The sequence below is a fragment of the Methanocella paludicola SANAE genome (genome assembly GCF_000011005.1).
GTDB lineage: Archaea > Halobacteriota > Methanocellia > Methanocellales > Methanocellaceae > Methanocella > Methanocella paludicola.
Map to the genome: position 1 here is coordinate 54,317 of NC_013665.1, position 112,366 is coordinate 166,682.

A 112,366-nucleotide genomic window follows, 5' to 3' on the forward strand; every position below is an offset into this window, starting at 1 on the left:
CGTCCCCGCGATGGAGGAGGCGGTCTGGAAGGAGTTTCTCGCAAAGGCCGGCGGCGACGAGGATAAGGCCGTTCAGCTGTACCTGGATGAGCTGAAGAAGCTGAACCTATAATCTCTTCTATTTTACGCGATTTGTACAAGGCCCTCGGAAAAAGGTTAAGCTGCACGAGGACTTTTCCAGCCTCAAAGCGACACAAAGTTGGCTCAAAGTTCTCTAAGATATTAAAAATGATTTAATTATATCTTCGTGTCGCTTCAGGCACGCTTTGAGTAGCTTAGTGGCTGAGAAGTCTATTGCATCCATAAATATTTTTGTGAAGCTTATAAAAGATCCTCGGGCGTCATGATGCCCACCAGAGCGCGGGCGCTGTTGGTGAAGTCGATGTCACGGGTGAGCACGAGCGAGTTATTCCTCTGGGCGAACACCACGTGAAGGGCGCGCATGAAGGGCATCTCGTACTGCCGCATGGTACGCTCGGCCGAGCGCATGATGTCAGAGTTGGCCACCAGGACGTCGCTGCCGTTCAACAACAGTAAGGGGCGCAGCACCTGGTTGACGTACTCCATCGGCACCCCGAGCCTCAGCAGCTCGTAGGCAGTGTGCTCGGAAACCAGCACCTGGTACTTGCCGTCGGCCGCCTGGTAGAGGAGCTTCGCAACGTTCTCCCCCTTCCCCGACTCGTTCGTAAGCAGGCTAAGGATGACGTCAGTATTCAGGTAAAGCCTGAGCCGGCTCTTCACTATCGACATGATAAAAGAGTCTTATGGCCTTCCCGGTATTTCTACTCTGCGTCCTCGATCTGCTGGGCCAGGGCTTTCGCGTCCCGGGCTGCTTCGTGCTTGTTGAGGATCCGGGCGATCTCCCCGATGGCGTCCAGGTTCCGGGTCAGCCGGTCCAGATAGCCTAAAATGTCCCCGTCGAAGGCGCTCAGGTCGTAGTCGGCCGCAATGGCCCTGGAGATGCCCCGGGGGTCCTTGCCCTGGAGCCGGTATTCCACGATCTTTTTGCTGAACTTGCGCTCCGGGCACCCGCAGAACGGGGCGTCCTCGCAGACGCAGTCCAGAAACTCACGGGCGAAGTCCGTGAACTGGGCCTGGAGGCTCCGGTCCATCTTGGCTATTGATTCGCCGGAGAACACGATGTCCAGGCTCGCCGGGCTGAAGGCCCTGGAGGGCACGTTCACCCCGAGTATCCTGGACAGCCTCTCGGCGTTCCTGAAGTACGCGGCGTCGAAGGGCTCTAGCTCCACGGCGATGTCAAGGGGCCGGGCCTTCTTGTACACGCGGTCACGGATTAAAAAGGCGTCCTCCACCTTGAGGAAGTGGGTGGCGATGGCCCTGCCCAGGGGCGTGTTCCGCACACGGCCGTTCTCTCTTATCATCAGGCCCTTATCCACGCACCTGTCGATGAGGTACTTCGTGTCGCTGGAGATGCCCAGCGTGGCCTCGTTCGTGCGGCGTATGTCGGCCTCCGTGGAGGCGATGCAGGCGTTGGCCAGGCACTCCTCCATCTGCTCAGGCTCGTCATAAAGGACGTTCACGTGCTCGGCGCCGCCGCCCAGGATGCGGAAGGCCACCTCCTCCTCGGTCTCGCCCGAGAGGTCGAACTCCGGGTCCGCAAGGATGACCACCCTGCCAAGGTCGTGGTAGTCCGGCCTGCCGGCACGGCCCTGCATCTGCTGGAACTCGCTCACGGACAGCCACTCCCGGCCCATGGTCAGGGACTCGAATATCACCTGGGAGGCGGGGAAATCCACGCCCGCGGCCAGCGCCGCCGTGGTCACGACCACCTTCAGCTCGCCCTTACCGAACCTGTCCTCCACGCTCTTCCTCTGTACGTACGTAAGCCCGGCGTGGTACGGGGCGGACTGGATGCGAAGGGACTGGCTGATCTGGTGGCACTTTTTTCGTGAGTTCGTGAAGACGATGGTCTGCCCGTGGAAACCCTTCGAAGACGTTTTCGAGTACTCGCGGGTGGCGTACTCCTCGATGAGCCTGTTCTTCTCGTGGGCCCCCGCGAAGATGAGGTGTCTCTCCAGGGGCACCGGGCGGTGCTCGTACTCCACGAGCCGGGCGTGGAGGTGTTTAGCGATCTCCTTCGGGTTGCCGATGGTGGCCGACAGGAAGATGAACTGGGCGCCCGGGGCGCAGGCCCGCAGCCTGGCGATCATGCCGTCAAGCCGGTGGCCCCTCTCCTCGTCCTCCAGCATGTGCACCTCGTCGATGACCACGGTGCCGATATTCTTCAAAGGCTCGACTCCCGGGCCTCGCTCGCCCTTCCTCAGGACGAAGTCCAGCGCCTCGTACGTGCCCACGATGATGTCCGAGCCCAGGTTCACGTTCATCTTCAGGCTGTTCAGGGCTATCCGTGACGTGCCCACGCGAATGCTCACTTTCGCCAGCTGGCCGTAGCGTTTCTTGAACTGCTCGTACTTCTGGTTGGCGAGAGCCACAAGGGGCACAAGGAAGAGCATTTTGCCCTTTCCCCTCAGGAGGTTGTTCACGCCCGCCATCTCGCCGATGAGGGTCTTGCCCGTGGCCGTGGCCGAGACGACGAGCTGGCTCTCGCCCTTCAGCAGCCCCGCCTGCACCGACTTCGCCTGCACGGGCAGGAGCTCGTCCATGCTGAGGGCCTGCTTGAGCCGGGGTTCCAGGTCGAGGTCGCCGACCCTGACGGCCTTCACCCGGTCCGGCGACGCGGGTATGATGTCAAAGCGAGTGAGCTCCGGGGGCAGGTTGGACGGGGTCAGCAGCGCGATGATCCGGCCAAGGTCCTTCGTTTTTACCAGCAGCGACTCCAGCCGGTCCAGGCCCGCCTTCGTGATACGGCCCTTATACGAGACCTCCCGTTTCAATTCCTTCTTAGCGCAGTCCATGCAGATCAGCTCGTCCTTGTAGCGGACCATGTCGGGCCTCTTGAACGTGATCCGGTCCTCCAGGAGGCAGAACCGGCACACGTTCACCTTATTGGAGCCGAGCTGGTAGGCCTCGAGCATGCTGTCGAGCGCCGCCTCCCGGGCGGGGTCCATGGACGCGGCCATGATGGCCGAAGCCGCCTTGAGCAGGTCCACAAAGGAGGGGACCGGCAGGTACTCGTCCTCCTTTTCCCGGACGACCCTGATCCTCAGCGGGCGCATGCCCTTGTCGGTCCTTTGAAGCGATAGCACGCCGACGAAGAGGGGGCTCCCCTCGTCCCGGATGGGGTAGACCTTGAAATCGTCCCTCTTGTACGGCGTGACGACGATGATCAATGACATTGACGGGACGTGACTTTACACATGCATATATAAATCCTTATTCTTCGCCATGGGCTTGAGGAATAAATATTTAAGAGAGAAGATATTACGATTTTTTTAATCAAGGGCGCCGGAGGTGAAACGCCATGTGTAAATCCTGTGGATGCTCGACCAAGCCGAAGGCCGGTGCGAAGAAGGCCGCTGCGAAGAAGGCTGCTCCGAAGAAGAAGTAACTTCCTTTCATTATCTTTTTTAGCTTATGCTTTAATATCAGTCCATTCTTATGGTATTATCATGCTACGAGCGGTCACGAACCGGGATTTTCCTATGCTCCGGGAGTCTCTTAAGTCGCTTTTCGGCATGGAGCTCGACGTCGACCCCTCCCTGAAGCCCAAGGGCAAAAACCCCATAAAGCGTTTCTTCTATGGCCAGCTTTCCAGCGACCCCCGGGGCCGCGTGCGGATCATCTTCGTCGATACGGCCGACGTATCGTACGGCTGGCGAAAGGACGTGGACGTGACCGGCGTTAATATACCGTACAAAAAGCTGACATTCATCGGCGTCCCCGAGAGCGTCGAGCCCGTAGACGAGGAGTGCTACGGAAAGAGCAGCCTGGACGCCTACCTGCTCGCCGTCACCCTGCACGAGCTCTACGAGCTTTTCACGGGCGACTTCGGCCACTGCGATAACCCGGGCCGCTGCATCAACTCGGAGTGCGGCGTCTACGTGGTGGGCACCTGCAGCGCCTGCATGGGCGCCCTGGTCGACGAGAAGTTCCCCGGCCTGAAGCTCGAGGACCTGTACTGCCCCGAGCACCTTCGAAAACTAAAGCTGGCCCTGAAGAAGCTGGACTAAGCCACACTAAGCTGGATAAGCATGCTCTAAAACGATTTCAGCCACTCGTGCCTTCTTATGGAGCTTAGAGCCCCTTTATCGAAGGCCGGCATCGGCGACGGTGTACGCGACCCCGGCCGCCTCGAGCTTTTGTATCGCCTGCGGCGCCATGTCTGCCGTAATTACCAGCGTGCCCCTCACGCCCTTCACGGCGGCCTCCGCGAGAGCCTCGACGGCGGCGAACTGCACGTCAGGCTTCACGCCCGCCTTGTGGAGCGCCGCCAGGGCCTCGATGCCCGCGGCGCCGACCAGGCCCTCCAGCTCGCGCTTCAGCCGCGGGATATCGCACGACCTCGAGCCGCCGCCCTCGACAGAGGGCACCTTGAGGATGCGGACGCTCTCCCTGTTAAGCGAGATCAGCCCCTTGAGGTCCTTCACTCCGACGTCCTCGCCCTCCCGGGCATCGCCGACCGCCACACCGACGGCGCCGTCGGCGCCGGTGCCGGCGTACAGGACGCCGCCATCCATGAAAAGCCTCACATCGGACCCTTTCTTTAAGTCGGAGGCGGCGATGGCCGGCCACACGCTCACCTGGCCCACGACGTTGCTCAGCACGTACTTCGAGTAGTCCTGGAGCTCTTTTGCGCCCGAGATGATGGCCTCCACGCCCAGGGGCGTGACCTTGTAACGGCCCCGGCCGCTCGAAGTAATTAAGCCGTCCTCGATCAGGCTCTTGATGTACTCGGACACCGCCTGGGGCGTGATGCCCAGCGATGCGGCGATCTCGCTCTGCTTGATCTGGGGCTGGCTGGCCGCGGTCTCCACTAAGATCTGGAACCTCGTGATCTCGCTCTTCTTCTCCAGCACCATACCTATCGTTCCCGGGTGATCTCCAGCCGCTGGCCCTTGACCACGATGTTATGGGAACGCTTGGCCACGCCCTTCAAAAAGGTGGGGCTGCGCTCGAAGATCCTGGAAAGGTTCACCAGGGAGGCGTTGCCGCCCTCGATCTCCTTCTCCATCTTCTCAGCCATCTGGCGTAAGCTCTCGTCCATGGAGAACGCGATCATGATGAGCTCGCTCAGCTCCTTCATCGTGCACTGGAAGTTGGCGCGGACCTCGTTGTACGACGTCCGGTACTCGAGCACCGGGGACTCGCCGGGCTCGGGCATCCTCCACCGGCTCTCGATGAGGCCGCCCTGCTTCAGCGCGTCCAGGCTCTTGCTGACGTCCTTGCCGGTGATCTCCTGGAGTTCCTCCTCCGTCTTCCAGCCCGCTGATATCTCGTTGAACACCTGGGAGTGCAGCTTCGAGTTGAATACCTGCAGCAGCGGCACCAGGTCGGCTGGATCGTTAATGATCTTGGTCCTCTTTACGGTCGGCTCCATCGAAAATTATACTCCCGGCATATACTCTATTATGATTAGCACCATTAATAGTTAGGCCTCTAAGTAAATAACTTTGATAGAAAAATATATCACAAATCGGCAATAAACTTTTTGAAAGATTTATGAAAAAAGTGAGAATTTTGGCCCGTGGCATTGTCCAGGGCGTGGGGTTCCGCCCCTTTGTTCACAATCTTGCCGTCGCTCATTCTTTGTCCGGCCATGTCAAGAACCTGGGCACGAGCGTCGAGGTCGTGGCCGAGGGGAAGGACGCCGATGTGGACGCCTTCGTGGAGGGCATGAGGCGCGGGCCAAAGCTGTCGAGGATCGACTCGCTTGACGTATCGGAGGAGCCGTATAGCGGAGACTACCGTGACTTTCGCATAGAGAAAAGCTCGGCGTCGGGCTTCGGGGGTTTCATCCCGCCCGACACCGGCATCTGTAATAATTGCCTGGAGGACATGCGGGGCGAGTCCCGGTTCAAGGACTACTGGGCGGCCTCGTGCGTGGACTGCGGCCCCCGGTACGCCATCATGGACACCCTGCCCTACGACAGGGACAACACCACGATGACGGACTTCCCCTTCTGCGAGGACTGCCTCCGGGACTATAAGGATCCGAAGAATAGGCGCTATCATGCACAGGGATTCTCCTGCCCGAAGTGCGGGCCCCGGCTATACTTATACGGAGAGGACCGCAAGCCCCTGGCGCCGCCGGTCGAGGAGACCATCCGGCTCCTGAACGAGGGCAGGATACTTGCCATCAAGGGCGTTGGCGGTTTCCATTTATGCTGCAAGATGGACGTGACCCCTCTGCTGAGGCAGCGCCGGAACCGGCCCGAGCAGCCCTTCGCCCTCATGGCGCCCCTTCCAGTCATAGAGAAGTACGCTCACGTCAACGAGGGCGAGCGGGGACTGCTGGATTCTATGCAGCGGCCCATCGTACTATTAAGACGGAAGCACGGCGTGCCCGAGTCGGTCGCCCCGGGCCTGCACACGGTGGGCTTCATGACCCCGTACACGGGCTTCCACCACTTACTCTTCAAGGATATCGGCGAGCCTCTGATCATGACTAGCGCCAACCTCCCGTCCGAGCCCATGGTCAAGGACAACGAGGAGGCCTTCCGGCGCCTCAAAGGTATCGCCGACTATTACCTGTTGCACGACCGCCGTATCCTGAACAGGTGCGACGACTCTGTGCTCCGCTATAACGACGGCATGTTCTTCACGCGCATGGCCCGGGGCTATGCACCCGCCATGTTCCCCATGAAAAAGAGCTCGCCGAAGGCGATCCTGGCCATGGGCCCCGAGCTGAACTCCTCCGTATCCATATACAAGGATAATCTCTGTTACACGTCCCACCACCTGGGCCACATCAATAACCCTCTGGCCCTGGACTTTTTACGCGAAACGGTGGACAGGCTGCTCAAGATGACCAAGGTGACCCCCGAGATCGTGGTCACCGACATGCACCCGTCCTTCCTCTCGTCCCGGCTGGGCAGGGAGCTGGCGCAGCAGTTCAAGGCCGACGTCGTCACGGTCCAGCATCACCGGGCCCACATCGGCTCCCTGGTCGTGGAGGGCGTGGAGCTCGAGGACGTCGTGGGCGTGGCCATGGACGGCGTGGGATACGGCGAGGACGGCACCGTGTGGGGCGGGGAGATATTCCACGGCGGAGCGCACCCCGCGGGATTATTGCCAGTGCCCATGCCCGGCGGGGACCTGGCCACGAAGTTCCCGATGCGCATGGTTGCGGGGATCCTATACGGCAGCGTCGACGAAGGCCGGCTTCTCAGGATCATGGAGGCGAACATGGGGCCGACCGAGGCGCAGGTCATCCTGAAGCAGGTCGAGCGCAAGGTCAACGTGGCCTACTCGTCCAGCGCGGGCCGGGTCCTGGACTCTGTGGCCGCCCTGCTGGGCGTGTGCTACAGGCGCACCTACGAGGGAGAGCCGGCCATGAAACTCGAAAGCTTCGCCTTCCCCGGTGATGCTAACAAGGTCGATCTGCCCTGCGACATCATAAGGATGGACGGCAGGAACGTGGTGGACTCCCGGAGCCTGCTGAGGGCCGTCGTGGACGCCATGGACGAGGGGAAGAACAGGCACGATATCGCGGCCTCGGCCCAGGTCTCGCTTGCCAGGGCCTTCGCCGAGCAGGCCTGCCGGGCGGCTAAAAAGAGCGGCGCCCCCGTCGTGGGGCTCAGCGGCGGAGTGGCGGTCAACGCGGCCATCGGCCGGACTATCGAAGATTACGTAAAAAGCGAGGGCCTAAAATTCGTCACGAACCATAAGTTGCCGTGCGGCGATGGCGGCGTGTCGTTCGGGCAGGCCGTGCTCGCCCGGGATATGATCTCGCCGACTATTTGAAAAGCCCGAAAAAGCCCTTCTTCTTCGGCTTTTCCTCTTCGGGAGCCTTTTTCTTTCCCTTCTTCTGCGCCTGAGTCTGCTTTCCCTTTGCCGCCGGCTTAACCTTATCAGCGGCCTTCTCCGGCTCTGCCTTCCCGGGCGACTTCGGAGGCTGGACCACGTGCCCCTTCCCGGGCTCTGCCTTTTTTATCGCCTCGGCGCCCATCTTCTTCAGCTCGGGGTAGTCCATGTCGTCATTCACGACCATCTTGCCCTGGATGTGCTTCGAGGGGGGCCTGCCCTGGATCTCGATGAGGCCGCCGACGTCGAGGGAGCCGAACCTCACGCCCGGGCGGACGAACGCGCCGCCCTGGACCGCCACGTGGCCGATAACGCTGGCGTTGTCCAGCGCCTTGAGGTCCCCGTATGCGGTGACATCCCCATAGACCACGGAGCCCGGCCCCAGGATGACGTTCCTCGCCCTCACGCTGCCCGTCACCTGGGCGTTCTTTCCAAGCTCCAGGTCGCCGTCGATGGCCACCTGCTCCATGCACCGGGCGTTCATGCCCAGGATGAGGTTTATGCGGTGGGTGATAGGCCTGGCGTAGCTTGAATTCTTCATGATGATGAGCGTGTTCGAATCCTTGTGGGCACGAATCGAAGCCATTTTAAGCAGATCCCTTAAGCTATTAGTTCTCCCATCGGATATAAAAATTTTTCAGCCCGGCCTGGGGCTTATCTACCTGTCGCTGGCTTAACGAAAAACTGTTTCGGCCGCGTCGGTAATAATTCGTTTTTATTTGTCGCCGTCCCCTGCCAAATTCAACGTATCGTGCTACGTCAGGCCGGTATTATATGGAAGCGCTTACTCGGCGGTTATCTTCTCTCGAGAAATATTATGCTCATTTGGATAAAAAACCAGTAAACTAGTGGCTGCACTACATGGTAAATGCCTTATGGCCCGCAGGACGGGCGCATGTAAAAATGAGTCCGAAGCTCTGCCTTTTACATGGGACGGGCAGGGCCAGGCAGGCCAGTATTCCGCTTAAAACATGACGGGGCCGACAAAATATCAAAATAATAATATATATTTATCGGTGGCAGAGTCCATTATGCTCAGGATCAACGAGAAAGCCCCCGACTTCGAGGCCGAGGCATACCAGAACGACCGCATAAAAAAGATCAAGTTCTCCGATTACCACGGGAAGTGGATGGTCCTGGTGTTCTACCCCGGGGATTTCACCTTCGTATGCCCTACGGAGCTGCAGGAGCTGGGGGAGCTATACGACGACTTCAAAAAAGAGGGCGCCCAGGTGCTAAGCGTGAGCAAGGACACGGTGTTCGTGCACAAGGCCTGGCACGATAACTCGCCGGCCATCAGCAAGATACAGTACCCGATGGTGGCCGACCCGTCAGGAAAGATATGCCGCGAGTTCGGCACGCTCATCGAGGACGAGGGGCTCTCGCTCAGGGGCAGCTTCGTCATCGACCCGGACGGCTTCCTGAAGTGCATGGAGATCCAGGATAACAACATCGGCCGGAGCATGCGGGAGCTCCTGCGTAAGCTGCAGGCGGCCAAATTCGTCAGGGAACACAAGGGACGGGCCTGCCCGGCGAGCTGGGAGCCCGGGGAGGAGACCCTGAAGCCGGGGCTGGACCTGGTCGGCAAGATCTAATTTTTGCAGGGGGCGCAGGAAAGACGCACGTGTAACCGAAATGTTAATATGATAAGTGTTACATCTGTGTGTTGTCTTTTACACGCCTCGGTGGCTTAGCCGGCATAGCGCGTCCTTGGTAAGGACGAGGTCGCGAGTTCAAATCTCGCCCGAGGCTCCAGATTTTCTCAGGTTCTTTTCGCGGGCTCATCCGCCCTAACGATAATAATTATGGCCCCGATGGATGAAGATAATATACTAGGAGCGATAAATATCCGCGGGCAGGGTGATGGTATGACCTCGAAGAACAAGCGTGTCTGTAAGGAGTGCGGGCGCAGCTTCACGGCGAGCGCCAAGTGGGACTACGAGCTGTGCGAGGACTGCTCGATCGTCCTATACGAGAGGATGGAAAAGTTCTGGATCACCGAGGTGCTCGGGCTCAGCGAGGTGCTGGACAGGTTCCTGCCGTCGCTCCCCCGGAAGCTCTTCGATATCGCCCTGAAAAAGTACGCCCCCATCGGCCAGTACGACATATTCGACGCCAACTCTGAAAAGGAATTACAAAAAGAGCTCAGGGGGGCCGCGGCCGTTGAAAAGGAGAGGCTCGCGAAGAAGGTCCCGTTCCGCACCGCGAAGTGCAAGAAGTGCGGCACGCCGTACACCGTGGACGGCCTGTGGCAGTACAACATCTGCCAGAAGTGCGCCGTGCAGGAGGTCCTGGACTGGAGGGCCTACTGGGCGAAGCAGGTGCCCGGCATCGGCACCGCCAGGGCGGGCTTCGACATTCCGCCGATCGAAGTGGCCAGGTATATCCTGGACTAGTACTGCCCCATTACTTCCTTCTCTATTTCGTCGATGATGCGGGCCATGCGGTCGTGCCTCTCCAGGGCGATCCTGCGGCCCGTCTCCGTGTACATTTTATCCTTGAGATGTTTTAGCTTGATGTGCCACTCTCTCTGGGTGGAGTCGACCTCGGCGCTGTTGTTTTTCGGGTCGATGCCGGCGTATTGCTCCGGGGGGTAATAGACGCTCCTCCCGTGCTCGCCCAGCCATAAATAGGAACGGGCGACGCCCACGGCGCCCAGCGAGTCCAGCTTGTCCGCGTCGAACAGGCACTTCGCCTCCAGGGTGCACGGCTCGCCCCCGCGCCGGTGACGGTGGGATGCGATGGCGTGCAAAATGGCATCTTTCTTTCCCGGCTGGATGCCAAGGCCATCGAGTATGGGCCCGGCCATCCGGACGCTCAGCTCCTCGTGGATATCCTCGCAGTCCTTGTTCTTCGACTCCTCGGCCCGCCCGATGTCGTGAAGCAGGGCCGCCATCCTCACAATAAAAAGGTCAGCGCCCTCAGCCATGGCGATCCGCTCGGCCAGACGATAGACGCGCTCGGCGTGCGAGAAGTCGTGGCTCGGCGCGAGCCCGGCGTGAGTCGACCGGGATATATCCCTTGCCCTGGCCAGCATCGTGTTCTCGTCCGTCCCCTCACCTCCCGAAACAGAGCAGGTACAGCGCCCGCCCGCCCTTCGTTGAATAGACTCCGAAGTAGCGCCTGTCATCCACGTACTCGCCGTAGCCCTCGGGCCCGGCCATGCCGAGCCTGGCCAGGTAGCAGGCGTCCTCCTCCAGCGCGAGCTTTGTCTCGCGCACTTCCCTGCCGCCGAGATATACGGTAGACCTCTCGAGCTTTCCCAGCACGTTCTCGACGGCCCCGCCCTTCTGTACGTATGCCGCCTCCTCGTGCTCGTGGCCGCAGACGATGAGGAACCCCGTGCCGAGCTGAGGCCTCACCGCGTCGAACGCGTCCTCGGGCAAATAATGGTACCCGCTGGCGTCCACGTACCGCTCCCCGGAGAACGAGATCCGCTGCCAGGGCTGAGTGTACAGCCAGGCCTCGATGCCCTCCGCGCCCTCTGGCGTGATGGCGCACGGGTCGATGGGGCCGCCGTGGACGACGTACAGCCTCTCCTTCGTGTTCACGTAGTACTTGCCCATGCCCCGGAAAAAGCTCTCATACCGGCCCGTAGCGCGGTACTCCTCGTGGGCACGCTCGCTCTCTGCATCGCTCCCGGACACGGGTATCCGGCCGAGGAAGGCCTCGTCGTGGTTCCCCAGGATGGACTCCAGGCCGCTTATGCTCTCCAGGCGTTCGACGACCTGTCCCGGGCCATGGCCCCTCTCCAGCACGTCGCCCATGTTGATGGTCAGGGACACGGGGCCATACCGGTCGACGAAATCGCCGCTTTGCGAAAGCCGGAGGATGGCGTCGAGGGCGCCTATGTCGGCGTGAATGTCCGAGAAGAGCAGGATGGACTCCATGGATCATCCATATGTCAGGGTAACAGATAAAATATGTCCTAGACGAGCTGGCGGGCCTTCTCGTCCCACCTGAACTTCCGGCGGGGGTCCCGCCGGTACCGCTTCAGGGAATCGGCGTCCAGCATGGTGGCGCCGGCGCGCCAGGAGGGCACGCAGTACATGTAGTCCGGCCTCTCCGGGGTGCCTCCCAGGCCAATAATGATAAAGAGCTGGCGCCCGGTGACCTCACGGTACCGGCCATACTTTTTTAGCTGGTACTCCTTGGCCCATGGCAGCCTCCCGAGAAAGTGCGACGCGCGGTACTTGCACTCCACGCCGAAGGCGTCCCCGGAAGGTGTGTGCCGGATCTCCAGGTCCGGCAAGAAGTCGACCTCCTCCTTCGTGGCCCCGTCGCGGATCCACTTTACCTCGAACTCCCTGCCAAAAAGGCCTATGACGTGCTCCTCGAAGGCGAGCCCCGAGGCGTGCGTGGGGTCTGTCATCGGAGAGTAATGGCGCGGCTAACGAATAAACATATTCGTCCGGATAAGCCTATTCGTTCAGGGCGACCGGCGTGTATCGCTTCTCGGGCACATCGGGCTCGAGCTCCCGCTGGGTCAGGTACATGCCCGCCATGATGAGCCCGGCCCCGACGGCCGTCACGGCCGTCAGCGTCTCTCCTAATAAAAGTACGGCAAGCAGTATCCCGGCCAGGGGCGTCACGTAGATGGACATGGCCACGTCCGAGGCCTTGAGCCGGCTGAGGCCGTGCGTGTACACGAAGAAGCAGAACACCGAGCACAGCACCGCTAAAAATAGCAGCGACGACCATGAGAGCGGGCTCAGGCTGGCCAGGGGCGTCATCGGGGTAACGAACGCGTAGAATGGCAGGAGCTCCAGGACGCCGAAGAAGAACGTGTAGAGCAGTATCGTGGTGAGGCTGTACTTCGAGGAGACCTTCTTGGAGGCGATGGTGAAGATCCCGAAGGCGATGGCGCTGCCCACGCCCATGAGGTCCCCCAGCAGGTGCGCTGACGAGAGGTCGAGGCGGCCTCCGCTGATTATGAGGAATGCCCCGGCGAACGCGATGCCCGCCCCCGCGAGCTTCGTCCGGGTGAGGCGCTCGCCCAGTAACAGCGCGCCCATGAGCATGATGAAGAACGTGGCCAGGTTGAACTCGAGCGAGAAGTTGGTCACGGTCGTGTAGTTAAGCGACTCCACCTGGAGGATGAAGCCGATGGAGACGTTGGACAGGGAGAGAAGGATGAACGTGGGAATGTCCTTCGGGTGGATCCTGAGGGCATCCCACTTTTTCATGGCGATAGCCATGCCGAAGACGATAAAGAGGGCGATGGTGAACCGTATGGTCACGATCTCGATGGAGCTTAACTGTAATAATGCCTCCCTGGCTGCGATGGACGAGGCGCCCCAGAACACGTTGACCAGGATGAGGCCGGCCATCACGAAAAAGGCATTGTCCCTGAGATCGGCGTTTTTGAGCATGTGACCGGGGAAAGGCATGCACCGAGGCTATAAATCTTTTATGGTTTTTTAGCCCGTCTCCGCGAAAAGAAGGGCAATACTGATCTGCCGTTCAATTATTTCTATTTCTTATTGCTCATCCGCTACTTTTTACGGCATAACGTTTTACTCCTGCATAGCGACCGTATCACAGGGGATGTTGGATGAAATTGAGAAATATCGTCGTTCCTGTACTCATAGGGCTCTTTCTCGCAAGCGCGGCATTGCTTACCGCGAGCGCCCAGTATGCCCGGCCTGCAAGCGACCAGATACTGGTCAATCAGCCTTACGGCTCGATGCAGGATAACATATTGCCTCCTGCCAGCTTTGAGCAGCAGCAGTACCCGTTCGCGGCCTCGCCTCTGGCTGCGCCTTACGGCGCCCTGGAGGCCCCGCCTGTAGCGCCTTGTGCAGCGCCCCTGGCAGCGCCGTGCGCCGCTCCGGTCGCCACATACGGGCCATTTACCAGCGGCTTCACGTATAGCGCCACCCGGTCCTCGGCCTTCGGCCCGTTCGCGCCGCCCGTGGCCGAGGCCACCGAGCAGTTCTACCAGTACCCGGGCATTTCGCCTTACGGCGCCTACCCTGGTGCAGGATATGCAGCTGCCAGCGGCGTTGGCTTTGACCCGGCGACGGGATATTACGGGCCATACGGCGCGTACACGCCACTAATATAGAACAAAAAAGCTATTTTTTTGGCTCTTCAATGATAGCGGGACTGTCTATCATACAGCTTATGAGACCACTTCGTCTTCCACTTACTGCCGTTCGTCTTACAGTACTTCACGCGGCGCTCCGGGTCCTGCTTCACCCAGTTAAAGAGGTACATGAACTGGTCCCGGCCCACCTCGATGGTCCGGATGCGCTCGGGCACGCCCAGACTAATAAGGAAATCGCTGAACGCGTTCTCAATTAAGCTTTGAAGCGGGTCGATGATCTTGACGGACTTCCACTCGTACCCGGCCTCGTCCATCCAGGGCCTGACGTGGTCGAATATGTGGCCGGAGCATATCTCGATGCGGTAGACGTCGCGGGTGATGCCCATCTCGGCGAACAGCTCCCGGATGATCTCGACGACCCTGTCCTGGTACTCGTTCTTGTAGCCGTCCTGGAAGTACTCGACGCCCACGAGCTTATACTTGAACACGCCCGTGCCCGTATCGAGGACGCCTATTGCGGCGCCGCCGACGGGAGAGCCGATGCCGCTGTCGTCGACCTGCGCCAGGCATGGCTTGAGGCTCGTGACGCCGCCCGATTCGAGGCTCCGTGCGTTATCGTTAATGTCCGCTTCCACGAAAACCTACATTATCAAAAGGTACGAAATACTTTTTCATTATCGCATTAAAATTATTTGATATAATATATTATACGTGCATCAGGAAGCCCAGGTACTTATCCACGGTGGCCTTTGGTATGACGCCCCTCTTCACCAGGACGTAAAGAGCTACTGCGGCGACGGCGATGACGGCCACGACGGCCACGACCGCGTACGACAGGAGGTGGGAGGCGCCCATGATGGACTCCCAGTTCTCTCCAAGCACGAAGCCGATGAACGCCAGCACCAGGCACCAGGGGAAGGCGCCTATCATGCTGTAGGCCATGAATTTTTTAAAGTCCATGTTGAGAAGGCCGGCCGGAACGTTCACGATGGTGCGCACCACCGGCAGGAGCCTCGTGTAGATGCAGGCGGACTCCCCGTACTTGCAGAACCACTGCTCCGCCCAGAGCATCTTCTGCGAGTTGACGCCGAAGAACTTCCCGTACTTATCAACGAAGGGCTTTCCGCCCCACGCCCCGACCAGGTAGCCGATGGCAGAGCCCAGGCCGGTGCCCAGCGAGCCTATGACGGCGACGGCGACTACGTGGGTAACGCCGCCGGGCGCGGCCATGAACCCGCCGTAGGTCATGATGACCTCGCTCGGGACGGGGATGCCGGCGCTCTCGATGGTCATGAGTATGAATACGCCCAGGTAGCCCATGTTACTGATGATGTCCGTGACCGTGGATGTTACGTCGCCGACTAAGGAGAGCATGCTTGACCTTAACCTTCAACGTATCTACGATGATAAAAACTTCGTGCTACCGGCTAAAACTAATTATATAATCGCCGCAGATAAAATATGGTTAGATATCATGGCCGGACGATGGGCAAAAGAAGTGCTGGAACGCGGGATGAGCAGGCGCAGCTTCCTGAAGGCCGCCGTCGCCGCGGCCGCCGTCGCCGTCACCGGCTGCGTGAGCGCGAGCGAGCCTTCGATCACGCCAGTCCCATCGATCATTCCATCGCCGACTTCGACCGCAACACAGAGCCGGCTGGTCGTGACCACCGACCCCGACCCCGCCAGGCTGGTCGACAGGGCGCTGGACGCCTTCGGCGCGCTCCCTATAAAAAAGGACGACCGCGTATTCGTCAAGGCCAACTTCTCCTTCTCAAGGACGGTCGACCAGGCGGCATCGAACCACCCTCAGGTGCTGGTACGCCTGATGGAGCGCTGCAGGGAGGCGGGAGCCTCCGAGGTCATAGCCTTCGACCACACCATCGACAGCTCGAAGCTCTGCCTGGAGCGGAGCGGCATTAAGGCCGCCGTCGAAAAGGCCGGCTTCACGGCCATCGCTGTAAACAGCAGCAGCGAGTATGAGGAAAGGCAGATCGACGGGCCCACGCTGAAGAAGACCCGGATAGCGAGAATCCTCAAGGATGCGGACGTGCTCATCAACGCGCCCGTGGTCAAGAGCCATGGCAATACCCGCCTCACGGCGGGCATGAAGAACCTCATGGGCGTCATCGATAACCGCGGGGCGTTCCACAGCAGCGACCTGGATGGCTGCATCGCCGACCTCTCATACGTCATCCGGCCCACGCTCACAGTGGCCGACGCCTACCGGGTGCTCAAGTCCGGGGGTCCCAACGGGGGGAGCCCGGAGGACATAACGCATCCCCAGCAGCTTATCGTGGGATACGATCCCGTGGCGGTGGACTCCTACGCGGCCACACTACTGGGGCTGACCGGTAACGACATCGAGCATGTGGTCAGGGCGTATCAGCGGGGCCTGGGCGAGATCGACCTGGGCAAGGTCAACGTGCAAAAGGTGGTCTGAGATAAAGCTGAGCTCCCTATCGCCGTTCCGCCCCCTGGTACAGGCGGCATTTCTGGCCTCATTCGTAGCGCTGTTCCTTGCCCTGGAATATCCCGCCGCCGCGCCCGGGCTCTTTCTGGCGGCGGACCCGCTCCTTGCCCTGGCATCGTCCCTCTACCACACGGGCGCATGGATGCCAGTGCTCTTTCTCGCCGCGGCCGGGATGCTGGCCGTCGCCGCCATATTCGGCAGGATATTCTGCGGCTGGGCATGTCCGGTAGGGTTCATGGCCGACATCTCTGACCGGGTGGTTCGCGTGTTCTGGCGGATCAAGCCCACAGGCCGGCTGGGCTTTATACAGTACGGCCTACTGGCCGCGCTGCTCATATTCTCGCTTTTTTCTATCGACGCCTTATCAGCGCTCGACCCCATGGTCATCTTCCAGCGTTCGGTTTACCTGATATGGAGCCTCTCGGGAGTGCCCGTCGTACTATTGCTCATCATGGCCGGCTCCCTGCTGGCGCCCCGCCTCTGGTGCCGAATCTGCCCAATGGGCGCCGTCCTGGGGCTCGCAGCCCTGGCCTCGCCGTTCGGCCGGGGCGTCAACGATAGCTGCATTAAATGTATGAAGTGCCGGAGAGCCTGTCCCGCCGGGGCAATATCGAAGGAGAACGGGTTCGACACGACGGCGTGCATCAAATGCCTGAAGTGCGAGAGGGCATGCCCCGAGAACGCCATCAGCTTCGCGGCCTCCCGGCCAGCATTGCCCACGTTCGAGGGCCGCAGGACAGTGCTCGCCGCCGTCGCCGGGCTGGGGCTGCTCGCCCTTGCGAAGGTCGCCGTCCCAGGGGCCGGCGCCTCATATATTCGGCCCCCGGGCTCCCTCGTGGAGTCGAAGTTCAACGCGGCCTGCGTCCGGTGCGAGAGCTGCGTGAAGGCGTGCCTGGGCCAGGTCATAAGGCCCGCCGGCCTTGACGGGGGCCTGGAGCGCGCGTTCACGCCCGTGCTCGACTTTAATAAGGGCAAGTGCGAGCGGTGCGGCACCTGCGGGTCCGTGTGTCCCACGGGCGCGGTTATAAGCATACCGGAGGCGAACATGAAGATGGGGACCGCGAGGCTTGACAAAAATAAGTGCATCGCCTGGGCGCAGAATAAAAAGTGCCTGATCTGCGAGGAGGTATGCCCGGTCAAGGCGATCAAGAGCACTGGGAGGAACAGGCCGGTAGTATCGGAGGACGTGTGCGCTGGCTGCGGGAGCTGCCAGCTTAACTGCCCGGTGGAAGGCAAGGCCATCGTGGTCTCCAGCGAAGGGGAGCGAAGGAGAGATGAATAACCATGAGGCCGCGGAAGTGCTCGCCGGCATCGCCCGCATCCTGGAGCTTGAGGGCGAGGACGCCTACCGGATCCGGGCGTACAGGAAGGCCTCCCGGAGCATCGAGGCGCTCCAGGACGACATCAACGAGTACTACCGCGAGGGCCGGCTCCAGGAGATACCTGGCGTGGGCCGGAGCATCGGCGAGCTGCTCGCCGAGCTTCTGGAGACGGGAAGGAGCAGCCTGTACGAGTCGCTAAAAAAAGAAATCCCCCCGGAGCTCTTCGAGATCATGGGAGTGCCGGGCATCGGCCGCAAGACGGCCATTAAAGTCCATAAAGCTCTGGGGGTCACGACGGTAGAAGAGTTCGAGCGGGCCGCCCGGATGCACCGGATACGAAAGCTGAAGGGCATGGGCGAGAAGGCCGAGCGCCGGGTGCTCGACTCTATCGGGCGATACAGGCGCAGGGAGACCGGCATACCTCTTTACCGGGCTAAAGGCGTGGCCGACGAGGCGGCACATTATTTAGAGGACTGCGGCTTCGAGCGCATCGAGGCCGCCGGGAGCGTGAGGCGCTGGGCCCCGATGGTGTCCGACGTGAACCTGGTCGCCGGCCCCGGCCCCATGGACTGCTTTTTGAACTCTCCGCTGGTCTCCGCAGTCCAAAGTAACGATAGGGGCGGGGCACGCGTGATGACCCGCTACCGGGTAGAGGCCACCCTGGAGGAGGCCGGCCCCGATAATCGGGGCCTGGAGCTATTATTCGCCACCGGCTCGGAAAGGCACCTTGAGGCGCTGACAGAGTATGCCGCGGGCAGGGGCATCAGCCTGAGCCGGGAGGGGTACGTCGACGCTGTCACGCTGGAGCAGCGCAAGTTCGCCGCCGAGGAGGATCTCTATAGGGCGCTGGGCCTGGAGTTCATCCCTCCCGAGCTCAGGGAGGGCCGGGGCGAGGTGGAGGCCGCCGCGGAGGGAGGCCTGCCCCGCCTCGTCGAGATGGCGGACATCAGGGGCGACCTCCACGTGCACTCGGACTGGAGCGACGGGGCCAACACCATCCAGGACATCGCCATAGCCGCCCGGGCCATGGGGTACGAGTACGTGGCGATATGCGACCACTCCCGGTCCCTGGCCATCGCGAACGGCCTGAGCGTGGAGCGCCTGCGTGACCAGATGGCCGAGATCGACCGCCTCAACGACACCCTGGAGGACTTCACCATCCTGAAGGGGTGCGAGGTGGACATCAAGGCGGACGGCTCCCTGGACATGCCCGACGACATCTTGGAGGAGCTCGACGTCGTGGTGGCCTCGATACACTCGGGCATGAGGCAGGAGGCGGAGGAGATGACGGGGCGGGTCATATCGGCGCTGCAGAGCCCGTACGTCACCATACTGGGCCATCCCACCGCCCGCATCCTGGGCAGGCGGGAGCCCACGCGGCTGGATATTGACAGGGCCATCGAGGCGGCCGTGGACAACGGCAAGGTGCTCGAGGTGAACGCCTACCCGGACCGGCTCGACCTGAGCGACGTGAACGTAAGGAAGGCCGTCGAAGCAGGGGCGCACATATCCATCGACACGGACGCCCACTCGCTATTCGAGCTCGGCTTCATGGAGTACGGGGTCCACAATGCCCGGCGGGGCTGGGCGCCGAAGGAGAGCGTCCTCAACGCGCTCACGTACGAGGGCCTGCTGGACTTTCTGAGCGGCCGCCAGTGAACGATAAGCTTTTTTGCCCCGGGGAGCGACTTATACCAGCGATGATACGCGCGTTCATATCCGTCAACCTCACGCCCGGGATAAGGCAAAAGATCGGCGAGGCCGAGCGGGACTTCGACATGAAGGGCATCAAGCTCGTCGAGCCCTCCCTCATTCACGTCACGCTAAAATTTTTGGGGAACATCGAGGAGGCCAAGGTGGGCGAGATCGAGGCCGCGCTGAAGAAGGTATCCGTCAGGCCGTTCAAGGCGAGAATGCGCTCCCTGGGAGGCTTCCCGAACCCCCGGAACCCCCGGGTCATCTGGGTGGGGGCGGAGGGCGACTTCGCGGAGCTAAATAAGCAGGTCGAGGCCCTCATGGAGGAGATTGGCTTCCCGAGAGAGGGCCGCTTCCAGCCCCACGTGACCATAGGCCGGGTGAAGTTCCCCACGCCCGAGCAAAAGCAGGACCTTCCCGGCCTGTTCGAGAAGTACAAGGACTTCGACGCCGGGGAGATGACTGTCGATTCCATTCATCTTATGAAGAGCACGCTGAGCCCTAAAGGCCCCCGGTACGACGTGCTGAAGGAGATACCCCTTGCCCGATGAGCTATACAGGGAGGTGCTGGAGCGCATCAAGCCCTCTGCCGTCGAGGATGCCCACATGCGAAGCGTCGCGCACGAGGTCATCGATAAGCTGGACTCGGAGGCCCGGGAGCATGGCCTGGACGTCTACACGATCCACGTGGGCTCGACGGCCCGGGACACCTGGCTGAAGGGCAAGAAGGACATCGACATCTTCCTGATGTTCCCGCCCGACACGCCCCTGGAAAAGCTCAAGGAGGACGGGCTCCGGCTTGCCAGGGAAGTCTCGCCCAGGTTCGAGGAGCGCTACGCCGAGCACCCGTACATCACGGCCCTGTATAAGGGCCTGGACGTGGACCTGGTGCCGTGCTACCACGTGGAGGACGCCGCCCACATCCAGTCGGCCGTGGACAGGAGCCCGTTCCACAACACGTACGTCCTGAAGCACATCGACGGCCTCCACGACGAGGTAAGGCTTTTAAAACAGTTCACCAGGGGAGTGGGCGTGTACGGCTCCGAGCTGAGGACCCAGGGCTTCTCGGGATACCTGTGCGAGCTGCTGGTACTGAAGTACGGCTCCTTCGACGGCGCCGTGGAGCACGGCGCCGGCTTCAAGCGGGGCAGGGTCATCGACATCGAGGGCCACATGGATAAGTCCGTCGAGCACCCGGACCCCCTCATCGTGATCGACCCCGTGGACCCGAAGAGGAACGTGGCCGCGGCGCTCTCCGGGCAAAAGTTCTGCGAGTTCGTGGACGCCTGCCGCAGGTTCCTGAAGGCCCCGTCCATCGACTTCTTCTTCCCGCCGGCCGCCGAGCCCATGAAAAAGGGCGCGCTCGAAGGGCTGCTGGCCTCAAGGGGCACGAAGCTCCTCGCCATTACCTTCAAAACGCCCGACATCGTCGAGGACACGCTCTACCCCCAGCTCAGGAAGGCCGAGGACTCGCTGGCAAAGCTGCTGGAGCGCCACGAGTTCAAGGCATACCGCACCGACGTCTGGTCCAACGACAGGAGCGCCATCGTGCTCGAAATGCTGGTATGGGAGCTGCCTGCCATCGAGCGCCACCTCGGGCCGCCCCTCGACGAGCGGGAGCACTGCGAGAAGTTCATCGAAAAGTACCCCGGCGCCTACATCATGGGCTGCCGCTACGTCGTGGACATACCCCGCAAGTACGATACCGCCGTAGAGCTCATCAACGCCCAATTAAAGTCCTGCGGGCTGGGCAAGCACGTCTGTGCCTCCATCGGCCAGGGGTTCGAGATCCTGACGAACGAGAAGACGCTCGAGCTGGGCCCCGAGTTCGCCCGGTTCCTCACGAAGTTCCTCCGCGCCCCGGAGACCTAGAGCCTCCAGTACCTTTTTTGTATCGCCGCCGCCTCGACGATGCGCTCGGTCGCCGCCGCCGTCCGCTCTCCGGATATTCGGCCATGATCCTCTCCCGCGAAGCCCCGCAGCGACGCCTCCACGCATAGTGGCAGGTACTTTAGGGAATATCCTCCCTCAAGGAGCATTACAACATTAGCGCTCCCGGCGGTTTTTATGAGCGATGCCAGCGCCCCGAAGCCCGGGGCCGTCATCCGCATGTCCCCGAGCGGGTCGGCCTCATGAGGGTCGTAGCCCGCAGATACGATGACCAGCTCCGGGCGGTAGGCGTCCATTACAGGCACGAGGATGCTCTCGAAGGCGTGCACGTAGTCGGCGTCGCCCGACCCTGCCGGCAGGGGCACGTTCACGTTATAGCCCTCGCCGTCACCCGTGCCCGTATCATCGGCCGCGCCGGTGCCCGGGAAATGGGGGTACTGGTGGACTGAGAAGTAAAGCACGTCGGGCCGGCCGTAAAACATTAGCTCGGTGCCGTTGCCGTGGTGGACGTCCCAGTCGACGATCAGCACCTTTTTAACCTTTTTAAGGGCGTGCGCCGCCCCGACGGCCGCGTTGTTGAACAGGCAGAAGCCCATGGCCTGCGCGGGTAGCGCGTGGTGGCCCGGGGGCCGGACCATCCCCGCCGCCAGGCTCTGCCCGGAAAGCGCCAGGTCGACGGCCTCCACGGCCGCGCCCGCGGCCTTCAGCGCCGCCATCGCCGATCCTTCGCTCATGTACGTGTCCAGGTCGAGCCTGCCCCGGCCGTGGCCCAGTATGTTCCTCACGTACCAGGGGGCATGCACCGCTTCCAGCTCGGGGACGCTCGCAGGCCGGGGCTCCCTGAACTCGAGGCCCATGGGCCGCAGCCTCTCCATTATAGCCTCCAGGCGCTCCTTACACTCCACGTGCCCCGGAAGGTCGTGCCCCAGGAAGTCGTCCGAATACAGTATGCACGCCATCGAACATGCTCCATTATTATATTATTCTGCCCCGCATTAATATTATGATGGCCCGTTATACATCGCATACAATCTATAATGGCTTTTATATGGACGGGTTATTAAGCAAAACATTTATATTTTAAGAAGGGCTATAACTGCAAAAAATGTATTATTAAAAATGGTTATATTTTACTAAGCAAAATTAAAGATTTATTTACAACTGCGCTTAATAAATAACCATTTATAAGGATAAAGTATATAAATCAACAGGGTTATTATCAACCAATATTAATAAATTATCGTAAATTAGAAATAATTTATTAAACGAGGTGGATAGGATGAAAAAACTTACCGTACCCGTACTTGATGAGAAGGACAAAGAGTTCGTGGAAACCTTAGTTAACGTGGGCTTAAAGAGGAACGTGGCAAAGACCTTAGTGTATTTAGCGAACGTCGACGAGACCATCAGCCGCGACATCGAGCTCGGCGCCGACCTGAGGCAGCCGGAAGTAAGCATCGTCATGCGCGAGCTGAGGGACCAGGGCTGGGTCGAGGAGAGGGAGATCAAGAAGGAAGGCAAGGGCAGGCCGCTGAAGTGCTACAAGCTGGCGACCAGCATCACCGACATCATCTCCATGCTCGAGGAGCGCAAGAAGGAAGAGGCAGCGGTCCACCTCGAGAACATCCAGAAGCTCAGGAATCTTTCGGACAAGCTGAAGTAAGTCAGCTAATAAAAACAACTATTTTTACTTATCATCTCTATTTCCTTTATTTTGACATCCGCCTGCGGAGCGCCGGGTCGCTGTACGCTATTTCCGCGAGGACTTGCTCGAAGCTCTCCTCAGGGGCGAGCGTCCGGTGGAGGTATATGCCGGTACGGCCGACGTCGGCCCTCCTCTCCAGCACCCGCATCCTCTCTTCAACGATGGCCTGCCCGACCCCGATCTTTTTCGCCACCCAGCCGGGAGGCAGGTCCGACAACGGGGTCTCAATATGCCCTTCCGGAGTGGGCTCGATGAACATGAGGCGCTTATCGACCCCGCAGACGCGCCCGCCTTCCTCGATCCCCTGCAGGCCTACCTCGCCCCCGAACCGGTAGAACTCGAGCTCTGTTTCACGGGGCGGTATGAGCGGGAAAATGACGTTCGTATCGTCCTGCAGCACCAGGTGGGCCTTGGCCATCGCCCTGGGCGTGGCCTGTACGATGCTCCTCTCCCTCACCCGGTCGTCCAGCGCCAGCCCCACCAGCATGGAGCTGACCATCGAGGGGATAAAAATGTCAACATCGCTCGCCGGCTTCACGTCCCCGCGGGCCACGCTCCCGAAGACGTAGCCGTCGACCTCGCTCTTCTTTAACAGCGTTAAAACTTCCCGGGCCCTCTCCCGGAGCCGGCGCAGATGCTCCCACGTCTCCGGCCCGTAGGCGACCTCTTTCCGGGGCCCCATCTCAGCGGTCTTTCGCCTCATCGCCCCTTCTCGGTCTCCGCCTTCACCCATTCGAGGTAGGGCCCGTAGCCGTCCTCGAGCTTCCACGACGTAATGCAGGGGAGCTCATAACTATGAATCTCCTTCACCCTTTTTATCACGTCCAGAACCCTCTCAGTCGTCGTCTTACAGAGCATGGACACCTCGGTGTCGCGCTGGATGCGCCCCTCCCACCGGTAGACCGACGAGATGATGCCGAAGTTCACGCAGGCCACCAGGCGCTCGGCGACCAGAACATCCGCTATTCGGCCTGCCTCTTCCATATCCCTAGAAATTATATATACTACGGAGAACATCTAGTACCAAACTTTAACTCGAACTTGTGTTTATATAAGATTTATGGGGAGAAAGTAATTTGGTAGAATTGATCTGGATCGCCGCGTTCGTGGCGTTCGCCCTCTGGTGGTACATCATCGCGGACCTGGAGAAGGCGGGCATACTCAAGAAATACAACATGACGGCCATAGGCCCCATCCTCATGCTCCGCACGTTCCGCGGCCAGGGCTTCCTCGACTGGCTGGCGAAGCCGAAGGGCCTCTGGAGAGTGGTCACCCTCCTGGGCATGCCCATCGTGCTGGGCTCGATGGTCCTCATGCTCGTCCTTTTCATCGGCATGGACTTCCTGATGCTCGCGAACATCGAGTCGGTGCCCACGCCGGGCCCGGCCAACGCTCCCCAGAACATCATCGCCATCCCAGGCCTGAACCAGTTCATCCCCTTCTGGTGGGGCTGGATAGCACTGATCGTCGCCATGGCCGTGCACGAGTTCGGGCACGCCATCCTGGCCAAGGTGGAGAACATCAAGGTCAACTCCCTCGGCATCATACTCATGCCCGTGCCCATCGGCGCCTTCGCCGAGCTCGACGAGGAGCAGATGTTCGGGACGAAGAGCGAGGGCAAGACCGCGGACATCCTGGGGCCCATGGAGACGAAGGCCCCCGGCGAGGGCAAGAGGAAGGCCACTTCCAGGCAGCTCACGTCCATCCTGAGCGCCGGGGTCATCGCCAACTTTTTCGTCGCCTTCCTGGCGTTCGCGCTCCTCTTCGGCCCCGTGCTGGGCTCCGTCGCCGCCACCACGAGCGACGTGATCGTGTACGACGTAGCGCCCAACAGCAGCGCGTACGACGCCGGAGTGAGGGCGAACTTCATCGTCAATTCGGTCGGCGGCATGAACGTCACCAGCCCGGAACAGTTCAACGCCGCTTTGCGCTCGGCCACCGGGCAGAGCGTGGCCATATCGGGGCTCCTCGACAATAAGCCCGTGAGCTACGTCGTGCCCGTGAACGGCACCTCGGGCGTATACGTCAGCGACATCGTCAACGACGACAAGTACCCCGCGAAGGCCGCGGGCATCGCCCAGAACATGCGGATCGTGGCCATCGACGGCACGCCCATCGCGGACAGGGCCGCCTTTACCGACTACATGAACCACACGGCGCCCAACCAGTCGATCGTGCTCGGCATGGCCTACCAGAACAACACGATGGTGAACACGACGGTCGTGCTCGCGCAGGGCCCCGAAGGCCAGTCATATATCGGCATATACACCGTCGACAACCCGCTGGGCATCAGCGCCAGGAGCTTCGCGAGCGGATACCTGGGCGGCCTGAAGAACATGCCCTTCTCGCTGACAGGCTGGCTGAGGATCTTCGTCCTGCCGGTGCTCCAGTTCAGCGGCGACGACCCGGGCTTCAGCATATTCCAGGGCCAGTTCTCGAGCCTGTTCCACCCGGTGGGCATCGCGGCCTCGTTCGGCTCTGCAGTCTATAGCCTGTCGGAATGCCTGTTCTGGATCGGCTGGCTGAACCTGAACGTGGGCCTGTTCAATTGCCTGCCCATGATCCCGCTGGACGGCGGCCACGTGTTCAGGGAGATCGTGCGGCGGTTCCTGGACCCGGTCATCAGGGACCCGGCCAGGAAGGAGAAGATCACCGGCACGATCGTGAACGGGTTCGCCGTGACCCTGTTCGCGGCCATACTGTTCATGATGCTGGCCCCGTACATCGTGCACGGGATATAATTAGCCCCAGCCCACGAGCTCGAGGGTCGCCCCGTCGCATGCCGTATATATTTTTACGGGGACGGGCACACCGGGCGCCCCCCAGTACGTGGCATCCGAGCCCTTGAAGCTCGTTAAATATTTTTTACAGTCGTACGTCCCCTTCGGCACGGTGACGCTGTCCGGGCCGGCCGCCCTCGCCGCGAGCCCCTCTGAGTAAAGGACCGGGTCATCGGCCTTTATTTTATCGGCGGATGCCGTGTTCGAGGTCATGCTGCTCTGCGAGCTCGAGTAACGCATGCTATAGCTCATCCCTCCGTCGCTCGAGCTCATCGACGAGACGTCGCCCGACGTCTGCGTCCGCCTGATGCTCACCATCCTCCCGCTGTCGAGCGAGCTGTAATCGAGCCTTACGTCCCCGGTTCCGCCGTCGGCCGTCGTCAGCCTGTACTCCATCCAGCGTGTCCCGCCCAGGTCGAACGGCGCCATATCTGCGGCCGGGCCCGAGGGCACCGACTGTGACGAAGGCACGTCATCAGGCAGCGATATCAGGGGCGCAATGCCATTCTCCACCTGCTTTATCGCCGGGGCGGCGCCCTGTAACAGGACGCAGCCGGCCAGCGCTACAGCGAGCGCCATCAGCACATAAACGAGATATTTTCGAGTCATTCAACATACCCCCCTACTGCAAACTACCGTTTACAGGGCTTATTATATCGACATTTATATTAATATTTGATTGATAAAAGGCACGTCCGCAGCAAGCAGCGCCCACGCGGCGGCCTCTCCCCGATAAGGTTTTTAATGATGGGCCCGGCAAATATGGATTGATGGCCCGCGTCCACTTCCGCTGGAACCCGAAAAACCGCTACAGCATCGCCGCCCTCGGCGGGGTCCTGGACTTCGACCTCGTCCGGAAGCCGGAGGCCGGCATCATGCTCTATAGCTTCGCCTCTCCCCAGGCTCGCTCCGTGTTCAGGGAGGTGGGGTCTGCCAGCACTGATTCGGTCTTTATCGCCGGGGGCCCCCACCCCTCCGGATGCCCCGGGGAGACTCTGGAGCACTTCGACTACGTGGTGGTGGGCGAGGGCGAGGAGACGCTCCCGGATCTGGTCAGCACTCTGAACCATGGCGGAGATGTATCGGGAGTGAAAGGCATCGCCTACAAGAAGGACGGGAAGGTCATCTTCACGCCTAAACGAGGAGAGGCAGACCTTGATGGGCACCCGCCCTTCAAGCCACCGCTATTCGGCCCGATCGAGATCACCCGCGGCTGCCCCTGGAGCTGCGCCTACTGCCAGACCCCGCGGCTATTCGGCCACCACATGAGGCACCGGAGCGTGGAGGCCATCTGCAAGTACGACAAGTTTTACGAGGATAAGCGTTTAGTTTCGCCGAACGCCTTCGCCTACGGCTCCGACGGTATCACCCCCGACGAGGCCGCCGTCGAAAATTTATTAAAATCCCTTTCCGGGAACATCTACTTCGGCACGTTCCCCTCCGAGGTGAGGCCCGAGTTCGTCACCCCGAGGATGCTGGAGCTGGTTAATGCTTACTGCGCTAACAGGGAGATCCACCTGGGCGGCCAGTCCGGCAGCGACCGGATGCTTAAAGCCATTCACCGCGGCCACACGGCCGCACAGGTGCTGGATGCTGTCGAGCTGACGCACGATAACGGCCTCACGCCCGTCGTTGATTTTATATTCGGGCTGCCCGGAGAGCGGGAGGAGGACCAGCAGCTCACCGTGGACTGCATCAACGCCATCATAAAGGAGGGCGGCAAGGTCCGTGCCCACTACTTCATGCCCCTGCCCGGTACCGAATTGGCCGATACGAAGCCCGAGAAAATAAGCCCCACCATCGATAAACTGCTCGGCAAGCTCGCGCTCGGGGGCAGGCTCACCGGCTCGTGGTCCGACGTCAAGGCCCTCAAAAAACAATAAGGATGCACGAAGACTGTTTCAGCCACGAAGCTACACAAAGCGGGCCTGAAGCTACACGAAGAATTATAAAAATAACTTTTATCGTCGTTTTCTAATTTATAAAAAACTTAGAGCTGCTTCGAGCCGCTTTGTGTAGCTTCGCGGCTGAACAGTCTTTGAGTTAGCTTATTATTTTTAGAACGGCTTCTTAAGCGATGATGATCTTCCCGCCGCAATCGTCCTTATTCTTTTTAGGCGTGGGCGTCGCCGTGGCATGGGCCATGTTCATCGCATGCTCCGATGTGCCCGCGTTGAATACAAGGTCATACAGGGTCTTCCCCATCTTGCTGTTCCGGTCATAGCGGTAATAGCTGGTCTTCCCCACCTTCCGGGTCTCGTGGATGACCTTGTACTTCAGGAGCCCGTCTTTCATCTTGTTCACCTTGGGCTTCGAGATCTTCAGGCGCTCCGCGACGTCGGCGATGTTGAACTCGTTGCCGTGGTTGAAGACGAGATATACGATGAGTTGCGCTGACGAGTTTTGGCCGAATATTTCAACGAGTGGGGATGTGGGGACTGTCATGTTTTCACGCCTTTGTTTTTTTGGTTAAAGGTTATACGGCGGTGTTGTTCTTAAAGGCATCGATAAAAAAAAATTAATGAGCATCATTTTGATTTGGATATAAACTTATATCCCAAGTAGCAGCACCATTTTTTGTGCCAAGAATGTGGATATCTGAATTTGGCCCATATATTTTCCTAACTTCGTATGCAACACCGGATAATTGAGAACGGATTAATTCTCTATCATTTGTATCTTTTACTTCAGTTAGTATTTGCACTTCCATAAATTTATAAGGAACAGTATCAGTTGGCCCGGCAATATATACTTTATAAATATAACCTTGTTGAAGATTTGGATATTGTGTCCAATTTATGTTATTTATTACATAGTCATTTGGTAGAATCGTCAGGGTATCATTTTCAACAGGATTCTCTGTAGGTATAGGTGTAATAGTATTGATTGTTGAGTTATTATTAGTTACAAAATTATTATCAAATTTATAATAGCATAAACCGATAATTAAACCAATAATTACTACTACGCCTATAATTAATACTAATTTATTATTCATATGGACACCATTCACTTCAGTAATTAATTTTTATAAAATATTACTTTTCCTTTGTTACCCCCATTATCCATCTCAAATTGTAGTCCTCCTGAATAATGGTCTACATCATTATAGATGCTATAATGCCCGTTTGGTCCTCCAATATCCCAATCCCATGTTGGACTACTATCATCACTTGCACCGCGGCTCGATCTTTCAAAGTGATTGCCTAATGGTCCATCGTAGTAATATCTTAACGGACCCCTATACTCTTCTCCTGTATAATATTTGAGAGTCATTTTCCCATGAGCATTATACTGCGCAACCGGCGTCGGAGTAGGACTGACCGGCCCGGGCGGGTTACTCGTTGGCCCCGGGGTTGGCGTAGGTGTCGGCGTGGGCGTTGGGACGGCCTTCACAGTGATAGTGTGGCCGGCGATCTGGCCGAACAGGTAATGATTGGACCACATCATCCTGTACTGGGTATAGTAGCTGCCGGCGGCAGGGGCCTTGATGGTGAAGGTGAACGTGTAGTCGTTACCGTTACGGACGACAGTGCCGGGCGTCATTAGTATTCGGTCGCTGGTGCCGTTGAAATGGTAGGCGTCGCCTGAGGTGCCGTCGACCATGGCCAGGTAGACGGGGTCCGAGCCGGATGCGAACCAGGCGGCAGTGCCGGTATTCCTCATGGTGATGGTGACTGTCCTGGTTTCGCCGGACGTCATCTCGTCGGGCATGTTCAAGGAGACCACGCTGGCGTCATGGTAGGAGCTGACGACGCGGACGGGCTTTGAGAACTCGTCGCCGAACCGGCCGAATTCGGGGCAATACATGCGGTAGCCTATAGTGTAATCGCCGGCGGCGGGAGCCGTAAGTGTAAGCTCGAACGAATGGCCCTGGTGCGGCTGGACGCTCGCGCCGCCCATGCCGATGGAGGGTAGCGCTATGGTCGAGCCGTTCGGGGATAGCGTGTAGCCGGCAGTATCGTTCCAGGGCAGGTAGCCCGTGTTCGAATAGGTGATATGGACTGCGTAAGGGTCCCCCGCGGTCATTGTGTCGGGCACGTCATCGCCGACGAGTACTGCGTCGGGGTAGGGGCGGAAGATCGTCTCGAACGTGCCGGAGGCCTCGGGCGATCTGTCGCCGTGGTCATCGTAAGCGACGGCCTCGACGTGATAGCTTCCTTCGAGGTAGCGTCGAGAGGAGCTGGTCCACGAATTACCGGCCAGCTCTGCTTTTTTCCAGGGGCCCCCGTTGAGGCGGAAATAAACCAGGCTGGCGTTCCTCCCCGGAGCCGTCCGGACCGTGCCTGATATGCTCGTATACCTGTCAGCGTAGAATCTGCTTCCGTCCGCGGGCTCTGTGATGGCCACGATGGGGGCGTTTTCCTCGAACGATACGTCGTTCCGGGCGCCCCAGGCCTTGAACCCGCCGAAGTCGAGGGCAGCGGCGGCGATGTTATCGCCGATGGCGCTCTTAAGCACCAGCGCAGCGACCAGGATGACCGCCAGTAATACCAGAGAGCCCTGAAGCTCGGATATTCCCCGGTCGGAGCGACGGAAGCGCGTCAACACGATCACCTGCTAAAAGACGTTACCGGCACGAGAGCGCCGCCCTGCTCCCACTTTAACGAGCACGATGCCGCCCGTATGTCCGGGTAGAAGTACTTCAGCTTCAGGGGGTGGTTGCCTTTTGTAAGGCTCAGCGTGAACGTTTTAGACTGGGAGACGACGGGTACTCGGTTATCCGCCACTATCGTGCCGTCTATCCAGAGCCACGCCTGGCCGGCGCTATCCAGCTCTAATTTGTATGAGCCGCTCTCAGGCACGTAAAGATAGCCCGAATAAAGAACCATCCCCATGGTGGCAGGGGCATCATCCGGGGCATAAGTGGAGTCGAGAGCGATCGTGCTATCAATCCGCTCCAGAGACAGCATCTGGAGGACGATATCGTCGGGGTCGCCGGAGGCGATGTTACTGTGCGCGCTGTCGACCTCATAATAAAAGCAATACAGGCCCTTACTCAGGCTCTGCTCGCCGTAGCCGGCGATCTGCGCCGCCGCTTCCCCTCCCTGCTTCGTCGTCGTGGAGAGCACTACCGCCGAGACGGCGATGGCCGCCACGAGCACGATGCCGATGGAGAGGACGGTGTAGAACGCGTCCGCGACCCCCGAATCGTCCATCAGCGCGCCACCAGCACCATCATGCCTATCTGCTGTTTGGACTGCGTATCGGATATTTTGATGGTGTAACGGTTACCCGATGTAATGGCCATGCCCGTGAGCTGTATGGCGGACGTCTGCATGCCCGAGCTTATCGCCGCGGGCGTGACCGTATCGGGCACGGTAATGCTCCCGATCTGCACCCCGCCGTCGTCGAACACGCTCAGCGAGAGCTGCGCCACGTTCAGGGGGTCTCCCGACTCGTGGTTGAGCAGCAGCGAAGGGCTGGCGCCGCCGTTTAAAACTCCGGACAGGCTGGCCTTCGGAGTCCCTGCGAGCACCTGTAGCTGCCCTCCCCTGGAGAGCACCAGGGACCCGATCATCAGCGCCACGATCACCACGATGGCGATCATCAGTATGCTGTACACGGCGTTCTCCACGCCGCGCTCATCGTCCATGAACTTCCATTTGCCTTTCATTGTACGACCTCTTAATATACATATTTATGCAAAAAAGTTTGTTGCAATATTTTGATATAAAGCTTTCGCTTGCGCTCCAATCCCCAAAAGATAAAATAAATTAAAATTTGGAGGTACAAAACCGTACAATTCGGCCATATAATAGATAATTCAGCGCGGATAATGTTTCTTAGTATGGCCAACAAGCTTGCCCTCGTCATCTACGATACCAAGTACGGCTCGACCGAGCAGGTCGCCCACTGGGTGGCCGAGGGGATCGGCGATGCCGACATCAGGCACGTGGAGGACGTGACCTCGCTGTTCTACGACCTCATCGTCATCGGCTCGCCCGTCTACAACGATGCCCCTTCCTCCCACATCATGGCCTTTTTGGACAGGTACAAGGAGAACTTAGCTAACAAGCGGCTGGCCGTCTTCACGGTGAGCCTGCCCTACAACATGACGCCCGAGCGGGCGAAAAGCTACACCGGCGTCCACGGGCTCACGGAGCTCACCGGCAAGATAAAGGGCACGGTCATCGACACGAAGGCGTTCCTGGGCAAGGTGGAGGAGAAGGAGTTGACCGCCCTGGACAGGCTCTCGCTCCGCATCCAGTACTTCTTAAAGGGCTATGAGCTGAAGGACGCCAACTTCATGGACCGGGGCGCGGCCATCACCTGGGGCAGAAAGCTGTTCGAGCTGGCCACGAAGGCGCCTGAGCCCGTAACGAAAGAAAGAAAAGACCGTAAGATCGGCGGCTCTACGGAAGTGCCGGGGCACAAGGGCAACGGGCAAAAAGAAGAAAAGAAATGATCAGACGCTTAGGGGCCTTTCCTCAGGGGGCTCCTCTTTCGAGGGCATCCGCAGGACATCGATGCCGGCCTGCTTTAAAAATTTAAGCGACATCTCGTCCGGGTAACCGTTCTGGAACACGACCCTATTAATTTTGCAGTTGATGATCATCTTGGTGCAGAGGATGCATGGCTGGTGGGTGCAGTAAACGGTGGCGCCCTCGATGGACACGCCGTGGATGGCGGCCTGGATGATGGCGTTCTGCTCCGCGTGGACGGCCCTGCACAGCTCGTGGCGGGTGCCGTGGGCGACGTTCTCCTTCTCCCGGATGCACCCGATGTCCAGGCAGTGCTCGAACCCGTGGGGGGCGCCGTTGTAGCCCGTGGAGAGGATCTGGCCGCCTTTCACAATGACTGCGCCCACGTGGATGCGCAGGCAGGTAGACCGCTTGGCCACTACGTTGGCGATCTCCATGAAGTACTCGTCGTGGGTGGGCCTCTCGTGGTTCATACGATCACTTCTTCTCTTTGGACGGCTTAGCCTTTTGCTTCGGCGTTACCGCGGCGTACTTTAATTTTAACTTCTTGCCGCTCCAGTCGTACCTGGGGGCAGAGCGCTTCTTAATATACGAACTGGTCTTCTGTGCGAGCGCATGGCTCACGACGGGCAAAGCGATGGTGGCGTCGGCGAATACCTGCACCTTGGGCGCCACGGCGGCTATTTTACCCCAGGACACGGCCTCCTCGAACGTGCAGCCGCTCAGGCCTCCCCAGTGCGGAGCATCGGTAGTGTACTGGATAGCGTAACTGTGCCCCTCGATGGGCAGGCCCAGTATGGACGCGATCACTTCGGTCTGCTGGATGAAGTTCTTGGGAACGCCGCCGCCCACGTAGATGACGCCGGTCTTCTTCGAGTTCTCGATGATCTGGGTGATGTCGTCCACGTCCTTCATCTGGTCGACGTTGATGGCCCGGCCGCCGCGCCTTGCTACCATCAGGCCGATGCCGATGGAGCTGTCGCACAATGCGGGGACGAAGATGGGCACGTTGTGCATATAGGCGCTCACGACGACGGAGTCGTGGTCCGCGCCCTGCTCGTGGAGCCACTTGCCCAGTAAGAACATGAACTCTCTGGACGAGTACGGCCTGTCCGGCTCCAGCGTCTCGCTGAAGTCGGCGATGATGTGGTCGGTCTTCCGGAACTGCTTCTCCACGGCGAACACGTCGTAGATACGGTCCACGCCCTCCTTGAAGAGCGCCTCGTCGTTGGCCGCGTGGGAGCCGACGTAGTGCTTGCCGCCCAGCGACTCGTGGATGTCGTGGAACATGTTGGCGCCGGTACTCACCAGACAGTCGATCATGCGGTTCTGGATGAAGTAGGCGACGATCTTGCGCATGCCCGCGGGGCACATGGCGCCCGTCAGGCCCATGAAAATTGTGAGATTGCTGTCCTTGAGCATGTGAGCCCAGGTCTCGACGGACTCGCCCAGCTTGCGGCCCTGAAAGCCCGTGCTGGCCATGGCGTCCATGAGCTCCGACACGGACTTGTCGGTCACGGCGATGGGCACCGTGGGCCTCTGAAGAAATTTACTGGTTTTGGCCATAGTCGTCCTCTCTTTTGTCAATAAGAGCGGACTCCTCGGATATAAATTTTTAGCTCTTACGCGAGCTTCTTCATCTCCCGGAAATCGAGCGTGCCCTTGATGGCCTTGGTGACGATGGGGATGCCCGACTCTTGCACGGCCGCCATGGGGTTGGTGCCGCCGGTGATGATGACGCCCATGTGGTCCCTGTCCACGTCCACGCCGAGCACGGGGGTGTTGGGCTCGCCGACCTCGAGGATGCCGTAAAAGCCCGCGGTCAATAACCTGTTTATCGTGTGGTCCACGTCGTCCTTCGCGGTCATGGGGACCTCCCTGAAGTTCGCCAGGACCTTGCCCGAGCCCGTCCTGGTCATCTCTTTTACGGACGTGAGCTCCTGGGACATGAGCACCTCCAGCGGGTCGATGGTGGTGCTGTCGTACCGGATCATGTCGGTGAACCTGATGGGCTGCCTGTCCTTGACCTGGACGATGCCCCCGAACTTGGGGCGGACCGGTATGCCTTGCTTTAAGAAAACGCCGTCGATGGTGATGCTGCAGGCCGTCGCGATGCCCGCCTTGCCGGGGGCGACCCGGTAGCCGCTGAATGTCTCTCCCTCGTCGAATAGCTTCACGTACGAGCACACGGACAGGCCGCTGTACATGACCTGGCGGAATAGCTCCAGCACCTCGTCCAGGTTATTCTTGTCTACCACGGAAAGGTTAACTACGATGTCGCCGTCACGGGTCTTGGGATTGAACGTGACGTTATACATGATCTCCTCTATCCGGGCGTTGGTGAACATCATCTCTTCATTCGATTCGTACATGGGCAACCCACAATTTATTTATTCCTAAAGGTTATCTATTTTTGGACTTAGATAAAGTCCAAAAGGAGTTACGATGTCAAATAATTTACTGAATGTCATAAAAGAGGTTTTTAGCACCTACAATTATACTGTCAGCGCATCGCAGCAGGGCTTTGACCTCTTAGCGGAAAAGCCGGGATATCGAGTCGGCATCAAGCTCGTGGACGACGCTTCCGCGGACGACCTGAAAACGTTCCTTGACGGCCTGAACGGCAGCGGCATCAAGGTTTTATTCATCACCATGGCCGGCTTCTCCGAGGACGTGAAGAAGCTCGGCGGCCAGAGGGAGCTCATGATGTGGGACCGTGCCGAGCTTGCGAGGCAGATCGGCAACGCCGTGCTCTCCGGGTGCGAGGCGCCTGCCCAGGCGAAGCCTGCCGCCGACATCTCCTCCCTGACGAGTGAGCTGTATGCATCCAGGCCAGCCGTGCAGCCGAAGCCCGAGCCCGCGCAGCCCAGGGCTGTGAAAGCCCCCGAGCCGGTGATCGAGGCGGTCGAGGAAGAAAAGCCGGCGAAGAAGAAGGCGAAGCCCGAGCCGGCCGTAGAGGCAGCCACAGAGCCCGCCGAGGGCGTGTCCATACCGCTCCATGCCATCCCGATCAAGGTCAAGGACAGCGACGCCATCAAGATCTCGGGCGCCATCGGCAGGGCCGAGGACGTCGAGCTCTCGATCAAGTTCATACCCTTCTGGAAATACGACTACAAGCTGGACGTGCAGTCCCGGTACAGGGACCTGACGGTACCGCTGAACAGCAAGGGCTCCCGCGTCATAAACGCCATCAACAAGCAGGTGGACCCTGCCCCGCAGGCGGCGCCCGTCGAGTCGGTCGACCTTCCCGATGCACCGTATGACGTGCAGGAGACGGTTGTGTCCGAGGAAGAGGCCCGGGCAATGGCCATCAAGGCGATCGTGGAGGAGAACACCAAGACCGTCAGGTTCAAGGGCACCCAGGGCGAGGCGGCCATCGTGGAGCACAAGAAGTTCCAGCCCCGGCCGCAGGACGTCGAGATGGATATCGAGCTCGTGTATATCCCGTTCTGGGCCGTGCGCAGCCATAAGGGCTACATGGAGATCAACGCCTACGACGGCAAGCCGACGAGGATGCCCATCGACGACGGCGCCGAAATTCTTTAAGCTAGAATAAACTGGCATAAAGTATTTGTAGACAGTAAAAAATTGTGGATTACATAACTTAGGTGATTAGAAGTGAAAGTAACTGACAAGGCGGCAGAGCAGCTCAAGACGCTCCTGGACAAGGAGCAGAAGAAGGACTCTCTCATTCGCATTTATTTCGCGGGCTACAGCTGTAGCGGGCCCCAGTACGCCCCGGCCCTCGATATGGAGAAGAAGGAGGAGGACGTGGTCACCAACATGAACGGCATCAACGTGGTCTACGACAGGAACCTGGAGAAGGACCTGGAGCTGTTCGAGCTTGACTACATCCAGACCCCTTACGGAGAGGGCTTCATCGTCCGCAACCCGAGCGCCTCCTGCGGCTCGGATTGCAGCGGATGCCACTAGGCGGGCATCCGTAACTCCTTTTTAAAAACTTTTTTAGTTCTTCAAAAAACTATTAAGAATCCCCTAAAATTTTTCAGCCTTATATGCGGTACTTTTCGACGACTTCCGCGTCTTCCCACGCCGGCTCGAAGATGTACTCGAGCATGTTCCTGCACACGCCCCGGTCCCTTATCATCAGGCCGAAGTATGCGGGCTGCGTGACCTTCGGCGGCTCCCTGATGGCGAAAGAGATGAACTCGCCGTCCACGATCATGAACCGCACGTCCTTCGAGTACTCGTGGCTCCTCACCTCGACGCCCGCGTCGGTGAGCGCCCTCGCGTCCGGCAAAAGCTCGGGGTGCTTGTATGTGATCACGCGGACATGGACGCCCCTCTGTACGGCGGCCCGGGCGGCGTTCAGCGACTGGTCGTCCAGCCAGGTAAGCGAGCGCGATACCATGTCGACGCTCTTCAGCGCCGCGTCGATGTGCTTCGCGGTGAATGCCGGCACCACGGTCGCCTCATCCCTGATCGCCTCGACCATGGGGCATTCCTCCTTCTTCGTTACAGGACGGTACGAGTATATCTCGGCCTTGAGCTCCTCGAGCCTCGCGGGGAGAAGCGCCTGCAGCGCCTTCCGGGCGTCCTCGATGGCGTAGTCGGGGCCGTCCCTCTTCACTGCGCCCGCGGACTCCAGCTCGCCCAGCGCCAGCGAAATGGCCCGCCTGGACAGCGTGGTCTCCTCGTATATCTCCTCAAGGCTCGACTTACCCTTCCCCGCCAGGTAAACGAAAACCTCTACAAGGGCGCCATCCAGCCCCAGGTCCCTCAGGATCTTCTCAAGCCTCTCCATGGTAATCACGTATTCAGCTAAAAGTATAAAAGGCCGTTGAAGGCCTAAAAAATGGCTAGGAGCCGTTGACGTCCGTGGCGAAGTGCTCGTTCATGGCGTCCTTCGAGACGCTCGTGTTCGCGGCCACCACGACCTCTGGCCAGATGCGCACGTCCGAGTGCACGGTCACGTCGTTGCCGATCATGGCCCTGGGGCCGATGACGACGCCGTTCTCCAGCGTGCAGTTCTTGCCCAGGGTGATGTCGTTGTCCATGATGGCGCCCGATACGGAGCACCCCGCGCCGATCTTGACCCCGTTGTACATGTACGACGAAAGAATTCTACAGTCGCTGCCGATGTGGCATGCGTCGCCTATTGACGTGTACGGGCCGACGAGCACGTTGTCCCCGATGGACGTGTTATCGCCGATGTATACCGGGCCCACGATGACCGAGTGCTTCCCGAAGGAGACGTTGCTGCCGATGTTCAGCGGCCCGTTGAGCTTCGCGCCCTCGTTCACCAGCCTGCCATGGATGTATGTGCCGGGCATGTTCTCCAGCATCCAGCGCTGAGCCTCGCGGTACGCCCGCGGGTTCCCGACGTCCGTCCACTGTCCCCGGGCCAGCCAGCCGCTGATCTTCTTATTCTCTCTGAGCAGCTTCGGGAACAGGTCCTTGGCGAAGTCGTACTTCGCCTTCGGTATGTAGTCCAGTATCTCGGGGCTGAGCGCGTAAATGCCCGTCGATGCCAGGTTCGAGAAGATCTCCCCGGGCCCGGGCTTTTCCCTGAACCTGTGGATGATGTGGTTGTTGTCCAGGTCGACGATGCCGAACTCCCGGGGGTCGTCGATGCTTAGCACCGATATGGTGACGAGGCCTCCCGAATGATTGTGAAAATCGTACAGCTCCCGGAGGTTGAGGTTGAGCACGTGGTCCCCGCCTACTACAAGGAATGGGCCGTCGTCGAGGTACTTCTCGGCGTTCTTCACGCTCCCGGCGGTGCCCAGCTTCTCCTTCTCGTAGACGTACTTGATGTCCACGCCGAAAAGGGAGCCGTCACCCAGGTACTTCTCGATGACCTCTCCCATGTAGCCGAGAGTGATGACTATCTCGTTGAAGCCGTTTTTCGATAAATGCTCTACAAGATGCCCTACGGAAGGCTTGTTAAGGATGGGTATGCTGGGCTTGGGCCTTTCGAACGTGAGCGGCCTCAGCCTGGTCCCGGCGCCTCCGCAGAGAATGCACGCCTTCATTGTATGTTGTCCTCCATGTTTTTAGGCTTCTGCCGAAGCGAGCGCCGAAGCGAGCTTCGGGCAAAGCAAGCGATAGGATGATACAAACCAGTATTACTTTCCGATATATATACGTGCTTCATTAAAATATGGGTTTCCGTTGCCAGGTAAAAACTGCCCGCCGGCTTTTCATGGTTAAATAGGCCTTAAAGCGACCGCAGCATGCCGGAGGCGGCCGGCTACCTGCCCCGGATCTCTTTGATCTTATCCACGGCCCGCACGGCCTCCGCGTAGATGGGGCCGGGGTTGCCGTCGTGCTCGGCGAGCAGGACGAGCATGTTCCGCTCGTCCGCCCCCATGACCATGAGCTCTCGCCCGTCAAGGTCCACCAAAAGCCGCCCCAGGGTTCCCTGCCCCAGGTCTTCCGCCGCCGCCTCGGCCGTCGTGAGGATGGTGGATGCGGCGAAAGCGACCCTTTCGCCCTGTATGCCCCCGGGGATCTCGGCCGCCTTCAGGATGCCTCCCGTGGAGACGACGGCCGCGGCCCGGACGCCCCGGACCCGCCGGAGGCCGTCGATGATCGCGCCGAACTTCTCTTCCCGGCCGGAGCCGGGGCTCTCGACGACCATGCCGATCAGCATCTCGAGGGCCCGCTGTACGTCGTGGCAGTTATTGGAGCAGGCGCCGATCACCGGCTCCTCCTCCGCCAGGCCCAGCTGCCGGCGGATACGCTCTACGTCCATGGCGTCCCGGGCATCCTGCTTGTTCGCGACCACGATATAGGGCACGCCCTCGTGCCGGATGGTCCGCAGTATCTCCAGGGCGGCCTCCGTGTCCGGCTCAGAGGAATCGATGACGACTGCGATGCCCATGGCGTCGACCGCGAACGCGTTCAGGGTCTTGACGAACAGCCTGTGGCCCGGCGTGCCGAACAGGTCCACTGAGAACCCCTTTATAGTTAATTGCGCGTGGTCGCCCGCTATCGTGGTGCCCATACGGTCCACGGACACGCACTTGCCGGACGACAGGGTCGCGGCCGTCCTGACGAACGTCGACTTGCCTGAGCCCTGGGGCCCGGTCACGAGGAGCTTCGGGATGTGCACGGTTATGCCGCCGGGCCGGTTGACCTTGAACAGCGTGGGCCGGTCCGCGCGCCTCGCCCAGTCGCAGGCGTGCGTCTTAAAAAAATGGCCATAGATCATGTCGGCGCCCAGCCCGCCCACCTGGACGGCGGCATTACATAGCCCGCTCTTCACGTGCTCCATGAGCCCGGGATCGTAGTCCCTCTCCACGAAGTTGTATATGACGATGGCCCCCTTAATGACGGCCATCTTGTTCCACTTGCGGGCATACCTGAGGACTTCCTCCCCCCCGCAGGTGCAGTGGTCCAGAAGCGCCGAAAGTGAGGAGAAGACGAGCATGTCGCCCGGCGAGAGCATGTCGATGATGCCTGAGATGGTCTCGTCATACGACTCGATGCTCTCCGGGTCTTTCACTGAAAAACGCTCTCCGGATGAGGCGCCCACAAGGGGGGAGTATGCGTCGATGATCTCGAAACGCCGGGCGTACTTCGAGGTGTCCCAGCCGTAGTCCTTGAAGCCGGCCCTGACCACGTCCGGGCTGTAGGTGCTCGCCACGTAATAGCAGACCTCGTCGTCCGCAAGGTTGGTGTACACGGCCTGCATGATGAAGACGTCGCTCTCCGAGAGGGGCTTACCGTAGAACAGTAAGGTCTTCCCGATGGGTATGCCGCCCTTCAGGCAGTCGTCCAGCGTAGGTATGCCGGTCCTCTTGACGTTCTTGTTGATCACTCGATCACCTCCTCGAACCTGGCCCAGGGAGTCGGCCTGGGCGTGAGCCCCACGGCCCTCACGCAGCAATAGCTGTCGGCCTCTTTCAGCTCCAGCGCGGCCCTGTATAGCTGCCGGAGCGATGCCATTGTCTTTTCATCGTGCATGCCCTCGTCCACGACGCCTATCGAGATGCCGCCGGCGGCCTGGATCCGGCCGTTCAGCAGGTGGATGAAGCGGAATATGACCTGAAGGTGCGAGTACATGAGCAGCGTCGAGATCGAGTCGACGCACAGCCTCACCGGCCTGCCCTTGAGCTCGTCCATGAGCCTCCCGGACCATACGCCCATGCCCGTCAGGTCGGCCGGGCCGTTAACGTACTTTATATTGTCCGATACTGCCTCGGCCATGCCCATGGGACGTGACATGCAGTCGATGACCCGCAAGTTATCAGCGTCACCGTAAGCGGCGAGGGCGTTCCTGCCCGTCTCCATCGTGGGCACCAGGATGACCCCTTCGCCGTCCTCGAGGCCCCGCTTGATGAGGGAGTAGACGATGGCCTGCTTGCAGCCCATCGGCGGCCCCTCGACCAGTATTCCCGAGCCGCCGCTCACGCCCCCGACAGCCGCGTCGAGTTCCTCCAGTCCCAGACGATATTTATGCATGCCGCTCAATAACATTACGCTACCGCGCCGTATATATTTATTTCAGCAATATATAAAACGTAATTAAACGTACGCTCGATGTAATAAATAGTTTTCACCGCGGTAAAAATTTTGTCGAAAAGTGGAATAGCTCGTGAGTCGGGATAGTAAGCCCCCTTATGTTCCTGGCCCGAAGGCCGACGGCATTCATCTATGCGCTTCTACCGGGGCCGGGTCTGGACTCCCCTTTATGGCCCGCTTCAGCTTGCACCCGCAAGGATTCACCGTTTCATCGGCGCGCGGGCGACCTCACCGTTCCCGGATCACCGCTTTAACCCGCGGCCGTGCCGTTTCTGTGCCATTGCCACGACTCTCGCCGTATGCCCTCACGGGCATTTGCGTATCCAAATGGTGGGGGGACTTTCCTCACCTCGAAGGCGGCGGCCGTCCCTCCCCTCTCACGAGCTATGTGCGGTGAAACATGTCCCGGGCTCGTATTTATATATTTGCTAACTTCTTCCTGCGCCACATTTTTTGCCGGGGCCGTCGTATAATTAATCATGTTAAGCCTGGAAGAGGGGACTTTGGCGGTGAAGACGGCCCGGAGGGTCATCGAGGAGTACGTGAGGACGAATAAAATGCCGAATGTCGAGCTGCCCGAAGCTTTCAAAGACCTGTCGGGCGTGTTCGTCACGCTCAAGCAGGACGGGGACCTGCGGGGGTGCATCGGCTACCCGTACCCGGACCTGCCGCTGAGCAAGGCGCTGGCGGACGCGGCCGTGCAGGCGGCCACGCAGGACCCGCGCTTCCCGAGGGTGAGGAGCGCCGAGCTGGACCGCATATCCGTGGAGGTGACAGTGCTCAGCGAGCCCGAGCCTTTGAAAGTAAAGCCCGTCGACCGGCCCGGCCATCTGGTCATCGGCAGGGACGGCATCATCGTCGAGAGGGGGCTCTACCGGGGCCTGTTGCTGCCCCAGGTGCCCGTAGAGCAGGGCTGGGGGCCGGAGGAATATTTAGAGTACGGCTGCCTGAAGGCCGGCCTCTCGCCCGACGCGTGGGTCGATGACGTGACCAAGGTGTACACGTTTCAGGGCCAGATCTTCCAGGAGACGTCCCCCAAAGGCGAGGTCGTGGAGGAAAAGATCGACACGGCGCTCGACAGGTGCGAAGTGAGAAAATAGTTTTAGCGCTTGGCTACGATGAGGCGAAGCCGGTCGGACGCGCTCTCCGCGTGGCCGGCGACCCAGCCCATCTCCTGGACGAGCTCGATGAGGTGGAAGACGCCGACGGGGCCAAGTTCCTTCTCGTGCTCGTAGATGGCCTTCATGGCCTCGAGCTTCAGGACGTCCACGTTGTGCTTCTGGCCGTCCACGCGGTCGATGATCGCCTGGACCTCCTTCACGTGCCTTCCCGCGAAGGCGGAGTCCAGGAGGGTCGTGATCTTGCCGGCGGCGTCCACGTGCTCCTCCACGGTGACCAGCACTTCCTTCTCCAGTTTCAGTAATATGTCCTTCACGGCGGGGGGCATCGCCACCATCTTCATGTCGAGGAGCTGGGCGACCATCTCGGCGCTGTTGGCCACGTCGTCCTGCTGCTTTAAGAAAGTAAGGATGTCCGTCCTGTCCACGGGCATCATGAGCGACGATGGCAGGTGCTCCCGGATGGCGTGCTTCACCTCGTCGGCCTCGTGCTCGAGCTCGCTGATCTGCTTATACGATCCCTCCACCTTTGCCTTATCTCCCTCCACGTAGGCGTGCACCGCCCCGTCCATCTTCAGGACGGTCTGTTTTACCTTCTCGGCGTGCTCGTTGAGCGGCTTGAAGGGCGACTTCGCGAAAAGGTCTAGCATCGAGTGTAAAGGATCGCTCATATTCCCACCAGCGTCAGGATGAAATAGGATATCGCCGCCCCTATGGCGGCTACGGGTATGGTCAATAACCACGCGGTCAATATATTTAATACTACGTTCTTATTTAAAACGCCCGTGCCGCCGGCCATGACCGTGCCGACGATGCTCGAGGAGATGACGTGCGTCGTGCTGATAGGGGCGCCCACGTGGGAGCCGATGGCGATGGTGAGCGCCGTGGCGGTCTCGGCGGCGAATCCCTGCGACGGAGAAAGCTCTTCCTTTCCTATCCGCTCGCCCAGCGTCCTGATGATCCGCCATCCCCCGAACGCGGTCCCCAGGCCGATAGCCGCCGCGCAGGCGATGATGATCCATGGCTCGATGACGGGCGTGCCAGTGCCGTATGTGACGGCCACGAACATGGCGATGATGCCCATGGTCTTCTGGGCGTCGTTGGAGCCGTGAGTGAGCGATACGGCCGCAGAGGAAAGGATCTGGACCTTCTTGAAAACAGCATTGGCCTGCTCCCGTCCCATGCGCGAGATGATGAACCGGCCGATGAGGTACATAAAGACAAGGCCCAGGACGATCCCGATGACGGGCGATATAAAAAGGGCCAGGACGATGTTGGTCAGGCCGCCCCATTTCACGCCCGAGAGGCCGATGGCCGCCAGGCCCGAGCCCACGAGGCCTCCGATGAGGGCATGAGAAGAGCTTACGGGGAGGCCGTAATACCACGTTACGAGGTCCCAGATGATCGCCCCCATGAGCCCCGCAACGACGATGGCGATGGTCAGTTTTTCAGAAGGGATGATGCTTGTGGCGATGACCTTGGCGACGGCCGTCCCGAGCAGGAACGGCCCCACCATGTTCATGATGGCGCACATGCCTATGGCGACCTGCGGGGGCAGGGCCTTCGTATAAATGACAGTGGCCACGGCGTTCGCAGTATCGTGGAAGCCGTTCATCACGTCGAAGAGAAGGGCCACGATGATCGCTATCGCCATGAGCAGGAACGGGTCCATTTGTCAGCCACCGTAGTTTAGAACAAGTTTCTGGCAAAGGTTATAGGCTTTGCTATATATTTATATATAGTCTATATAGTAAATCTATAACGAAAAATCATTATAACAGTAGGCGTTTTTATGCTCGCCGAATTTTAATATTATCATTGGGCTAAATGCCATATAAAAATATATAGTACGCCGGATACACGTCGGATATCCGTTGCTGCATATCCTGAAAAACGCAAACTTATTATCCCATCGTGGGAGTGTTACACTGATGCACGAGCTCGTAGTGGAGAACGCCAGGGTGCCCTTCGGGGAAGACATCGTCACATGCTCGATAGGCATCGACGAGGGCCGCATCGCACGGATCGCCAAGATACTGAAGGGCGAGCAGGCATACGATGCCCGTAACATGCTCGTTTTGCCCGGCGTCATCGACTCCCACGTCCACTTCCGGGACATGGGCCAGGAGGAGAAGGAGGACTGGCTCTCGGGCAGCAGGGCGGCCATATACGGCGGCGTAACCGCCGTGGTGGACATGCCCAACACGGACCCTCCCACGTTCGACGAGGAGTCCTTTAAAATCAAGCTCACCGTGGCGCAGAACCGCTCGATGATCGACTTCGCCATCAACGGGGGCGTTTCTGGCAATTTAAAGGCGCTGCCCGTGCTGTGGAGGCGGGGCGCCCTCGCCTTCGGCGAGATATTCATGGCGAAGAGCACGGGCGGGTTCAGCGTGGACGAGCAGGCGCTGAAGGCGGCGCTGCTGGAGATAAAACGATTAGGCGCGACGGCGAGCATCCATGCCGAGGACGAGGCCCTCAACGCTGAAAAGGCCAGGGAGCTTGCTAGGGATGACAGCCCGGACGTATATTCGCAGATGAGGCCGCCCGGGTCGGAGCTCAACGCGGTGAAGGCGGCGGTGCGCCTCGAGCACGAGACGGGCGCCGCCATGCATATCACCCACATCAGCACGGCGAAGGCCGTGGAGGCCCTCCGGGGAGAGCCCATAACCTGCGACGTGACCCCTCACCATTTGCTGCTAAACATGCGCCACTGGGAAAAGCTGAAGTCGTACGGCAAAATGAACCCGCCCCTGAGGCCCCTGCGGGACGTTGAGGCGCTCTGGAAGGCGGCCAGGGACGGCTCCATCGACGTGCTCGCCTCCGACCACGCCCCCCACACCCGGGAGGAGAAGGCGGCCGACATCAGATCGGCTCCCTCGGGCGTGCCGGGGGTAGAGACCATGGCGCCGCTAATTTTAAAAGAGGTCGCTGACGGCCGGCTGCCCCTGCAGCGCTTCATCGATATGACCACGGCGAACCCCGCCCGGATATTCGGGATAAATAACAAGGGCCGGATCGAGGAGGGCTACGATGCCGACCTGATCTTCGTCGACATGGGCGCCCGCAGGGTCATACGCCCCTACGAGCTCCACAGCAAGGCGGGATGGACCCCCTACGAGGGGATGGAAGCCATCTTCCCGCACGCGGTGATGCAGCGCGGCACGCTGCTGCTTGACGGAAAGGAGTTCCTGGGCCGCCGCGGCCGGGGAAAGTTCATCCGGGGCAGAGGATACGAAAGGAAACTTCCCGGGCGCACGTCATAAGCTTTATAAGCCTGCAAAATACAGTATCTGTGCTCTCCACGAGGACGGGCGTGAATACATCAGTCAATGATCTTGTGATCGCCCGTGCATAAGGAGTGCTATATAGTCAAATCGTGTTGTAAGGTCCTTGCCCGAGTTAATGGGACACCCTATCTGTGAGGGACAAGACAACCTCAACGCGGTACATTCAACCCCGGCCACGAGGGTAACTGGGAGGGACGTCGACAACAGTCAGAGTGTGATCTCCCGGAGTTAGTGGCGCGGGGATATCCACTTATTATGTTTTATTCTTTCGAGAAGCTTTATAGGTGATGAGCGTATACCAAGGTTTTACCACGGTCGGTAGATTGTGTTGAATTCTCAGGGAAAGGAAGCGACTATTGACAGGATCGAGCGGGCCAACCAGGTAAAAAGGTCCACCGCCAGGCTATCCATTTTATCGAACACGATGCTCGTCATCATGAAGCTGGCCGTAGGCCTCGCCATCGGCTCGGTGAGCATCATATCCGAGGCCATCCACTCGGCAATCGACCTCGTGGCGGCCATCATCGCGTTCATCTCGGTAAAGAAGTCAAGCGAGCCCCCCGACAGGGAGCATAAGTTCGGCCACGGCAAGTTCGAGGACTTCTCCGGGCTCATCGAGGCCGTGCTCATCTTCATCGCGGCCATACTCATCATCCGGGAGGCCGCGCTCAAGCTGATGGGCCAGGGAGAGGAGCTCAACACGGGCCTGCTCATCGCCGGCATAGCGGTCATGGCCATCTCGGCCGCCGCGAACTGGTACGTCTCGAACAGGCTCATGAAGGCGGCGAAGGCCACCGAGTCCATCGCCCTGGAGGCCGACGCCTGGCACCTCAGGACGGACGTCTATACGTCCCTGGGCATATTCGCCGGCTTAGTGCTCATCCGTCTGACCGGCTGGAAATTCCTTGACCCGCTGTTCGCGATCGCCGTAGCAGTGTTCATCATGAAGGCCGCGTACGACCTCACCAGGCGCGCTGCCTCGGACCTGATGGACACCAGCCTGCCCGCCTCGGAGGAGGAGAAGATCAAGGGCATCATCTCCGACCACTACCTCCAGTTCGCGAGCTTCCACGAGCTTCGCACCCGCAGGTCCGGCTCTGACCGGTTCATGGACCTCCACCTGGTCGTCTCGAAGAACCTGACGGTGAGCGAGGCGCACAGCCTGTCCGACCACCTCGAGGACGACCTCCGCCAGGCCTTCCCAAGGTCCAGCATCACCATCCACTTCGAGCCCTGCGACGAGCATTGCTCAAAGTGCGAGTGCAACTCCGCGTGCCGGGACAGCAAGTGCCCCGAGGGCACATCGGAGTAACGCACCAGAACGCTTTTACCCGGCCAGAATAACATTATTTTTAATGGCTTTCCAGGACGCGGTCAGGGCCTCTTCTGACGGGGTGCTCATAGACTTCGAGGTCTCCCCGGGGGCGAAGGAGACCCGGGTGCCCTCGGGCTATAACGAGTGGCGCAGGCGCATCGAGGCCCGGCTGAAGGCGCCGCCCGAGCGGGGCAGGGCCAACGAGGAACTCATCGGCGAGCTGTCGGCATTGCTCGGCATACCGGAGTCCCGCATCGAGATCACGTCCGGAGCCCGTGACAGCCGTAAGTCGGTCAAGGTGCTGGGGGCTTCCCGGGAAGAAGTCCTCAGAAGGCTCGGGGGTGCGCTCCAATAGACGAGTGCGAACGTCTGGCGAAGATCCAGGAGGTCCTGGATGCCGTGGCCGCCAGGGCCGAAATGGGCACGACCATCCTGGTCGAAGGCCCTCGTGACAGGGCCTCGATGGAGTCACTGGGCATCACCGGAAATATCGTCATGACGTCGCAGGAGACGTTGTTCAACCTGGCCGAGCGCGTCTCCAGGCAGAGCGCAGACATCATCGTGCTCACCGACTGGGACGAGCGGGGGGAGGAGGTCGCGAGGAACGCCGAAACGTACCTCAAGTCCAACGGCTCGCGCCCCGACATGGAGCCCAGGAAGAAGCTCCGCATCCTTACGAAAAAGGAGGTCAAGGATATCGAGGGCCTCCACGGCTATATCGAGCGCTTGAGGCTGGCATGCGCCGTTAAACCACAACATTATTAAACATTCACGACAAAGAATAACAAGGTAAATATATACCATCATATCCTATAGATGGTGTCGTATCCACATGGATACACGATCACATAGGATCTGTCACGTAAGGGCAATACGCCCCCGTGAGTGTAACACGCTCCATGGGAGCGATAAGATCCGTGAGAGGGACAATAGCTCCATGAGAGTAGCACACCCGTGCTCAACTCCTATCAATAGCAGGTAATAATCATCACTCATCATATTCGAAAAACGGCTTCACCATAACGCCGTTTATTTGGAATGGGCTTGTGTTACAGGCTAATGCACGCCATTAGTTACAGGGAGCAGCTACTGCAAAGCGCTGCTGCCTCTTATTACCGACTATTTTAGGAAAGGTTCACGGGCCCCATGTAGAACGTTTCAAAAATTATTAACAAAGGAAGTGTTAAAAAATGGAAGAATCCGACACTACAAAATACGTGATTCACGCTCATATCAGTGCTGAAGGCGTCGTAGAGCGCCCGGACGTGGTAGGAGCAGTGTTCGGCCAGACAGAAGGCCTTCTTGGCGCCGACCTCGACCTGAGGGAGCTCCAGAAGACCGGCAGGATAGGCCGGATCGAAGTGAACATCACCTCAAAGTACGGCAAGTCGAGCGGTAATATTTTAATACCGTCGAGCCTGGACAAGATCGAGACCTCGATCCTCGCGGCCGCGCTCGAGACCATCGACCGCGTAGGGCCGTGCATCTCCAAGATCTCCGTCACGAAAATCGAGGACGTCCGCTCCTCAAAGAGGCAGCAGATCATCGAGAGGGCCAAGCACATCCTCACCGCCATGTTCGACGAGACCGTGCCCGAGAGCCAGGAGCTCACCGACGCTGTCAAGTCCGCCGTAAGGGTCGAGGAGGTCACCTTCATCGACAACCTCCCGGCAGGGCCCGGCGTCATGGAGTCCGACGCGATCATCGTGGTCGAGGGCAGGGCCGACGTGCTCAACCTCCTCAAGTGCGGCATCAAGAACGCCATCGCCGTTGAGGGTACCAACGTCCCTCAGCTCGTCGCAGAGATGAGCAAGAAGAAGACGGTCACGGTGTTCACGGACGGCGACAGGGGCGGAGAGCTAATACTGAAAGAGTTGCTCCAGGTGGCCGACGTGGACTACGTGGCCAGGCCGCCCGAGGGCAAGAGCGTCGAGGACCTCACCCAGAAGGAGATCATCAAGGCACTACGGAGCAAAGTGCCCGTAGAGCAGGTCGTCGAAGTGCCCCCGCGCAGGCGCAACAAGCAGCAGCAACAGCAGCGCGAGGAGAACGGCAAGCCCGAGGGCAGGCCCGAAGGCAGGCCCGAAGGCAGGCCCGAAGGCAGGCCCGAGGGGAGACCGGAGGGCAGGCCTGAGGGGAGACCAGAGGGAAGGGAATACCCGAGGGAGCAGCGCGAAGGCTACCAGCGCCCGGAAAGGCAGGAGCGCGGTGAGAGAGGCGAAACGCCCAGGCGCAAAAGCTACCGCCGCATGGAAGAACGCCAGGAGCGGCAGGAAAGGCGTGAGCCCCGGGAGCAACAGCCGCAGGAACAGCAGCCTGAGGTCAAAAAAGCCGAGCCAAAAGAAGCCGGGGAATTCGCCGAAATAATGAAGGACCTGGCCGGCACGCTGAGCGCCAAGCTGCTGGACGCGAACAAGAACGTCCTGCAGAAGGTCGCGGTACGTGATCTCGCCAACGTCCTGAAAGAGACCAACGGCGACGTGAAGAGCGTCGTGTTCGACGGCGTCATCACGCAGCGCATGCTAGACATCGCCGCGGAGAAGAACCTCGAGTACCTCGTCGGCGTGAAGATGGGCAGCATCGTGAAGCAGCCCGCCGGCGTTAAGGTAATAACGACCGAATAACCCGTAACGGCGGGCTCTGCCCGCCTCAATTCTTTTTTTTAAAGGAATAGCGTGAAATTTTCCATCGGCCTTACCATGATGTAGGCGTTATCGCCATTCCGGTAGTAATTGCTCACCATGCCGATGAACCTGAACCCGAGCTTGAAGTAGAACGTCTGCGCCGCAAGGTTGCTCGAGCGCACTTCCAGGCGGATCATGCTGGCCCTGCCCTTGACGGATTCGATGTACTCGTTGACCAGTCTGGAGCCGATCCCCATGCGCCTGCGGCTGTCCTTCACCGCGATCAACAATATCCTGGCCTCGTCCATTAGCAGGGTGCCCAGTAAATAGCCGCAGACCTCGCCGTCCTCCTCTGCCACGATGAAGCCCTCTGCCGGCCGGCTCTCGATCATCGCGTACAATAGAGGGTTCGGCTCGTTGAAGATCGCCTCCTCCATGTCCAGGACGGCCCGTGAATCGTCGAACTCGAAAGGCCTGATCGTGATCAGGAAATACACCCCTTTATTTTATATATGGCCACTCCAGTAATATGGGTGCTCATGTCAATTATAGGTTATGAGGACATCGCGGGCTACATCAGGGCGCGGTATCCCGCAGGATGCAAGATCGTGGAGGTGGGCATAGGCGGCCACCCCGAGGTGGCGGAGCTCCTCCAGGGAGACTTCGACGTGGTCTGCACCGACGTCGGGGAGAGCGGCCCCGAAGGAGTGCGATACGTGAGGGACGACATCTTCAGGCCCAGCATGGCGCTATACGAGGGAGCGTCGCTGATATACTCGATAAGGCCCCCCATCGACATGCAGGACTGCATCGCCGAAGTGGCGAAGTCGGTCGGCGCCGACCTGCTGATAAGGCCCTTCTCCTCCGAGCGCACGGACCTGAAAAAATATTTCCGGAACTTCAGGGTCGTCAACTATAAAAGCGCCGTTTTTTTCATGTACGACAACGCCAGTCCTCCAGGGCCTTAAGGGCCGCGTCCCCGACGCTCTCGTAAAGCCTGCGGCCGTAGATGCAATAGCCCTGGAACTTTTCCGATATCGCGATGAGCTGTTCCGCCTTCATTGGCCCGGTCTCGAAGCCCAGGTCGGAGATCATCGTCCTGCCCCCGGGAGACCAGGAGCTCACCACGTACCCTTTGTCGACATTACCCGTAGTACATCCCAGCGAAAACCCTCCAGGACGGGAGTTTATCCTGTAGAACGGCTTTAGGGGGTCCCCCTCGAAACATGTGAACGAGCCGTTCCCCAGGAGCAGGTACTCTTTTCCCAGCGCGGAGCACTCGCGGGCAGCGTTGAGAGATACGGAGGCAGTATAGCCGGCGCCGAGCATCCGGTAAAAATCCCTGCACAGGTCAACCGCGGCCTCCTCAAGCACCCTGAAAAGCGTGGCCACACCGCAGACGGAGCCCCACTCGACCAGCTGCGCCGCCTCACGGTAGCTCGCACAGGAATTGAAGAAAAACATGGGCGTCCTGTTCTTTTCTATGTCCTTTACGCTCGCGAACCCGTCATGGCATTTGAGCCCTCTCTCATCGCAATGGCCGATGACCTGTAGTACGTCGAAGCCGCGGGCGAAGGCCCCGGCATACTTATCGACGCTGGCATCCCAGAGAATCTCAACGGAAGCCTCAGTATCCCCAAGAGCGTCGATAATGGCATCGACCTCGCCCGACATGGACTCCTCATTACATACGATGCCGATCGACGTGCCCTTGTTTTTTCTTTCACGCCTCTTCCCGGATATCGAACGCAGGCTCACTTTTGACGCATCCACCGGGAACCCGTCCGAGAACCAGAGCTGGATGCCGGCCTCACGCAGCGACGGCAGGACGACATGACCTCCGGGGCATGCAGTATCGGGCCCTTTCTGCTTTCCCAGGAACTCATGGACCGACATCGATACGACCGCTCTCTCGTTAACAGGGAACGCCCGCGGCATATATATCGCGGCGAGGGAACGCATCAGAAAAGGCAGCGCCTCCACGCTCCCCGGGACCGGGTCCAGGTATGCGGCCATATGCCACGACGGCATGCCTGGCACTACACGCACGCCCGAATATAACATAAGGCGCTCTCCCGGCCCCATCTCGAAGATGTCCTCCGCGCGCCCGCGGAGCAGCTTTTCCACGTCCAGGCCGTTCAGCCTTCCCCCGGATACTGCGGCGTACCTTACCGCGCAGTCCAGGTAAAATGTCCTCCTCAGCGCCTCGCCCGCCCACGTCTCGAGCTCAGGGGCGCCGGGTATGTCGGTCGTCTCTCCCGGGCTAAAAGCGATATAATTATCCTCATCCTCCACGATCGGCGCGCTTAAATAATACGCAAGAGTGGATACGGGATAGAGCGCCCTGAGATCCGGACGCAAATGAAAGGATATAAGGCTTTTTTCTTTCCCCTCCCGGAACGCTCGGGCCCTTGCGGCCGGAAAGGGCGGCCTGAATAGCGGATCGCTCTTCGCCGGGCTGCTTAGCCGGTCACACGTACATAGGGCAGAAACGCATTGAAATACCTCCTCTATATCTTCCCGCGTATACAATTCTGCGCGAGGCGGGCCGTATGCCTCCTCACGGGCATGAAACGGCATGCTCTTGTCACAAGCTTCCCCTGAGATATTTACCCCTCCTGAAATACTGGCTGCTATGCAAACAATTACATCTTATTCATCTTAAAACTTTCTATTTTGTAATTAACATTATGATAATACTCTACTCAGGCTTACATAAAAGCGAAACATATAAATAGCATTACTGGAGTATATAGGAATCCGCCGTCACAGGCACTGTGCAAAGGCACGGGCGCCAGGGGGCGGACATATGTATAGGTGCGCCTGGTGCGCGATGGCTCGTCTCACGACGGATCGTCGCACAAATCCGGCAAATCACAAACTATATATATGAATTAAACACTATAGGTGATTCCCGCATAATGCGGGGATAAATCACAATGATCGCCGCAGTCCGCTCATACGGCCCGACCCTGTGTATTAACACGGGATGAACGGCCGTTCTAAGGCTGCGGCATATGAGGATTCGAGGGACGCACCTTTTCTTCGGGGTGTGGTCGCGTTTCTGATGTTTGGTTGGTTGTTCGAGTAATTTTCTTGGTCGGTGAAAATGCCTGGTACTTGTATCAGGTGTTTTGTGCAGGCAAGATTTTCTCTGCAATTCCTTAGTGAAGTGAATTTGCAAACAGTAATGATTTGATAGTGTGCGTATTTCTGGTTGATCCTGCCAGAGGTCACTGCTATCGGTGTCCGATTAAGCCATGCGAGTCGTGAGGGGTTATGCCCTCGGCGGACTGCTCAGTAACACGTGGATAACCTGCCCAAGGGTCTGGGATAACCCCGGGAAACTGGGGATAATACCGGATGGATCACTAGTGCTGGAATGCTTGGTGGTCGAAAGGCAACGCCTTTGGATGGGTCTGCGGCGGATTAGGTTGACGCCGGTGTAACGTACCGGCGTGCCTGTAATCCGTACGGGTTGTGGGAGCAAGAGCCCGGAGATGGATTCTGAGACACGAATCCAGGCCCTACGGGGCGCAGCAGGCGCGAAAACTCTACAATGCAGGCAACTGCGATAGGGGGACATCGAGTGGCATCCACCTTGGGTGCCTGTCCAACCGTCTAAAAAACGGTTGTTAGCAAGGGCCGGGTAAGACCGGTGCCAGCCGCCGCGGTAATACCGGCGGCTCGAGTGGTGGCCGATATTATTGAGTCTAAAGGGTCCGTAGCCGGCTTTGCAAGTCCCCTGGGAAATCCAGCGGCTTAACCGTTGGGCTTTCATGGGATACTACATTGCTTGGGACTGGGAGAGGTAGGAGGTACTCGGGGGGTAGGGGTGAAATCCTGTAATCCTCCGGGGACCACCGGTGGCGAAGGCGTCCTACCAGAACAGGTCCGACGGTGAGGGACGAAAGCTAGGGGCACGAACCGGATTAGATACCCGGGTAGTCCTAGCCGTAAACGATGCCCGCTAGGTGTCACGACGGTCGTGAATCGTCGTGGTGCCGTAGGGAAGCCGCGAAGCGGGCCACTTGGGAAGTACGGCCGCAAGGCTGAAACTTAAAGGAATTGGCGGGGGAGCACCACAACGGGTGGAGCCTGCGGTTTAATTGGATTCAACGCCGGGAAGCTTACCGGGATCGACAGTTGTATGAAGGCCAGGCTGAAGACCTTGCCGGACTAGCTGAGAGGAGGTGCATGGCCGTCGTCAGTTCGTACCGTGAGGCGTCCTGTTAAGTCAGGCAACGAGCGAGACCCATTTCCACTGTTGCTAACGACTCCGCGAGGAGGGCGAGTACACTGTGGAGACCGCTGGCGCTAAGTCAGAGGAAGGATTGGTCGACGGTAGGTCAGTATGCCCCGAATATCCCGGGCTACACGCGGGCTACAATGGATAGGACAATGGGTAACTACACCGAAAGGTGGCGTCAATCTCTTAAACCTATCCTTAGTTCGGATTGAGGGCTGGAACTCGCCCTCATGAAGATGGAATCCGTAGTAATCGCATTTCAAAACAGTGCGGTGAATACGTCCCTGCTCCTTGCACACACCGCCCGTCAAACCACCCGAGCGGGGCGTGAATGAGGATCCTTTTCATTGAAGGACTCGAATTCATGTTCTGTAAGGGGGGTTAAGTCGTAACAAGGTAGCCGTAGGGGAATCTGCGGCTGGATCACCTCCTAACGATTTCACGACGGAGCCGGCTATGCTGAAAAGCATAGCCCGAACTCACGTAAAACAAAAAAACATTTGCCTTGCAACGTCCGTAAGGACGCACGGGCCGGGAAAACTCGAAAAACAACCGACTGAACGAATCTAATATGGACAGGCCAAAGGTCTGCCTTCAGAGGGGCTTGTAGATCAGCTGGAAGATCGCCGCCTTTGCAAGGCGGAGGCCCTGGGTTCAAATCCCAGCAAGTCCACTATCCACTAATGCTCTGCGGAGTTTTAGCGGATCTCACTCTCATCAATGTATGAGCCTCGAAAGAGGAAAAAAACGTCAATATAAAACGTAATGATAATCGTGCTCGGTGCACCTACTCACAAGAGTGTGGGTGGGGAAGGGGTTGATGCACAGGCAAAAGCCGTGACAGTACGCTTCAGGCGGGGACGTTCGTAAGTACGCTCCCGGTAAGGCGTATTCCACTTCACAGGTTAATGTCATTGGTTTAGTCTTGCAAGTGATGCTGTGTATATGTGTGTCTTTGGACGCTGAATTGGATTGTAATGGAGGGACTCGAAAGGGTTCTGAGTTTACAAACGAATTCGCAAACATAGATCGTAGGTAAATTTGTCACAGTGGCCAAATAAGTCCTTGATGTAAAAGTCAAGGGTGTGCTAACGCCCGAAAGGGCATAACTAGCAAATCGTCAACGCTCCGAAATAGGGGTTTTGATGATCAAATTGTTTTGGTGTTGCTGTGCCGTCCGGTGGATGGCTTGGCTCGAGGACCGATGAGGGACGTGCCAAGCTGCGATAAGCCCGGGGGAGGCGCATGGAGCCTTTGAGCCCGGGATTTCCTAATGAGACTTCTCGTATGACCCGATAAGGGTTGGGAACGCCCTGAGTTGAAACATCTGCGTAGGGGCTGGAAGAGAAATCAATTTGAGATGCTGTTAGTAACGGCGAGTGAACACAGCAGAGCCTAAACCGAATCCTGCCCGAGAGGGCAAGGAGATGTGGTGTTGTAAGACCGCCTTTTAGTCCGACACTCGTGAGAATGACTCCCCTGGAACGGGGGGCCGTAGAGGGTGATAGCCCCGTGTTCGTAGCGAGTAGGATGTGGCGAGTTCTTGAGTACCGTGGGTCGGATATCTCGCGGGAAACTGGGGGACACATTCCTCCAAGGCTAAATATATCTCGAGACCGATAGCGCAATAGTAGAGTGATCGAAAGCTGAAAAGCACCCTGAATAGGGAGGTTAAAAGAGCCTGAAATCGGACGGCGATGGAGCGACATGGGCATGAAAGGATCTTCCGCTCGAAGGAAGCACTCGCGAGGGTGTTGTACGAGAGCGGTTGCCAGTGTCCTGTCGTACGTTTTGAAGAACGGGCCAAGGAGTGGGGTCCAATGGCGAGGCTAACCCATTATTGGGGAAGCCGTAGCGAAAGCAACAAGCCCGCAGTTTTTCGAGGGGCGGCGTGGGTTCGCGCGGAGTCATTGGGCCACGACCCGGAACCAGGTGATCTAGGCGTGGGCAGATCGAAGCGTAACGAAAGTTACGTGGAGGATCGTTAGCGGTACTGATATGCAAATCGTTCGCGTGACCTGTGTCTAGGGGTGAAAGTCCAATCGAACTTGGAAACAGCTGGTTCCTCCCGAAACATATCGAAGTATGACCTCACCGGAGATTGTGGGCGAGGTAGAGCACTGATTAGGGGAGCCGGGCGGGAAACTGCTCGTCCCCTTGTCAAACTCCAAAGTCGCTCTCGTTGTAGATGGTGGGAAGTCCGGGCTGGGGGGTAAGCTTCTAGTCCGTAAGGGAGACAACCCAGACCAGGGTTAAGGTCCTTAATTGTCGACTAAGTGTAAACACTGAAAGGCGTCCCAAGCCCTAGACAACTGGGAGGTGAGCTTAGAAGCAGCTACCCTTTAAAAATAGCGTAACAGCTTACCAGTCGAGGTTTGGGGCCCTGAAAATGGACGGGGCTCAAGTCGACAACCGAGACCCTGGAACACCGCAAGGTGATTTCGTAGGGAGGCAATCCGCGGGCGTGGAAGCAGGGCTGTAAGGTCCTGTGGAGCGCGCGGGTAAGAAAATCTTGGCATTAGTAGCAGCATAGCACGGTGAGAATCCGTGCCGCCGAAAGGGCTAGGTTTCCTCGGCCATGATCGTCAGCCGAGGGTTAGTCGGTCCTAAGACCAGCCTCAACCGGAGCTGGTCAAAAGGGAAACAGGTTAATATTCCTGTACTTCTCTGTGCTAAAACTGACGTTTCCCGCTAGCGCTGGCAGGCCTGTCAGCCTGTTCAAGCTAATAGCATGCTGGAGAACCGTAATGGTGAGAAAGCGTGTAATATGTGATGACGTAAGCAGTGTCACGCGGGGAACCCGTGAAAAGGGAACAGAGGATCCGTACCAAGATCCGACACAGGTGCCCCTAGTTTAGAAGACTAAGGCGTGTCGGCACACCCTGGCCAAGGGAATTCGGCAAATTAGCCCCGTAACTTCGGGATAAGGGGTGCCTGCTCCGTGAGGAGCAGGTCGCAGTGACGAGGGAGCGCTGACTGTCTAATAACAACATAGCTGATCGCCAAATCGTAAGATCTAGTACGATCAGTGAATCCTGCCCAGTGCGGGTACCTGAAAACCTCGTACAAGGGGAAGAAGGGCCCGTCAACGGCGGGGGTAACTATAACCCTCTTAAGGTAGCGTAGTACCTTGCCGCTTAATTGGCGGCTTGCATGAATGGATCAACGAGCGCTCTACTGTCCCTGGCCAGGCGCCGGTGAACATTACATCCTAGTGCAGAGTCTAGGGACCCCTAATGGGAAGTGAAGACCCCGTGGAGCTTTACTGCAACCTGTCGTTGGGTTGCGGCCACCATTGTGCAGAGTAGATAGGACCCGTCGAGCCCCAGGCGCCAGTCTGGGGGGAGGGGACAATGAGACACTATCCTTTGGTGACTGCGACCCTAACCTAACTTGGGACATCGATAGGCGGGCAGTTTGGCTGGGGCGGCACGCCCTCGAAAAGGTATCGATGGCGCCCTAAGGTCAACTCAACCGAGTCAGAAACTCGGTGAAGAGTGTAAAGGCATAAGTTGGCTTGACACGCAACCGCACAACAAGGTTTCGTGAGACGAAAGTCGGGCTTAACGAACCAATGCTCCCCCAATGTGGGGGACATTGATGTCAGAAAAGCTACCCCGGGGATAACAGAGTCGTCGCCGGCAAGAGTACATATCGACCCGGCGGCTTGCTACCTCGATGTCGGTTCTTTCCATCCTGGCCGTGCAGCAGCGGCCAAGGGTGAGGTTGTTCGCCTATTAAAGGAGATCGTGAGCTGGGTTTAGACCGTCGTGAGACAGGTCGGTTACTATCTGTTAGGGGTGCAAAGCAGTCTGAGGGAAAGTTGCTTTTAGTACGAGAGGAACAAGGCAACGGCGCCGCTAGTCTAACGGTCGTCCGACAGGGCGGGCCGTGCAGCCACGCGCTAAGTTGTAAGGGCTGAAAGCATCTAAGCCCGAAAAACACCCTGAAACGAGACTGCCACCGAGTGCCAGTAGAAGACTGGTTTGATAGAGTTGGGGCGTACGCACCAAGGCAACGAGGTGCTCAACCCGCAACCACTAAACACTCGACCCACCAAAACACAAATTAGCACATTTGGACACCGAAAACACCGTAAAGGGGTGACACACCGTAAAGGTGCTATTACAATCCAAAGCGAAATCCAAAGAGCACAAAGACGCAGCACAACAAGCCCGAACGAGCCAAACAGGCCAATATTCGGCCCTCACAGTCATATGTGTGGTGGTTTTGGCGGCCACAGCGGCGGGGCACACCCGGTCCCTTTCCGAACCCGGAAGTTAAGCCCGCCCACGTCCCAGCCAGTACTGAGGTACGCGAGTCCCCGGGAAACCTGGAACGCCGCCAACCACCCACACACGACACTTTTTACAAAACAAATTATACATATACAACAGCATAAATGCCCGACAAATTTCCTAAACGTTTAATCGCAAACTTCTTATCGAATACTCTAGATTATGTTCATAGATCATGGACCTTGATGATATTACTAAAGAGCTCGATAAAGCCGGAAAGCCCGGGCGACTGCCGGAGCGTAAGCCTGACTTTCGCGTAAAGCAGGGCATGCTCAAGGCTTATTTCCTGAAGCTGCTGGCTTTCGTGCTACTCATTGTCGTAGCAGGATTTGGTTTCCTTGTCGTTTTCAATTACAGGTCGCTGGTCATGATGCTCATCGTCCTGGTATATCTGGGGCTGGGCATATTCCTCGCGTTCAAGCTCTTTGTACTGACCTACACGGGGTGGCTATACACGCTCTTGCTCTCGGCGGCGGGCGTGTTCATGCCCGTCCTGGCCCTGATCAGCAGGGGCTTCTCTAACCCGACATTTACTGCGGGCGCCTTCGGCATTATCGCCCTATCATTGCTCTCCGTGCTTCTGCTCTGGTGGGCAAAGGACCTGTTCGGGATAAAAAGTTACAGGGAGATCTTCGTACCTTATAAATAGAAAAGTGGGAGCTTATTTCTTAAGCTCCGCCTGTATCTCTTCTTTGAGTATCCTGCTGATGAGCTTGCCATCGGCTTTGCCCCTGAGCTTTGCCATGACCGGGCCCATGAGCCCGCCCTGGGACGCCTCGCCTTTTTCCCTGACGAAGTCTTTCCTTGATACTACGATCTCTTTTATGATCTTCCTGATGTCCGCCTCGTCCACTCCGCCGAGGCCCAGCTTCGTGACGGCCTCGTCTATTGGGGCGCCGCGGGCCATCTCGGCGAGCACCTGGGGTATGGCCTCTTTAGCTATCCTGCTCTCGGATACGTACTTGAAGAGCTGCTTGTACTGGTCCTCGGTGAGGTTCTCCACCGGGACGCCCTCGCGTCTAAGCTCTACTGTGGTGCCGAGCATGGTACGGGCCACCAGTGTCGGGTTCCCGCAGGCCTTCGCTACGTCCTCGAACCCGTAGCTCTGGGCGGAGTAGGCGACCCCGCCGGCCAGCTCCTCGTTCAGGCCGTACTCCTTCATGAGCCTTGCCTTCTTTTCGGGCAGCGTCTCGGGCAGCTCGCCCCTGAGCTTCTCCAGGTGAGCGGGCGTGACGTCTACTGAGGGCACGTCCGTCTCGGGGTACATCCTGGCCCTGCCGGGGAGTGGCCTCATGTATTCCGTGCTTCCGGTGGGCAGGGCTCCCCTGGTCTCCTCGGGTATGCCCTTCAGCGCCTCCGCGGCCCTTATCTTGACGGCGTCCATGGCGCGCCCCGACTTCTCCTTCGTGTCGGCGACCATGACGAACGCGTCCTGCGGCCCCAGCCCGAGCTTCTGCACGACGGCGTCCACCTCCGCCTGGGTGATCCCATAGTTAGGCAGCTCGTCTATGTGGAATATGCCTCCAACGCCTGCGGCCCTCTTCGCCCGGTCGGAGAACTCCGACCCCAGGCGGCGTCCGGGCTGTATCTCCTTCCCGACCAGTCCTCTGAACCCGGGCAGCCTCACTGCGAGGGCGACGCCTCCCGAGGACAGCGCCTTCTTCGCTACCTTCGATGCGGTATCTTTTAAAACGTCGGTAATGTCGAAGACCTCGCCGTCCACGCGGGCCCCGCGGGACAGCAGCTCGTCCCGTATCTCTAAAAGGTTCACCTGCCGCAGCGCCTCGCTCTCCACGGCCTGCTCCACCAGGTCCAGCGTCTGTACGCCCTTGATCTCGACCCTGGCCCCGCGGGCGATAGAGACGTTCACGTCCTGCCTGATGGTGCCCAGGCCGCGCTTGACCTCGGACAGCGACCTCAGCAGCGTACCGATATACAGGGCCACCTCCCTGGCCTGGGCTGGGGTATGGATGTCCGGCGCCGTGGCGATCTCAATGAGCGGTATTCCAAGCCTGTCCAGCGAATAGGTGACGGTGTCGCCCTTCGTTTCCACTTTAGATGCGGCGTCCTCCTCAAGGCAGAGCGTGTCCACGCCGACCCTGCCGGAGGCGGTCTCCAGGAACCCGCCCGAGGAGACGAAGCACGTCCGCTGGAAGCCCGTCGTGTTCGAGCCGTCCACCACGATCTTCCTCATGGTGAACACCTCGTCCACCGGCATCATGTTCAGCATGAGCGAGGCCTTGAGGGCGACGTCCAGCGCCTGCGGGTTCAGCGGCCGGGGCGGCTCCTCGTCGTTCTCCACGAGGCAGGTCGTGTCGTAAGTCTTATACAGGAACTTTTTCCTGGCCATTGCCTGCTCCGCCGCGGCCCTGTCTACCTCTCCCAGCTCGCTCTCCCTGGCCCTCAAGTATCTAAAAAATTCGAAGTTCGAGTCCTTCGCGTCCCTGTCCATGGGCGGGCAGCAGCAGTACAGCTTATGGCCGGTGGCGAGCTGCTGGTGTATCTCCAGGCCGGCCTTCAGGCCCAGCTTCGCGTAGTCAAGGCTCATACGGTCGACCTCCAGTGTATCTCGCCCGCGTAGTCATGTTGCATGATCCTCTTTACCTGGGCCATATCGTTCGTCTGCCCCAGGGCCCACATGAGCTTCACGAGGGCCACTTCGGGCAGCATGTCCTCGCCCTCTATGGCTCCAGCTTTCAGCAGGTCGATGCCCGTGGAGTATACGCGGTCGCATATGCGGCCGTTGATGCACTGGGAGGTCATCACTATCGTTATGCCGGCCGATACGGCCTTCTCTATCGCGGGCAGCCACTTCGTGCTCACGTGGCCCAGCCCGGTGCCCTCCAGCACCAGCCCTTTGAAGCTTTTCTCCCGGTAATAGTCGATGATCTCGGGGGACATGCCCGGGTAGAACTTGACGAGGGCGCACTTCGTCTCCATATCGCCCATTAATTTAAGCTCCTGCTCGCCCCGCTTTACGTATCCCGTGATGGGAGTGATCTTCCTGGTGGCATAGTCCACTCGGGCGATGGGGGGCACATTCACGCTCTGGAAAGCGGTCCTCATGGACGTGTGAAGCTTACGGACCTTGGTGCCACGATGAACATAACAGAAATCGTCCGACGTCTCGCCGTGCATGACCACCGTGACGCCGGCGATGTCTGACGTTGATACGGCCGTGGCGCAGATCATGTTCATGGCGTTATCGCTCGAGGGCCGGTCCGAGGACCTTTGCGCCCCAACGAGCACGATCGGCACGGGCGACCGGACCATGAAGGAGAGGGCCGCGGCCGTGTAGCTCAGCGTGTCCGTCCCGTGAGTGACGATGATGCCGTCGGCGCCGTTCTTAATTTCCTCGTGGCAGGCCCTGGCGAGGTTCTGCCACACGGAGGCGTCCATGTCCTCGCTGAAGATCATGCTCAGCACCCGGCCGTTGAAGTTCGCCATGTCCCCCAGCTCGGGTATGGCGTCCAGGATGTCGTCGGCGGTGAACTGGCTCGACACCGCGCCGGTACGATAATCTACCCGGCTGGCGATGGTGCCGCCCGTCGACAGGATGGATATGTTAGGCAGCCCGGGGTTGTGGGGGTGAGCCTTCCTTGCGGGCTTCGGAGGCTGGGGGGAGCGCTCTACCACCGTCACGTCGGCGCCGTCCAGGGACAGGCCCGCGTTGTAGCCGCTCTTCATCTTCAGCACGATCTTGTCGCTCCGGGAGGGCATCACGATGCCGCTGTACTCTCTTCCTTTGCTGGAGACCCTGACCATGTCCCCTTCCTTGTAGTCCGCCATGTCATTACCCCTTGATGATATCGCTCACGGCCTTCGCCAGGCCGCCTTCGGCCTTCGCCAGCTTCTTCGCGAGGCCCGAGGCCGCCTTCGCGTCCGCTTTCAGGCGCTCCTTTTCCGCGGCGATCTTACTCGTTACGGCCGCCTTTGCCGGGCCCCCGAGTATGCTCCTGCGCCGGACGTTCTTAAGAGGGTCCTTCGCCTCTTCCAGCGCCTTTTCTGTCAGCCCCATCCTGCTCAGCTTCTTCCCTATCATGTCCATCGAGGCCCGGTCCACGTCCGCTAATGAAGGATTCCCGTCCCCTCGGGCCAGCCTGCCAACGATGCCGTGGGCGGTCCTGAAGGGCAGCCCCGTGGCCCTGACGATGGTGTCGGCGATCTCGGTGGCCGTGGTGAACCCCATGGTGCTCTTCCGGGCCATCTCTTCATTATTTATTTTAAGCGTGCTCACCGCCCCCGTCATGATGCGCACGGAGGAGCGGCTTATTTCGAATGAGCGTAACAGTTGAGGGGTGACTTCCTGCAGGTCGCTGTTGTAGCTGTAAGGCAGCGCCTTGACGATGGTGAAGGCGGCCACCATGTGGCCGATGACAGTGCCAGCGCGGCCGCGAACGAGCTCGAGGATGTCGGGGTTCTTCTTCTGGGGCATGATGCTGCTCGTGGAGGCGTAGGCGTCGTCAAGCTCCACGAACCCGAACTCCGGGGTGCTCCACAGCACCAGCTCGTCCGCCAGCCTGCTCAGGTCCGTCTCCAGGATGGCGATGGCGCTTATGGTAGTAAGAATGAAATCCCTTGAAGAGACGCCGTCCATCGAGTTATCCATCGGCCGGTCGAAGCCGAGGAGCTTCGTGGTGTACTCCCTGTCCAGCGGATAGCCCGTGGACGCGAACGCGGCGCTTCCCAGGGGGTTGATGTTAATGAATTTATAGGCGTCAAGCAGCCTCTCGAAGTCCCTGTCGAGGGCGGACGCGTGCGCCATCAGGTGGTGGGCCAGCGTTGTGGGCTGGGCGTGCTGCAGGTGAGTGAAGCCCGGCATCACCGTGTCCATGTTATTAGAGGCGAGCCCTACGATGGCCTTTCGCAGCTCCAGCAGGTCGGCCATGAGGCCTAACAGCTCTTTCCGGGCGGAGATGCGGACGCAGGTGATGACCTCGTCGTTCCGGGAGCGCCCGGAGTGCATGCGTCCCCCGACGTTCTCGCCTACGGACTTGATGAGCTTAGACTCGATGGCCATGTGGACGTCCTCGAAAGCCGGTATGTCCACGGCGTCCACGCCGCCTGCCCCGATACTGTCCAGTGCCTTAAGTATGGCGGCGGCGTCCTTCTTATCGATGACGCCCTGCCTGGCGAGCATGGCCGTGTGGGCTTTGTCCACCATGATGTCCGAGGGGAATATCCACCTGTCCGCCTGCAGCGAGGAAGTGAATGCGTTGATCTCTTCGCTCTTGGCGGCTGAAAGCCTGCCCCTTCGAAGTATGTCTTCCTTATTCTCCATCTGAACGCCTCTGCGACGCAAATACTTCTAACGTCATCCTATATCATTGTTTATGAGCTAGAAAACTTTTTTCTGCCTTGAGGCACATTGGTGTTATCGATGGCGGTCTTTTCCGAGGTGTACGACGAGGATAACGACAAGGTGTTCGTGATCCGGGGGACCATCGAGGTCCGGATCCCCCATAATTTTTACTCCCAGCTTAAGCGCAAGTATTCGGACGAGGAGATCGTGTCCATGCAGGAGCCCAAGATACTCCGGCACCACCACACGAAGCGGGAGCTTGTCTACGTGACGAAGGAGTCGGGGCTGCCCCTCATTGGCCACACGGCCTTCGGCCTCATCGACCGCGGGACGAACTTGATACAGGTCCGCCCGGTGTCGGGCTGCAACCTGAACTGTATTTTCTGCAGCGTCGACGAGGGGGTTAGCAAGAGCCGGCGGACGGACTACATCGTGGACACGGACTACCTGGTGGAGGAGTTCGCGAAGCTGGCCGCCCTGAAGGGGGACGATGTGGAGGCGCACATCGACGGCCAGGGAGAGCCTTTTATTTATCCTTACATGGTGGAGCTGCTGGAGAAGCTCCGAAAGGTGCCCCATGTTAAGGTCATTTCGGCCCAGACGAACGGCATGCTCCTCGACCCGGAAAAAATAAGGGCGATGGAGGGCCTGCTGGACCGCATCAACCTCTCCATATCGTCGATGGACCCCCGCAGGGGGCGTATGCTGGCCGGTACCAACCTGTACGACGTAGAGCACGTCAAGGAAGTCGCCAGGGCCGTCGCAGCAAGCGATATTGACCTGCTTCTGGCCCCCGTATGGGTGCCCGGGTTCAACGACGAGGACATCCCGAAGCTGATCGAGTTCGGCCTGGAGATAGGCGCCGGCAAGCGCTGGCCCGGGTTCGGCATCCAGAACTACGTCCGTTACCAGTTCGGCAAGAAGGTCAGGGGCAGGCCCATGAAGTTCTCCGAATTTTTTAAGCGGCTCGAAGAGTACGGGAAGCAGTACGGCTTAAATTTGAAACTCACGCCGGCTGACTTCGGCATACATAAGGCGCCGGGGCTTCCCAGGGCGTTCCGGAGGGGGGAGCGCGTGAAGCTGGAGCTCGTGGCTCCCGGGCGGGTGTTCGGCGAGATGCTCGCCGTGAGCAGGGGCCGGGTCATCGGCGTGCTGACAGACAGGCCCGCCGGGTCCACGGTGTTCGCCGAGATCACCCGGACGAACGACAACGTGTACGTGGCCGTCACGGCAGAGTCAAGGCTTTGAGGCTCTCTTTGAGCTCTTTTTTCCGATCATCGCTCAGGTTGAGGTCGGCCTTATAGAGCGCCATGTCCACCATTCCGGCGGCCCGGCCCAGGTCCGATGGAGAATAGAACTTCCGGGCGTTTTTCACGACTTCGCCCGGCGGCAGCCTGCCCGAGAGGGCGCATAATAGGCACGCCAGGTCGAAGGCCGCGGCCTCTTCGATGCCGCTGCGGTCGATCTTCAGGCAGTCGAACACGTAGACCCGGCCGTTCGAGAGCATGAAGTTGTCCAGCTTGACGTCGCCGTGTAAGATGCCGTTCTCCCTCATCTTTTTCAATATTAAGAATAGCTGGTCCATGATCTCGCCGCTCATTTCGGCCTTCGAGAGGGGCTTCCCGTCGATGTACTCCATGACCAGCATATAGTCGGCGCCGCCCATCTTATGTAAGCCGTAAACTTTCGGGGCGTTCACCGAGGCGTTTCGCAATTTTTCAAGGCAAAGCCGCTCGTACTGGCCCATCTCCAGCCCGCAGTGGTAATCGTCGAACTTGAGGTCGACTCCCTCGGCGATGACGCCGATGTTCCTGAAAAGGGTCATGTACTTATGCTTAAGGGCGCTCCGCTCGTTCATGACCTTGGCCAGGAACTTCCTCTCAGAGCGCGTTTTTTTGCAGACGCCCTTCACGATGCAGGGGATGGAGAGCCAGTAGGAGCCTCCTGCCAGCCTTATCTTGATCTTCTTCATCCCGTACTTCTTTTTGAAAACGTGCCTTATCTGGGCCTTCCTCAGGAAGTTCAGCCTGTCCCGGGAGACGGCCTGCATCCAGTCGAGCAGGGTCCTGCGAAACCCGGTGCCTAAGAGGCGGTCGGCGCCCTGCGCGGAGATATAGAGGACGCTGATAAGGAATACGAGCGCCGCCTCCACGAAAAAGTTATTCAGTACGGCGTGTCCCGCCCTTTCGAGTACGTCCGGCGCCCTCCCGTACTCGCCCATAATTACCTCACGGGGCAAATACCGTAGTGGATCTCGAAGCTCCCCGGGAGCGCGTCCCCCCAGACATCGTCCACAAGGATCTGGGGCTTCTCCAGGTCCCCCACCGTCCAGTCCATGGAGAGCTTCAGGGGGTCCACCTCCGGCCCAGGCCGCGTAATATCTGGCTCCTCCTCGTTCCCATGAACAATAAATATAAAATAACATTTATTTTAATTCTGCGTCGGCTTACGTTATTTTCACGATCTTAGAACTTAAGGACAAGGTTTTTGTACCATGTCCTGGATATTGCTGTTGCTAAATTAGCACTAAGTGGGTGGAATGATGAGTGTGATTACGGCTGAAGTCCTGCAGGAGCTCATGTCGCTAAAGAAGTCCGACCGGGAAAAATTCCTCGACCGTCTCGAGGAACTGGCGCTCAGCTCCATGGACGTACTCCTGAATTATAAAAAGTTTAAAGAATATCCTGCCAACATATAGGCCTTCATGGCAGATGTGGCAGTCATCCTCGGCTCCGCCTCGGACCGCGCCATCGCGGACAGGGCGGTCGAGGTTTTATCGAAGAATAACATCTCTTTTGACCTGCAGGTCTTATCGGCTCACCGCAACCCGGACGAGCTGGACGTGTACGTGAAGCGGAGCGACGCTAAGGTGTATATCACCATCGCCGGCCTCTCGGCCGCCCTTCCGGGCGTCGTGGCGTCGAAGACCTCCCGGCCCGTCATCGGCGTGCCCGTATCGGCGAAGCTGGGCGGCCTGGACGCGTTACTATCGATCGTGCAGATGCCGAAGGGCGTCCCCGTGGCCTGCGTGGGCATCGACAACGGCGACAACGCCGCGCACCTGGCGATACGGATCCTCGGGGTGGGACAGTGAAGGCGAAGGACGCAAAAATCGCATACATCGCCCTGGCCTTCCTCATAGCGCTGTGCGCCATCGTGGCCTCCTACCTCCGGCAATATTACATCGCGCTTGGGCTCATCGTCATGGCCTCGGCCATCATGCTCGGGGGAGCGATACTCGTATCCTACATGTACAAGATGGAAAAAGCCGAAGAGCTAAAAAAGATCTGAGATCTATATATCGTCGTCGTCGAGGTCCGGTGAGCCGCCGTCGACGCTCGCCGCGTGCTCCTCTTCCTCGAACCCGCCAACCCTCTCTTCCTCGAGCTCCTCGGGCGTGGCCACGATCTCGTCCGTGACAAGTGGCGTCATCTTTTGCTTCTTCGCCAGGCAGAAGTACCTCGAGAACGTATCCATGCTGTCAATGACAACGAGCTCATTCTTGTGTATAGCGATCGGTGTGTACATTACGGAACCTCCACAGCGGCATTAAACGGTTCTTGGTAACCGCCTTTCACGGTTCTTTGTAACCATCTCATATATAACGTTATCGAGCGGAAACGGCGGCCGCCCGGCAAGCCGTTATTCCCTTGAGAGAGCGCATTCAGGGCATACCAAACTTTAATTTTTGAATTGCCTTCTTACTTGGTGATGAAAAAGATCCTGGATGGTTTCGTTCACCGGCGCGGCATGCACTGCGACACCACGGCCCTCAGGGACGTGTTCGAGTACTCGGGCCACGGGCTCCCCGAGGCCGCGCTCTTCGGCATCGGCGAGGGTCTGGGCTTCTATTACTGGAAGAGCCGGAACCTGCGGCACCCGGCCATCGGCGGCCGGATCAAGCCTCTCGAGCTGGACCGGCGGGCGTGCCGGAACCTCGGCGTCGGCTTGAAAATTAACACCTCGACCAGCCCGAAGCGGGCCTACCGCGTCATGAAGGCGATGCTCGAGGGCGGCCGGCCCGTCATGATGCGGGCGGACATCTACTACCTGGAGTACCGGCGCACGCGCCACCACTGCGGCGCCCACAACATCGTGGTCGCAGGCCTGGACGAGGCATCCGATACAGTATACGTGGCGGACCGGATAGCGGACGGCCTCATCGAGCTCCCTGTATCACGATTAATAGACGCGAGGGCGTCCCTTCACAAGCCATTCCCGCCGAGGAACCTCTGGTTCGAGTTCGCCTTCCCCGGGAGCCTCTCGCTTGACGGCAGCCGGGTCATGGGGGCCATCGGCATGAACGCCGTGGAGATGCTCAACTCCGACGTGCGGAGCGTGGGCATCGGGGGCATTTATTATCTGGCCAGCTGCATCCACCAGTGGAAGGCCGACTTCAACAAGCGGGACCTGGAGATCGCCTGTAACGCCGCCTATGGCTCCATCGAGGCGAACGGCACGGGCGGAGGGCTCTACCGGCACATGTACGCCGAGTTCCTGGAGTACGCCCGGGGCCTGACGGGCGTACAAGAATTAGAAAGCATCGCCGGCGGCTACCACCAGGCCGGCAGGATGTGGACACAGGCGGCGAAAATTTTAAAGGACGTTCCCTGCGGCTGCGCCTCGCTCGCCGAGGCCGCCGTGGCCGTGGAGGAGATCGCCGCGAAGGAGCACGAATTGCTCACGGAGCTTTTGTGCGTGGCCAACCTGTGCTGTAAGAATAACGGGAAAACCAGCATCAAGACACTCGAAAAAGATTAAGCAGGTCTAAGACTAATAAGAAAGCACGAAGACGTTTTCAGCCACGAAGCGGCTCGAAGTGGGCCTAAAGTTACACGAAGACATTATAACATTAATTTTGAATTGTTGAATAATTCGTTTTATATCTATTTTGACTTTTATGGATTGTTATAATTATCCATCCAACTTATGGTATTATTTCTCGGGCTCTGTGATACAACCGATATGCGAGAATGCATAACAGAAAGGACGATACCCATCGATACCTAACACAGTAAAATTTTTATAAAGCATCTTTGTGTCACTTCAGGCCAGCTTAGTGTCGCTTTGTGGCTGAAATAGTCTTCGAGCCGCTTATAAATGTTTAGAGGCACTTTTTTAAAACCACAAAGGATTAATCGTATCAGGTAACATAAGACTTGATTCCAGTAACATGAAAAACTGTTTTGAGCTGCTCGACGTTCGCATACGGAAAGCCCTCGCTTCAATGGGCTTCACCGAGCCCACCGAGACGCAGGAGAAGGCCATACCCGCCATCATGTCCGGCGACGACGTGCTGGTCATCGCCCCCACGGGCACCGGCAAGACCGAGACGGCCATGCTCCCCGCGCTCCACGGCGTGCTGAACGGCGAGGGCGGCGAAGGCTTCAAAGTACTATATATTACCCCGCTGAGGGCGCTGAACCGGGACATGCTGAAGCGCCTCACCCAGTGGTCGAAGGAGCTGGGCGTGTCCATCGAGGTCAGGCACGGCGACACCCCCATGCACGAACGCCGGAAACAGGCGCTCAAGCCCCCCGACGTGCTCATCACCACCCCCGAGACGCTCCAGGCCATCTTTATGGGCCTCCGCATGCGCAATCATTTAAAAACCGTCAAATACGTCATCGTCGACGAGGTGCACGAGCTCGCGTCCTCCAAGCGAGGTACCCAGCTATCCATCGCCCTTGAGAGGCTGGCGAAGTACGCGGACTTCCAGAGAATAGGCCTGTCGGCGACCGTCGGCGCTCCCGAGGAAGTGGCCCACTTTTTAGGCGGCGTGGACAGGAAGGTCCGCATCGTCCAGGTCTCCATCGAGAAGACGCTGGACTTCCACGTGACCGTGCCTAAGGTCAGCGAAGAGGATAAGAAGCTGGCGAGAAAGCTGCTCACCGACCCGGACATCGCCTCTCAGATACGCGAAATGATCGCGCTCATCCACAGGAACAGGTCCACTTTGATGTTCGTGAACACCCGCCAGTCGGCCGAGGCAATAGGCGCCCGGTTCAAGCGCCTGGGCGAGAGCATCGCCGTGCACCACGGCTCCCTGTCAAAGGAGGCCAGGATCGAGGCGGAGGACGCCTTCAAGGACGGCCGGGTCCCGGCGCTCGTGTGCACATCGTCCATGGAGCTGGGCATCGACATCGGCGACATCGACCACGTGATCCAGTACATGTCCCCGAGGGAGGTGTGCCGCCTGGTGCAGCGGGTGGGCAGGGCCGGCCACCGGGTCGGCGAGACGTCGACGGGCACGGTCATCGCCATTAACGAGGACGATGCCGCCGAGGCGTGGGCGATCACGCGGCGCGCGGCCGCCGGCCAGATCGAGAGCGTCGGCCTCTACGAGCGGCCGTATGATGCATTGGCCAACCAGGTGTGCGCCATGGCCCTGGAGTACGGGGACGTCCACTCGAACAGGGTCTATGACCTCGTCAGGAAGGCATATCCTTACAGGGAGCTATCGCGCAAGGAGTTCGACCTCGTGCTAAAACAGCTCGTCGAAGAGAGGCTCATTTTCGTGAACGAGGCGGGCATAATAAGCAGGAAGGGCAAGACCCGCACCTACATGTACGAGAACCTGTCCATGATCCCCGACGAGAAGCGCTACCAGATCCAGGACGTCATCAGCGGCCGGTTCGTGGGCACGCTGGACGAGGCGTTCGTCATCAATATGGATTTGGGCGCCGTGTTCATCACCAAGGGCGACATGTGGCGCATCGTCGAGATCACCGAGGACCGGGTGAGGGTCGAGCCCGTGGAGAACCCCCAGGCCGAGGTGCCCTCGTGGACCGGGGAAGAGATCCCCGTGCCCTTCGCCGTGGCCATGGAGGTGGGCGCCATCCGCCGCGCCGTGGAGGAGATGAAGGACGGGCCGGACCAGGAGATCGTCGACAGCCTCATGAAGCGCTATCCCACGGACGCATACACGGCCCGGAAGCTCGTCGAGTACGTGAAGCGGCAGATTGGCGACAGCTACCTGGTGCCCACCGATAAAAGGGTCGTGGTGGAGGACGAGCAGCGGACCATCATCATCAACGCCTGCTTCGGCCACAAGGTCAACGAGACGCTGGGCCGGGTCATCACGGCTTTACTGGCCTCCCGGTTCGGCAGCGGCGTGGCCATGGAGATCGACCCGTACCGCATTAAATTGGAGCTGCCGAAGCGCATCCGTGCCACGGACATCACGAAGCTCATCATGGACATCGACCCCCTGTTCGTCGAGCCCATCATCGAGAAGACCTTAAAGAATACCATGCTCCTGAAGTGGAAGATGGTGCACGTCGCCCGCAAGTTCGGAGCCCTCTCCAGGGACGTGGACTACGAGCGCATCAGCATGGACAAGCTTCTCAAGATATTCGAGGGGACGCCCATGTACGAGGAGGCCGTCCGGGAGATATTCCACGATAAGCTGGACGTGGAGAATGCCCGGAAGGTGCTCACGATGCTTCGCAACGGCGAAATATCTTTAGCGGCGGGCAGGCTCAGCTTCATCGGCGGCTCCGGCTTCACCGGCGGCCGGGAATTGATGGCCCCCGAGACCGCCGACCGTTCTATATTGATGGCCCTGAAGGACCGCATCATGAACGACCACGTGCTCTTGTTCTGCCTGAACTGTAAGCAGTACTCCGCCAAAAAAAGAGTTGAGGACGTCGAGGACCCGCCTGTGTGCCCCGTGTGCGGCTCGAAGCTCATAGCGGCGTTGAAGCCCTGGGAGAGGGACGAGATGGAGCTGGCGAAGCACCCGGAGAAGCTCAAGGCCGAGGACGACAAGATCAAGGTCAAGCGGGTCTACCGGAACGCCAACATCGTGCTCTCCCACGGCAAGAAGGCCGTTATCGCCCTTGCCTCCAGAGGATTAGGGCCCGAGACGGCGTCCCGCGTCATCGCGAAATTGAAGGAAGATGAGGACGACTTCTACCGGGACATCCTGAGGGCCGAGCGGGACTATGTGCGTACTCGGCGTTTCTGGGTTTAATAAAATTATAAATAAAAATGTAGTTGGGCCAGCCTCACAGTAAGGCGAGGCCCTCGAGTTCCTTGACAATGCGGTCGACTGCCTCTTCGGCGTCCTTGGGCTTCTTGCCGCCGGTGACGACGAGCTTGCCGGAACCGAACAGGAGCACGACGACCTTGGGGTGGTCCAGCCGGTACACGAGGCCGGGGAACTGCTCGGGCTCGTACTCGATGTTCTCGAGGCCGAGGCCGATGGCGATGGCGTTCAGGTTAAGGACGGAGCCCAGGTCCGCCGATGCGACGATGTTCTGGACGGTGATCTCGGGGTTCTGGTCGACCTTGATGCCCACGCTGTCCATCTTTTTGAAGACCTTCTTGAGCCCGCGGTCCACGTCCTCGATGCTCTTGGCGCCCGTGCACACGATCTTGCCGCTCCGGAAAATGAGCGCGGCGGTCTTGGGGTCCTTGGTGCGGTATACGAGGCCCGGGAACTGCTCCGGGTCGTAGTCGGCGCCTTCGAGGGCGAGGGTGACCGACTTGAGGTCTATCTCCTGGCCGATGGCGGTGGATGCCACGACGTTCTCGATTGTGATCGTCTTCTTGGCTTCTTCGGCTTTACTCATAAATGCAACTCCTATAGCAACCTTTCCTATAACGGGTATTTATCGTATATAAGCATACGGATAATATACTGGCGTTAGCTTGACTTCCGGCGGGACGATTTTCCCACCGGGGTATTTAAATATATTATAATTTTAGTACGTCACTGATATATAAACTTTATATACTCTTTATAAATGTTTTTGAAAGGCGGTACGAAAAAGTAGTATCGCATGCTTCAGCCCAGCAGCGCCGGGAACGAGCCGCCGATGCCCGTGATCATCATGCCGGTGGCAATAGCGGCAAGCACGATGCCCATCACCTTGGTGAGCACCCGGGCGCCGTCCTTGTGGATGAAGCTGTAGAGAAGGTCGCTGTTCACCACGACGATCCATGAGGCGAGCATCGCTATCAGTATGGCGGCCAGTATCCAGAGCTTATCGAAGCCAGCGGCCTCGTTCATGTAGATCATGGTGACGGCCATGGACCCCGGGCCGGCTATGAGGGGAGTGGCCATCGGGGTCACCGCGATGGAGTCGAAGTCCTCCTCCTCGTGAGGGCCGTCCGTCTTTTTAGCACGGGTCTCGCTGCCCAGGAGCATGTCGAAAGCGATCAGCAAAAGCAGTATGCCGCCGGCGATGCGCAAAGAGTTCAGCGAGATATCGAGCACGTCCATGAACGGCTTGCCCACGAGCGCGAAAATGAAAAGGATGATGCTGCCGATGACCGATGCCTTGGTGATGACGTAGCGGCGCTCGGTGCCGCTCATGCCCCCGGTCAGGCCAAGAAAGATGGGTATGTTCCCGAAGGGGTCGGCCATGACGAAAATCGAGATGACCACGCTGATAAAAAACTCGAAGTTCATGGCAATAAATGAAATAATCGATAAGGATATAATCCTATTCGTGCAAGGACGCGGCTTCCTGCCAGGCCGGATATTACCAGCAATTATAAATAGTCACAGGTATTATTACAGAAACAAAGGTAAACAATAGTAAAGTGGTATTATGGTTCGAAGAACGATCGAAGAGATCAACGATAAGATCAGAGACGGCTCCGTTAACGTGGTCACCGCTGAGGAAATGACCACGCTCGCGCAGGAGCTGGGCGTTAAGGAGGCGGCGAAGCAGGTGGACGTCGTGACGACGGGGACCTTCGGCGCCATGTGCTCTTCGGGCGTTTTCTTCAACTTCGGGCACTCCGACCCTCCCATCAAGATGCAGAAAGTGTGGATGAACGACGTGGAAGCGTACACGGGCATCGCGGCCGTCGACGCATACCTCGGGGCCACGCAGCTATCCGAGACGAAAGGCATGGAGTACGGGGGCTCGCACGTCATCGAGGACCTGCTCCAGGGCAAGGAGATATGGCTCAAGGCCACGGCCTACGGCACGGACTGCTATCCGCGTAAGCGCATCGACACGTCCATCACGTTAGATGATATGAACACGGCGACCATGGTCAACCCCAGGAACGCCTACCAGAAATATAACTCGGCGACGAACTGCTCGTCCAAGACGATATACACTTACATGGGCACCCTGCTCCCGAACTGCGGCAACGTCGCGTACAGCGGCGCCGGCGTGCTCTCGCCACTGTCCAACGACCCGGGGTACCGCACCATCGGCATCGGCACCCGGATATTCCTGGGCGGGGCCCAGGGCTACGTGGTTTCCGAGGGCACCCAGCACAGCCCGTCCGGCGGGTTCGGAACGCTGATGGTGACCGGGGACCTGAAGAAGATGAGCCGGGAGTACATAAGGGCGGCCGCCTTCTACAAGTACGGCACCACCATGTACGTCGGCCTCGGCATACCAATACCCATACTGGACGACGAGATCGCGAAAGCGACCGCCGTGAGCGACGCGGACATCACCACCACCGTCTACGACTACTCCACGCCCCGGCGTAATAAGCCCGCCCTCCGGGACGTCACTTACGAGGAGCTGAAGAGCGGCATGATCGACCTGAACGGCAAGGAAGTCAGGACCTCCTCGCTTTCGAGCTTCTACAAGGCCCGCCAGGTGGCGAGCGAGCTCAAGGCGCAGATCAAAAAGGGCAAATTCTTCCTCTCGCTTCCTGCCCAGACCATCCAGGCGCAGGGCTCGTCGAAGCCAATGAAGCAGACCCTGGAGATGCCCCTCATCAAGGACGTCATGGCCCCGGTCGCGACCATCACGCTGGGCTTCAGCGTCCACGAGGCCGCCAAAAAGATCATCCAGGACAAGTTCAACCACCTCCCGGTGGTGGACGAGAACAGCCGCCTCGTGGGCATCGTGACCTCGTGGGACGTGTCCAAGGCGCTGGCGCTGTCGAAGAGCGACAAGCTCGCCCCGATAATGACCCGGAACGTCATCACCGTGGCCCCCGACGACCCCGCCGACCTCGCGGTCAGGCTCCTGGAGAAGCACAACATATCCGCCCTGCCGGTCATCGATAAGGATAAGAAAGTCCTGGGCATCGTGACGGGCGAAGGCTTGAGCAAGCTCATCTCGAGGGGGGTGCAGCCATGAAATTATTATTGCGCTTTAACCCGGAAATCATCAAGAAGCCCATCATCGCGGAGACGGTGCTCGAGACGGGCATCCTGCTCGACATCGAGCGGGCCAGGGTCGAGGGCCCGAAGGGCGAGATCGTGCTCAACGTCCCCGACGATAACTGCCGCCAGGTCGTCGACATACTAAAACGCAAGAAGGTCGACGTGGTCCGCCTGGACGTGCCCATCACGAAGGACGAGGAGAACTGCGTGCACTGCGGCGCCTGCGTCGCAGTCTGCCCCGTCGGCGCCATCGCCTTCGAGTACGACTGGCGGGTGCGGATGGACGAGAAGGCCTGCGTACAGTGCGGCAACTGCGTGACCGCCTGCCCCGTGAAGGTCATAAGGCTCTCCGACAATTGATATGCTGACCAGGAAATACCAGGTGAAGGAGACCATCGTCACCGTCACGGCCGACGAGCAGTACCATCCGGTATGCCTGGCCTCCATCGGGCGCTCCCGGAGCGACCTTGAGCGCCACATCCTGGAAGACCCCTTTTTTAAGGTCACATTCGAGCCGTACGAGTGCCCTCCCGGCGCCCCTGAGGTCGTTAAACGCATGGTCGACGCCGCTTCCCGGGTCGGCGTGGGCCCCATGGCCGCCGTGGCGGGCACCATCGCGTGGCTCGCCCTGGAGGACATGGTGAAGGCCGGGTGCACTTACGGCATCATCGACAACGGCGGGGACATCGCCCTCATTAACGACCGCACGGTGGTCGTGGGCATATATGCCGGAGAGTCTCCAATAAAAGGCTTTGGCCTGGAGATCGGTCCCCGCGACCACATTCTCGGCGTGTGCACGTCCTCGGCCACCGTGGGGCCCTCCATCAGTTTGGGCAATTCCGACGCCGCGCTCATCATATCGGAGGACGTGTCCCTGGCGGACGCTGCGGCCACGGCCCTGGGGAACCGCATAGTCGATAAAGAGTCCCTGGCGACGGCGTTCGACTTTTTAAAAAGCATCCCCGAAGTTAGCGGGGCCATCGGCATCATCGGAGACCGCATGGCCACATACGGCCGCCTGCCAGAGATCGTGAGGGCAGACGTCGATCAGGGAAAAATAACGAAGGGCGATTAGCGGATTGGCTCGAAGAGCTTCCCGGCCGTCCCCTTCGTGTGGTACTTGATGGTGTTCGACGTGTAGAAGGAGAGCATCTTCAGGTAGCCCCACTCCCTGACCCGCCTCGTGGACACGTAGACCACGGCGTCGGGGTTGTAGACGAACTTGCCCAGCTTTTTTATCCGGTTGCAGAGGTCCACGTCCTCGGCCGTGACAAGCTTCGTGTTGAATCCCCTGACCTTGTTGAACGCCTTCCTCCGGACGGCGAAGTTCGAGCCGGGCACGGAAGGCTTGTTGATGTTGACCATGAACTGGGAGTACGGTGGCAGCACGTAGTTACAAAAATCGTTCTCGATGCGGTTGCCGTCCAGCGGGAGCAGCTTGCCGTGGGCGCCGACGACCCGGCAGTCTTCCAGAGACGCGGCCAGGTTGCTGAGCCAGTCGGACGGTATGTACGTGTCCGCGTCCGTGAAGGCGAGGATGGAATACTTAGCGGCGTGAGCGCCCGCCTGCCTTCCATAGGCTATCGTGTCCTTGCGGTCCACGATCACGCGGTCCGCGTGCCTGCCCGCGATGTCGACGGTGCCGTCAGTGCTGCTGCCGTCGGAGACGATGACCTCGTAGTTCCCGGGGAAATCCTGGCACTCGAGCGACTTCAGGCACGTCTCGATATATTTCTCTTCATTATAGGTAGGAATGATGACTGAAATGTCCATGCTTCTCACCACATGGTCGATAGTTGTGATAAACGAAATACCCGGTCCAAATTTACGCTTTTACATACATAAGGCTTACGAATTTAAATAATGTTCGCGCTCGCATGCCATGCGCTTACTATATGGTTTCACTTATATAGTTTAGTGGATAAAATGCTCCGCTGATGGAACGCAGGAGCCTGTACGTGCATGCGGCAGCCGCCATCGTGCTGTTGGTGCTGCTCATCGTCTCCGTAGTCGAGTACTACGATATTACCTCTCTGGACCGGCAGCTCGGCGTTTACCAGAAGCAGCAACAGGAGCTCTCCAGGGTCTTCGCCGTGGAGCACGCCCTGGACATGGACGCCGCGCAAAGGGCCTGGATAGCCGCCAACCAGCAGGAGTACATATCGCTGAAGAACGCAGGCATCACCGTCCGGGCGGACTCGGTAGTGACGGGCTCGTACGCCCTCATCCTGGACCTTCGGGACCCGTCGGGGACGAGGGTGGACTCGACGCCGGGCGACGTGTCTCCCGGGGCGGCCGTGGTATACCTGGGCCAGTACTACGACGAGAACATGACCAGGGTCCCGGGCTGGGAGGCCTCGTACACGGTCAACACGACCACCCACGCCGTCTCGGGCCTCACGCCCCTGCTCATCCAGAACATCGCCTACGAGTACTATACGAGTAGCCTGGCCCCGGACATATACCTGAGCCTCGGGGTCTCCGCAGGCAGCATCACCGGCTCTACCGCAAGATCTATCGACTGCTCGAGGCTGGACACGGGCGACTGGATGGACGTCACGGAGCACAAGTACTCGCTCAAGAACGTCGACATCCGCGAGTACCTGCTCATAAAAACGTACGTGAACGCCACGACCCAGGGCGTCACGGGCGTGGACATATCGAAGCCCTACTACGACAGCGTCACGGGAAGCAACTATTAAGACGACTTCTAGTCGGACGCCTTCGAGTCGTTCCGGTACTCCCTGGCCCGCTTCGCCCTGTACTCGTCGATGATGCCCAGGAGCTTCTCCTCCCTGCCACGCTTCTCCACGCCGGCCGCGTACGCCTTCCACTTCTCGATCGCCGCCTCCAGCCTGCCGGGGTCCAGGACCGCGTATCCGTCGACGAACTTCAGCGGCACGTCGTCCCTGGGCAGGACGGGCACCTTCGCCCTGAATAGCCGCTCCTCCGCCATGTGGGACATGGGCGTCCCCTTGATGACCGCCTTCACGCCCCTCTCGGCCAGCATGGCCGCCGCCTCCGCTCCTCCCCCGGCGTCCCTGACGAAGATGACGTCGCCTGCCTTGATGCCGAACTTCCTGTCGCAGTTCAGCACGGCCTCCTTCGACAGGCTCTCCACCACCTTGACGGGCGCCTTATCTCCCCTGAATTCCATGGCACGGATGTGCTTGAGCCTGTCCATGTTGGACTGGAGCTCGGAGTTACGCCTCTTGAGGTCCGCAGACTCCTTCTTGAGCCGGGCGATCTCGCCGTCCCTTATCGTTATCTCCCTGGTCCGGCGCACGTCATCGATGCCCTTGCTCTTTAAATTTCTAATGATCCGGTCCTGGGACGAGACCCTGAGCTCAAGGTGCTTCATGTCGCGCCTGAGGTCGCCCATGTAAGAGCGCAGGTTCTCCACCTGCTCCTCCTTCTGCTTCAGCCTGGCCCGGAGCTCCTCGAGCTTCGCGTCCGGCTCCGTCTCGGGGAGAATGGCCCCCCTCGGCCTCTCCGGGGCGGGGGGCGCGGTGAGCATGTCCAGGGCCATCTCGATGGGCTTGCCCTCTATGGCCAGCGCCTTCACATCGTTCGCGTCCAGGTGCGATGGCGTCTTCTTGTCGATCTGGGCGAACTTGTTCTTGTAAGTGTTAAAGGCCTTTACGGCCGCGGCCAGGGCGTCCCTCTCGTGGTCATTGCTGTAGCCCAGCGGCCTGGCGAGCCTCACTTTCTCCTCGACGGGTATGCGCTCGTTTGGCGTGAACAGGACTGCCTTGAATGCCCTCTTTATCTTTTCCACGGCGCCCGGCGGGGGCACCACGTCGGTCGCGATGACGACCGGGCGGCCCTTTTCGCTGATGTGCTCGATGATGTCGGGTATGGACGAGACCCTGGAGCTGGTGACCTCGACGAGCCGGCCGTTCAGGTCCAGTATGGCGACGGCCGTAGTGGTGCCCGGGTCGACGCCCACGATGATGTAGTCCCGCTTCCGCCTCTGGAGCGGGATGAACTCGATGGCCTCCTTCTCCACGCTGGTCACTGTGACCTGCACGTCCTCCTCCCTGGAGCTGTGGATGCCCAGGTCGGAGCGCCGGGCGTTCACGATGAACGTGCCGTTCACGTAGCCCCCGAACCCCTCGGTGATCGTCATGTCGTAGACGCGGTCCTTCAGCTTCGCCTCGATCTCCCGGACCTTTTCTCTGACCTTCCCCTGCACCTTGCGCCGGTACCGGTTCTGGCTCCACCCGCCCCTCCCGAGCGAGCGGCCGCGGCTGACCTTGATGACTGTCCTGTCCTCGAAGGCGGAAACGATGTACCCGACGCCCATGGACGCCAGGCAGGCGGCGGCGAACGCCTCCTCGTCGGGCATGACGGGGTTAAAAGTGATGCCGTTATCACGGCCCAGCTTCGTCAACGGCTCCTGGTGCTCGTTGCCGGTCACCTGCACGAGCTTTACCTCGGGAGGCAGCCTCTTCAGGAATCTAACAAGCTCCTTCCGGTTCTCTGCCAGCTCGGTGATGCTGTCCACGGCCAGGATGCCGGGGCGGTACTGCCTGATGAGCCTGAGCAGCTTAAAACGGCTTACAGAAGAGTATTTTTCTACGCTGCCGTTGAGGACTGCCACCGCATAGCGAGGGGCTTCCCTGGAGCGGCTCGAGCCTTTGACGATGTCCACGCCGAATATGGTCTGTGTGGTTTGTGCTGCCATTTTCGTATGATTCTGGGTATCTGTCGTATGTCACGGTTCAATAAGTTTTTGTTGGCCAGTTAGCGGCCGTCCTTTTATGAAAGGATTAACTCGTTGAACACCCCCGGATACGAGAATATCGAGAACCATCAGGCGCATGGCTCTTTCATCAAAATTAAATAGGCCGGAAATGTGATAAAATTAACCCTGTATTTTTTATTTTTTTCCATGCTTCATCTTTGCAATTAATGCTGCCGTGGCGCCGGCGTTGAAGCCGTTATCGATATTGACCACTACCAGGCCGGGCGCACAGGACTGGAGCATCGTGGTCAGGGCGCCCATGCCGCCCGCTCCCAGGCCGTACCCGATGCTCGTGGGGACGCCGATGACCGGGACCCCCACCATGCCCGCCACAACTGAGGGAAGCGCGCCCTCCATCCCCGCAACGACGACCACGCAGGCCACGTCCTGCCTTATCATATCCTTGAGCGGGTCAAGCAGGCGGTGGATGCCGGCGACGCCCACGTCGTAGCCCCTGATGACCGTGCAGCCCATGACCTCCGCTATCGTGGCGGCCTCCTCCGCGACCGGGATGTCCGACGTGCCCGCGGTGAGGACGCCGATCTTGCCGATGTGCTCCTGAACGCAGCCCCGGCGGTCGATGACGATCATCCGGGCCTCGGGCCTGTACATAACGCCATCCTCGCCTATACGCCTGACCACCTCGTCGTGGTACTTCTCCGAGGCGCGGGACAGCACGAGCATGCCTCTTTTAGCGATGACCCGCTCGACGATCTCGCCCGCCTTCTCGGGCGTCTTCCCCTCGGCGTAGACGACCTCCGGTATGCCCGAGCGGCACTCCCGGCTCATGTCGAAGACCGTGTGGTTACCGATCCTCTCCACGTAGTCCAGCCTTAGCAGGCGCTCCGCCATGTCGATGCCGATCTCGCCTGCGGCGAGCTTTTCAAGTACTTCTCTGGCGTCCATGCCGGTCACACATCTAAAAATGGTTTTAAAAATACTATAGCGTTAAGGGATAAAAATTTATCAGTAGTCCCGCTCGACCAGGAACCGCCCTATCGTGCGCAGCTTGTCCATCGGCCCCTTATGGAGCTTTAACCCGTCGAACTGGGCCATTGCCTCGTCCTTGTAGCGCTGTGCCTCGCTCTGGGTGTACTCCAGGGCCCCGGCCTCCGTGAGGATCTCGAACACCCGGGCGATGTCGCCGTCGGTGAGCTGCTCCTTCGCATAAATTGTTTTAAGCTCTGCCCTGTGCCTCGACTTCTCCATGGCGTACAGCACGGGCAGGGACTTCTTCTTGTTACGGATGTCGTTCTTCGCCGACTTGCCGGTGCTCTCCGGGTCGCCCCAGATGCCCAGGATGTCGTCCCGTATCTGGAAGGCGATGCCGATCTTTCGCCCGAAGGTCCCGAAGCGGCTTATGACGTCCCTGTCCCCGGTGGCGACCATGGCGCCGATGGCGGTCGAGGCCTCGATGAGCGCGGCGGTCTTGCCGCTGACCATGGTGATGTACTCGCCCACGGAGACGTCGCTCCTGCCCTGGAAGTCCATATCCAGGTACTGGCCCTCGCATAATTCGATGACGGTCTGGTTGAAGATGCGGATGATGTCCACCATCATCCCGGGCTCGACAGTGCCGTCCAGGTCGAGTAAAGAAAGGTTGGCCGCTATATCCATTGCGTCGCCGGTGTTGATCGCCTGGGGGACGCCCCAGAGCTTCCAGAGCGTGTCCCTGTGGCGGCGCTTCACGTCGCCGTCCTCGATGTCGTCGTGGATGAGAGAGAAATTATGCAGGAGCTCGACGGCCGCGGCCGCGGGCAGCGCCTTATTGCTATCGCCGGAGATCGCCTCGCAGGCGAGCAGGCACATGGTCGACCTCAGGCTCTTGCCCCTGGGGGCACGGCACTCCCTGAAGTCCTCGTCCAGCCAGCCCAGATGGTACATCATCATGTCGTACAGGCGCCCCACTCTTTTCCGGTTGTTGAGCACGGCCCGCATCTGGCGGTCCGTATACGCAGAGTACTCCTCGAGAATAGGCGTGACTGTATCGACCATGTTGACTCCCTGTTTTCAGTTGGCGTATAATCCTGCTGATATTAATATTCTTCGCAAATGACGGCAAGTATTATATGCAATAAAATGAAAATAAGTATATGCCATGCAGGATATGCCTACGCTGACGAAATACTGGGATGAGAAGAGGGGACGTATGTCGGTCATCCTCAGGAACGGGGAGCGGCCGCTCCGGGGCATCGTGGTGGAGGACGAGTACCCGGGGGCGATATCGGGCATCCTGTGCTTCGCCAAGTCGGGAGGCATCGCCCCCGTAGCAACGGCATCGAACGGTAAGATCATATGGAAGGTCGCCAACCTGGCCCCTGGCGAGCTGAAGGAACTAGTGTATACGTCGCTCACCAGGGACGCCCTGGAGGGCTATGCCCCTAAAAAGCCTACGGCGGCCGACGCGGCCCTGCTCGCCTCTATGGCCTCCCGTACCCCCAGGCTCGCCGGAGACCAGCCCGCAGAGGCCCCGGAGAAGGCCGAGGAGAAGCCGGCCCCCATGCCAGTTAAGGCGCCTGTCGAAAAGGCCGCAAAGAGGGCCGTGGTGATCGCGGTGGGCGCCGGAAAGGGGGGCACTGGAAAGACCACGTTCTCGATAAACTTAGGCGTCGCGCTGGCCGAGATGGGCCGAAGGACCATCCTCATGGACGCTGACGCCAGCATGAGCAACCTGTCCACGTACATGGGCATTGAGCCTCATACCCTGAAAACCACTCTGCACGAGGTGCTTGCGGGGGAGGCTGAGCCGGATAAGGCCGTATATAAGGCGTTCAACGATAACCTCCGCGTCGTGCCCAGCGGGCTCTCCATCGAGGGCTTCCTGAAGATGGACCGCTCGCTGCTCAAGGACGTCATAGAGTACTTCTCCAGGGACGCCGACTTCATCGTCATCGACACGCCCGCAGGGTATAACAAGGAGCTGGCATTGTCGTTGGCCGCCTCCGACCACCTTATCCTCGTGCTCAACCCTGACGAGGGGAGCATGACCGACGGCCTCAAGGTGCAGGAGATGGCCCGCATCCTGGACGTGAACATCCTGGGCATCGTGCTCAACCGGTACGACATGAAGAACCCCTTTTTTTCCCGCTCCCAGGTGGAGGCGCACTTCGGCTCGCCCGTCATCGCCATGCTGCCCGAGGAGCCCGGCGTGAGGCGCAAGGATAAGGTGCCCTCCGTACTTGCAGCCCCGTCAAGCCGGATGGCGGCGGAGGTCTACCACGTCGCAGAGCTCCTGGCCGGCCAGAAGGCGCCCTCGGAGAGCACGTCCTTCGTGTCCCGGCTCATGCTCGCGCTCTTCAATACGGCAGCTATTTAGCGTCCGGTGCCTAGTATGCTATGTGATCCTGGTAGGCACTTCCGGCTGGTCATACGACGACTGGGTGGGCGAGTTCTATCCGCAGGGCCTTGGCAGGGATAAGTGGCTCGAGTTTTACGCGAAGTACTTCCGCACCACCGAGATCAACAGCACCTACTATAGCTTTCCTTCGCCCGCCGTCGTCCAGAGCTGGATCGCCAAAGCCTCGAAGCTCGAGGCGTTCGAGTACTCATTAAAGATGCCCGGGCGGGTCACCCACGAGAGCCTCCTGCTGGACACGGGGCACGCCCTGGAGTTCGAGGCCAGAGTGCTGGCCCCGATGCGCGATGCCGGCTGCCTGGGGGCCGTCCTGTTACAGTTATCCCCTTACCTCATGCTCCACGATAAAGGCAGGAAGACCGAGCACCCGGAGCGCCTCAAAGCGCTGCTGGAGCGGCTCGACACCGGGCGCTTCGAGTACGCGGCCGAGTTCAGGCACCGCTCCTGGCTGGAGAACGGGGCCCTTGCCGGCGATACAGTAGACCTGCTCCGGGAGAGGAACGTCGCCGCCTGCGCCGTGGACGGCCCCTCCATGCCTCCCGTCGTCGAGAACACCGCCGGCCACGCGTACATACGGTTCCACGGCCACAATGACGACATCTGGTACAGGAAGGGCCCGGGAGATGGCCGCATGAACCGCTACGACTATAATTATCGCCCCGAGGAACTACAGCCCTGGAAGAAGCGGATGGAGCCGCTCCAGGGGGGAAAAGTCAGGGCCTACTTTAACAACCATCCCCACGCCAACGCCGCCCGTAACGCGAAGCTTTTCGAGTCCATCATGGGCGTGGAGTCGGTGCCCTTGAGCATTCAGAAACAATCGGACCTGTCCTCGTTTTTTTAATAATTATGCCTGAGGGGCGACTTTCGCCTTCGGCACCGTGAACCGCATGATGAACAGGCTGATCTCGTAAAAAATAATTAAAGGCACGCCCACCATGACCTGGGTGATCACGTCGGGGCTGGTCACCAGCGCCGCGACGATCAGGATGATGACCCACATGTGGCGCCGGTACTTCTTGAAGATCTCCGCCGGCACGAGGCCGGACCGGGCGAGAGCGTTCATTACCAGGGGCAGCTCGAAGACCAGGCCGAACACGAACGTCGTGAGCATGGCGAAGTTCACGAAGTCCGAGACGCGCCAGTTGCTGGCCACGCCGGCGTCGGTCGCGCTATTGATGAGGTACTGGAACACCAGGGGCAGCATCAGGAAGTACGAATAGGCGCATCCCACGAGGAAGAGCACGACCGCCAGGCCTGCGACGAGCACGACCATGAGCTTATTAATTTTAAAGCGCTGGCCCAGCTTTAAACGGCTCAAGTACCGATAGCCGTAGAAGAAAACGATAGGCAGCGCCGCCAGGATGCCGATGATGAACGACAGCTTGAGCTCCAGCATCATGAGCTCAAGGGGCTGCGTCTGGATGAGGTGGAAGCTGTCGGGGACGACATTTATAATAAGGTCATCCCTCATGCGCTCGATGATCATGCCCGTGAAGGGGAACGATATCGTGGCTATGATCAGTACATACAGGGCCAGGAACAGGATGCCTTTTTTAAACCGCGCCACCAGGGCCGCGATGTCCGTTAACGATGCCAGCTAGACCGCCCCTCGAATTATATCGGCTGTGAAAATAAATACTTAGGGGTTTGCGCGGCGCGAGAGGACGTCCTCGTAGACACGTTTCGTCTTCTCGGCGATGAGCTTCCAGTCCAGCCTCCTCTCGGCGGCCTCCCGGCCTTTCAGGCCCATGTCGGCCCGCAGGCGGGCGTCCGACAGAAGCGTATTGATCTTTTCGGCCAGCGCCTCAGGGCTCCCCGGGGGCACCACGAACCCGCTGGAGCCATCGTCCACGATCTCCCTCACCCCGCCCGAGTCTGTGCACACGACCGGCTTCCCGCTGGCCATGGCCTCGGCGACCACGATGCCGAACGGCTCGACCGTGGACGGCAAAATGAAAAGATCGCAGGCGCCATAGGCCTCCTTAAGCTCGTCCTCCTCCACGTACCCGGAGAAGACGGCGTTGCCGTCCAGCCCCAGCTCCCTGGCCCGGCGCCGGAGGCCGTCGCACAGGCTTCCCCGGCCCACAAGTACAAGCTTCGTGCCGGGATGCGTCCGGAGCACGCAGGGCATGGCCTCCAGCAGGTAGCCGATGCCCTTCTGGGGCACCATGCGGCCCACGAACAGCAGCATGTTGCCCCTGACGCCGTACCTCTCCCTGGCCCTCCCGCCGCCCCGGGGCCTGTATGAGTCCACGTTGATGCCGTTGTGGATGGTCACGATCTTGCTTTTATCCACGCCGTACTTCGCGATGTCGTGCTTCGTCCAGTCGGATACGGCGATGACCCTGTCGGCCAGGATGAACGGCCAGCGGCCGATGAGCCAGTCGTACGCGACGCCCAGCGTTCCGGCCGCAGAGGCCACGTGCTTTGGCCTGGGATTGTGGGCCGTCATGACGAACGGCTTGTTCTTCAGCCGGGCATACACCGAGGCCATGTTAAAGTCGATGAAGAAACGGTTGTGCAGGTGAATGATATCGAAGCCCAGCTCATCGTCGAGCCTCCCGAGGCGGAAGTAGAAGAGCGGCGACAGGACCAGCGGAGGCGGGTAGATCAGCGGGGCCCTGACGGCCCTGCAGGGCACTCGCCTCACGTCAACTCCGTCAATGTCCTCCCGCTCCGGCAGGCCGTTGATCCTGCCGGTGACGACGGTCACGTCCACGCCCTGGCGGACGAGCTCCCTCGATAGTTCGTACATGTGCTTCTCGATCCCGCCGGAAAAGGGATGGAAAAGCGCGTTGACCAGGCAGACCCTCATCATTTAAAAAAAGAAGGCCATTTATGTAACGTTGACGTGAGGATAATACCGGTTATTTTTTCTCCCGCCATTCTTTTTTTCCATGAGCAGGTCCTCGTAGACATGTTTTGTCTTCGAGGCGATGAGCTTCCAGTCGAACTCGTCCTCGGCGCGCCTCCGGCCCGCACATCCCATGCTTTTCATCTTCTCCGGGTCGTCCAGCAGGTCGTTTATTCTGTCGGCGAGCGCCTCAGGGCTCCGCATGGGCACCACGTAGCCGTTATATCCGTCTTTTACCAGTTCGGCGTTCCCGCCGGCGTTTGTGCACACCACCGGCTTCGAGGACGACATGGCCTCCAGGATGGCGATGGGGAGCACCTCCCACACCGAGGGTAGCACGAACATGTCGCAGGTACCGTAGGTCTCCTTTAGCATGTCCTCCGTCATGTAACCGGAAAAGATGACGCTCTTTTCCAGGCCCATGGCCCCCACCTTCTTCTTTAACGACTCCAGCGCGTTGCCACGGCCCACGAGGAGCAGCTTCGTGTCCGGGTGCTTTTCAAGGACGAGCGGCATGGCGTCGATGAGATATGGAACGCCCTTCTGGGTGATCATCCGGCCCACGAAAAGCAGCATGGGGCCGTCGATGCCGTACTGCTTCCGGACGTTCGTGGCCGCCGTGGGCCTGAACGAGCCCACGTTGATCCCGTTGTGCACCGGCACGATCTTCCTCTCGTCGATGCGGTACCTGGCGATGTCGTACTTGACCCACTCCGAGACCGCGATGATGCGGTCCGCCATGGCGAAGGGCCAGCGGCCGATCGCCCAGTCGTAGGCCGACCCGAATACGGATATGGGCAGCGATATGCCAAGAGGGCGGGCGTTGTGGATGGTCATCATGAAGGGCTTCTTTTTAAGCCGGGCGTATAGCGCGGCGGTGTCGAAGTCCACGAAGAACCGGTTCTGCAGGTGTATGATGTCGAAGCCGTTCTCGTCATCCAGCCTTTTCAAGTATAGCGCAAAGAAGGGGGACATGACGAACGGGGGCGGGTACAGGCCCGGCACCTTCACGCTCAGGCAGGGCACCCGGTGAACCTTCACGCCGTCCATCTCCTCGTAGGCGGGGGTGCCCTCGATGCGGGCCGTGACGATGGTCACGTCGACGTCCTGCTTCACCAGCTCCCTCGAGAGCTCGAGCATGTGCTTCTCCACGCCGCCCGAGAACGGGTGGAACAGCGCGTTGACCAGGCAGACCTTCATCGCATCACTCGTTTAAATTTACAGTTGTCCGTTCCATAAGACAGTGCGATATTTAATGATTGCGCAACTGACTAATACCTGCTAATCCAATATGGCATCTCGCATGTTGAAAGAGGGGCTGAAAGTGGCCCGCGGCATGGCGGACGACATCGGGCCGGTATTCGCTGAAGCGGCCCGGAGCCTGCCAATCGCCGACCAGGCGGAGCGCAGCTACATCAGCAATTTGATCGAGCGGGCCAGGCAGGGAGACCTGGGCATCTACACGCTCTTACTCGGCGCCCGCTCCGTCGGCGTCATCTGCTATAAGACTCTGGACGGGGACGCCGAGCTCGTCTTCGGCCACGCGGGCGGCAGCGAGGCGTACTTCCTGAGGTCAGTGGCAGAGGGCCTCTTTAGCGAGGGCATTCACACCGTCAGGAGCAACTTTAACTGGCCGGCCCCCCGTGGCTTTATATCGGCGGCCAGGGACATGGGCTTCGTCGTGACCGAGCGCATGGGCATGTGCCTGAGCCCCGCACCCGTGAAGCCGGCGTACGACGGATTCGACATACTTCCATGGAAGGACGACTACGCGGGCGAAGTCTGCCGTATAATGTACGAGAGCCAGGCTCCCGCCGACATCCCCGTGTACCCGATGCTCGCCCGGCCGGAGGGCGTGCGGGCGCTCATGGACAGCGTCATGGCCGGGAAGCACGGGCGGTTCCTGAGAGGCTTCTCGTACGTGGCGTGGGCGGGCGGCAGGCCCGTCGGGTTCATCATATCCACCATGCTCTCGGACGGCAGCATCCTTATCCTCGACCTGGGCGTGGACCGGGGGCACCGGAAGAGGGGCATCGGCGGGGCGCTGCTCGACCGGCTCTCCGGGGACGCCTACCGGGAGGGCCACGGCCTGATCGTGCTCGCCGTGACCTCGAACAACTATGACGCTATACGGCTGTACGAGCGCAAGGGCTTCAAGGTGAACGGCTACTTCAGGCAGCACGTCCTCTCAAAAATAGCTACTCCCTCGGGCGGTACTCCGAGTCCATGACCTCTCTTATCTTTGCGGCCGTCTTCTCCCCCACCTTATCCACTTCCATGAGCTCCTCCTTCGAGGCGCTCACGATGTTCTTCACCGAGCCGAAGTGCCTGAGGAGGTTCTTAGAGATGACCGGCCCGACCTCGGAGATGGCCGATACCAGGTACTCCTGCCTCTCCGCCAGCGTGTGGGACGCCTTCTGGGCGTGAGGGTTGACGCTGCGCTTCCGCTCGGCCTGCTCCCTGCGGGCGATGGAAAACAGGAAAGACGCCGTCTCGGCCTCGTTCGCCGTGAAGAGGACGGTCACGCCGTAATCGACCGCTATTGACGCCAGGACGCCGTGGATCACGTTCGGACTGATGCGGCGCTTCGTGTAAAGGCCGTCGCCCTCGATGAGCAGCAGGGGCCGCATGTACGCGTGCTTCATGGCGATGATCTGCTCGAACAGGCTCCTGTCCGCGCCGAACAGCGTGTCCAGAAAGTCGTCCGTGGTCTTGCGCTCCACGCACACCCTGTCCGACAGGACGTAGTCCCCCACGTCCAGCGTCCGGATGCTCAGGGACGCCTTCATGTCCTCCAGGTTCTTTACGACGGCAGAGCGCATCTCCCGCATGTCCACGTATATCTCGATGGCCTCCTTTGCCCCGGCCTTCGGCCCGAACTCCCCGAGGCTCGTCTGGCCCTGCGCCGGCAGGGGCGGCGTCGTCTCCGGAATTTTCGCGGGGGCCCCGCCGTTCTCCAGCATGTCCGACATCCGCTGGCCGTCCTTCATGTCGTTCATGGTGCGGTACATCTTCTTCTCCTTCGCCTGGCTGACACGGTAGGTGCCCTCGTCCCTGGTGCCCTTCGATATCAGGACGATCACCCGGCCCACGGCGTTCCTCCCCGTCCTCCCCCGGCGCTGTATGCTCCTTATCTCGGAGGGCACGGGCTCGTAGAAGATCACGAGATCGGTCGAGGGGATGTCCAGCCCCTCCTCGGCCACCGACGTGGCGATGAGCGTGTTGAACTCGCCGGCCCTGAAAGCATCGAGTATCTCGACCTGCTTTTTCTGGGAGAGGCCCTTATCGTTGAGCTTCGAGGCCTGTCCCACGAACCGCACCGGCTTCACGCCCTCCACCGCGGCCAGCTCCCTGGACACGAACTCGGCCGTGTCCCTGAAGTTCGTGAACACGATGATGCGGGACGACGGCTTTTCCTTTAGCTGCTCGACGACGATCTCCTTGACCTTCTCTGTCTTGGGGTTGACCTCGTCGGCCGTGCCCGCCACCCTTATCGCCCCGGCGAGGCGGGCGTCCTGCATGAGCCGCTTCGTGGCCTTGCTACCGCCCTTGCTCCCCGCCTCTTCTTTCAGGCGGTCGAAGTACTTCTTGAGGGGCACGACGCCCTGCGTCTGTATCAGGTCCACGGCGTGCTCGATCTTCATGATCTCCGCTAAAATTGAGACGGCCTTGTAGCTCTCCGGCGAGCCCCCTCTGGATATGGACGCCTGCAGCTTCGCCTGGAGCATGAGCAGCTCTTTTTTGTTCAGATGAGTGTTATACAGGACGCCCATGGCCCGGAGCCTGTCCAGCCGGTCGTCCATGAGGGAGTCGAGCAGAATTTTTATCTCGGCGGCCTTGTCGGGCACGTCCACCTTGACCCACTCCACGTCCTTCTCGTAGATGTACGGCGAGACGTCCGGGTCGTTCTCCGTCTTGAGCTCGACGTGCTCGATGGAGAGGTTCTGCTTCACCTCGTTGATCTTCTCGGGCGTGCTGCCCGGCGAGGCCGTGATCCCCAGCACCAGCGGGTCAGAGGACTGCTCTTTGTACTTTTTCGCGATGTAGACGTACGCATAGTCGCCCGTCGCCCTGTGGGCCTCGTCGAAGATGATCAACGATACGTCCCGGAGGTCGAACCTTTTCATGAGCACGTCGTTCTCGATTACCTGGGGCGTGGAGACGACCACTCTGGAGCGCTTCCATACCTCCTCCCTCTGCTCCGGGGCGACGCTACCCGTGAACACGGCCACCTGCTCCGGGTCGATGGTCAGCACCCGCCTGAGGAACGCGGCGTGCTGCTCCACCAGAGGCTTGGTGGGAGATAACATGAGGACCTTTTTGCCGTCCCCGAGGCGCTCGATCATGACAAAAAGCGCGATGATGGTCTTCCCCAGCCCGGTGGGTAGCACGATGAGCGACGACCTCTCCAGGGCCGTCCTCGCCAGCGTGAGCTGATACTCGCGGCTCGACACCGTGTCCGGCTTTATGAGGGGATGGCTCACGTATTCTGGCATGTTCTCAGCCTATGTATCGTCGAGGCGTTATATAAGTTGTTTCAGCACGTCTTGAAAATAATTAGAAATGTTTTTTTCCATTTGCCTTTGAGGCACTAAGCGTACAGAGCCACTATTTTCACCACAATGGCACGAAGCGCACCAAGTTTCACAAAGCTTTCTTTTAAATGTGAGTCACCAAGGCCTCAGAGAAGGCTTTTTGGGTTAAGAGGCACAAAGGGGACAATGACACGATGGCAAAAAGTGTTCGCATGTTCATTCCATTGTGCCATTGTCATCTTTGTGCCTTCAAACCCAATGAACCGTCCTTTGTGAACTTTGTGACTTACATTTTAAAAAAAATCTTAGTGAGCCTTCGTGAACTCCGTGCCATTGTGGTGAGAATAGTGCCTCAGTCAGCTTAGTGCCTTAAAATTAATGCTTCTTTTTACACGATAGCGGCCAGCGACATCAGGCACCCGGAGACCAGGGGTATCGAGAGGTTGTCGTCCACCGTCAGGCCGAAGATGCGCCAGGGGAACGCGTCCGCCGCCATGGCGCCAAAGGCGCCGGCCGCGATCATCTCGAAGGAGAGCGACGGATAGAGGGCCAGGCCGGCAGCCCCGCAGACGACGAGCATGACGGCCATTAGTATCGGCGACTTGGGGTGCGTCAGGGCGTACCAGAGCTCTTCTGGCAAGGTGCGCCCGTCCGTATCATATTTACGCTTATCCGCCTCCTTTGGCCCCGCCAGCATGGTCAGCGCCGCCCCTGCCAGCCCGGTGATCCCGTCGCCCAGGGTCAAAAAGAGCATGGCGGCGACGGCGACTGGCTTATCGAACAGGAGCACGGCCAGGAACGACGAGGTCAGCGCGTAGAAATACCCACCGACTAAGCCCTTTTTTTCATGGTCGCGGAGCAGTACCTTAGGAAAGAGTGGAACGCCCGACAGGCGGATAAGCTCCAGAATGCCGGCGCCCAGCACGCCTGCGCCAAGCAGGATCAGCAAAAGTTCCCGGGAGAGGAAAAAATAGTAGGCGACGGGGATCAGGAAGCCCGCCATGTGCACGGACTTCCTCGACGCCTCCTTCGCCAGCACGCCCCAATCAAGGGACATATTACTCTGCGGCGACCTTCTTGCCGAAGTCGGTCAGTGGCCTGTCGCTCGCGAGAAGCTCGCCCAGGACCGACGAAAGGTCCTTCACGGGCACCCTGACCTGGCTCATGGTATCCCGGTCCCGGATGGTCACCGTGTCGTCCTCCATCGTGTCGAAGTCGATGGTGATGGAGAACGGCGTGCCCACCTCGTCGTTGCGCCGGTAGCGCTTGCCGATGGTGCCGGACTCGTCGTACTCGATGAAGAAGCCCTTTTCCTTCAAGTCCAGCGCGATGGCCCGTGCCTTCCCCGCCAGTGGCTCTTTGCTGAGCAGCGGCAGGACGGCCGCCGTTATCGGCGCCACGGAGCGGGCCAGCCGGAGCACGATACGCTCCTCGCCTTTAACGATCTCCTCGCCGTAGGCGTGCTCTAATGCAGAGTAAAGGGTACGGTCGACGCCGTACGAGGGCTCCACCACGTGCGCCAGCACGTTCTCGCCCGATACGTCCTCCTCCACGGTCTTATGCTCGAACAGGCTGCTCGGGATGACGATATCCTCGCCGTCGATGTTAAGCACGACCTCGGGCTTGCTCAGCTCCTCCTGCTTCATGGCCTTGAGGGCGGCCATGATCTTGCCGGCCTTGCCCTTGTACTTCGGGCCGATGACCTTCATGTCGGGCGTGACGATGGTGCGGGTGACCTTCATGGGCTTCTCGAACGGAACGAAGACGGACATGTCCACCTCGCTCCGCTTCTGGTGGGCCGTGAGGTCGTAGTTCGTGCGGTCCGCGATGCCCACGATCTCCACCCAGCCGAACCTTTCGAGGAGCACTTCGGCGTCCCAGCAGTCCGTGGCGTAGTGCGCCCTCTCGGTGCGCATGTGCTGCCTGAACCTGAGCCGCTTCGGGTCGATGCCCACCGTGGCCAGGAACACGTTTGTCAGGGCCACGTAATAGGCCAGGTACTCGTTGGCGATGGTGCCCTTCGCCACCGCGTCGCCCACCGTCATGGGCACGGGCGGCTTATTGTTCAGCTGACAGTCCTCGTCGTAAAGGCTCAGCACCATATCCCTGACGGCGGCGAAGTTGGGGTGCGAGTTCTTATCCTTCGGGTTGACGAACACCTCGGCCTCGGCCTGGGTGAACTCCCTCAGGCGTATAACGCCCTGCCTCGGGGAGATCTCGTTCCTGTAAGACTTTCCGATCTGGGTCACGCCGAACGGGAGCTTCTCCCTGTAGAACCGAAGCAATCGCGGAAAGTCCACGAACATCCCCTGGGCCGTCTCCGGCCGCAGGTAGCCCTTCTTCTTCTGGCCGGGGCCTATCCAGGTGTTGAACATCAGGTTAAAATCGTATACTTCGCCCAGGGGGCCGCCGCACTCCGGGCACTCGATATTCTTGTTCTTGATGATCTCGGTGAGCTGCTCTTTTTTAAGGCCGTCCGGGATCTCCATGACGCCCTTGATGATGTGGTCGGCCCTGAAGGACTCCTTGCACTTCTGGCAGGTGGTCATAGGATCGGCGAAGCCGCCTACGTGGCCCGACGCCTCGAATATCGCCTCGACGCCGATGGTGGGGGCCTCGATCTCGTAGAAGCCCTCGCCCACGCAATAGAGACGCCGCCAGGCGTCCTCGATCTTCCGCTTCAGCGTGGCGCCCATGGGGCCGTAGTCGTAGAATCCGGATGCGCCGCCGTATATCTCGAATGATGGCCAGATGAACCCCCGGTTCTTGGCGAGCTCAAAGACCTTATCATATGTATCCATGCTCTCTCCTCAAAATGATTAACGCACAGAGAATATCGGGGCATGAGATATATTTTTTGTCGGCCCCGGCCTAAAACGGCAGTAATATAGCAAAAGCTACTAAGAAGCAGGGGGTTATTATTGGGGGGCAATCGTTTTTAGGAATATGGCGATGAGGGGGCACACATCGCATATTCCTTTAAATTACTACTTTGTGTTCTTCCGGATGGGCCGTAAGCAGCGTGCCCGGGTCCATGTTGAACATTTCCTTGAATGCGTTCGGATTGAATCTTAGCCTTAGCTTTGGCCTACCAGGCCCCTTGTTATGCATCGACTCCGTGTAGATGAGCCCTGCCCGGCGCATCTCATATATCCGCCTGGAGAACGTCTCCACGCTAGCTATCCCGAGCTTCAAGCCCGCTTCCCTCAAGTCCTTATAAAGAATATTGCTGTTGGCGCAAGCCATTATAAAGACAGATGTCGAGTCCTTGAAGGTGTTTTTAATAGCGCTGAACCTGGGCTGGCTGACCTGGTTCATCATGTTGACGTAATCGTTGGCGATGGTGTCGCCACATAACTCCCTGATATTTACCACAAGCTCCTCTGAGGGAGATATTTTTGCCATAGTAAATACCAGAATCCTTTTATGTCTTAAATATTGCGTTAATCGAAATAAATGCACAGAAGTGGGCTTTTTATCGAAAAATAACTACAAATTTATATTATTTTCCCAAAAAATGTTTTTATATTTCTTGTTTTATTTTTTAACCGCCGCACCTGGAGGAAAAATTTTATCGCCCCATTGCGACCGCATGGAGCTCTGGCGCCCATACGTCGCGATGGAAAAGTTTTTGCCCCGGCATGAGGCCTATAACAGTACACATGGCGCGAAAGGTGGACGTTAAATTATTCGGGTACTACCCGGAAGCTGGCTGCAGCGAATGCTCTAATTATTCTTCCTGCGGGGGCCAGGCCCACCGCCAGGACGACGGCACGGTGAAAGCGCTTTTAGACGCTTACGGCGACCGGGTCGAGGTTTCTCTTGTCAACGTGTTCTCCGACGTCATGAAGGGCTACCCCGAAGTGGCCGACTGCATCCGGAAGAACGGCCTGAGGGTGCCCATCGTCACCGTCGACGGCAAGCTGAAGCTCTTCGGGAGCGAGGCCACCCTGGACGCCATCCGCAGGGAGGTCGACCTGGAGCTTAACTGGGGCCCGCTGTCCTTCCTGAGCCGGCGGCCCTGAGCAAAACGACCACTCGTAGCCACTTTTTTTCACCCAATCCCACAAAGAGTAAATAGTATCAGGAGAATAACGGTCACCCGATGGACGCGACCAGGAGACTCGGCGATATGGGCTTTACCGCCCTCCGGAGAAAGACCTCCGGGGGCAAGTGCAAGCCCCACCTATCGCTATCCTTCAGGGCGGGCGGGAACGACCTCACCTTCGGCATCGACACGACGAGGCTCTCCCGGAACGACGACCAGCACTTTTTGATCACCCACGCCCACACCGACCACTACGGCAAGTCGGCCATGCTCTCGAAGAAGTCCATCGCCTCCGATAAGACGGCCGTGGCCCTGGAGCTGAGGCATGACCTGCGCTTCGAAGGGACCAGATTTAAGGTCGGCGACTCCCTCGATGTCGGCGGAGTGAAGGTGAAGACGTTCAATACTTACCACTCGATCGGCTCGACCGCATTCTCCTGGGAGAACGAGGTGGGCATCAAAACCCTCGTGACAGGCGACATAAAAGACTACCGGGACCTGCCGAAGTGCGACCTGCTCGTCATGGAGGCGACCTACGGCAACCCGGGCGATCTTTCGTGTATCTTCCAGGACGACTACGACGCCTTCGAGGCCGCGCTCGGCGAGCGCCGCGTGGGCTTCGGCGCGTACTCGTTCGGCAAGGCGCAGCGGGCCGTTTCTTTGATCAGGGAACTCGGGGACGAGCGCCCCATCGAGATGGACCGGAGCGCGCTCACCCTGACCAGGCACCTCCTGGGAGACGAGGCGGGCGAGATCGGCAGGCTGGGGGAGTTCGACGGCGGCTTGTGCATCACGTCCCCCTGGAGCCTGGACCGGCTGCCCTACGGCATGAAGAAGTACGTTCTCACGGGCCAGCACTACTACGATCACCCGTGTATCTGCCTCAGCGACCACATCGACTTTAACGGGCTGCGGGAGCTCGTGGAGAAGGTGGACCCCAAGTTCGTGATCGTGTACCACCCGGAGATGGGCAACTCGATCAGCTTCGCCGGGTTCCTGAACAGGAACGGCCGGGAGGCATGCACGCTGGCAGACCTATCCCCCGTCAGGCAAACCACCCTATAAAGAGGCCTTTTTTACTAAATCGAACAGCGGCAAATGTTTATACTAGAAAGTAGGTAAAGGTTATAAAATTGAACGATTGTGAGAAAAGCTATATATGCTCCTTTCTTTACAATTGATAACATCGAAAAAGCAGAGGGAATCTGAGTGAAGAGGATCGGATTAATCGTACTGGCTATGGTGGCGATAGCCTTCTTCGTGCCTGCCGGCATGGCGCAGAGCACGCAAGTTGTGAACATCAACGGATACGTATACAGCGGCGCCCTGCCCATGGGCGGCGCGAAAGTGCAGCTATACTCCTGGGACGGCAAGAACATGGGGAACTCGCCCATGAAGACCGTCACCACGAAGGACGGGAGCACCGGCACCGGGTCGTTCTCCTTCACGAACGTGCCCTACGACTCATCCAAGACCTTTAACTACGTAGTGAAGGCCGAGCTTAACGACAGGACGGCATATGCGCTCGTCCACATCGTGCCCGCCCAGAAGGCCGGCGAGGCCGCCAAGGCCGAAGCCATCGTGCTTGACCTGGCCATGGACTCGTGGGTCACCGACCTCACCGGCACGGTGCAGAGCGGCAATCTACTGGACCGCGCCATAGGCGTCCAGGGCGCCAACGTGACGATCTATGAGCGCAACCAGACCGACGGCACAGTGCTGCCAGGGGTCAAGGCGACCGCGGTCACCGACATGAACGGCAAGATCGAGATCAAGAACCTGCCCTACGGCCTCTACCAGGCGGTCGTGACGGCCTCCGTCAGCGGCAAGAACTACCAGGAGAAAGTGGACTTCACCGCCTACCAGCAGGAGACCCACATTAACGCTATCATGTCCCAGCTAATGCTCGCGACCCCGACCCCCACCCCGACGCCCAAGCCCAGTGGCAGCGGCGGGCTGTTCGGCATCCCGGGATTTGAGGCAGTGCTCGCGCTCGTCGCCCTCTCCGGCACGGCACTCTTCCTCAGGAAGCGTTAAAACACCACAAACGAACAAAGGAGGGCCAATCGGCCTCCCTTTTCTATTTTTAACTCCAAATCCTTTCGTAGTTATAGAAAAAGAGATTAATGATGCCATATTAATAGTTCAACCATATGGCGGATGATGAAAAGTTCCTCGTAGTGCCGTTAGGCAAGAAGTCAAAGGCGATCACCCAGACCGTATCCAACGACACGGCCATGGAGATCATGGAGCTGCTGGCGGACGGCCCCATGTCCACGTCGGGCGTGGCGGAGAGGCTGAGCATACCGCTCACCACGGCCCAGTATAACATCGAGAAGCTCATGGAGGCCGGGCTGGTCAGGATCGCCCGGACGAAGTACAGCGAGAAGGGCCGCGAGGTCAAGCTCTACGAGGCCATGAACCGCGCCATCATCATCCTGCCCGGGAAGTCCGGCGCCGGGGCCGTCATGGACGCCCTGAGGCGGTACATCATCGTCCTGCCCATCGTGGCCGTCGCCTCCGTCCTGGTAGAGTACCTGGTGCCACTGACGCAGAACTCTTACTCGCCCGTCCTGGACGAGGCCTCGAAGAGCGCCGGCGGCACGTACCTGATGAACTCCGCTGCATCGCCCACCGCGTCGGCTGTGCCCGTGGTGGCATACCCGCCCCCGGTTCCCACGGCGGAGGTCGCGAGGAGCGTCTGGGACCAGGCGAGCCAGAGCGTCGTGCCCATCGTCCAGCACACGGGCCTGTGGTTCTTTGCCGGCTGCCTGATGGTGATCCTGCTGCTCGTCGTGCTCGAGTACGCCCGGTATAGCAAGAAGCCTAAAAAATAATCTTAAGCCTCTCTAAACCGGTTAAGGATGCTCGAAGACTTTTTCAGCCTCAAAGCGACACGAAGCTGGCTCAAAGTTCTCTAAGCCTTTTTAAAATAATTTTATTATGTCTTCGTGTAGTTTCAGGCACGCTTCGAGCCGCTTCGTAGCTGAAAAAGTCTTCGAGCAACTTATTAAATCTTAGAGTAGCTTCTCACTCGCCCTGGCCTTCCATCCCAACGGCGGCAAGGAACCGGCGGGTCACGGCCTCTTCGGTCAGCTTCATCAGGATGGCCCGGTCCTTGACGCCGCTGAACACGCCTAGGGGGATCTGCGCCGCGGCGGTCTTCTGGTGGCCGCCGGCCGAGCCGATCTCGCCGAAGGCCTTCTGGACGGCGTCCCCTATGTTGATGCGGATGTCCTTGCTCCTGGCGGAAATGAATATGCGGTCCTCGGTGATGCCGAACACGAGCACCGTGGAGATGCCCTCCAGCTTCAGCAAATAGTCGGCGGCCTGGGGCAGGGTATCACGGTCGTGGATGAAGCCGACGTTCGAGATGAGGTAGCTACCCTCGATCTTCTTGTTCCGGATGGCGACGCCCAGGACGTCCATCGCCTCCGGGGACATGGACGGCGTCTCGATCTGGGATAAGAGGTCCTTATCCACGAACCCGTAGAGGTATGCGGCCGCGTTGAGGTCGGCGGCCGAGGTGTTCCGCTTGAACTCGTTCGTGTCGGTCCGGATGCCGTATAATAGCGCGGTCGCCAGGTTGCTCGTCAGCTCGAAGTCGAGCTCCTGCAGGTACCTGGTCATCATGGTGGACGACGCCCCCACGTCGGGCCTGATGTCCACGAAGTCCGCGCCCGGCTCGATCCCGTCGGGAGGCGGGTGGTGGTCGATGATCACGTTGACCCGGGTGCCCCGCGGGAGGGAGTTGTTCTTCCCCGGCGTGTTACAGTCCACCAGCGCGATGACGGAGTACCTGTCGGGGATCCCGTTAGTAATGTGGATGAGCGGTATGTCTAAAAGGTTCACGAAGGCCCGGGTCTCGTGGTGGCCGATGGTGCCGTAGTAGAGGATGTCGGCGCTCCTGCCCAGGCTCTCGGCCATGGTACGGAGGCAGAGCGCGCTGGCGAACGCGTCGGAGTCGGGGTTGTCGTGCACCACGATGCCTATGCGCTGGTCCGGATCCAGTGTTTTTATGTAGCTCATGAGCTGCCACGCCGCCCCCCTGAGCTCCATCTTCTGTAGCTCGTTGAGCGCCTCGTCGGCGACGATGGTGGGCGGGTGGAGCACGATGTCGGCGCCGGCCCTGTAGAGCTCGTCGATGGTGAGCAGGTCGACGGCCCTGGCCATGACGAACGGCGCGGGCGACTGGCTTTTCACGAATTCGAGGGCCTTGACGTTGGCGGCCTGGCTGGAGCTGAGGATGAATATGCCTTCGACGCCCTTAAGGGGCAGCTCCTGTAGTATCCTGTATGAGCCGATGTCGCCCTCCACGGCCTCGTAGTCCTGCTCCCGTAGCGCCTCTACCCTGGCCGGGTCCGCGTCGACCATGAGGAAGTCTTTCCGGGATCGTGTCAGTTCCCGTGCCAGAGCGACGCCTATGCTGCCTCCGCCGAGGATGATGTACAAGTATTTTTGTTTGTGTAGCGGCGGGAGCTCGCCGAGCTGTCTTGCCTGTACGATTAGCCCTCCGTTCTCGTTTTTTTGTCTTTCTTTAAAAGGTGCGATAGTTGTGATGGATGTTGATAAACTTTGTGCGGGCGGGCGTGGCTGGCTATATACCGCAATGTATATATCCTAGATGAGACTATAAAAGGTTCGCTGCGCCGCACCGGAATGGTGGCATTATGGCGCCGCTTTTGTGTCTTGGGCCCGTGGCTCAGTCAGGCAGAGCGGCGGACTCTTAATCCGCATGCCATGGGTTCAAATCCCATCGGGCCCGCCACACTATCCTTAAAATATTTTTCCGCCTCCGGAGGAGGCGGCACCAAAAAAGTTTTTTGAAAGGCTGGAGGAAAGCTTTTTTTTCAAAAAAGTTTGCCTGCCATAGTGCCATGATATGTTTAGCGCGGTAAACCCGCCACAAATATAAAGCGAAACAGGCCAATGTCTCACTGATGAAGGTACTACTCGCCACCGATGGCATGCCCCACACCGACAGGGCCATTGATTACGCCATAGACTACGCGTCCAGGTACAGGGCGGCACTCTTCGTCGTGTACGCGCTCAGCCCTGGCAGGGACCAGAAGGCCGCCTACGCGGAAGGCAAGGAAACGGTACAGGGCATCAAGCAGAAGGCGCTCTCCAGGGAGGTAGGCATCACGACCATGCTGGAGGCGGGGGAGCCCGCGGAGGCGATCGTCAGGACGGCGGACAAGATCGGGGCGGACGCCGTCATCCTGGGCGCGTCGGGGAAGTGCGAGGGCAGGAAGAGGCCGCTGGGAAGCGTCTCGGCCAGGGTGGTGCAGGACGCCTGCTGCTCGGTCTTTATCATACGCTAGTCTATAAACGGCCAAATACCGGGCCAAAGCCGTGCAAACCGCGAATTTCGGCCCTCATAGCTATTGAATTTACTCCATAAGGCCTTACTATCCATCCACTTATTATATTATTGTGAATATACAATGAGACTTGGTGTTGTCACTGCGTCCACCGCTAGCCTCATCTTCGTCGTGCTGATCATAGCCCTCGCAGCCGTGGCCGCCAGCTATGCCGGCCATATCGGCGACATCACGCTGCCCGAAATAAACCCGCAGGCCGGCGCTTTCCTGTTACTGGGCTTCGGGCTTCTCGCCAGCCTGGTGGTCATGTACAGGGCCCACGTCTAAGAAACCAAAAGGCTAATAAGCCGCCTCTCGAAACCATGTCTGAGTGGTCTCTATGGTCTCTGAGGATTTGCTGCGCTTTTTTAACGATAACCCGCTTCTCTATGGCCGTGCAGGCCGGGAGGACCTGGATCAGCTATCCCGCATATGCGAGCTTTTCCCCGATAGTGCCCGCCTCCTGGGAGACCGGGAGGCGGTGGAGCTTCCCGAGTTCGAGTGCCTGCGATGCGGGCGATGCTGCTCCTCGATCCGCTTCATTTCCGTCTGCCATGGCGACGTGAAGCGCTGGGTCGGGCAGAAGAGGGCGGACATACTCGAGCGCCTTGTCGTGGACCGCCGGAGGACGCCGCTGCTCGCGATGCGCCGGGATGCCGTCGAGGCCGCAAAGGAGGAGGCCAGGTCGTTCCTCTCGGGCGCCGGGGTCGATGACGAGCGCTTTTTTGAGCTTCTATACGTGACGGGGCTGCTGGAGTGCGCCGTGTACGTGAAACGCAAGGATCGCGGCTGCACATTCCTCCAGTATGTGGAAGGCAGGGCGGCGTGCGCCATACAGGACACGAAGCCACGGGTATGCGAAAAGTTCCCCTACTACATCGGCAAATACACGGACAGCAGGCTGCTGAAAGAGGATAGCTTCTGCCCGTCGCTCGGAGAGATCGCTAAAAAAAGGACGAAATAAGGCGCTTACGGCATCTTCATGCCGCACTCGCCGCAAAACCTTGTCCCGAGGGCCACCTTGTTGCCGCACTTCGGGCACACGGCCATGCCTAACGGGGCGCCGCAATTGTTACAGAACTTGCCCTCGCCGGCGGGCTTGCCGCAGGCAGGACAGGTAGTAGTGCGCCGCTCGATCTCGCCGTGGAACACGCTGGCCTTCTGGGCCTTCTCCTGTATTTCCTGCTTCATGCGCTCGGCCCGTGCCGCCGTGACCTCGACGTTCTCCCTCGGCGCATCCTCGACGCACATGCCGTCGTCCTCGTTCCAGTCGGCATCGCACACGTACTGCCGGCACTTGGGGCAGCGGTGGAAGTGGCCTTTGGCCTCGTTCTGGGCCTCCTCGAAGGCGACCTCGTACTCCTTGTGCCATTCGGGGGTCATGCCCGAGTGGCGGTTGTGCATCAGGTCCGCTCCCCGGCTGGCGGCGTTGCCTATCCTGGAGGCGCCGGCCAGGTCGGCGCCGATCTGCACGGCCTTGCCGAACATGTTGAACAGGTTGGCCTTTTTATACGTTTTCGACTCGATGAACTTCGACTTGTATCCGTCGCCGCAGATGTCGCACTTGAAGATGAACTGGAACCCCGCCTCGGTGCACAGGTCCTCGTAGTTCTTCGTAAATGATTGAAACTCTACCATTATGCTCCCTCCGTTTTACTTTTTCAATGGCTTACCGCATTTCGAGCAATTCGGGCCCACCGCGGGCTGCACCGTGCCGCACTTGGGGCAGGTCACCTTGAGCGAGGCGCCGCACACTTCGCAGTTATCCCCGAAGAAGGTCTGCTTGCCGCACACGGGGCACGCCGTCTGGAGCGACAGCCCGCAGTGCGGGCATACCGCATAGTCCTTCTCGATATTGTCCCTGCACCGGGGGCACTTTAGCGACCCGATGGGCGTTCCCTTGCCGCAGTACGGGCATATCCTGGCGTCGGGTGGCACCAGCTTGCCGCAGTACCGGCAGGGCTGCTTATAACCGGCCATAGTAATCCCTCTTACCCTCCAAAATATAAAAGCTTAAGGTCTTGCCTTACTTCGTGTATTTCGCCCGGTCGTCCTTAGACTTCACGTTGAACTCCAGAACAGCCCGGACAGCCTTCTGCCACTGCGCCTTGTTGACGTGGATGGCCCGCCCCACGAAGTGGCTCCGCAGCTCGCGAAGCAGGGGCAGCTTCTGCACGGAGTACCAGTACTTGATGTTCCTCGGAAGCTCCAGGTCCTCGTCTGAAGTAAATATCGGCTCCCTCCTGAAGTTGATGGAGAGCATGCAGTCGTTCAGGGACCTGATGAAGGCGTCCGCCGCGGCGTCCATGTCCGCTGCCGGGTACTGGCTCCTGGGCACGATGCTGAACACGTACGTCGCCCAGCGCCCGCCGCTCTTGTTCACTTCCTCGTCCTTCGGCTCCTCTTCGGTGGCCTCGCCTTCCGCCGCTGACTGGAGGGGCTCCACTGTCTCGCCCTCGCCGACCGTCACCGCCTCCAGGATCATGGCGTTCGAGGCGGGTACCGGGGCCAGGATCCAGACGTAGTCGCCCGTGACGTCGCCCATCAGGCCTCTCTTGAACCCGGCGCACATCCTGTCCTTCTGCGCCAGCGTCCCGATGAACTTATATTCCTCCAGGATGCCGACCTCCTCGATCTTCTTCTCCAGGCCGCGCCAAATGGCCGGGGATATGGCGTCCAGGTCGGCCTTCCTCGCAGCCTTGCCGTCCCTCATGAGCCTGGCCGCCCTCCTGAGCGAGGACGAGTCGATGCCCGGGGTGAAGCCTTTTATCAGTTCCTGCGTCTTCAGGGTGAGCGTGTTCATGGCGTCGTTCAGGGCCTTCTTGAAGGGCTCGTGCCGGCCGCCCATCCTGGAGATGGTCAGCTTTTCGCCGCTCTCCATTGTGAGCGTGAGCGAGTAGTCGCCTTCCGCGATGCCGGCGATGTTGCTGTACTGGAATCGCAAGGGCTCGCCCCGCTCGACTGCGAGCACCAGCCCTGCCTCGAACAGGCGCAGCTCGCAGCCGCCCGATCTTCCCTCATACTCGTAGAAGCCCTTCAGGCCTCCCAGCACCAGGCTCTCCTGCATGAGCATGTCCTTCATGACCACGTCGTTCCTGGCCTTCGAGAGTATGCGGGAAAAGTTCTCGAAGTTGATGCCCAGCTTCGTGATGGCGAGCTTTTCCTTCGACGTCAATAGTAAATTGATAGAATAGTCGCCTTCGGCGAACTCCAGTATCTCGCGGGGCGAAAAGAGTATGGCCTCGCCCAGCTTCGGGACGATCGATACGTTCTCCTCGTCGATGCGCCCCACCGCGGCGCCGCTGCTGATGGCGCCGCCGTCATCGCTCAGCGAGTACTCGAGGGGGCACTCAATGAGCTTTGTAGCCTCGTCGCTCATAAGCTTAGCTGTATGCTTTTTAGGATATTAACATTTAGCACGCTTAAAAAAGAGGGAAAGTAGGGGGCTGCCCTACTTACTTAAGATGTCGCCGATGATCCTGCCGTAGGCGGGCCTCGTTATGAGGATGCCGATGAACACGCCCAGGATCGTCGTGATGGCGAACCCCTTGAGCGCGCCGAAGCCCATGTACCAGAGCGGTATCATGGCCACGACCACCGTGGCCGCGGAGGACACGATGATCTTGAAGGCCGACGACAGCTTCTGGAGGATCTTCTTCGTGGTGGGCGCCCTGCCCGTGGCCATGACCTCGTCCGTGATGATGATAAGCTGGTCTATTCCAGTGCCTATCACGGCGATGATGCCGGCCACCGAGGGAAGGTCGATCTCCCAGTTGATGAACGCCGCCACGCCCAGGAGTATGACCACCTCGAATATCGAGGTCAGGAACATGGGTAGTATGATCCTGGGCTCCCGGTAGCGCAGGTACATGATGAGGCCGATGGCGGCCTGGGCCAGGATCATGCCGATGATGACCATGGTCTTGAACGTGGCGCCCTGCTCGGCGGGCACCTGCCCTGAGCTGACCACCTGGACGCTGACAGGCAGCGAGCCGCCCTTCATGTGGACGGCCACCTCTTTCGCGATGGCCTTGCCCTCGTCGCCAGTCCCGGTCATGGCGACCATCTGGTCCACCTGCTTCGTCTTCAGGCTGTTCGCCAGCTCGGACGAGAGGGGCCTCGAGTAGAACACTTTACCGTCCAGGATCATCATGATATAGTGTTCCTCCGGGGCGGTCGTGGCCCCGTACTGGATGGCGGCCTGCTGGAACTTCTCCGCGCCTGCCTTTGTCAGGCTGAATGTCACGCCCCAGGCCGTCTCCGTGCCGGACAGCTCGGAGGTCGGGTCTGAAACGCCCTGAACTTCGCTGCCGTCGAGTATGAAGGCCGACTCGTTGCCCTGGGTCTGGATCCTCATCTCGAACTTGCCCTGCTTGCCCACGATGGACATGGCCTCCTCGTACGGGATGCCCGCGAAGTCGATGAGCACGTACGCGTTGCCCGAGTCGTCCCTTACCGTGTTGACGGGCGTGTTCTTGAGGCCGTAGCTGTTGATCTTATTCTCCAGTATGGCCTTGGTATCCTCGAGCGTCTTGTCGCTGATGGTCGGCGTGGTGTTGTTGACCAGCTTGAGCTTGACGAAGGAGCCTCCCTCGAAGTCCAGCCCGAACTTCAGATTGGTCGTAAGCTGGCCGTTCGAGTAGCTCGGCCCCAGGAAGATGATCGATAGTAACAGGGCGATGACCAGGAGGATCACGCGGTAGTCGGTGAGCAGCTTCGTCCACGTTCCCTGCGGCTTCTCAGGCATATTTTGCCCTCCCCTGCGGAGATTCCATGTACCATTTCAACAGGCCGGCGTTCAGGAACCAGGTGTTCATGAGGTCCGCGATCAGGCCGAAGATCATGACCGTCGAGATGTTCGCGAGCACCGGTATGGTGGAGAACCCGACGAGGTACCCGTAGCTCGCCACGATGTGGAGCACCAGGAAGGCGACGATGGCCGCGCCGGTCATTGTCAGGCCCGTGGCCCGGCAGGACGTGATCTTCTTGTCCAGGTACTTCCGCTCTCCTAGCACCTTGGTCGTCAGCAAAATATCGGTGTCCACCGAGTAGCCGATCAACATTAACAGGGCGGCGAACGTCCCGAACGTCAGCTCGATCCCGAATATGTTCATGAGCGCCACGGCGATCATGATGTCCGAGAACGCCGACGTGATGACCGCGATGGATGGGACGAAGTCCCTGAAGATGATGAATATTACGAGCGCCATCAGGATGAAGGCGGCCACGATGGCTATTACTGCCTGGCTCTGGTTGGTGGCGCTGAAGGTGCTTCCCGTATGCTCCAGTGAGGCGTCCGGGTACGCATTAGCGAGGTACGCCGTTAGCGAGTCGAGCTGCGCCTGCTCCATCGAGCTGAACCGGATCGAGACCGTGCCCGACGGGTCCCGGGTGATCAGGCTGAGCGGGTACTGCGAGAACTCGCCCTGGAGCGCGGCATCCGTCTTGTCCGTCTTCAGGGTGACCAGCGTGCCGCCCTGGAAGTCCAGCCCCAGGTGCAGGGGCGACCCTACGGTGAAGTACGTGAAGCCCGTGATCAATAGCGCTATGGCCAGTACGGCCAGCGGTATGCCGATGGCCTGTTTGGTCGGAAGCTCGGGCCACTTGAGCTTCTCGAACGGCCCCAGGTTGCTTTCGGGCTCTTCCGGAGAGCCCTTATTATCTTCCGTTTTCGCGGGGGCCTTTTGTTTCTTCGATTCGTCGGCCTTCTTCATTGAAATCAAGACGAACATAATATGTTGATGCCCTAAAAAGCTTTTGTATGCTTTTAAGGGAATGTCGGTCTCTTGCATGGCTTCTGCGCGCTATCCATTTATATATAAAAGACAATATCATTACTTCAGCGGCCCGAAAAATCAAAAAAATTTTGCGAGAGTCGAAGGTTATATATACTTGCTGGTACATAATAACATTCAGAGGGGAAGGAAAGAAGACCATGTTAAAGAAACTACAGCTAAAGGATAAGTATAACCACAGCCAGGAAGTCATCATCGAGTACCTTAAGAACGGCTTAAAGGAAGGGAAGCAGTTCTTTAAGTCCAAGTACATCGCGAGGGACCTTGGCATGAGCCCGAAGGAGGTCGGCACTAACATGAAGATCCTTTCGGACGAGTGCAAGGACCTGCTCATAGAGAAGTGGAGCTATTCCAAGAGCACCACCTGGCGTGTCGAAACAGCCGCATAAAAACGTTTTTCTCCATTTCTCGCCTTTTATTTTAACTGCTTATTTTCCATCGCTTAACCAAAATTAAAAAAGCTTTTTATATCATCTACATATCTTAGGTATTTTAAGGAAGTAAAGGCAGTGACATTCGTATCCCTCGTTAAGAACAGCGATCCTTCAAAGGCCGTGAGCGACGCGGTCCAGCTCGCCGGGGGGCTCGAGGTCAGCGGCACCGTCCTCATCAAGCCTAACCTGAGCTGTGCGAAGCCTTCGGGCAGCGGCCTGGTCACGAACGTCGACGTTGTCGTAGCCCTGGTAAAGATGGTCGCGGAGCAGGGGGCGAAACCGCTAGTCGGGGACCTGCCTATTCTCGGGTGGGACCCGAAGACGGTGTTCGACGCGTCCGGCATACGCGCCATCGAGCAGGCGGGCGGAGAGCTCGTCGACTGGAGCGCCGGCCACATCGAGATATCGCTGCCGGGGGCAAAGACCCTGAAGAGAGTGCCCATCGCGAGGCCGGCACTCGAGGTGGACGCCATCATCAACGTACCCGTCCTTAAGCATCACTTTCTCACTCATCTTTCCGGAGGCATGAAGAACCTTTTCGGGCTCGTGCAGCCCGAGTTCAGGCCGAAGGTCCACGTCCTGGGCCTGGACGGGCCATTGGTGGATTTTTACGAGTTCCTCAAGCCCCGCATCGTTTTAAATGTAATGGACGCCACGAGCATCGCCCAGTCGGTGAGGCCCGCCGGCCCGTACTACGGGCCCTCCGAGGCTAAATCGGCGTACCAGGCCAACATGATCCTGGCCAGCAAGGACGCGGTGGCGCTGGACGCGGTGGCGGCCCGGGTCATCGGGATCGAGCCGGATGACGTGGAGATGGTGCGCATCGCCGCATCCCGACGCCTGGGCGACGTCAACCCGAGGACCGTCGGGAACGCCCGGGGCGCCAGCGTGAAGATCAAAAGCTCGCTCCTCGGCAAGGTCATGCCGTACATGGAGGACGCCTGGACGAGCCAGCGCCTCAACCGGATAGCCCATCCGCTCGCGAAGCGCATCTACGGCCAGGACATCGTATCGCTAAAGGAGGTCCGCCGGGAGATGAACGCCATCGACCCGTCCCGCATCGTGCTGGCTGGAAATTGTACGCAGTGCGGCCTCTGCGTGAACGCCTGCCCAACGAAGAACATCGCGCTCGGCAGCAAGCCGGCCTTCGGCTCGAAGTGCATCAAGTGCTTCATCTGCGTCGAGATATGCCCGGGCGGCGTGCTGGCCATCCAGAGGAAGTGACGCCTTGCTCGGGTTCTCCCTGCATGACGTGCTGGGCGGGGTCCTGGTCTATGTCTATATCATCCTGATCTTTTTAGCCGTTGAGAAGCTGTGGAAGGGCGACAGGGCCGTGGGCAGGAAGATCCTGCACATCGCGATGGGCAACATCGTGTTCATTTTAGCCTTTTTCGATAATTGGTACGCGGAGGTGCTCATCGCGGGCTCTGCCCTGCTGTTCTCGCTGCTCATTACGCAGAGGATGCAGCTTTACTTCTTGAACAAGCTTACCGTGGTGCCTGGCGAGGAGAGCTTTTTCCGTAAGGCGTACCGGAAGGTCATCCGGAAGCTGTCGCTCATATCGGCGTCGGACGCCGGGAACGAGTGGGGGCTGGTTTATTACTGTTTGATGTTCACGGTGCTCGCCGGGCTTTTCGCGAAGAGCCCCGTGGTCGTGGCCGTCGGCATGCTCCCCCTGGCTTACGGGGACGGCCTTGGGGCCGTCATCGGCCGGAAGTTCGGCCGCCACCCCTACCGGATCATCGATAAGAAGAGCATCGAGGGCTCCCTTGCCGTGTTCGCCGGCACCGCCCTCTCCCTGGTCGGGGGGATGGTATATTACGGCGTGCCGCTGCAGGACGCCGCCTGGATGTCCGCCGCCATAGGCCTGGTGATCATGGTCGTGGAGGGCGTGACGCCCAAAGGGCTGGATAACCTGGCCATACCGCTGTCCGCGGTCGTCCTATTCCTATTGTTCGGGGCGGTCTGATGCGTTTCTACGTTATTGACGGCCTGGACGGCTCGGGCAAGGATACCCAGGCGTATAAGCTGAAGGAGTACCTCTCTAAGAGCGGCCGGGAGGTCGCGCTGCGGATTCATCCTGCGAGCGATAACGCCTTCGGGCACATCGCCAAGCGCTCGCTGGTCAAGAGCGGCGCGTTCTGGCGCCTCGTCGCGACGTTCTTTTACGGCCTGGACGTGGTGCGCTCCATCATTCTATATTGCCGAGGGGACCGGGACGTCATCTTCGTCCGGTACACGCTCGCCTGCGCCTACCTGCCCAGGGCCATCATCAGGCCAGTCTACGCCGTCGTAAACTTCCTGCTCCCGAAGTCCCCTCACATGTTCTTCCTGGACGTCTCGCCCGAGGAGGCGCTCCGCCGCATCAAGAAGCGGGGGGACAGCGAGGAGATGTTCGAGACGCTGCCTCACCTGCAGAAGAACCGTTCCCGCGCTTTGCTCATCCTCGGGAACTGGAAGGTCGTTGACGGGAACGTGGCGCCCGATAAGGTATTTGAGCAAATTGTGGGTTCCTTATCCGATCAATAACTATCTTCATGTGCAGTACCCAAAAACGTAACATAGGTTTATCTCTTTTAACGTGAATTTTTTACCGTATGATCACGTTGTACGGCGTCATCGGCGACCCGGTCGCGCACTCGCTTTCTCCGGCCATGCACAACGCGGCCTTCAAGGCCCTGGGCATGGACTGCTATTATGCCCCCTTCCACGTCAAAGGCCGATACCTCTACGAGGCAGTCAACGGGGCCCGGGCCCTGGGATTCGGGGGCCTCAACGTCACGGTGCCCCACAAGGAGGCCGTCATACGGTTCGTCGAGGCCGACCAGGCCGTCCGCGACATCGGCGCCGCCAACACCATCGATTTTCATACGAACAAAGCGTACAACACCGACGCCCCTGGAGCGATAGCATCGCTCAGGGACAGCGGCGTCAGGGTGAAGGGCAGGAACGTGCTCGTGATGGGCGCCGGGGGCGCCGCCAGGGCCGTGACATACGGACTATTAAAAGAAGGCGCAACGGTCACCATCGCCAACCGCACCGCGCCCAAGGCGGCAGACCTTGCCGCATACATGCGGGAGTACGGCGACGTGTTCGGCACCGGCATGGACTCGCTGGCCGAAAAGGTGGCTATCTCGGACGTCATCGTCAACACGACCACCGTGGGCATGGGCGAGGACCGGACCCTGGTCACGGCCGCCATGCTCGGCCCTGAGCAGGCGGTATTCGACCTGGTGTATAAGCCTGTGGAGACACAGCTCCTCAAGGAGGCGAAGGCGGCCGGGGCGAAGGCCATCGACGGCATCACCATGCTGGCAAGGCAGGGCGCCCTGTCCTTCGAGATATGGACGGGCGTGAAGCCGCCGCTCGACGTCATGGAGAGGAGCGCCAGGGATGCCGTTTAAGGTGCTCGTCGTGGGCGGGGCCGGCGGGATGGGCCGGTGGTGTACCTCGCTTTTCAAGAACTCCGGGATGGAGGTGTCCATCAGCTCGAGGCGGGACGCCTCGGATGTGGCGCGGTCGCTCGGCGTCGGATTATCGAGCCCTGGCGATGCAGGATCGTTCGATATCGTAGTCCTGTCGGTCCCGATCGACGCCGTCGAGCACGTTGCCTCCGGGGTCGCCCCAAAAATGAGGCAGGGCTCGCTGCTCATGGACATGTCCTCGCTCAAGGTGAAGCCCGTCGAGTCTATGCTCCGGCACTCGCCCCCGGGAGTGGAGGTCATCGGCGCCCACCCGCTGTTCGGCCCAGGCTCCGACGGCCGGGGAATGAGCATTGCCCTCGTGCCCACGGAGCGGAGCGAGCGCTGGTTTTCGATCATCCGTGACCTCTTCGAGGATGCCGGCTACGGCGTGCTCGTGACCACTGCGGAGAGGCACGACAGGGACATGGCCGTCGTCCAGGGCCTGACCCATTTCATGTACGTCGCCATGGGCCGCGCGCTCGAAAGGTCGAACGCGGACTTAAATGAAGCCTCGGCCTTCCGGACGCCCGTCTACGGGATCACTAAAGAGCTGCTCGGCCGGGTCCTGTCCCAGAGCCCCGGGCTTTATGCGCTCATACAGTCGTCCGGGCCCGCGGGCGAGCTCAGGAGGGCATTCGTCGGGGCGTGCGAGGAGCTATCGTCGGAGCTGGACGCCGGGGACCTTGAGGGCTTCGCCCGGGACTTCGGGTCCGCCGCCCGCTACTATGGCGATACAGAAGGGGCCCGGAAGCGCTCCGAGCGCATCGTCCGGGACTATATGGAGCCCCGGCTTCGGGCCATGGACGCCGTGGGCAAGGAGCGTGCCTTCGAGCTCGACGGCCGGGTCGTCTACGGGGTCGTGAAGCACGCGGGGCCCGACGACTTCACCCTGGAGACTTCCGACGGCACTATCATTCTCAAGTACGAGGACGTCAGCGATGCCAGCGATCGCGCCTGCCAGGAGCCCCTCGTGAGCCGGGACATCCTGGTGAAGCTGCCCATCGGCGCCGACCCCTCGATCCTCCAGTGGGCGCTGTCGAACATCGACGGCGTGAAGCGCGCAGGCTTCGAGACAGCAGACGCCCTCGGCCCTGACTTTGTCGCCTGCCGGTTTACCGTCAGCGTGCCCGCCGGCAGGAGCGACGAGGTGCTGCAAAAGGTATTAAAAACGATATGGGGGTTGGGGCTCGAGGTAAAGTGATCCCTGCCCAAAACGATTGATATATGTGTATTTTATACGCGCTTTTACGTTATACCGTCGTTGAGTGTCCTCAACCACAGGGGCACGGAGAGCGCAGAGTTCACTGAGTTTTTTTATAGATGGAGGCTCAGAGGGCACGGAGACGGGTTTATAATTACCTGGGGCACAGAGTTAATTGAGGCACTGCTGAGAATAAACCCGCATTATTGTTTATTGGTCAACCGAGCCTCAATTAACTCTGTGCCCCAGGGAAACCAATAAACCGGGCTCCGTGTACTCCGTGTCTCATACTATTAAATAAAAACTCTGTGAACTCCAGTGCGCTCTGCGCCCCTGTGGTTGCTCGAATTCGCATCAGCGAAAAGGACACTCCAAGAATGTATAACCGGAAAACGAAAATTTGCATTAGCTATAGGACAAGACACGGCTTCGTAGTAATATTTTAAGATTTTATATCAAATGAAAAGGTTTCAGGGAAGCCTGCCCTCGCCCGAGAGCTCATGCTGCCGGCTGATGCTCATATCGATGATGACCTTGAAAAGCTCCTTCACGGCCCCGGTATCCAGGCCCAGCTCGAGCGCCTTCTCCATGGCCCGCTTCACGACGAGCTCATTCTGCTTATCATCGTTAATGGCTATGCCTTCCTTCTTCTTGATCTCCACGATACGGCCCGCGAGCTGCATGCGCTTTGCCAGCAGGCGCAATATTTCGAGGTCTACTTTCTTAACTTCCTCTCGGACTTCTTCAAGGGACATGATGTACCTCACCTGAGCGTATGAGCTCCTGTGTTGTTCGTTCTCGTGATCATGACTTTGCCGGGGTAGGACGACCAGGCGGCCCTTAGCTCTTCGAGCTTCTCGCCGGAGGCCAGCGCCACGTACGAAGGCCCCGTGCCGGAAAGGCTCACAGCGTCGACGCCCAGCTCTAGCGCCGCCATCATGGGCTCCGGGCTATAGCCGAGCGCGGCCGTGTACAGGAAGCCGTTCAGGGTCATCGCCCTGCGGTATTCGCCCCGCATGGCCATGTCGAACGCGGCGTCCACCCAGGGCCCGATGGCCCGTGACCGGGCGACGTTCGTCTGGCTTGAAAAGGCCTTCTTATCGGGCGCATAGATGATGACGTCCGACTCGACGGGCTCCCGCTTCAGCAGCTCGTTATTCCGGTTATCAGTAACGACGATCCCGCCCAGCATGGAGGCGCACGCGTCGTCGAAGGCGCCCGTGATGGACACGCCGGTATCCAGTGCCGCCCTCACGCCGAGGCGCACCATGTCCAGGGGCTCCATATCCCTGCCTATGGCCCGCAGCGTGGCAAGCACGGTGGCGTTGGCCGCGGCGCTGGAGGACTTCAGGCCGCTCGCCTGGGGCACCTGGCTTTTAGTTCTGATCTTCGCCCCGGAGTCGACATCGAACTCTTCGAGCACGAGCTCGCAGGCCCTCTCGATGAGCCTCGTGTCCCCGCCGCCCTCGATCTCGCCCTCAACGAGGTCGCCCCTCAGGGTGACTTCGGCCTCAGTCTTTAATGTGATGCCGAAGGCGCTCCCCTTATATGTGGCGATGGCGTTAATGACCGTGCCCGCGCCGAACGCTATCCCGTGGCCTCTCATCGTCCGCTCCAGTGTGTGCTATACAATAGCACACTTCGTATAAATCTCTATCCATTAAATTATGATAATCGCTATGCGATAACCTTTATCTAGGCGCGGCCTCAAAACAATGCTCATGAACGAGTTACGCCGGGACTATTTTCTCGACCGATGGGTGATCATCGCGACCGACCGAGCCAGGCGGCCCAGCGACTTCATCAAGGCCCGGGACCCCCCTGCGGGAGCGCAGGGCTGCTCCTTCTGCCCCGGCTGCGAGGACAAGACTCCCCCGAGCAAGGCGAGCTACTTCGACGACAGCCACAGGCCCGACGAGCCCGGAAAGCCTCCCCTCACAGGGTGGACCGTCCGGGTGATACCAAACCTGTACCCGGCCGTAAAGCAGGAAGGCGTCATGCTCATGGACGGCAGGGGAATGACGGCATCGGGCGTCCACGAGGTCATCGTAGAGAGCCCCCTGCACGACCATCACCCCCAGTTCATGTCCGACGGCGAAGTTAAGCGCCTGTTCCGCGTTTATAAGGACCGCTACGCGGAGATCGCCGGCATACCCTACATCAGGTACATCTCTCTCTTCAGGAACTACGGCCGCGAGGCCGGGGCGTCGCTCGCTCACGCCCATTCCCAGCTCATCGCCCTCCCCATCGTGCCGGAGAATATAAAAGAGCAGGGCGGCCTCGACTACGGCCGGGTCATCGCGGAAGAGTCGGGCTCGCCGAGGGCTATCCTGGACACGGCACACACCCTGGCGATCGCCCCTTATGCCTCGTGCTACACGTACGAGGCCTGGGTCATCCCGAAGAGGAAGCGGAGGAACCTGGCGGAGATGACGGACGAGGAGAGGGACGACTTCGCCGTGACGGCGAGGAACGTGCTCGCCAGGCTGTCGAAGCTGCTCTCGGACCCACCGTATAATTATGCGTTCGTCCAGTCCGTGGACGACGATGTGCACATGCACCTGCGCAT

110 protein-coding genes, 3 tRNA genes, 3 rRNA genes and 1 other RNA gene (2 of these 117 cut by a window edge) are annotated in these 112,366 nt (G+C 59.3%); 58 read left to right on the forward strand and 59 right to left on the reverse strand.

The features are described from left to right. Nucleotides 1-112, forward strand: the end of a protein-coding gene (locus MCP_RS00325; protein ID WP_128859866.1) for a hypothetical protein. Its footprint begins 155 nt before the window's first position; the window shows 112 of its 267 coding nt (coding positions 156-267); the start codon falls outside the window, past its left edge; the stop codon is at nt 110-112. A 209-nt stretch (nt 113-321) separates the two neighbouring features. Here the strand turns inward: MCP_RS00325 and MCP_RS00330 are convergent, their stop codons facing one another. After that, nucleotides 322-750: a type II toxin-antitoxin system VapC family toxin gene (locus tag MCP_RS00330; protein ID WP_012898815.1), complete on the reverse strand. Its 429-nt coding sequence runs from the start codon at nt 748-750 to the stop codon at nt 322-324. Nucleotides 751-782: 32 nt separating this feature from the next. Further along, the gene (locus MCP_RS00335; protein WP_012898816.1) at nt 783-3,257 is read right to left on the reverse strand and encodes a DUF5814 domain-containing protein; all 2,475 of its coding nucleotides are present in this window, start codon (nt 3,255-3,257) and stop codon (nt 783-785) included. 273 nt (nt 3,258-3,530) lie between these two features. Between MCP_RS00335 and MCP_RS00340 the strand changes: the two genes are divergently transcribed. Next, nucleotides 3,531-4,091 (forward strand): hypothetical protein, encoded by a 561-nt coding sequence (locus tag MCP_RS00340; RefSeq protein ID WP_012898817.1) that lies wholly within the window; start codon nt 3,531-3,533, stop codon nt 4,089-4,091. A 75-nt stretch (nt 4,092-4,166) separates the two neighbouring features. Here the strand turns inward: MCP_RS00340 and MCP_RS00345 are convergent, their stop codons facing one another. Together MCP_RS00345 and MCP_RS00350 are read right to left on the reverse strand one after the other, a co-directional pair. Beyond that, on the reverse strand, nt 4,167-4,940 hold the full coding sequence (locus tag MCP_RS00345; RefSeq protein WP_012898818.1) for a winged helix-turn-helix transcriptional regulator: 774 nt from the start codon (nt 4,938-4,940) through the stop codon (nt 4,167-4,169). A 2-nt stretch (nt 4,941-4,942) separates the two neighbouring features. Beyond that, nucleotides 4,943-5,458 carry an ArsR family transcriptional regulator gene (locus MCP_RS00350; protein WP_012898819.1) on the reverse strand — a complete coding sequence of 172 codons (516 nt, stop codon included), beginning with the start codon at nt 5,456-5,458 and terminating at the stop codon, nt 4,943-4,945. Nucleotides 5,459-5,589: 131 nt separating this feature from the next. On the opposite strand from MCP_RS00350, the gene hypF reads away from it, so the two are divergent. Beyond that, nucleotides 5,590-7,824, forward strand: a complete 2,235-nt coding sequence (gene hypF, locus MCP_RS00355) for a carbamoyltransferase HypF (RefSeq protein ID WP_231845221.1) — start codon at nt 5,590-5,592, stop codon at nt 7,822-7,824. Here hypF and MCP_RS15905 read toward each other — a convergent pair. Beyond that, on the reverse strand, nt 7,817-8,470 hold the full coding sequence (locus MCP_RS15905) for a hypothetical protein (protein WP_012898821.1): 654 nt from the start codon (nt 8,468-8,470) through the stop codon (nt 7,817-7,819). The two genes, hypF and MCP_RS15905, sit on opposite strands and share 8 nt — an antisense overlap. A 445-nt stretch (nt 8,471-8,915) precedes the next feature. On the opposite strand from MCP_RS15905, the gene MCP_RS00365 reads away from it, so the two are divergent. From MCP_RS00365 to MCP_RS00375, 3 genes are all read left to right on the forward strand, one after another. After that, entirely contained in the window at nt 8,916-9,479 is a 564-nt protein-coding gene (locus MCP_RS00365; RefSeq protein WP_012898822.1) for a peroxiredoxin, read from the forward strand. Nucleotides 9,480-9,563: 84 nt separating this feature from the next. Next, nucleotides 9,564-9,639 (forward strand) — tRNA-Thr (locus MCP_RS00370). 113 nt (nt 9,640-9,752) lie between these two features. Further along, nucleotides 9,753-10,280 carry a hypothetical protein gene (locus MCP_RS00375; protein ID WP_128859868.1) on the forward strand — a complete coding sequence of 176 codons (528 nt, stop codon included), beginning with the start codon at nt 9,753-9,755 and terminating at the stop codon, nt 10,278-10,280. Here the strand turns inward: MCP_RS00375 and MCP_RS00380 are convergent. The 4 genes from MCP_RS00380 to MCP_RS00395 are packed head-to-tail and all read right to left on the reverse strand — an operon-like array spanning nt 10,277 to nt 13,256. Next, nucleotides 10,277-11,014, reverse strand: a complete 738-nt coding sequence (locus tag MCP_RS00380) for an HD domain-containing protein (protein WP_231845119.1) — start codon at nt 11,012-11,014, stop codon at nt 10,277-10,279. The two genes, MCP_RS00375 and MCP_RS00380, sit on opposite strands and share 4 nt — an antisense overlap. Continuing rightward, the gene (locus MCP_RS00385; RefSeq protein ID WP_012898825.1) at nt 10,941-11,774 is read right to left on the reverse strand and encodes a metallophosphoesterase; all 834 of its coding nucleotides are present in this window, start codon (nt 11,772-11,774) and stop codon (nt 10,941-10,943) included. The genes MCP_RS00380 and MCP_RS00385 overlap by 74 nt, the downstream gene beginning before the upstream one ends. Nucleotides 11,775-11,812: 38 nt before the next feature. Further along, nucleotides 11,813-12,256 (reverse strand): hypothetical protein, encoded by a 444-nt coding sequence (locus MCP_RS00390; RefSeq protein ID WP_012898826.1) that lies wholly within the window; start codon nt 12,254-12,256, stop codon nt 11,813-11,815. A 49-nt stretch (nt 12,257-12,305) separates the two neighbouring features. Next, the gene (locus MCP_RS00395) at nt 12,306-13,256 is read right to left on the reverse strand and encodes a DMT family transporter (protein ID WP_012898827.1); all 951 of its coding nucleotides are present in this window, start codon (nt 13,254-13,256) and stop codon (nt 12,306-12,308) included. Nucleotides 13,257-13,438: 182 nt separating this feature from the next. Between MCP_RS00395 and MCP_RS00400 the strand changes: the two genes are divergently transcribed. Continuing rightward, nucleotides 13,439-13,951: a hypothetical protein gene (locus MCP_RS00400; RefSeq protein WP_012898828.1), complete on the forward strand. Its 513-nt coding sequence runs from the start codon at nt 13,439-13,441 to the stop codon at nt 13,949-13,951. A gap of 26 nt (nt 13,952-13,977) precedes the next feature. Here MCP_RS00400 and MCP_RS00405 read toward each other — a convergent pair whose 3' ends face one another. Continuing rightward, nucleotides 13,978-14,568 (reverse strand): hypothetical protein, encoded by a 591-nt coding sequence (locus MCP_RS00405; protein WP_012898829.1) that lies wholly within the window; start codon nt 14,566-14,568, stop codon nt 13,978-13,980. Between the two features lie 70 nt (nt 14,569-14,638). Then, nucleotides 14,639-15,307, reverse strand: coding sequence for a DedA family protein (locus MCP_RS00410; protein ID WP_012898830.1), 669 nt, complete (start codon nt 15,305-15,307; stop codon nt 14,639-14,641). A gap of 100 nt (nt 15,308-15,407) precedes the next feature. On the opposite strand from MCP_RS00410, the gene MCP_RS00415 reads away from it, so the two are divergent. From MCP_RS00415 to cca, 5 genes are read left to right on the forward strand one after another with little or no spacing between them, the layout of a single operon-like run. Further along, nucleotides 15,408-16,373 (forward strand): DUF362 domain-containing protein, encoded by a 966-nt coding sequence (locus MCP_RS00415; protein WP_158301504.1) that lies wholly within the window; start codon nt 15,408-15,410, stop codon nt 16,371-16,373. After that, nucleotides 16,300-17,685: a 4Fe-4S binding protein gene (locus tag MCP_RS00420; RefSeq protein ID WP_012898832.1), complete on the forward strand. Its 1,386-nt coding sequence runs from the start codon at nt 16,300-16,302 to the stop codon at nt 17,683-17,685. The genes MCP_RS00415 and MCP_RS00420 overlap by 74 nt, the downstream gene beginning before the upstream one ends. Then, entirely contained in the window at nt 17,678-19,384 is a 1,707-nt protein-coding gene (gene polX / locus MCP_RS00425; protein ID WP_012898833.1) for a DNA polymerase/3'-5' exonuclease PolX, read from the forward strand. Before MCP_RS00420 ends, polX begins: the two co-directional genes overlap by 8 nt. Before the next feature lie 41 nt (nt 19,385-19,425). After that, entirely contained in the window at nt 19,426-19,971 is a 546-nt protein-coding gene (gene thpR / locus MCP_RS00430) for an RNA 2',3'-cyclic phosphodiesterase (RefSeq protein ID WP_012898834.1), read from the forward strand. Next, a complete protein-coding gene (gene cca / locus MCP_RS00435) occupies nt 19,961-21,292 on the forward strand; it encodes a CCA tRNA nucleotidyltransferase (RefSeq protein WP_012898835.1) in 1,332 nt (443 codons plus the stop codon). The genes thpR and cca overlap by 11 nt, the downstream gene beginning before the upstream one ends. On the opposite strand, the gene MCP_RS00440 is transcribed toward cca, so the two are convergent. Continuing rightward, nucleotides 21,289-22,269: a histone deacetylase family protein gene (locus tag MCP_RS00440; RefSeq protein WP_012898836.1), complete on the reverse strand. Its 981-nt coding sequence runs from the start codon at nt 22,267-22,269 to the stop codon at nt 21,289-21,291. The genes cca and MCP_RS00440 overlap by 4 nt on opposite strands. A gap of 320 nt (nt 22,270-22,589) precedes the next feature. On the opposite strand from MCP_RS00440, the gene MCP_RS00445 reads away from it, so the two are divergent. Then, nucleotides 22,590-22,973 carry a hypothetical protein gene (locus MCP_RS00445; protein WP_012898837.1) on the forward strand — a complete coding sequence of 128 codons (384 nt, stop codon included), beginning with the start codon at nt 22,590-22,592 and terminating at the stop codon, nt 22,971-22,973. Nucleotides 22,974-23,019: 46 nt separating this feature from the next. Here MCP_RS00445 and MCP_RS00450 read toward each other — a convergent pair whose 3' ends face one another. Next, complete coding sequence (locus MCP_RS00450) at nt 23,020-23,718, reverse strand: nucleotidyltransferase domain-containing protein (RefSeq protein WP_012898838.1); 699 nt, start codon at nt 23,716-23,718, stop codon at nt 23,020-23,022. Next, on the reverse strand, nt 23,715-24,032 hold the full coding sequence (cutA, locus tag MCP_RS00455) for a divalent-cation tolerance protein CutA (protein WP_012898839.1): 318 nt from the start codon (nt 24,030-24,032) through the stop codon (nt 23,715-23,717). Before cutA ends, MCP_RS00450 begins: the two co-directional genes overlap by 4 nt. Before the next feature lie 59 nt (nt 24,033-24,091). Between cutA and MCP_RS00460 the strand changes: the two genes are divergently transcribed. After that, nucleotides 24,092-25,756 (forward strand): site-2 protease family protein, encoded by a 1,665-nt coding sequence (locus MCP_RS00460; RefSeq protein ID WP_012898840.1) that lies wholly within the window; start codon nt 24,092-24,094, stop codon nt 25,754-25,756. Here the strand turns inward: MCP_RS00460 and MCP_RS00465 are convergent, their stop codons facing one another. After that, nucleotides 25,757-26,404, reverse strand: a complete 648-nt coding sequence (locus MCP_RS00465; RefSeq protein ID WP_012898841.1) for a hypothetical protein — start codon at nt 26,402-26,404, stop codon at nt 25,757-25,759. Nucleotides 26,405-26,565: 161 nt separating this feature from the next. Here MCP_RS00465 and MCP_RS00470 point away from each other — a divergent pair, with 161 nt between their 5' ends. Beyond that, on the forward strand, nt 26,566-27,678 hold the full coding sequence (locus tag MCP_RS00470) for a TIGR04013 family B12-binding domain/radical SAM domain-containing protein (RefSeq protein WP_012898842.1): 1,113 nt from the start codon (nt 26,566-26,568) through the stop codon (nt 27,676-27,678). 187 nt (nt 27,679-27,865) lie between these two features. On the opposite strand, the gene MCP_RS00475 is transcribed toward MCP_RS00470, so the two are convergent. The 5 genes from MCP_RS00475 to MCP_RS00495 form a co-directional block, all read right to left on the reverse strand. Further along, the gene (locus tag MCP_RS00475) at nt 27,866-28,240 is read right to left on the reverse strand and encodes a hypothetical protein (RefSeq protein WP_012898843.1); all 375 of its coding nucleotides are present in this window, start codon (nt 28,238-28,240) and stop codon (nt 27,866-27,868) included. 73 nt (nt 28,241-28,313) lie between these two features. Further along, nucleotides 28,314-28,793, reverse strand: a complete 480-nt coding sequence (locus MCP_RS00480; RefSeq protein WP_012898844.1) for a hypothetical protein — start codon at nt 28,791-28,793, stop codon at nt 28,314-28,316. A gap of 23 nt (nt 28,794-28,816) precedes the next feature. After that, nucleotides 28,817-30,346: an archaellin/type IV pilin N-terminal domain-containing protein gene (locus MCP_RS00485; protein WP_394296147.1), complete on the reverse strand. Its 1,530-nt coding sequence runs from the start codon at nt 30,344-30,346 to the stop codon at nt 28,817-28,819. Nucleotides 30,347-30,348: 2 nt separating this feature from the next. Further along, complete coding sequence (locus MCP_RS00490; RefSeq protein ID WP_012898846.1) at nt 30,349-30,954, reverse strand: PA14 domain-containing protein; 606 nt, start codon at nt 30,952-30,954, stop codon at nt 30,349-30,351. Next, nucleotides 30,954-31,412, reverse strand: a complete 459-nt coding sequence (locus MCP_RS00495; protein ID WP_012898847.1) for a type IV pilin — start codon at nt 31,410-31,412, stop codon at nt 30,954-30,956. Before MCP_RS00495 ends, MCP_RS00490 begins: the two co-directional genes overlap by 1 nt. Before the next feature lie 174 nt (nt 31,413-31,586). On the opposite strand from MCP_RS00495, the gene MCP_RS00500 reads away from it, so the two are divergent. Further along, the gene (locus tag MCP_RS00500) at nt 31,587-32,204 is read left to right on the forward strand and encodes a flavodoxin domain-containing protein (protein ID WP_128859871.1); all 618 of its coding nucleotides are present in this window, start codon (nt 31,587-31,589) and stop codon (nt 32,202-32,204) included. On the opposite strand, the gene MCP_RS00505 is transcribed toward MCP_RS00500, so the two are convergent. The 3 genes from MCP_RS00505 to MCP_RS00515 are packed head-to-tail and all read right to left on the reverse strand — an operon-like array spanning nt 32,205 to nt 34,592. Next, nucleotides 32,205-32,693 carry a deoxycytidylate deaminase gene (locus MCP_RS00505; protein WP_012898849.1) on the reverse strand — a complete coding sequence of 163 codons (489 nt, stop codon included), beginning with the start codon at nt 32,691-32,693 and terminating at the stop codon, nt 32,205-32,207. A 4-nt stretch (nt 32,694-32,697) separates the two neighbouring features. Continuing rightward, entirely contained in the window at nt 32,698-33,786 is a 1,089-nt protein-coding gene (locus tag MCP_RS00510; protein ID WP_012898850.1) for a deoxyhypusine synthase, read from the reverse strand. A gap of 56 nt (nt 33,787-33,842) precedes the next feature. Next, the gene (locus tag MCP_RS00515; protein WP_012898851.1) at nt 33,843-34,592 is read right to left on the reverse strand and encodes a DUF128 domain-containing protein; all 750 of its coding nucleotides are present in this window, start codon (nt 34,590-34,592) and stop codon (nt 33,843-33,845) included. Between the two features lie 73 nt (nt 34,593-34,665). Here MCP_RS00515 and MCP_RS00520 point away from each other — a divergent pair, with 73 nt between their 5' ends. Continuing rightward, nucleotides 34,666-35,766 carry a hypothetical protein gene (locus MCP_RS00520; protein ID WP_012898852.1) on the forward strand — a complete coding sequence of 367 codons (1,101 nt, stop codon included), beginning with the start codon at nt 34,666-34,668 and terminating at the stop codon, nt 35,764-35,766. A 72-nt stretch (nt 35,767-35,838) separates the two neighbouring features. Then, nucleotides 35,839-36,153: a HesB/IscA family protein gene (locus MCP_RS00525; protein WP_012898853.1), complete on the forward strand. Its 315-nt coding sequence runs from the start codon at nt 35,839-35,841 to the stop codon at nt 36,151-36,153. 79 nt (nt 36,154-36,232) lie between these two features. Here MCP_RS00525 and MCP_RS00530 read toward each other — a convergent pair whose 3' ends face one another. The 5 genes from MCP_RS00530 to rnpB form a co-directional block, all read right to left on the reverse strand. Further along, nucleotides 36,233-36,985, reverse strand: coding sequence for a TrmB family transcriptional regulator (locus tag MCP_RS00530; protein WP_128566945.1), 753 nt, complete (start codon nt 36,983-36,985; stop codon nt 36,233-36,235). Between the two features lie 55 nt (nt 36,986-37,040). Beyond that, a complete protein-coding gene (locus MCP_RS00535) occupies nt 37,041-38,216 on the reverse strand; it encodes a nucleotidyltransferase family protein (RefSeq protein WP_012898855.1) in 1,176 nt (391 codons plus the stop codon). A 218-nt stretch (nt 38,217-38,434) separates the two neighbouring features. Then, a complete protein-coding gene (locus tag MCP_RS00540) occupies nt 38,435-40,006 on the reverse strand; it encodes an ATPase domain-containing protein (protein WP_012898856.1) in 1,572 nt (523 codons plus the stop codon). Beyond that, nucleotides 40,003-40,665 carry a DUF7504 family protein gene (locus MCP_RS00545; protein ID WP_012898857.1) on the reverse strand — a complete coding sequence of 221 codons (663 nt, stop codon included), beginning with the start codon at nt 40,663-40,665 and terminating at the stop codon, nt 40,003-40,005. The genes MCP_RS00540 and MCP_RS00545 overlap by 4 nt, the downstream gene beginning before the upstream one ends. A gap of 120 nt (nt 40,666-40,785) precedes the next feature. Beyond that, nucleotides 40,786-41,089, reverse strand: an RNA gene (rnpB, locus tag MCP_RS00550) — RNase P RNA component. 100 nt (nt 41,090-41,189) lie between these two features. On the opposite strand from rnpB, the gene MCP_RS00555 reads away from it, so the two are divergent. Beyond that, on the forward strand, nt 41,190-41,810 hold the full coding sequence (locus MCP_RS00555; RefSeq protein ID WP_012898858.1) for a TIGR00296 family protein: 621 nt from the start codon (nt 41,190-41,192) through the stop codon (nt 41,808-41,810). 2 nt (nt 41,811-41,812) lie between these two features. Here the strand turns inward: MCP_RS00555 and MCP_RS00560 are convergent, their stop codons facing one another. Both MCP_RS00560 and MCP_RS00565 read right to left on the reverse strand, forming a co-directional pair. Beyond that, a complete protein-coding gene (locus tag MCP_RS00560; protein ID WP_012898859.1) occupies nt 41,813-42,499 on the reverse strand; it encodes a TIGR00153 family protein in 687 nt (228 codons plus the stop codon). Then, nucleotides 42,496-43,500: an inorganic phosphate transporter gene (locus MCP_RS00565; protein ID WP_012898860.1), complete on the reverse strand. Its 1,005-nt coding sequence runs from the start codon at nt 43,498-43,500 to the stop codon at nt 42,496-42,498. The genes MCP_RS00560 and MCP_RS00565 overlap by 4 nt, the downstream gene beginning before the upstream one ends. Nucleotides 43,501-43,759: 259 nt before the next feature. Here MCP_RS00565 and MCP_RS00570 point away from each other — a divergent pair, with 259 nt between their 5' ends. From MCP_RS00570 to dnaG, 5 genes are all read left to right on the forward strand, one after another. Beyond that, nucleotides 43,760-45,094, forward strand: a complete 1,335-nt coding sequence (locus MCP_RS00570; protein ID WP_012898861.1) for a dihydroorotase — start codon at nt 43,760-43,762, stop codon at nt 45,092-45,094. Between the two features lie 349 nt (nt 45,095-45,443). After that, nucleotides 45,444-46,430: a cation diffusion facilitator family transporter gene (locus MCP_RS00575; protein WP_012898862.1), complete on the forward strand. Its 987-nt coding sequence runs from the start codon at nt 45,444-45,446 to the stop codon at nt 46,428-46,430. 43 nt (nt 46,431-46,473) lie between these two features. Continuing rightward, a complete protein-coding gene (locus MCP_RS00580) occupies nt 46,474-46,788 on the forward strand; it encodes a DUF167 domain-containing protein (protein ID WP_012898863.1) in 315 nt (104 codons plus the stop codon). Between the two features lie 44 nt (nt 46,789-46,832). Further along, complete coding sequence (locus tag MCP_RS00585; RefSeq protein ID WP_012898864.1) at nt 46,833-47,198, forward strand: toprim domain-containing protein; 366 nt, start codon at nt 46,833-46,835, stop codon at nt 47,196-47,198. 425 nt (nt 47,199-47,623) lie between these two features. Then, entirely contained in the window at nt 47,624-49,057 is a 1,434-nt protein-coding gene (dnaG, locus tag MCP_RS00590; protein WP_012898865.1) for a DNA primase DnaG, read from the forward strand. Between the two features lie 38 nt (nt 49,058-49,095). On the opposite strand, the gene rimI is transcribed toward dnaG, so the two are convergent. Then, nucleotides 49,096-49,554 carry a ribosomal protein S18-alanine N-acetyltransferase gene (gene rimI / locus MCP_RS00595; protein ID WP_012898866.1) on the reverse strand — a complete coding sequence of 153 codons (459 nt, stop codon included), beginning with the start codon at nt 49,552-49,554 and terminating at the stop codon, nt 49,096-49,098. A gap of 42 nt (nt 49,555-49,596) precedes the next feature. On the opposite strand from rimI, the gene MCP_RS00600 reads away from it, so the two are divergent. Next, nucleotides 49,597-50,025 carry a UPF0146 family protein gene (locus tag MCP_RS00600; protein WP_012898867.1) on the forward strand — a complete coding sequence of 143 codons (429 nt, stop codon included), beginning with the start codon at nt 49,597-49,599 and terminating at the stop codon, nt 50,023-50,025. On the opposite strand, the gene MCP_RS00605 is transcribed toward MCP_RS00600, so the two are convergent. Continuing rightward, entirely contained in the window at nt 49,991-51,418 is a 1,428-nt protein-coding gene (locus MCP_RS00605; protein ID WP_231845121.1) for a hypothetical protein, read from the reverse strand. The genes MCP_RS00600 and MCP_RS00605 overlap by 35 nt on opposite strands. A gap of 849 nt (nt 51,419-52,267) precedes the next feature. Here MCP_RS00605 and MCP_RS00610 point away from each other — a divergent pair. The 5 genes from MCP_RS00610 (at nt 52,268) to MCP_RS00630 (ending at nt 58,253) form a co-directional block, all read left to right on the forward strand. Further along, nucleotides 52,268-53,738, forward strand: a 16S ribosomal RNA gene (locus MCP_RS00610). A 168-nt stretch (nt 53,739-53,906) separates the two neighbouring features. Further along, nucleotides 53,907-53,979, forward strand: a tRNA-Ala gene (locus tag MCP_RS00615). 482 nt (nt 53,980-54,461) lie between these two features. After that, a 23S ribosomal RNA gene (locus MCP_RS00620) occupies nt 54,462-57,370 on the forward strand. A gap of 165 nt (nt 57,371-57,535) precedes the next feature. Then, nucleotides 57,536-57,656 (forward strand): 5S ribosomal RNA (gene rrf / locus MCP_RS00625). The 16S, 23S and 5S rRNA genes sit together here with 1 tRNA gene alongside, the layout of an rRNA operon. 123 nt (nt 57,657-57,779) lie before the next feature. Beyond that, nucleotides 57,780-58,253 carry a hypothetical protein gene (locus MCP_RS00630; RefSeq protein ID WP_012898869.1) on the forward strand — a complete coding sequence of 158 codons (474 nt, stop codon included), beginning with the start codon at nt 57,780-57,782 and terminating at the stop codon, nt 58,251-58,253. A gap of 12 nt (nt 58,254-58,265) precedes the next feature. Here MCP_RS00630 and gatE read toward each other — a convergent pair whose 3' ends face one another. From gatE to argH, 3 genes are read right to left on the reverse strand one after another with little or no spacing between them, the layout of a single operon-like run. After that, on the reverse strand, nt 58,266-60,152 hold the full coding sequence (gene gatE / locus MCP_RS00635; protein WP_012898870.1) for a Glu-tRNA(Gln) amidotransferase subunit GatE: 1,887 nt from the start codon (nt 60,150-60,152) through the stop codon (nt 58,266-58,268). Continuing rightward, nucleotides 60,149-61,393, reverse strand: coding sequence for a Glu-tRNA(Gln) amidotransferase subunit GatD (gene gatD, locus MCP_RS00640; RefSeq protein WP_012898871.1), 1,245 nt, complete (start codon nt 61,391-61,393; stop codon nt 60,149-60,151). The genes gatE and gatD overlap by 4 nt, the downstream gene beginning before the upstream one ends. Before the next feature lie 4 nt (nt 61,394-61,397). Next, the gene (gene argH / locus MCP_RS00645; protein WP_012898872.1) at nt 61,398-62,885 is read right to left on the reverse strand and encodes an argininosuccinate lyase; all 1,488 of its coding nucleotides are present in this window, start codon (nt 62,883-62,885) and stop codon (nt 61,398-61,400) included. Between the two features lie 99 nt (nt 62,886-62,984). Here argH and MCP_RS00650 point away from each other — a divergent pair, with 99 nt between their 5' ends. Further along, on the forward strand, nt 62,985-64,154 hold the full coding sequence (locus MCP_RS00650; RefSeq protein ID WP_128566946.1) for a radical SAM protein: 1,170 nt from the start codon (nt 62,985-62,987) through the stop codon (nt 64,152-64,154). On the opposite strand, the gene MCP_RS00655 is transcribed toward MCP_RS00650, so the two are convergent. Further along, complete coding sequence (locus tag MCP_RS00655) at nt 64,132-65,127, reverse strand: RIO1 family regulatory kinase/ATPase (protein WP_012898874.1); 996 nt, start codon at nt 65,125-65,127, stop codon at nt 64,132-64,134. The genes MCP_RS00650 and MCP_RS00655 overlap by 23 nt on opposite strands. A 2-nt stretch (nt 65,128-65,129) precedes the next feature. Next, nucleotides 65,130-65,264, reverse strand: a complete 135-nt coding sequence (locus MCP_RS16095) for a hypothetical protein (RefSeq protein WP_012898875.1) — start codon at nt 65,262-65,264, stop codon at nt 65,130-65,132. 181 nt (nt 65,265-65,445) lie between these two features. On the opposite strand from MCP_RS16095, the gene MCP_RS15800 reads away from it, so the two are divergent. From MCP_RS15800 to MCP_RS00665, 3 genes are read left to right on the forward strand one after another with little or no spacing between them, the layout of a single operon-like run. After that, nucleotides 65,446-65,604 (forward strand): hypothetical protein, encoded by a 159-nt coding sequence (locus MCP_RS15800; protein ID WP_173332307.1) that lies wholly within the window; start codon nt 65,446-65,448, stop codon nt 65,602-65,604. Between the two features lie 6 nt (nt 65,605-65,610). Next, nucleotides 65,611-66,000, forward strand: coding sequence for a 5-(carboxyamino)imidazole ribonucleotide mutase (gene purE, locus MCP_RS00660; protein WP_012898877.1), 390 nt, complete (start codon nt 65,611-65,613; stop codon nt 65,998-66,000). After that, entirely contained in the window at nt 65,997-66,197 is a 201-nt protein-coding gene (locus tag MCP_RS00665) for a hypothetical protein (RefSeq protein WP_012898878.1), read from the forward strand. Before purE ends, MCP_RS00665 begins: the two co-directional genes overlap by 4 nt. Before the next feature lie 3 nt (nt 66,198-66,200). Here the strand turns inward: MCP_RS00665 and MCP_RS00670 are convergent, their stop codons facing one another. Further along, entirely contained in the window at nt 66,201-66,434 is a 234-nt protein-coding gene (locus MCP_RS00670) for a hypothetical protein (RefSeq protein ID WP_012898879.1), read from the reverse strand. Nucleotides 66,435-66,617: 183 nt separating this feature from the next. Between MCP_RS00670 and MCP_RS00675 the strand changes: the two genes are divergently transcribed. Together MCP_RS00675 and MCP_RS00680 are read left to right on the forward strand one after the other, a co-directional pair. Then, nucleotides 66,618-67,667 carry a BtrH N-terminal domain-containing protein gene (locus MCP_RS00675; RefSeq protein ID WP_012898880.1) on the forward strand — a complete coding sequence of 350 codons (1,050 nt, stop codon included), beginning with the start codon at nt 66,618-66,620 and terminating at the stop codon, nt 67,665-67,667. A 412-nt stretch (nt 67,668-68,079) separates the two neighbouring features. Beyond that, nucleotides 68,080-70,881, forward strand: coding sequence for a DEAD/DEAH box helicase (locus MCP_RS00680; protein WP_012898881.1), 2,802 nt, complete (start codon nt 68,080-68,082; stop codon nt 70,879-70,881). Between the two features lie 34 nt (nt 70,882-70,915). On the opposite strand, the gene MCP_RS00685 is transcribed toward MCP_RS00680, so the two are convergent. Together MCP_RS00685 and MCP_RS00690 are read right to left on the reverse strand one after the other, a co-directional pair. After that, nucleotides 70,916-71,482: a TATA-box-binding protein gene (locus MCP_RS00685; RefSeq protein WP_012898882.1), complete on the reverse strand. Its 567-nt coding sequence runs from the start codon at nt 71,480-71,482 to the stop codon at nt 70,916-70,918. 215 nt (nt 71,483-71,697) lie between these two features. Further along, the gene (locus tag MCP_RS00690) at nt 71,698-72,324 is read right to left on the reverse strand and encodes a MarC family protein (protein WP_012898883.1); all 627 of its coding nucleotides are present in this window, start codon (nt 72,322-72,324) and stop codon (nt 71,698-71,700) included. Between the two features lie 142 nt (nt 72,325-72,466). On the opposite strand from MCP_RS00690, the gene MCP_RS00695 reads away from it, so the two are divergent. Genes MCP_RS00695 through MCP_RS00705 form a run of 3 tightly spaced genes read left to right on the forward strand, consistent with a single transcriptional unit; the run spans nt 72,467 to nt 75,073 of the window. After that, the gene (locus MCP_RS00695) at nt 72,467-73,972 is read left to right on the forward strand and encodes a homocysteine biosynthesis protein (RefSeq protein WP_012898884.1); all 1,506 of its coding nucleotides are present in this window, start codon (nt 72,467-72,469) and stop codon (nt 73,970-73,972) included. Then, a complete protein-coding gene (locus MCP_RS00700; protein WP_012898885.1) occupies nt 73,969-74,358 on the forward strand; it encodes a 4Fe-4S dicluster domain-containing protein in 390 nt (129 codons plus the stop codon). Before MCP_RS00695 ends, MCP_RS00700 begins: the two co-directional genes overlap by 4 nt. 1 nt (nt 74,359) lies before the next feature. Continuing rightward, nucleotides 74,360-75,073, forward strand: coding sequence for a UPF0280 family protein (locus MCP_RS00705; RefSeq protein WP_012898886.1), 714 nt, complete (start codon nt 74,360-74,362; stop codon nt 75,071-75,073). Here the strand turns inward: MCP_RS00705 and MCP_RS00710 are convergent. After that, the gene (locus MCP_RS00710; RefSeq protein ID WP_012898887.1) at nt 75,070-75,771 is read right to left on the reverse strand and encodes a glycosyltransferase; all 702 of its coding nucleotides are present in this window, start codon (nt 75,769-75,771) and stop codon (nt 75,070-75,072) included. The genes MCP_RS00705 and MCP_RS00710 overlap by 4 nt on opposite strands. Before the next feature lie 164 nt (nt 75,772-75,935). Here MCP_RS00710 and MCP_RS00715 point away from each other — a divergent pair, with 164 nt between their 5' ends. After that, nucleotides 75,936-76,700: a hypothetical protein gene (locus MCP_RS00715; protein WP_012898888.1), complete on the forward strand. Its 765-nt coding sequence runs from the start codon at nt 75,936-75,938 to the stop codon at nt 76,698-76,700. Nucleotides 76,701-76,708: 8 nt separating this feature from the next. Here the strand turns inward: MCP_RS00715 and MCP_RS00720 are convergent, their stop codons facing one another. The 3 genes from MCP_RS00720 to MCP_RS00730 form a co-directional block, all read right to left on the reverse strand. After that, nucleotides 76,709-78,685 (reverse strand): DUF460 domain-containing protein, encoded by a 1,977-nt coding sequence (locus MCP_RS00720; protein ID WP_012898889.1) that lies wholly within the window; start codon nt 78,683-78,685, stop codon nt 76,709-76,711. A gap of 195 nt (nt 78,686-78,880) precedes the next feature. Next, the gene (gene larB / locus MCP_RS00725) at nt 78,881-79,651 is read right to left on the reverse strand and encodes a nickel pincer cofactor biosynthesis protein LarB (RefSeq protein ID WP_128566947.1); all 771 of its coding nucleotides are present in this window, start codon (nt 79,649-79,651) and stop codon (nt 78,881-78,883) included. A gap of 60 nt (nt 79,652-79,711) precedes the next feature. Further along, a complete protein-coding gene (locus MCP_RS00730) occupies nt 79,712-80,740 on the reverse strand; it encodes a polyprenyl synthetase family protein (RefSeq protein WP_012898891.1) in 1,029 nt (342 codons plus the stop codon). A 103-nt stretch (nt 80,741-80,843) separates the two neighbouring features. On the opposite strand from MCP_RS00730, the gene minD reads away from it, so the two are divergent. Together minD and MCP_RS00740 are read left to right on the forward strand one after the other, a co-directional pair. Continuing rightward, nucleotides 80,844-82,061, forward strand: coding sequence for a cell division ATPase MinD (gene minD / locus MCP_RS00735; protein ID WP_231845122.1), 1,218 nt, complete (start codon nt 80,844-80,846; stop codon nt 82,059-82,061). Nucleotides 82,062-82,083: 22 nt separating this feature from the next. Next, nucleotides 82,084-82,944, forward strand: a complete 861-nt coding sequence (locus MCP_RS00740; RefSeq protein ID WP_012898893.1) for a DUF72 domain-containing protein — start codon at nt 82,084-82,086, stop codon at nt 82,942-82,944. Nucleotides 82,945-82,947: 3 nt separating this feature from the next. Here MCP_RS00740 and MCP_RS00745 read toward each other — a convergent pair whose 3' ends face one another. The 3 genes from MCP_RS00745 to MCP_RS00755 all read right to left on the reverse strand — a co-directional run bounded on the left by MCP_RS00745 (nt 82,948) and on the right by MCP_RS00755 (nt 86,157). After that, nucleotides 82,948-83,670: a twin-arginine translocase subunit TatC gene (locus tag MCP_RS00745; protein ID WP_012898894.1), complete on the reverse strand. Its 723-nt coding sequence runs from the start codon at nt 83,668-83,670 to the stop codon at nt 82,948-82,950. Between the two features lie 72 nt (nt 83,671-83,742). Then, nucleotides 83,743-84,921, reverse strand: coding sequence for a glycosyltransferase family 4 protein (locus MCP_RS00750; protein WP_012898895.1), 1,179 nt, complete (start codon nt 84,919-84,921; stop codon nt 83,743-83,745). An 18-nt stretch (nt 84,922-84,939) separates the two neighbouring features. After that, on the reverse strand, nt 84,940-86,157 hold the full coding sequence (locus MCP_RS00755) for a glycosyltransferase family 4 protein (RefSeq protein WP_012898896.1): 1,218 nt from the start codon (nt 86,155-86,157) through the stop codon (nt 84,940-84,942). A gap of 103 nt (nt 86,158-86,260) precedes the next feature. Between MCP_RS00755 and MCP_RS00760 the strand changes: the two genes are divergently transcribed. Further along, nucleotides 86,261-87,187: a GNAT family N-acetyltransferase gene (locus MCP_RS00760; protein WP_231845123.1), complete on the forward strand. Its 927-nt coding sequence runs from the start codon at nt 86,261-86,263 to the stop codon at nt 87,185-87,187. On the opposite strand, the gene MCP_RS00765 is transcribed toward MCP_RS00760, so the two are convergent. The 4 genes from MCP_RS00765 to MCP_RS00780 form a co-directional block, all read right to left on the reverse strand. Further along, nucleotides 87,156-89,453 (reverse strand): DEAD/DEAH box helicase, encoded by a 2,298-nt coding sequence (locus MCP_RS00765; RefSeq protein WP_012898898.1) that lies wholly within the window; start codon nt 89,451-89,453, stop codon nt 87,156-87,158. The two genes, MCP_RS00760 and MCP_RS00765, sit on opposite strands and share 32 nt — an antisense overlap. A 427-nt stretch (nt 89,454-89,880) precedes the next feature. After that, nucleotides 89,881-90,549, reverse strand: a complete 669-nt coding sequence (locus MCP_RS00770) for a diacylglycerol/polyprenol kinase family protein (protein ID WP_012898899.1) — start codon at nt 90,547-90,549, stop codon at nt 89,881-89,883. 1 nt (nt 90,550) lies between these two features. Next, nucleotides 90,551-92,293, reverse strand: coding sequence for a glycine--tRNA ligase (gene glyS / locus MCP_RS00775; protein ID WP_012898900.1), 1,743 nt, complete (start codon nt 92,291-92,293; stop codon nt 90,551-90,553). Between the two features lie 178 nt (nt 92,294-92,471). Continuing rightward, on the reverse strand, nt 92,472-92,867 hold the full coding sequence (locus MCP_RS00780) for a transcriptional regulator TbsP domain-containing protein (RefSeq protein ID WP_231845124.1): 396 nt from the start codon (nt 92,865-92,867) through the stop codon (nt 92,472-92,474). 287 nt (nt 92,868-93,154) lie between these two features. Here MCP_RS00780 and MCP_RS00785 point away from each other — a divergent pair, with 287 nt between their 5' ends. From MCP_RS00785 to MCP_RS00800, 4 genes are all read left to right on the forward strand, one after another. Next, nucleotides 93,155-93,517, forward strand: coding sequence for a hypothetical protein (locus tag MCP_RS00785; protein ID WP_012898902.1), 363 nt, complete (start codon nt 93,155-93,157; stop codon nt 93,515-93,517). A gap of 80 nt (nt 93,518-93,597) precedes the next feature. Then, entirely contained in the window at nt 93,598-94,605 is a 1,008-nt protein-coding gene (locus MCP_RS00790; protein WP_012898903.1) for a hypothetical protein, read from the forward strand. A 144-nt stretch (nt 94,606-94,749) separates the two neighbouring features. Beyond that, entirely contained in the window at nt 94,750-95,577 is an 828-nt protein-coding gene (locus MCP_RS00795) for a SpaA isopeptide-forming pilin-related protein (RefSeq protein WP_012898904.1), read from the forward strand. Between the two features lie 116 nt (nt 95,578-95,693). Continuing rightward, a complete protein-coding gene (locus tag MCP_RS00800) occupies nt 95,694-96,377 on the forward strand; it encodes an ArsR/SmtB family transcription factor (RefSeq protein ID WP_012898905.1) in 684 nt (227 codons plus the stop codon). A gap of 193 nt (nt 96,378-96,570) precedes the next feature. Here the strand turns inward: MCP_RS00800 and MCP_RS00805 are convergent, their stop codons facing one another. Continuing rightward, nucleotides 96,571-97,992 (reverse strand): DHH family phosphoesterase, encoded by a 1,422-nt coding sequence (locus MCP_RS00805; RefSeq protein ID WP_012898906.1) that lies wholly within the window; start codon nt 97,990-97,992, stop codon nt 96,571-96,573. Between the two features lie 239 nt (nt 97,993-98,231). Here MCP_RS00805 and MCP_RS00810 point away from each other — a divergent pair. The 4 genes from MCP_RS00810 (at nt 98,232) to MCP_RS00825 (ending at nt 99,867) form a co-directional block, all read left to right on the forward strand. Next, nucleotides 98,232-98,308, forward strand: a tRNA-Lys gene (locus tag MCP_RS00810). 172 nt (nt 98,309-98,480) lie between these two features. Next, a complete protein-coding gene (locus MCP_RS00815) occupies nt 98,481-98,864 on the forward strand; it encodes a universal stress protein (protein WP_012898907.1) in 384 nt (127 codons plus the stop codon). Between the two features lie 123 nt (nt 98,865-98,987). Next, complete coding sequence (locus MCP_RS00820; protein WP_128566948.1) at nt 98,988-99,191, forward strand: hypothetical protein; 204 nt, start codon at nt 98,988-98,990, stop codon at nt 99,189-99,191. A 52-nt stretch (nt 99,192-99,243) separates the two neighbouring features. Next, nucleotides 99,244-99,867, forward strand: a complete 624-nt coding sequence (locus MCP_RS00825; protein WP_128859877.1) for a YkgJ family cysteine cluster protein — start codon at nt 99,244-99,246, stop codon at nt 99,865-99,867. A 5-nt stretch (nt 99,868-99,872) separates the two neighbouring features. Here MCP_RS00825 and MCP_RS00830 read toward each other — a convergent pair whose 3' ends face one another. The 5 genes from MCP_RS00830 to MCP_RS00850 all read right to left on the reverse strand — a co-directional run bounded on the left by MCP_RS00830 (nt 99,873) and on the right by MCP_RS00850 (nt 104,635). Continuing rightward, complete coding sequence (locus tag MCP_RS00830; RefSeq protein ID WP_012898910.1) at nt 99,873-100,541, reverse strand: zinc ribbon domain-containing protein; 669 nt, start codon at nt 100,539-100,541, stop codon at nt 99,873-99,875. Between the two features lie 15 nt (nt 100,542-100,556). Next, nucleotides 100,557-100,883, reverse strand: a complete 327-nt coding sequence (locus MCP_RS00835; protein WP_012898911.1) for a double zinc ribbon domain-containing protein — start codon at nt 100,881-100,883, stop codon at nt 100,557-100,559. Between the two features lie 46 nt (nt 100,884-100,929). Beyond that, nucleotides 100,930-102,282 (reverse strand): hypothetical protein, encoded by a 1,353-nt coding sequence (locus MCP_RS00840; RefSeq protein ID WP_012898912.1) that lies wholly within the window; start codon nt 102,280-102,282, stop codon nt 100,930-100,932. Between the two features lie 72 nt (nt 102,283-102,354). Further along, the gene (locus MCP_RS00845; RefSeq protein ID WP_012898913.1) at nt 102,355-103,650 is read right to left on the reverse strand and encodes a preprotein translocase subunit SecD; all 1,296 of its coding nucleotides are present in this window, start codon (nt 103,648-103,650) and stop codon (nt 102,355-102,357) included. After that, nucleotides 103,643-104,635 carry a protein translocase subunit SecF gene (locus MCP_RS00850; protein WP_231845125.1) on the reverse strand — a complete coding sequence of 331 codons (993 nt, stop codon included), beginning with the start codon at nt 104,633-104,635 and terminating at the stop codon, nt 103,643-103,645. Before MCP_RS00850 ends, MCP_RS00845 begins: the two co-directional genes overlap by 8 nt. 203 nt (nt 104,636-104,838) lie before the next feature. Here MCP_RS00850 and MCP_RS00855 point away from each other — a divergent pair, with 203 nt between their 5' ends. From MCP_RS00855 to MCP_RS00880, 6 genes are all read left to right on the forward strand, one after another. Continuing rightward, nucleotides 104,839-105,087 carry a DUF7123 family protein gene (locus tag MCP_RS00855; protein ID WP_012898915.1) on the forward strand — a complete coding sequence of 83 codons (249 nt, stop codon included), beginning with the start codon at nt 104,839-104,841 and terminating at the stop codon, nt 105,085-105,087. Nucleotides 105,088-105,207: 120 nt separating this feature from the next. Continuing rightward, nucleotides 105,208-106,356, forward strand: coding sequence for a DUF362 domain-containing protein (locus MCP_RS00860; RefSeq protein WP_012898916.1), 1,149 nt, complete (start codon nt 105,208-105,210; stop codon nt 106,354-106,356). Nucleotides 106,357-106,360: 4 nt separating this feature from the next. After that, a complete protein-coding gene (locus MCP_RS00865; protein WP_012898917.1) occupies nt 106,361-107,101 on the forward strand; it encodes a diacylglycerol/polyprenol kinase family protein in 741 nt (246 codons plus the stop codon). Next, nucleotides 107,101-107,661 carry a thymidylate kinase gene (locus tag MCP_RS00870; RefSeq protein ID WP_012898918.1) on the forward strand — a complete coding sequence of 187 codons (561 nt, stop codon included), beginning with the start codon at nt 107,101-107,103 and terminating at the stop codon, nt 107,659-107,661. Before MCP_RS00865 ends, MCP_RS00870 begins: the two co-directional genes overlap by 1 nt. Before the next feature lie 68 nt (nt 107,662-107,729). Continuing rightward, on the forward strand, nt 107,730-108,536 hold the full coding sequence (aroE, locus tag MCP_RS00875; protein WP_012898919.1) for a shikimate dehydrogenase: 807 nt from the start codon (nt 107,730-107,732) through the stop codon (nt 108,534-108,536). After that, nucleotides 108,526-109,797: a prephenate dehydrogenase/arogenate dehydrogenase family protein gene (locus MCP_RS00880; protein WP_012898920.1), complete on the forward strand. Its 1,272-nt coding sequence runs from the start codon at nt 108,526-108,528 to the stop codon at nt 109,795-109,797. The genes aroE and MCP_RS00880 overlap by 11 nt, the downstream gene beginning before the upstream one ends. Before the next feature lie 470 nt (nt 109,798-110,267). On the opposite strand, the gene MCP_RS00885 is transcribed toward MCP_RS00880, so the two are convergent. After that, nucleotides 110,268-110,552, reverse strand: coding sequence for a chorismate mutase (locus MCP_RS00885; protein ID WP_012898921.1), 285 nt, complete (start codon nt 110,550-110,552; stop codon nt 110,268-110,270). A gap of 8 nt (nt 110,553-110,560) precedes the next feature. Further along, on the reverse strand, nt 110,561-111,403 hold the full coding sequence (locus MCP_RS00890; RefSeq protein WP_012898922.1) for a shikimate kinase: 843 nt from the start codon (nt 111,401-111,403) through the stop codon (nt 110,561-110,563). Between the two features lie 115 nt (nt 111,404-111,518). On the opposite strand from MCP_RS00890, the gene MCP_RS00895 reads away from it, so the two are divergent. Further along, nucleotides 111,519-112,366, forward strand: partial view of a galactose-1-phosphate uridylyltransferase gene (locus tag MCP_RS00895; protein ID WP_012898923.1) — the 5' portion only. It continues 103 nt past the right edge of the window; 848 of the gene's 951 nt are visible here — the first part of the coding sequence; its start codon is at nt 111,519-111,521; its stop codon lies off the right edge, out of view.

Excerpts from the sequence above, each read along its gene's own strand:
- MCP_RS00330 (WP_012898815.1), bottom strand. The coding sequence starts at position 750 with ATGTCGATAGTGAAGAGCCGGCTCAGGCTTTACCTGAATACTGACGTC.
- MCP_RS00335 (WP_012898816.1), bottom strand. The coding sequence starts at position 3,257 with ATGTCATTGATCATCGTCGTCACGCCGTACAAGAGGGACGATTTCAAG.
- MCP_RS00340 (WP_012898817.1), top strand. The coding sequence starts at position 3,531 with ATGCTACGAGCGGTCACGAACCGGGATTTTCCTATGCTCCGGGAGTCT.
- MCP_RS00345 (WP_012898818.1), bottom strand. The coding sequence starts at position 4,940 with ATGGTGCTGGAGAAGAAGAGCGAGATCACGAGGTTCCAGATCTTAGTG.
- MCP_RS00350 (WP_012898819.1), bottom strand. The coding sequence starts at position 5,458 with ATGGAGCCGACCGTAAAGAGGACCAAGATCATTAACGATCCAGCCGAC.
- MCP_RS15905 (WP_012898821.1), bottom strand. The coding sequence starts at position 8,470 with ATGGCTTCGATTCGTGCCCACAAGGATTCGAACACGCTCATCATCATG.
- MCP_RS00365 (WP_012898822.1), top strand. The coding sequence starts at position 8,916 with ATGCTCAGGATCAACGAGAAAGCCCCCGACTTCGAGGCCGAGGCATAC.
- MCP_RS00375 (WP_128859868.1), top strand. The coding sequence starts at position 9,753 with ATGACCTCGAAGAACAAGCGTGTCTGTAAGGAGTGCGGGCGCAGCTTC.
- MCP_RS00380 (WP_231845119.1), bottom strand. The coding sequence starts at position 11,014 with ATGACAGGCGCTACTTCGGAGTCTATTCAACGAAGGGCGGGCGGGCGC.
- MCP_RS00385 (WP_012898825.1), bottom strand. The coding sequence starts at position 11,774 with ATGGAGTCCATCCTGCTCTTCTCGGACATTCACGCCGACATAGGCGCC.
- MCP_RS00390 (WP_012898826.1), bottom strand. The coding sequence starts at position 12,256 with ATGACAGACCCCACGCACGCCTCGGGGCTCGCCTTCGAGGAGCACGTC.
- MCP_RS00395 (WP_012898827.1), bottom strand. The coding sequence starts at position 13,256 with ATGCTCAAAAACGCCGATCTCAGGGACAATGCCTTTTTCGTGATGGCC.
- MCP_RS00400 (WP_012898828.1), top strand. The coding sequence starts at position 13,439 with ATGAAATTGAGAAATATCGTCGTTCCTGTACTCATAGGGCTCTTTCTC.
- MCP_RS00410 (WP_012898830.1), bottom strand. The coding sequence starts at position 15,307 with ATGCTCTCCTTAGTCGGCGACGTAACATCCACGGTCACGGACATCATC.
- MCP_RS00415 (WP_158301504.1), top strand. The coding sequence starts at position 15,408 with ATGGCCGGACGATGGGCAAAAGAAGTGCTGGAACGCGGGATGAGCAGG.
- MCP_RS00420 (WP_012898832.1), top strand. The coding sequence starts at position 16,300 with ATGTGGTCAGGGCGTATCAGCGGGGCCTGGGCGAGATCGACCTGGGCA.
- polX (WP_012898833.1), top strand. The coding sequence starts at position 17,678 with ATGAATAACCATGAGGCCGCGGAAGTGCTCGCCGGCATCGCCCGCATC.
- thpR (WP_012898834.1), top strand. The coding sequence starts at position 19,426 with ATGATACGCGCGTTCATATCCGTCAACCTCACGCCCGGGATAAGGCAA.
- MCP_RS00440 (WP_012898836.1), bottom strand. The coding sequence starts at position 22,269 with ATGGCGTGCATACTGTATTCGGACGACTTCCTGGGGCACGACCTTCCG.
- MCP_RS00445 (WP_012898837.1), top strand. The coding sequence starts at position 22,590 with ATGAAAAAACTTACCGTACCCGTACTTGATGAGAAGGACAAAGAGTTC.
- MCP_RS00450 (WP_012898838.1), bottom strand. The coding sequence starts at position 23,718 with ATGAGGCGAAAGACCGCTGAGATGGGGCCCCGGAAAGAGGTCGCCTAC.
- cutA (WP_012898839.1), bottom strand. The coding sequence starts at position 24,032 with ATGTTCTCCGTAGTATATATAATTTCTAGGGATATGGAAGAGGCAGGC.
- MCP_RS00465 (WP_012898841.1), bottom strand. The coding sequence starts at position 26,404 with ATGACTCGAAAATATCTCGTTTATGTGCTGATGGCGCTCGCTGTAGCG.
- MCP_RS00470 (WP_012898842.1), top strand. The coding sequence starts at position 26,566 with ATGGCCCGCGTCCACTTCCGCTGGAACCCGAAAAACCGCTACAGCATC.
- MCP_RS00475 (WP_012898843.1), bottom strand. The coding sequence starts at position 28,240 with ATGACAGTCCCCACATCCCCACTCGTTGAAATATTCGGCCAAAACTCG.
- MCP_RS00480 (WP_012898844.1), bottom strand. The coding sequence starts at position 28,793 with ATGAATAATAAATTAGTATTAATTATAGGCGTAGTAGTAATTATTGGT.
- MCP_RS00490 (WP_012898846.1), bottom strand. The coding sequence starts at position 30,954 with ATGGACGATTCGGGGGTCGCGGACGCGTTCTACACCGTCCTCTCCATC.
- MCP_RS00495 (WP_012898847.1), bottom strand. The coding sequence starts at position 31,412 with ATGAAAGGCAAATGGAAGTTCATGGACGATGAGCGCGGCGTGGAGAAC.
- MCP_RS00500 (WP_128859871.1), top strand. The coding sequence starts at position 31,587 with ATGGCCAACAAGCTTGCCCTCGTCATCTACGATACCAAGTACGGCTCG.
- MCP_RS00505 (WP_012898849.1), bottom strand. The coding sequence starts at position 32,693 with ATGAACCACGAGAGGCCCACCCACGACGAGTACTTCATGGAGATCGCC.
- MCP_RS00510 (WP_012898850.1), bottom strand. The coding sequence starts at position 33,786 with ATGGCCAAAACCAGTAAATTTCTTCAGAGGCCCACGGTGCCCATCGCC.
- MCP_RS00515 (WP_012898851.1), bottom strand. The coding sequence starts at position 34,592 with ATGTACGAATCGAATGAAGAGATGATGTTCACCAACGCCCGGATAGAG.
- MCP_RS00520 (WP_012898852.1), top strand. The coding sequence starts at position 34,666 with ATGTCAAATAATTTACTGAATGTCATAAAAGAGGTTTTTAGCACCTAC.
- MCP_RS00530 (WP_128566945.1), bottom strand. The coding sequence starts at position 36,985 with ATGGAGAGGCTTGAGAAGATCCTGAGGGACCTGGGGCTGGATGGCGCC.
- MCP_RS00535 (WP_012898855.1), bottom strand. The coding sequence starts at position 38,216 with ATGAAGGCGTGCATTCTCTGCGGAGGCGCCGGGACCAGGCTGAGGCCG.
- MCP_RS00545 (WP_012898857.1), bottom strand. The coding sequence starts at position 40,665 with ATGTTATTGAGCGGCATGCATAAATATCGTCTGGGACTGGAGGAACTC.
- MCP_RS00555 (WP_012898858.1), top strand. The coding sequence starts at position 41,190 with ATGTTAAGCCTGGAAGAGGGGACTTTGGCGGTGAAGACGGCCCGGAGG.
- MCP_RS00560 (WP_012898859.1), bottom strand. The coding sequence starts at position 42,499 with ATGAGCGATCCTTTACACTCGATGCTAGACCTTTTCGCGAAGTCGCCC.
- MCP_RS00565 (WP_012898860.1), bottom strand. The coding sequence starts at position 43,500 with ATGGACCCGTTCCTGCTCATGGCGATAGCGATCATCGTGGCCCTTCTC.
- MCP_RS00570 (WP_012898861.1), top strand. The coding sequence starts at position 43,760 with ATGCACGAGCTCGTAGTGGAGAACGCCAGGGTGCCCTTCGGGGAAGAC.
- MCP_RS00580 (WP_012898863.1), top strand. The coding sequence starts at position 46,474 with ATGGCTTTCCAGGACGCGGTCAGGGCCTCTTCTGACGGGGTGCTCATA.
- dnaG (WP_012898865.1), top strand. The coding sequence starts at position 47,624 with ATGGAAGAATCCGACACTACAAAATACGTGATTCACGCTCATATCAGT.
- MCP_RS00600 (WP_012898867.1), top strand. The coding sequence starts at position 49,597 with ATGTCAATTATAGGTTATGAGGACATCGCGGGCTACATCAGGGCGCGG.
- MCP_RS00630 (WP_012898869.1), top strand. The coding sequence starts at position 57,780 with ATGGACCTTGATGATATTACTAAAGAGCTCGATAAAGCCGGAAAGCCC.
- gatE (WP_012898870.1), bottom strand. The coding sequence starts at position 60,152 with ATGAGCCTTGACTACGCGAAGCTGGGCCTGAAGGCCGGCCTGGAGATA.
- gatD (WP_012898871.1), bottom strand. The coding sequence starts at position 61,393 with ATGGCGGACTACAAGGAAGGGGACATGGTCAGGGTCTCCAGCAAAGGA.
- argH (WP_012898872.1), bottom strand. The coding sequence starts at position 62,885 with ATGGAGAATAAGGAAGACATACTTCGAAGGGGCAGGCTTTCAGCCGCC.
- MCP_RS00650 (WP_128566946.1), top strand. The coding sequence starts at position 62,985 with ATGGCGGTCTTTTCCGAGGTGTACGACGAGGATAACGACAAGGTGTTC.
- MCP_RS00655 (WP_012898874.1), bottom strand. The coding sequence starts at position 65,127 with ATGGGCGAGTACGGGAGGGCGCCGGACGTACTCGAAAGGGCGGGACAC.
- MCP_RS15800 (WP_173332307.1), top strand. The coding sequence starts at position 65,446 with ATGATGAGTGTGATTACGGCTGAAGTCCTGCAGGAGCTCATGTCGCTA.
- purE (WP_012898877.1), top strand. The coding sequence starts at position 65,611 with ATGGCAGATGTGGCAGTCATCCTCGGCTCCGCCTCGGACCGCGCCATC.
- MCP_RS00670 (WP_012898879.1), bottom strand. The coding sequence starts at position 66,434 with ATGTACACACCGATCGCTATACACAAGAATGAGCTCGTTGTCATTGAC.
- MCP_RS00675 (WP_012898880.1), top strand. The coding sequence starts at position 66,618 with ATGAAAAAGATCCTGGATGGTTTCGTTCACCGGCGCGGCATGCACTGC.
- MCP_RS00680 (WP_012898881.1), top strand. The coding sequence starts at position 68,080 with ATGAAAAACTGTTTTGAGCTGCTCGACGTTCGCATACGGAAAGCCCTC.
- MCP_RS00685 (WP_012898882.1), bottom strand. The coding sequence starts at position 71,482 with ATGAGTAAAGCCGAAGAAGCCAAGAAGACGATCACAATCGAGAACGTC.
- MCP_RS00690 (WP_012898883.1), bottom strand. The coding sequence starts at position 72,324 with ATGAACTTCGAGTTTTTTATCAGCGTGGTCATCTCGATTTTCGTCATG.
- MCP_RS00695 (WP_012898884.1), top strand. The coding sequence starts at position 72,467 with ATGGTTCGAAGAACGATCGAAGAGATCAACGATAAGATCAGAGACGGC.
- MCP_RS00700 (WP_012898885.1), top strand. The coding sequence starts at position 73,969 with ATGAAATTATTATTGCGCTTTAACCCGGAAATCATCAAGAAGCCCATC.
- MCP_RS00705 (WP_012898886.1), top strand. The coding sequence starts at position 74,360 with ATGCTGACCAGGAAATACCAGGTGAAGGAGACCATCGTCACCGTCACG.
- MCP_RS00710 (WP_012898887.1), bottom strand. The coding sequence starts at position 75,771 with ATGGACATTTCAGTCATCATTCCTACCTATAATGAAGAGAAATATATC.
- MCP_RS00715 (WP_012898888.1), top strand. The coding sequence starts at position 75,936 with ATGGAACGCAGGAGCCTGTACGTGCATGCGGCAGCCGCCATCGTGCTG.
- MCP_RS00720 (WP_012898889.1), bottom strand. The coding sequence starts at position 78,685 with ATGGCAGCACAAACCACACAGACCATATTCGGCGTGGACATCGTCAAA.
- larB (WP_128566947.1), bottom strand. The coding sequence starts at position 79,651 with ATGGACGCCAGAGAAGTACTTGAAAAGCTCGCCGCAGGCGAGATCGGC.
- MCP_RS00730 (WP_012898891.1), bottom strand. The coding sequence starts at position 80,740 with ATGGTCGATACAGTCACGCCTATTCTCGAGGAGTACTCTGCGTATACG.
- minD (WP_231845122.1), top strand. The coding sequence starts at position 80,844 with ATGCAGGATATGCCTACGCTGACGAAATACTGGGATGAGAAGAGGGGA.
- MCP_RS00750 (WP_012898895.1), bottom strand. The coding sequence starts at position 84,921 with ATGATGAGGGTCTGCCTGGTCAACGCGCTTTTCCATCCCTTTTCCGGC.
- MCP_RS00755 (WP_012898896.1), bottom strand. The coding sequence starts at position 86,157 with ATGAAGGTCTGCCTGGTCAACGCGCTGTTCCACCCGTTCTCGGGCGGC.
- MCP_RS00760 (WP_231845123.1), top strand. The coding sequence starts at position 86,261 with ATGTTGAAAGAGGGGCTGAAAGTGGCCCGCGGCATGGCGGACGACATC.
- MCP_RS00765 (WP_012898898.1), bottom strand. The coding sequence starts at position 89,453 with ATGCCAGAATACGTGAGCCATCCCCTCATAAAGCCGGACACGGTGTCG.
- MCP_RS00770 (WP_012898899.1), bottom strand. The coding sequence starts at position 90,549 with ATGTCCCTTGATTGGGGCGTGCTGGCGAAGGAGGCGTCGAGGAAGTCC.
- glyS (WP_012898900.1), bottom strand. The coding sequence starts at position 92,293 with ATGGATACATATGATAAGGTCTTTGAGCTCGCCAAGAACCGGGGGTTC.
- MCP_RS00785 (WP_012898902.1), top strand. The coding sequence starts at position 93,155 with ATGGCGCGAAAGGTGGACGTTAAATTATTCGGGTACTACCCGGAAGCT.
- MCP_RS00790 (WP_012898903.1), top strand. The coding sequence starts at position 93,598 with ATGGACGCGACCAGGAGACTCGGCGATATGGGCTTTACCGCCCTCCGG.
- MCP_RS00800 (WP_012898905.1), top strand. The coding sequence starts at position 95,694 with ATGGCGGATGATGAAAAGTTCCTCGTAGTGCCGTTAGGCAAGAAGTCA.
- MCP_RS00815 (WP_012898907.1), top strand. The coding sequence starts at position 98,481 with ATGAAGGTACTACTCGCCACCGATGGCATGCCCCACACCGACAGGGCC.
- MCP_RS00820 (WP_128566948.1), top strand. The coding sequence starts at position 98,988 with ATGAGACTTGGTGTTGTCACTGCGTCCACCGCTAGCCTCATCTTCGTC.
- MCP_RS00825 (WP_128859877.1), top strand. The coding sequence starts at position 99,244 with ATGGTCTCTGAGGATTTGCTGCGCTTTTTTAACGATAACCCGCTTCTC.
- MCP_RS00830 (WP_012898910.1), bottom strand. The coding sequence starts at position 100,541 with ATGGTAGAGTTTCAATCATTTACGAAGAACTACGAGGACCTGTGCACC.
- MCP_RS00835 (WP_012898911.1), bottom strand. The coding sequence starts at position 100,883 with ATGGCCGGTTATAAGCAGCCCTGCCGGTACTGCGGCAAGCTGGTGCCA.
- MCP_RS00840 (WP_012898912.1), bottom strand. The coding sequence starts at position 102,282 with ATGAGCGACGAGGCTACAAAGCTCATTGAGTGCCCCCTCGAGTACTCG.
- MCP_RS00845 (WP_012898913.1), bottom strand. The coding sequence starts at position 103,650 with ATGCCTGAGAAGCCGCAGGGAACGTGGACGAAGCTGCTCACCGACTAC.
- MCP_RS00850 (WP_231845125.1), bottom strand. The coding sequence starts at position 104,635 with ATGTTCGTCTTGATTTCAATGAAGAAGGCCGACGAATCGAAGAAACAA.
- MCP_RS00855 (WP_012898915.1), top strand. The coding sequence starts at position 104,839 with ATGTTAAAGAAACTACAGCTAAAGGATAAGTATAACCACAGCCAGGAA.
- MCP_RS00870 (WP_012898918.1), top strand. The coding sequence starts at position 107,101 with ATGCGTTTCTACGTTATTGACGGCCTGGACGGCTCGGGCAAGGATACC.
- aroE (WP_012898919.1), top strand. The coding sequence starts at position 107,730 with ATGATCACGTTGTACGGCGTCATCGGCGACCCGGTCGCGCACTCGCTT.
- MCP_RS00880 (WP_012898920.1), top strand. The coding sequence starts at position 108,526 with ATGCCGTTTAAGGTGCTCGTCGTGGGCGGGGCCGGCGGGATGGGCCGG.
- MCP_RS00885 (WP_012898921.1), bottom strand. The coding sequence starts at position 110,552 with ATGTCCCTTGAAGAAGTCCGAGAGGAAGTTAAGAAAGTAGACCTCGAA.
- MCP_RS00890 (WP_012898922.1), bottom strand. The coding sequence starts at position 111,403 with ATGAGAGGCCACGGGATAGCGTTCGGCGCGGGCACGGTCATTAACGCC.